This window comes from Porticoccus hydrocarbonoclasticus MCTG13d, from assembly GCF_000744735.1.
GTDB lineage: Bacteria > Pseudomonadota > Gammaproteobacteria > Pseudomonadales > Porticoccaceae > Porticoccus > Porticoccus hydrocarbonoclasticus.
Window position 1 is genome coordinate 1,844,592 of sequence record NZ_JQMM01000001.1, and the last position, 115,343, is coordinate 1,959,934.

The 115,343-nt window shown below is 49.3% G+C and carries 117 protein-coding genes, 1 tRNA gene and 2 pseudogenes (2 of these 120 cut by a window edge); 66 read left to right on the plus strand and 54 right to left on the minus strand.

Annotation, left to right across the window (positions count from 1 at the left end):
- Positions 1-164, minus strand: the 5' portion of a protein-coding gene (locus tag U740_RS12130; RefSeq protein ID WP_152556816.1) for a hypothetical protein. 82 nt of this gene lie to the left of the window's left edge; 164 of the gene's 246 nt are visible here — the first part of the coding sequence; the start codon lies at positions 162-164; the stop codon falls past the left edge of the window.
- 15 nt (positions 165-179) lie between these two features.
- On the opposite strand from U740_RS12130, the gene purL reads away from it, so the two are divergent.
- Positions 180-4,046 (plus strand): phosphoribosylformylglycinamidine synthase, encoded by a 3,867-nt coding sequence (gene purL / locus U740_RS08780; RefSeq protein WP_036860254.1) that lies wholly within the window; start codon positions 180-182, stop codon positions 4,044-4,046.
- A 62-nt stretch (positions 4,047-4,108) separates the two neighbouring features.
- Here purL and U740_RS08785 read toward each other — a convergent pair whose 3' ends face one another.
- Together U740_RS08785 and U740_RS08790 are read right to left on the minus strand one after the other, a co-directional pair.
- The gene (locus tag U740_RS08785; RefSeq protein WP_036860255.1) at positions 4,109-4,414 is read right to left on the minus strand and encodes a c-type cytochrome; all 306 of its coding nucleotides are present in this window, start codon (positions 4,412-4,414) and stop codon (positions 4,109-4,111) included.
- Between the two features lie 46 nt (positions 4,415-4,460).
- The gene (locus tag U740_RS08790; protein WP_235189850.1) at positions 4,461-5,420 is read right to left on the minus strand and encodes a COX15/CtaA family protein; all 960 of its coding nucleotides are present in this window, start codon (positions 5,418-5,420) and stop codon (positions 4,461-4,463) included.
- A 362-nt stretch (positions 5,421-5,782) separates the two neighbouring features.
- Between U740_RS08790 and U740_RS08795 the strand changes: the two genes are divergently transcribed.
- Positions 5,783-6,565: an alpha/beta fold hydrolase gene (locus U740_RS08795; protein ID WP_036860258.1), complete on the plus strand. Its 783-nt coding sequence runs from the start codon at positions 5,783-5,785 to the stop codon at positions 6,563-6,565.
- Here U740_RS08795 and U740_RS08800 read toward each other — a convergent pair.
- Positions 6,549-7,379 (minus strand): patatin-like phospholipase family protein, encoded by an 831-nt coding sequence (locus U740_RS08800; protein ID WP_036860260.1) that lies wholly within the window; start codon positions 7,377-7,379, stop codon positions 6,549-6,551. The two genes, U740_RS08795 and U740_RS08800, sit on opposite strands and share 17 nt — an antisense overlap.
- Before the next feature lie 99 nt (positions 7,380-7,478).
- Here U740_RS08800 and ung point away from each other — a divergent pair, with 99 nt between their 5' ends.
- Complete coding sequence (ung, locus tag U740_RS08805; protein ID WP_036860261.1) at positions 7,479-8,174, plus strand: uracil-DNA glycosylase; 696 nt, start codon at positions 7,479-7,481, stop codon at positions 8,172-8,174.
- A gap of 8 nt (positions 8,175-8,182) precedes the next feature.
- Here ung and U740_RS08810 read toward each other — a convergent pair whose 3' ends face one another.
- Positions 8,183-8,599 (minus strand): hypothetical protein, encoded by a 417-nt coding sequence (locus tag U740_RS08810; RefSeq protein ID WP_036860262.1) that lies wholly within the window; start codon positions 8,597-8,599, stop codon positions 8,183-8,185.
- Positions 8,600-8,656: 57 nt separating this feature from the next.
- Positions 8,657-9,646 carry a CAF17-like 4Fe-4S cluster assembly/insertion protein YgfZ gene (gene ygfZ, locus U740_RS08815; protein WP_160172062.1) on the minus strand — a complete coding sequence of 330 codons (990 nt, stop codon included), beginning with the start codon at positions 9,644-9,646 and terminating at the stop codon, positions 8,657-8,659.
- Between the two features lie 103 nt (positions 9,647-9,749).
- On the opposite strand from ygfZ, the gene U740_RS08820 reads away from it, so the two are divergent.
- Positions 9,750-9,995 (plus strand): FAD assembly factor SdhE, encoded by a 246-nt coding sequence (locus tag U740_RS08820; protein ID WP_036860265.1) that lies wholly within the window; start codon positions 9,750-9,752, stop codon positions 9,993-9,995.
- 151 nt (positions 9,996-10,146) lie between these two features.
- Positions 10,147-10,374: a hypothetical protein gene (locus U740_RS12135; protein ID WP_152556817.1), complete on the plus strand. Its 228-nt coding sequence runs from the start codon at positions 10,147-10,149 to the stop codon at positions 10,372-10,374.
- A 1-nt stretch (position 10,375) separates the two neighbouring features.
- On the opposite strand, the gene nadB is transcribed toward U740_RS12135, so the two are convergent.
- Positions 10,376-11,998, minus strand: a complete 1,623-nt coding sequence (nadB, locus tag U740_RS08825) for an L-aspartate oxidase (protein ID WP_036860267.1) — start codon at positions 11,996-11,998, stop codon at positions 10,376-10,378.
- 161 nt (positions 11,999-12,159) lie between these two features.
- On the opposite strand from nadB, the gene rpoE reads away from it, so the two are divergent.
- From rpoE to U740_RS08940, 23 genes are all read left to right on the plus strand, one after another.
- Positions 12,160-12,744, plus strand: a complete 585-nt coding sequence (gene rpoE, locus U740_RS08830; RefSeq protein WP_036860269.1) for an RNA polymerase sigma factor RpoE — start codon at positions 12,160-12,162, stop codon at positions 12,742-12,744.
- A 170-nt stretch (positions 12,745-12,914) separates the two neighbouring features.
- Positions 12,915-13,574: a sigma-E factor negative regulatory protein gene (locus U740_RS11885; RefSeq protein ID WP_051921349.1), complete on the plus strand. Its 660-nt coding sequence runs from the start codon at positions 12,915-12,917 to the stop codon at positions 13,572-13,574.
- Positions 13,575-13,608: 34 nt separating this feature from the next.
- Positions 13,609-14,553, plus strand: coding sequence for a MucB/RseB C-terminal domain-containing protein (locus tag U740_RS08840; protein ID WP_160172063.1), 945 nt, complete (start codon positions 13,609-13,611; stop codon positions 14,551-14,553).
- A 78-nt stretch (positions 14,554-14,631) separates the two neighbouring features.
- Positions 14,632-15,102: a SoxR reducing system RseC family protein gene (locus U740_RS08845; protein WP_036860272.1), complete on the plus strand. Its 471-nt coding sequence runs from the start codon at positions 14,632-14,634 to the stop codon at positions 15,100-15,102.
- 107 nt (positions 15,103-15,209) lie between these two features.
- Positions 15,210-16,265, plus strand: coding sequence for a S1C family serine protease (locus U740_RS08850; protein ID WP_235189851.1), 1,056 nt, complete (start codon positions 15,210-15,212; stop codon positions 16,263-16,265).
- 185 nt (positions 16,266-16,450) lie between these two features.
- On the plus strand, positions 16,451-18,250 hold the full coding sequence (lepA, locus tag U740_RS08855; protein WP_036860274.1) for a translation elongation factor 4: 1,800 nt from the start codon (positions 16,451-16,453) through the stop codon (positions 18,248-18,250).
- Between the two features lie 9 nt (positions 18,251-18,259).
- Positions 18,260-19,012: a signal peptidase I gene (lepB, locus tag U740_RS08860; RefSeq protein ID WP_036860276.1), complete on the plus strand. Its 753-nt coding sequence runs from the start codon at positions 18,260-18,262 to the stop codon at positions 19,010-19,012.
- A gap of 31 nt (positions 19,013-19,043) precedes the next feature.
- On the plus strand, positions 19,044-19,409 hold the full coding sequence (locus tag U740_RS08865; RefSeq protein WP_051921353.1) for a DUF4845 domain-containing protein: 366 nt from the start codon (positions 19,044-19,046) through the stop codon (positions 19,407-19,409).
- A 24-nt stretch (positions 19,410-19,433) separates the two neighbouring features.
- On the plus strand, positions 19,434-20,105 hold the full coding sequence (gene rnc / locus U740_RS08870) for a ribonuclease III (RefSeq protein WP_036860277.1): 672 nt from the start codon (positions 19,434-19,436) through the stop codon (positions 20,103-20,105).
- A gap of 14 nt (positions 20,106-20,119) precedes the next feature.
- Positions 20,120-21,004: a GTPase Era gene (era, locus tag U740_RS08875; RefSeq protein ID WP_235189958.1), complete on the plus strand. Its 885-nt coding sequence runs from the start codon at positions 20,120-20,122 to the stop codon at positions 21,002-21,004.
- Between the two features lie 111 nt (positions 21,005-21,115).
- Positions 21,116-21,856, plus strand: a complete 741-nt coding sequence (recO, locus tag U740_RS08880; protein ID WP_036860281.1) for a DNA repair protein RecO — start codon at positions 21,116-21,118, stop codon at positions 21,854-21,856.
- Positions 21,853-22,239 (plus strand): holo-ACP synthase, encoded by a 387-nt coding sequence (gene acpS / locus U740_RS08885; protein WP_036860283.1) that lies wholly within the window; start codon positions 21,853-21,855, stop codon positions 22,237-22,239. Before recO ends, acpS begins: the two co-directional genes overlap by 4 nt.
- A gap of 153 nt (positions 22,240-22,392) precedes the next feature.
- Positions 22,393-23,295: a cysteine synthase CysM gene (cysM, locus tag U740_RS08890; RefSeq protein ID WP_036860284.1), complete on the plus strand. Its 903-nt coding sequence runs from the start codon at positions 22,393-22,395 to the stop codon at positions 23,293-23,295.
- 138 nt (positions 23,296-23,433) lie between these two features.
- Positions 23,434-25,686 (plus strand): GTP diphosphokinase, encoded by a 2,253-nt coding sequence (gene relA, locus U740_RS08895; protein ID WP_036860286.1) that lies wholly within the window; start codon positions 23,434-23,436, stop codon positions 25,684-25,686.
- Positions 25,687-25,689: 3 nt separating this feature from the next.
- Positions 25,690-26,523 carry a nucleoside triphosphate pyrophosphohydrolase gene (gene mazG / locus U740_RS08900; RefSeq protein ID WP_036860288.1) on the plus strand — a complete coding sequence of 278 codons (834 nt, stop codon included), beginning with the start codon at positions 25,690-25,692 and terminating at the stop codon, positions 26,521-26,523.
- 119 nt (positions 26,524-26,642) lie between these two features.
- Complete coding sequence (adk, locus tag U740_RS08905; RefSeq protein ID WP_036860289.1) at positions 26,643-27,296, plus strand: adenylate kinase; 654 nt, start codon at positions 26,643-26,645, stop codon at positions 27,294-27,296.
- 71 nt (positions 27,297-27,367) lie between these two features.
- Positions 27,368-28,354 (plus strand): ferrochelatase, encoded by a 987-nt coding sequence (gene hemH / locus U740_RS08910; protein ID WP_036860290.1) that lies wholly within the window; start codon positions 27,368-27,370, stop codon positions 28,352-28,354.
- Positions 28,355-28,498: 144 nt separating this feature from the next.
- Complete coding sequence (locus U740_RS11890) at positions 28,499-29,503, plus strand: hypothetical protein (RefSeq protein ID WP_051921356.1); 1,005 nt, start codon at positions 28,499-28,501, stop codon at positions 29,501-29,503.
- A 99-nt stretch (positions 29,504-29,602) separates the two neighbouring features.
- Positions 29,603-30,322: a tRNA (adenosine(37)-N6)-threonylcarbamoyltransferase complex dimerization subunit type 1 TsaB gene (gene tsaB / locus U740_RS08920; RefSeq protein WP_036861751.1), complete on the plus strand. Its 720-nt coding sequence runs from the start codon at positions 29,603-29,605 to the stop codon at positions 30,320-30,322.
- Between the two features lie 4 nt (positions 30,323-30,326).
- Positions 30,327-31,127, plus strand: coding sequence for an undecaprenyl-diphosphate phosphatase (locus tag U740_RS08925; RefSeq protein ID WP_036860291.1), 801 nt, complete (start codon positions 30,327-30,329; stop codon positions 31,125-31,127).
- A 20-nt stretch (positions 31,128-31,147) separates the two neighbouring features.
- Positions 31,148-32,035, plus strand: coding sequence for an NAD(P)-dependent oxidoreductase (locus U740_RS08930; protein WP_036860292.1), 888 nt, complete (start codon positions 31,148-31,150; stop codon positions 32,033-32,035).
- A gap of 6 nt (positions 32,036-32,041) precedes the next feature.
- On the plus strand, positions 32,042-33,355 hold the full coding sequence (locus U740_RS08935) for a M18 family aminopeptidase (protein ID WP_036860293.1): 1,314 nt from the start codon (positions 32,042-32,044) through the stop codon (positions 33,353-33,355).
- Positions 33,356-33,428: 73 nt separating this feature from the next.
- Complete coding sequence (locus U740_RS08940) at positions 33,429-34,460, plus strand: tryptophan--tRNA ligase (protein ID WP_036860295.1); 1,032 nt, start codon at positions 33,429-33,431, stop codon at positions 34,458-34,460.
- A gap of 23 nt (positions 34,461-34,483) precedes the next feature.
- Here U740_RS08940 and bioA read toward each other — a convergent pair whose 3' ends face one another.
- The gene (gene bioA, locus U740_RS08945; RefSeq protein ID WP_036860296.1) at positions 34,484-35,779 is read right to left on the minus strand and encodes an adenosylmethionine--8-amino-7-oxononanoate transaminase; all 1,296 of its coding nucleotides are present in this window, start codon (positions 35,777-35,779) and stop codon (positions 34,484-34,486) included.
- 313 nt (positions 35,780-36,092) lie between these two features.
- Between bioA and U740_RS08950 the strand changes: the two genes are divergently transcribed.
- Positions 36,093-36,698: a DUF547 domain-containing protein gene (locus U740_RS08950; RefSeq protein ID WP_160172064.1), complete on the plus strand. Its 606-nt coding sequence runs from the start codon at positions 36,093-36,095 to the stop codon at positions 36,696-36,698.
- A 51-nt stretch (positions 36,699-36,749) separates the two neighbouring features.
- On the opposite strand, the gene U740_RS08955 is transcribed toward U740_RS08950, so the two are convergent.
- Positions 36,750-37,436 carry an orotate phosphoribosyltransferase gene (locus tag U740_RS08955; RefSeq protein ID WP_036860299.1) on the minus strand — a complete coding sequence of 229 codons (687 nt, stop codon included), beginning with the start codon at positions 37,434-37,436 and terminating at the stop codon, positions 36,750-36,752.
- A gap of 837 nt (positions 37,437-38,273) precedes the next feature.
- On the opposite strand from U740_RS08955, the gene U740_RS08965 reads away from it, so the two are divergent.
- From U740_RS08965 to U740_RS08990, 6 genes are read left to right on the plus strand one after another with little or no spacing between them, the layout of a single operon-like run.
- Positions 38,274-38,750, plus strand: coding sequence for a YHS domain-containing (seleno)protein (locus U740_RS08965; protein ID WP_036860301.1), 477 nt, complete (start codon positions 38,274-38,276; stop codon positions 38,748-38,750).
- A 51-nt stretch (positions 38,751-38,801) separates the two neighbouring features.
- Positions 38,802-39,119 (plus strand): thioredoxin family protein, encoded by a 318-nt coding sequence (locus tag U740_RS08970; protein WP_036860302.1) that lies wholly within the window; start codon positions 38,802-38,804, stop codon positions 39,117-39,119.
- A 12-nt stretch (positions 39,120-39,131) separates the two neighbouring features.
- Positions 39,132-39,422, plus strand: coding sequence for a BufA1 family periplasmic bufferin-type metallophore (locus U740_RS08975; RefSeq protein WP_036860303.1), 291 nt, complete (start codon positions 39,132-39,134; stop codon positions 39,420-39,422).
- A gap of 22 nt (positions 39,423-39,444) precedes the next feature.
- On the plus strand, positions 39,445-40,317 hold the full coding sequence (locus tag U740_RS08980; RefSeq protein ID WP_036860304.1) for an MbnB/TglH/ChrH family RiPP precursor modification enzyme: 873 nt from the start codon (positions 39,445-39,447) through the stop codon (positions 40,315-40,317).
- The gene (locus tag U740_RS08985) at positions 40,310-41,059 is read left to right on the plus strand and encodes an HvfC/BufC N-terminal domain-containing protein (RefSeq protein ID WP_036860305.1); all 750 of its coding nucleotides are present in this window, start codon (positions 40,310-40,312) and stop codon (positions 41,057-41,059) included. Before U740_RS08980 ends, U740_RS08985 begins: the two co-directional genes overlap by 8 nt.
- Positions 41,056-41,508, plus strand: a complete 453-nt coding sequence (locus U740_RS08990; protein ID WP_152556818.1) for a DoxX family protein — start codon at positions 41,056-41,058, stop codon at positions 41,506-41,508. Before U740_RS08985 ends, U740_RS08990 begins: the two co-directional genes overlap by 4 nt.
- A 371-nt stretch (positions 41,509-41,879) precedes the next feature.
- Here the strand turns inward: U740_RS08990 and U740_RS08995 are convergent, their stop codons facing one another.
- A complete protein-coding gene (locus U740_RS08995; RefSeq protein ID WP_036860306.1) occupies positions 41,880-42,779 on the minus strand; it encodes a LysR family transcriptional regulator in 900 nt (299 codons plus the stop codon).
- A 123-nt stretch (positions 42,780-42,902) separates the two neighbouring features.
- Here U740_RS08995 and U740_RS09000 point away from each other — a divergent pair, with 123 nt between their 5' ends.
- The 4 genes from U740_RS09000 to U740_RS09015 are packed head-to-tail and all read left to right on the plus strand — an operon-like array spanning position 42,903 to position 45,888.
- Complete coding sequence (locus tag U740_RS09000) at positions 42,903-43,448, plus strand: carboxymuconolactone decarboxylase family protein (protein ID WP_036860307.1); 546 nt, start codon at positions 42,903-42,905, stop codon at positions 43,446-43,448.
- 51 nt (positions 43,449-43,499) lie between these two features.
- Complete coding sequence (locus tag U740_RS09005) at positions 43,500-44,780, plus strand: pyridoxamine 5'-phosphate oxidase family protein (RefSeq protein ID WP_036860309.1); 1,281 nt, start codon at positions 43,500-43,502, stop codon at positions 44,778-44,780.
- Positions 44,781-44,795: 15 nt separating this feature from the next.
- Positions 44,796-45,395: a glutathione S-transferase family protein gene (locus tag U740_RS09010; RefSeq protein ID WP_036860311.1), complete on the plus strand. Its 600-nt coding sequence runs from the start codon at positions 44,796-44,798 to the stop codon at positions 45,393-45,395.
- A 19-nt stretch (positions 45,396-45,414) separates the two neighbouring features.
- Positions 45,415-45,888, plus strand: coding sequence for a nuclear transport factor 2 family protein (locus tag U740_RS09015; RefSeq protein ID WP_036860312.1), 474 nt, complete (start codon positions 45,415-45,417; stop codon positions 45,886-45,888).
- Positions 45,889-45,925: 37 nt separating this feature from the next.
- On the opposite strand, the gene U740_RS09020 is transcribed toward U740_RS09015, so the two are convergent.
- Together U740_RS09020 and U740_RS12140 are read right to left on the minus strand one after the other, a co-directional pair.
- Entirely contained in the window at positions 45,926-46,378 is a 453-nt protein-coding gene (locus U740_RS09020; protein ID WP_036860313.1) for a protein tyrosine phosphatase family protein, read from the minus strand.
- A 90-nt stretch (positions 46,379-46,468) separates the two neighbouring features.
- Positions 46,469-47,148, minus strand: a pseudogene (locus tag U740_RS12140) (IS3 family transposase); the annotation flags it as partial.
- Positions 47,149-47,189: 41 nt separating this feature from the next.
- On the opposite strand from U740_RS12140, the pseudogene U740_RS12255 reads away from it, so the two are divergent.
- Positions 47,190-47,347 (plus strand): annotated as a pseudogene (locus U740_RS12255) (IS3 family transposase); the annotation flags it as partial.
- 363 nt (positions 47,348-47,710) lie between these two features.
- Here U740_RS12255 and gorA read toward each other — a convergent pair.
- The 7 genes from gorA to U740_RS09055 are packed head-to-tail and all read right to left on the minus strand — an operon-like array spanning position 47,711 to position 56,521.
- The gene (gene gorA, locus U740_RS09025; protein WP_036860315.1) at positions 47,711-49,066 is read right to left on the minus strand and encodes a glutathione-disulfide reductase; all 1,356 of its coding nucleotides are present in this window, start codon (positions 49,064-49,066) and stop codon (positions 47,711-47,713) included.
- 21 nt (positions 49,067-49,087) lie between these two features.
- The gene (gene cysG, locus U740_RS09030) at positions 49,088-50,467 is read right to left on the minus strand and encodes a siroheme synthase CysG (protein ID WP_036860316.1); all 1,380 of its coding nucleotides are present in this window, start codon (positions 50,465-50,467) and stop codon (positions 49,088-49,090) included.
- 28 nt (positions 50,468-50,495) lie between these two features.
- Positions 50,496-51,782, minus strand: coding sequence for a serine--tRNA ligase (gene serS, locus U740_RS09035; RefSeq protein WP_036860317.1), 1,287 nt, complete (start codon positions 51,780-51,782; stop codon positions 50,496-50,498).
- A 14-nt stretch (positions 51,783-51,796) separates the two neighbouring features.
- Complete coding sequence (gene crcB, locus U740_RS09040; protein WP_036860318.1) at positions 51,797-52,168, minus strand: fluoride efflux transporter CrcB; 372 nt, start codon at positions 52,166-52,168, stop codon at positions 51,797-51,799.
- Positions 52,168-53,502: a replication-associated recombination protein A gene (locus U740_RS09045; RefSeq protein ID WP_036860319.1), complete on the minus strand. Its 1,335-nt coding sequence runs from the start codon at positions 53,500-53,502 to the stop codon at positions 52,168-52,170. Before U740_RS09045 ends, crcB begins: the two co-directional genes overlap by 1 nt.
- Positions 53,495-54,127 carry an outer membrane lipoprotein periplasmic chaperone LolA gene (gene lolA, locus U740_RS09050; protein ID WP_160172065.1) on the minus strand — a complete coding sequence of 211 codons (633 nt, stop codon included), beginning with the start codon at positions 54,125-54,127 and terminating at the stop codon, positions 53,495-53,497. The genes U740_RS09045 and lolA overlap by 8 nt, the downstream gene beginning before the upstream one ends.
- A 27-nt stretch (positions 54,128-54,154) precedes the next feature.
- On the minus strand, positions 54,155-56,521 hold the full coding sequence (locus U740_RS09055) for a DNA translocase FtsK (protein ID WP_036860320.1): 2,367 nt from the start codon (positions 56,519-56,521) through the stop codon (positions 54,155-54,157).
- 197 nt (positions 56,522-56,718) lie between these two features.
- Here U740_RS09055 and trxB point away from each other — a divergent pair, with 197 nt between their 5' ends.
- The 4 genes from trxB (at position 56,719) to infA (ending at position 59,431) form a co-directional block, all read left to right on the plus strand.
- Positions 56,719-57,669 (plus strand): thioredoxin-disulfide reductase, encoded by a 951-nt coding sequence (trxB, locus tag U740_RS09060; RefSeq protein WP_036860322.1) that lies wholly within the window; start codon positions 56,719-56,721, stop codon positions 57,667-57,669.
- A 2-nt stretch (positions 57,670-57,671) separates the two neighbouring features.
- Entirely contained in the window at positions 57,672-58,388 is a 717-nt protein-coding gene (aat, locus tag U740_RS09065) for a leucyl/phenylalanyl-tRNA--protein transferase (RefSeq protein WP_051921364.1), read from the plus strand.
- Positions 58,389-58,422: 34 nt separating this feature from the next.
- Positions 58,423-59,145, plus strand: a complete 723-nt coding sequence (locus tag U740_RS09070) for an arginyltransferase (RefSeq protein ID WP_051921367.1) — start codon at positions 58,423-58,425, stop codon at positions 59,143-59,145.
- 67 nt (positions 59,146-59,212) lie between these two features.
- Positions 59,213-59,431 carry a translation initiation factor IF-1 gene (gene infA / locus U740_RS09075; RefSeq protein ID WP_036861763.1) on the plus strand — a complete coding sequence of 73 codons (219 nt, stop codon included), beginning with the start codon at positions 59,213-59,215 and terminating at the stop codon, positions 59,429-59,431.
- A gap of 22 nt (positions 59,432-59,453) precedes the next feature.
- Here infA and clpA read toward each other — a convergent pair whose 3' ends face one another.
- The gene (gene clpA, locus U740_RS09080) at positions 59,454-61,718 is read right to left on the minus strand and encodes an ATP-dependent Clp protease ATP-binding subunit ClpA (protein WP_036860323.1); all 2,265 of its coding nucleotides are present in this window, start codon (positions 61,716-61,718) and stop codon (positions 59,454-59,456) included.
- A 24-nt stretch (positions 61,719-61,742) separates the two neighbouring features.
- Complete coding sequence (gene clpS / locus U740_RS09085; RefSeq protein WP_081890900.1) at positions 61,743-62,114, minus strand: ATP-dependent Clp protease adapter ClpS; 372 nt, start codon at positions 62,112-62,114, stop codon at positions 61,743-61,745.
- Between the two features lie 249 nt (positions 62,115-62,363).
- Here clpS and U740_RS09090 point away from each other — a divergent pair, with 249 nt between their 5' ends.
- On the plus strand, positions 62,364-62,633 hold the full coding sequence (locus tag U740_RS09090) for a cold-shock protein (RefSeq protein ID WP_036860324.1): 270 nt from the start codon (positions 62,364-62,366) through the stop codon (positions 62,631-62,633).
- 64 nt (positions 62,634-62,697) lie between these two features.
- Here the strand turns inward: U740_RS09090 and icd are convergent, their stop codons facing one another.
- A complete protein-coding gene (icd, locus tag U740_RS09095) occupies positions 62,698-63,951 on the minus strand; it encodes an NADP-dependent isocitrate dehydrogenase (protein ID WP_036860325.1) in 1,254 nt (417 codons plus the stop codon).
- A gap of 183 nt (positions 63,952-64,134) precedes the next feature.
- Here icd and U740_RS09100 point away from each other — a divergent pair, with 183 nt between their 5' ends.
- From U740_RS09100 to U740_RS09125, 6 genes are all read left to right on the plus strand, one after another.
- Complete coding sequence (locus U740_RS09100; RefSeq protein WP_036860327.1) at positions 64,135-64,725, plus strand: pseudouridine synthase; 591 nt, start codon at positions 64,135-64,137, stop codon at positions 64,723-64,725.
- A complete protein-coding gene (locus U740_RS09105; RefSeq protein ID WP_036860329.1) occupies positions 64,719-65,165 on the plus strand; it encodes an NUDIX hydrolase in 447 nt (148 codons plus the stop codon). Before U740_RS09100 ends, U740_RS09105 begins: the two co-directional genes overlap by 7 nt.
- 13 nt (positions 65,166-65,178) lie before the next feature.
- Positions 65,179-66,288: a tRNA 2-thiouridine(34) synthase MnmA gene (mnmA, locus tag U740_RS09110; RefSeq protein ID WP_036860331.1), complete on the plus strand. Its 1,110-nt coding sequence runs from the start codon at positions 65,179-65,181 to the stop codon at positions 66,286-66,288.
- Positions 66,279-66,905, plus strand: coding sequence for a high frequency lysogenization protein HflD (gene hflD / locus U740_RS09115; RefSeq protein ID WP_036860332.1), 627 nt, complete (start codon positions 66,279-66,281; stop codon positions 66,903-66,905). Before mnmA ends, hflD begins: the two co-directional genes overlap by 10 nt.
- An 88-nt stretch (positions 66,906-66,993) precedes the next feature.
- Positions 66,994-68,361, plus strand: coding sequence for an adenylosuccinate lyase (gene purB, locus U740_RS09120; RefSeq protein ID WP_036860333.1), 1,368 nt, complete (start codon positions 66,994-66,996; stop codon positions 68,359-68,361).
- Positions 68,362-68,428: 67 nt separating this feature from the next.
- A complete protein-coding gene (locus U740_RS09125; RefSeq protein ID WP_036860334.1) occupies positions 68,429-69,367 on the plus strand; it encodes a cupin domain-containing protein in 939 nt (312 codons plus the stop codon).
- Between the two features lie 34 nt (positions 69,368-69,401).
- Here the strand turns inward: U740_RS09125 and ggt are convergent, their stop codons facing one another.
- Entirely contained in the window at positions 69,402-71,099 is a 1,698-nt protein-coding gene (gene ggt / locus U740_RS09130; protein ID WP_051921370.1) for a gamma-glutamyltransferase, read from the minus strand.
- 131 nt (positions 71,100-71,230) lie between these two features.
- Between ggt and U740_RS11895 the strand changes: the two genes are divergently transcribed.
- Positions 71,231-72,202, plus strand: a complete 972-nt coding sequence (locus U740_RS11895; RefSeq protein WP_051921372.1) for a GNAT family N-acetyltransferase — start codon at positions 71,231-71,233, stop codon at positions 72,200-72,202.
- A gap of 77 nt (positions 72,203-72,279) precedes the next feature.
- Here the strand turns inward: U740_RS11895 and U740_RS09140 are convergent, their stop codons facing one another.
- Complete coding sequence (locus U740_RS09140) at positions 72,280-74,445, minus strand: malate synthase G (protein ID WP_036860335.1); 2,166 nt, start codon at positions 74,443-74,445, stop codon at positions 72,280-72,282.
- Between the two features lie 119 nt (positions 74,446-74,564).
- On the minus strand, positions 74,565-75,503 hold the full coding sequence (locus tag U740_RS09145; protein WP_036860336.1) for a LysR family transcriptional regulator: 939 nt from the start codon (positions 75,501-75,503) through the stop codon (positions 74,565-74,567).
- A 110-nt stretch (positions 75,504-75,613) separates the two neighbouring features.
- On the opposite strand from U740_RS09145, the gene U740_RS09150 reads away from it, so the two are divergent.
- Positions 75,614-77,206: an isocitrate lyase gene (locus U740_RS09150; protein ID WP_036860338.1), complete on the plus strand. Its 1,593-nt coding sequence runs from the start codon at positions 75,614-75,616 to the stop codon at positions 77,204-77,206.
- A gap of 439 nt (positions 77,207-77,645) precedes the next feature.
- Here the strand turns inward: U740_RS09150 and U740_RS09155 are convergent, their stop codons facing one another.
- Both U740_RS09155 and rraA read right to left on the minus strand, forming a co-directional pair.
- Entirely contained in the window at positions 77,646-78,197 is a 552-nt protein-coding gene (locus U740_RS09155) for a cytochrome b (RefSeq protein WP_036860340.1), read from the minus strand.
- A 90-nt stretch (positions 78,198-78,287) separates the two neighbouring features.
- Positions 78,288-78,779, minus strand: a complete 492-nt coding sequence (rraA, locus tag U740_RS09160; protein WP_036860341.1) for a ribonuclease E activity regulator RraA — start codon at positions 78,777-78,779, stop codon at positions 78,288-78,290.
- A 317-nt stretch (positions 78,780-79,096) separates the two neighbouring features.
- Here rraA and pabB point away from each other — a divergent pair, with 317 nt between their 5' ends.
- Positions 79,097-80,485: an aminodeoxychorismate synthase component I gene (pabB, locus tag U740_RS09165; protein WP_036860343.1), complete on the plus strand. Its 1,389-nt coding sequence runs from the start codon at positions 79,097-79,099 to the stop codon at positions 80,483-80,485.
- A gap of 11 nt (positions 80,486-80,496) precedes the next feature.
- On the opposite strand, the gene thrH is transcribed toward pabB, so the two are convergent.
- Positions 80,497-81,114: a bifunctional phosphoserine phosphatase/homoserine phosphotransferase ThrH gene (gene thrH, locus U740_RS09170; RefSeq protein ID WP_036860346.1), complete on the minus strand. Its 618-nt coding sequence runs from the start codon at positions 81,112-81,114 to the stop codon at positions 80,497-80,499.
- 251 nt (positions 81,115-81,365) lie between these two features.
- On the opposite strand from thrH, the gene U740_RS09175 reads away from it, so the two are divergent.
- Together U740_RS09175 and U740_RS09180 are read left to right on the plus strand one after the other, a co-directional pair.
- Positions 81,366-82,097, plus strand: coding sequence for a phosphoadenylyl-sulfate reductase (locus U740_RS09175; RefSeq protein ID WP_051921374.1), 732 nt, complete (start codon positions 81,366-81,368; stop codon positions 82,095-82,097).
- A 14-nt stretch (positions 82,098-82,111) separates the two neighbouring features.
- A complete protein-coding gene (locus tag U740_RS09180) occupies positions 82,112-82,447 on the plus strand; it encodes a hypothetical protein (protein WP_036860348.1) in 336 nt (111 codons plus the stop codon).
- Between the two features lie 70 nt (positions 82,448-82,517).
- Here U740_RS09180 and cysB read toward each other — a convergent pair whose 3' ends face one another.
- Positions 82,518-83,492, minus strand: a complete 975-nt coding sequence (cysB, locus tag U740_RS09185) for an HTH-type transcriptional regulator CysB (RefSeq protein WP_036860349.1) — start codon at positions 83,490-83,492, stop codon at positions 82,518-82,520.
- A 114-nt stretch (positions 83,493-83,606) separates the two neighbouring features.
- Here cysB and U740_RS09190 point away from each other — a divergent pair, with 114 nt between their 5' ends.
- On the plus strand, positions 83,607-84,395 hold the full coding sequence (locus U740_RS09190; RefSeq protein ID WP_235189853.1) for a sulfite exporter TauE/SafE family protein: 789 nt from the start codon (positions 83,607-83,609) through the stop codon (positions 84,393-84,395).
- Between the two features lie 5 nt (positions 84,396-84,400).
- Here the strand turns inward: U740_RS09190 and U740_RS09195 are convergent, their stop codons facing one another.
- The gene (locus U740_RS09195) at positions 84,401-85,306 is read right to left on the minus strand and encodes a 5'-nucleotidase (RefSeq protein WP_036860350.1); all 906 of its coding nucleotides are present in this window, start codon (positions 85,304-85,306) and stop codon (positions 84,401-84,403) included.
- 496 nt (positions 85,307-85,802) lie between these two features.
- On the opposite strand from U740_RS09195, the gene U740_RS12205 reads away from it, so the two are divergent.
- Positions 85,803-86,135: a DUF411 domain-containing protein gene (locus tag U740_RS12205; RefSeq protein WP_036861786.1), complete on the plus strand. Its 333-nt coding sequence runs from the start codon at positions 85,803-85,805 to the stop codon at positions 86,133-86,135.
- A 28-nt stretch (positions 86,136-86,163) separates the two neighbouring features.
- Here U740_RS12205 and U740_RS09205 read toward each other — a convergent pair whose 3' ends face one another.
- The 8 genes from U740_RS09205 to U740_RS09240 all read right to left on the minus strand — a co-directional run bounded on the left by U740_RS09205 (position 86,164) and on the right by U740_RS09240 (position 92,445).
- Positions 86,164-87,492: an alanine/glycine:cation symporter family protein gene (locus tag U740_RS09205; protein ID WP_036861788.1), complete on the minus strand. Its 1,329-nt coding sequence runs from the start codon at positions 87,490-87,492 to the stop codon at positions 86,164-86,166.
- Positions 87,493-87,506: 14 nt separating this feature from the next.
- Positions 87,507-88,523, minus strand: a complete 1,017-nt coding sequence (locus U740_RS09210; RefSeq protein WP_036860353.1) for a D-cysteine desulfhydrase family protein — start codon at positions 88,521-88,523, stop codon at positions 87,507-87,509.
- Positions 88,524-88,556: 33 nt separating this feature from the next.
- On the minus strand, positions 88,557-88,892 hold the full coding sequence (gene yajC / locus U740_RS09215; protein ID WP_036860356.1) for a preprotein translocase subunit YajC: 336 nt from the start codon (positions 88,890-88,892) through the stop codon (positions 88,557-88,559).
- Positions 88,893-88,967: 75 nt separating this feature from the next.
- The gene (gene bcp, locus U740_RS09220) at positions 88,968-89,444 is read right to left on the minus strand and encodes a thioredoxin-dependent thiol peroxidase (RefSeq protein ID WP_036860357.1); all 477 of its coding nucleotides are present in this window, start codon (positions 89,442-89,444) and stop codon (positions 88,968-88,970) included.
- 70 nt (positions 89,445-89,514) lie between these two features.
- Positions 89,515-90,027, minus strand: a complete 513-nt coding sequence (locus U740_RS11900; protein WP_051921376.1) for a DUF2244 domain-containing protein — start codon at positions 90,025-90,027, stop codon at positions 89,515-89,517.
- A gap of 130 nt (positions 90,028-90,157) precedes the next feature.
- Positions 90,158-91,138 carry a malate dehydrogenase gene (locus U740_RS09230; RefSeq protein WP_036860359.1) on the minus strand — a complete coding sequence of 327 codons (981 nt, stop codon included), beginning with the start codon at positions 91,136-91,138 and terminating at the stop codon, positions 90,158-90,160.
- A 115-nt stretch (positions 91,139-91,253) separates the two neighbouring features.
- Entirely contained in the window at positions 91,254-91,685 is a 432-nt protein-coding gene (gene folK, locus U740_RS09235; RefSeq protein WP_200877072.1) for a 2-amino-4-hydroxy-6-hydroxymethyldihydropteridine diphosphokinase, read from the minus strand.
- Positions 91,669-92,445, minus strand: a complete 777-nt coding sequence (locus U740_RS09240) for an SDR family oxidoreductase (RefSeq protein ID WP_036860361.1) — start codon at positions 92,443-92,445, stop codon at positions 91,669-91,671. Before U740_RS09240 ends, folK begins: the two co-directional genes overlap by 17 nt.
- 184 nt (positions 92,446-92,629) lie before the next feature.
- Between U740_RS09240 and U740_RS09245 the strand changes: the two genes are divergently transcribed.
- Together U740_RS09245 and xthA are read left to right on the plus strand one after the other, a co-directional pair.
- Positions 92,630-94,702: a carboxy terminal-processing peptidase gene (locus tag U740_RS09245; RefSeq protein WP_036860363.1), complete on the plus strand. Its 2,073-nt coding sequence runs from the start codon at positions 92,630-92,632 to the stop codon at positions 94,700-94,702.
- A gap of 157 nt (positions 94,703-94,859) precedes the next feature.
- Positions 94,860-95,672: an exodeoxyribonuclease III gene (gene xthA, locus U740_RS09250; RefSeq protein ID WP_036860365.1), complete on the plus strand. Its 813-nt coding sequence runs from the start codon at positions 94,860-94,862 to the stop codon at positions 95,670-95,672.
- Positions 95,673-95,781: 109 nt separating this feature from the next.
- Here xthA and U740_RS12145 read toward each other — a convergent pair whose 3' ends face one another.
- The gene (locus U740_RS12145) at positions 95,782-95,982 is read right to left on the minus strand and encodes a hypothetical protein (RefSeq protein ID WP_152556819.1); all 201 of its coding nucleotides are present in this window, start codon (positions 95,980-95,982) and stop codon (positions 95,782-95,784) included.
- A gap of 137 nt (positions 95,983-96,119) precedes the next feature.
- Between U740_RS12145 and U740_RS09260 the strand changes: the two genes are divergently transcribed.
- The 3 genes from U740_RS09260 to U740_RS09270 are packed head-to-tail and all read left to right on the plus strand — an operon-like array spanning position 96,120 to position 97,521.
- Positions 96,120-96,722 (plus strand): RNA polymerase sigma factor, encoded by a 603-nt coding sequence (locus tag U740_RS09260; RefSeq protein WP_081890904.1) that lies wholly within the window; start codon positions 96,120-96,122, stop codon positions 96,720-96,722.
- Positions 96,715-97,044: a hypothetical protein gene (locus U740_RS09265; protein WP_036860372.1), complete on the plus strand. Its 330-nt coding sequence runs from the start codon at positions 96,715-96,717 to the stop codon at positions 97,042-97,044. The genes U740_RS09260 and U740_RS09265 overlap by 8 nt, the downstream gene beginning before the upstream one ends.
- Positions 97,045-97,047: 3 nt before the next feature.
- Positions 97,048-97,521 carry a DUF3106 domain-containing protein gene (locus U740_RS09270; protein WP_036860374.1) on the plus strand — a complete coding sequence of 158 codons (474 nt, stop codon included), beginning with the start codon at positions 97,048-97,050 and terminating at the stop codon, positions 97,519-97,521.
- A gap of 45 nt (positions 97,522-97,566) precedes the next feature.
- On the opposite strand, the gene U740_RS09275 is transcribed toward U740_RS09270, so the two are convergent.
- Both U740_RS09275 and U740_RS09280 read right to left on the minus strand, forming a co-directional pair.
- A complete protein-coding gene (locus U740_RS09275) occupies positions 97,567-98,496 on the minus strand; it encodes an electron transfer flavoprotein subunit alpha/FixB family protein (RefSeq protein WP_036860375.1) in 930 nt (309 codons plus the stop codon).
- A complete protein-coding gene (locus U740_RS09280; protein ID WP_036860377.1) occupies positions 98,496-99,248 on the minus strand; it encodes an electron transfer flavoprotein subunit beta/FixA family protein in 753 nt (250 codons plus the stop codon). Before U740_RS09280 ends, U740_RS09275 begins: the two co-directional genes overlap by 1 nt.
- Before the next feature lie 237 nt (positions 99,249-99,485).
- On the opposite strand from U740_RS09280, the gene U740_RS09285 reads away from it, so the two are divergent.
- Entirely contained in the window at positions 99,486-101,111 is a 1,626-nt protein-coding gene (locus U740_RS09285; RefSeq protein WP_235189980.1) for an electron transfer flavoprotein-ubiquinone oxidoreductase, read from the plus strand.
- Positions 101,112-101,213: 102 nt separating this feature from the next.
- On the opposite strand, the gene U740_RS09290 is transcribed toward U740_RS09285, so the two are convergent.
- The gene (locus tag U740_RS09290; protein WP_051921378.1) at positions 101,214-101,927 is read right to left on the minus strand and encodes a TetR/AcrR family transcriptional regulator; all 714 of its coding nucleotides are present in this window, start codon (positions 101,925-101,927) and stop codon (positions 101,214-101,216) included.
- A 142-nt stretch (positions 101,928-102,069) separates the two neighbouring features.
- Here U740_RS09290 and U740_RS09295 point away from each other — a divergent pair.
- Positions 102,070-102,146: transfer RNA gene (locus tag U740_RS09295), tRNA-Pro, on the plus strand.
- Between the two features lie 52 nt (positions 102,147-102,198).
- On the opposite strand, the gene U740_RS09300 is transcribed toward U740_RS09295, so the two are convergent.
- The 4 genes from U740_RS09300 to prmB all read right to left on the minus strand — a co-directional run bounded on the left by U740_RS09300 (position 102,199) and on the right by prmB (position 105,823).
- Positions 102,199-102,480: a hypothetical protein gene (locus tag U740_RS09300; RefSeq protein ID WP_036860378.1), complete on the minus strand. Its 282-nt coding sequence runs from the start codon at positions 102,478-102,480 to the stop codon at positions 102,199-102,201.
- Between the two features lie 51 nt (positions 102,481-102,531).
- Complete coding sequence (locus U740_RS09305) at positions 102,532-103,680, minus strand: MFS transporter (protein ID WP_036860379.1); 1,149 nt, start codon at positions 103,678-103,680, stop codon at positions 102,532-102,534.
- A 14-nt stretch (positions 103,681-103,694) separates the two neighbouring features.
- Positions 103,695-104,798, minus strand: coding sequence for a chorismate synthase (aroC, locus tag U740_RS09310; protein WP_036861802.1), 1,104 nt, complete (start codon positions 104,796-104,798; stop codon positions 103,695-103,697).
- 113 nt (positions 104,799-104,911) lie between these two features.
- Positions 104,912-105,823, minus strand: a complete 912-nt coding sequence (gene prmB / locus U740_RS09315) for a 50S ribosomal protein L3 N(5)-glutamine methyltransferase (RefSeq protein ID WP_036860380.1) — start codon at positions 105,821-105,823, stop codon at positions 104,912-104,914.
- 106 nt (positions 105,824-105,929) lie between these two features.
- Between prmB and folE the strand changes: the two genes are divergently transcribed.
- Positions 105,930-106,472 (plus strand): GTP cyclohydrolase I FolE, encoded by a 543-nt coding sequence (gene folE / locus U740_RS09320; protein ID WP_036861805.1) that lies wholly within the window; start codon positions 105,930-105,932, stop codon positions 106,470-106,472.
- Positions 106,473-106,520: 48 nt separating this feature from the next.
- Here the strand turns inward: folE and U740_RS09325 are convergent, their stop codons facing one another.
- From U740_RS09325 to odhB, 8 genes are all read right to left on the minus strand, one after another.
- Positions 106,521-106,985 (minus strand): SixA phosphatase family protein, encoded by a 465-nt coding sequence (locus tag U740_RS09325; RefSeq protein ID WP_036860381.1) that lies wholly within the window; start codon positions 106,983-106,985, stop codon positions 106,521-106,523.
- 9 nt (positions 106,986-106,994) lie between these two features.
- The gene (locus tag U740_RS12055) at positions 106,995-107,429 is read right to left on the minus strand and encodes a DUF4389 domain-containing protein (RefSeq protein WP_081890905.1); all 435 of its coding nucleotides are present in this window, start codon (positions 107,427-107,429) and stop codon (positions 106,995-106,997) included.
- The gene (locus U740_RS09335; protein WP_036860382.1) at positions 107,413-108,450 is read right to left on the minus strand and encodes an NAD(P)H-dependent glycerol-3-phosphate dehydrogenase; all 1,038 of its coding nucleotides are present in this window, start codon (positions 108,448-108,450) and stop codon (positions 107,413-107,415) included. The genes U740_RS12055 and U740_RS09335 overlap by 17 nt, the downstream gene beginning before the upstream one ends.
- Before the next feature lie 59 nt (positions 108,451-108,509).
- Complete coding sequence (gene htpG / locus U740_RS09340; RefSeq protein ID WP_036861809.1) at positions 108,510-110,408, minus strand: molecular chaperone HtpG; 1,899 nt, start codon at positions 110,406-110,408, stop codon at positions 108,510-108,512.
- Positions 110,409-110,625: 217 nt separating this feature from the next.
- A complete protein-coding gene (gene sucD / locus U740_RS09345; protein ID WP_036860383.1) occupies positions 110,626-111,498 on the minus strand; it encodes a succinate--CoA ligase subunit alpha in 873 nt (290 codons plus the stop codon).
- Positions 111,498-112,667 (minus strand): ADP-forming succinate--CoA ligase subunit beta, encoded by a 1,170-nt coding sequence (gene sucC, locus U740_RS09350; protein WP_036860385.1) that lies wholly within the window; start codon positions 112,665-112,667, stop codon positions 111,498-111,500. Before sucC ends, sucD begins: the two co-directional genes overlap by 1 nt.
- A gap of 83 nt (positions 112,668-112,750) precedes the next feature.
- Entirely contained in the window at positions 112,751-114,193 is a 1,443-nt protein-coding gene (gene lpdA, locus U740_RS09355) for a dihydrolipoyl dehydrogenase (RefSeq protein ID WP_036860386.1), read from the minus strand.
- A gap of 32 nt (positions 114,194-114,225) precedes the next feature.
- Positions 114,226-115,343 carry the 3' portion of a 2-oxoglutarate dehydrogenase complex dihydrolipoyllysine-residue succinyltransferase gene (gene odhB, locus U740_RS09360; protein ID WP_036860388.1) on the minus strand. The gene runs 121 nt beyond the window's last position, so the window shows 1,118 of its 1,239 coding nt (coding positions 122-1,239); its start codon lies off the right edge, out of view; it ends in the stop codon at positions 114,226-114,228.

Genomic DNA, 115,343 nt, shown 5'->3' on the forward strand with positions numbered 1-115,343 from the left:
GATAACACGTCCATACGTTTGTGATAATAGCTTAATGCGGGGCCTAGGTTAGTGAGAGAGGTCTCAGGGTTCAACCGTTTTCTGTGCACATGCCGGGTCGGAATCTCCCGATGACGCTCAGAGGGCAATTCCAGTACAATGTCGCCCCTTCGGAATGGCCCCATACGAGTTACCTTAAGATGCAGATTTTTCCCGGAAACCCCGTACTTTCGAGTTTCAGGCAGCGACAGTTACTGGCGTCTCTTCAGTCAGTCGATCCCGCTGTGGAATCCGTTTACGCTGAATACAGACATTTTGTGGATCTGGTCTCGCCCCTGAGCGAAACCGAGCATCTGACACTGACGTCATTACTGGAATACGGCCCGAAAATCCCCCCTGAGAATAACGATGGCATGCTGATACTGGCGACGCCCCGTGCCGGAACCATCTCTCCCTGGTCGAGCAAGGCCACAGATATCCTTCACAATGCTGGAGTGAAATCGATCGAACGGATAGAGCGCGGTATTGCCTACTATTTGAAGGGTGATATTGATCCAGATGCCAGAGTAGTGCTGGCCAATACCCTTCATGATCGGATGGTGGAAATGGTCTATTTCGACCTGCAAGAGGCAGAGAGCCTGTTTCACCACCAGCAACCGGCACCCATGATCAGTGTCCCGCTGCTCGCAGAGGGACGGCAGGCGCTATCCCGCGCTAATATTTCATTGGGGCTGGCCCTTGCGGATGATGAAATCGACTATCTGGTGAACTGTTTCAATGACCTGCAGAGGGACCCCACCGATGTGGAATTAATGATGTTTGCCCAGGCTAATTCAGAGCATTGTCGCCATAAAATATTCAATGCCTCCTGGACAATTGACGGTCAGAAGCAGGAAAAATCCCTGTTTGCCATGGTCAAAAATACGTTTGAAAAAAGTGGTGAAGGTGTCTTGTCCGCTTATTCAGATAATGCGTCTGTGATCGTCGGCAGCCATGCTGGCCGATTTTTCCCGAACCCGGACAGCAAAATCTATCAATTCACGCAAGAACCTGTTCATCTCCTGATGAAGGTTGAAACCCATAACCACCCGACGGCAATTGCCCCCTTTGCCGGCGCCGGTACAGGTGCCGGCGGTGAGATACGCGATGAAGGGGCAGTAGGTAGAGGGTCTAAACCAAAAGTGGGTCTTACCGGCTTTTCAGTTTCCAATCTCAATATTCCCGGTTTTGAATGCCCATGGGAAACGGATTACGGCAAGCCCGACAGGATCAGCAGTGCCCTGGACATCATGCTTGAAGGGCCTATCGGTGGTGCAGCATTCAATAATGAGTACGGTCGACCCAATCTCTGTGGCTATTTCCGCACATTCGAGCAGGACTTTAATGGCGAACGCCGCGGCTATCACAAACCCATTATGATCGCTGGCGGTTACGGCAACATTCGTGAAGAACACATTGAAAAGAAGCCCTTTGATAGTAGCTGTAAACTGATTGTGCTGGGTGGACCGGCAATGTTGATCGGTCTCGGTGGCGGCGCCGCGTCATCAATGAGCTCCGGTAGCAGTGCCGAGGATCTTGATTTTGCCTCGGTACAGCGGCAAAACCCCGAAATTGAACGCCGCTGTCAGGAGGTGATCGACCAGTGCTGGCAGCGGGGTAATGGTAATCCCATCGCCTTTATCCACGATGTGGGTGCAGGCGGACTGTCCAACGCCTTCCCCGAGTTGGTAAAAGATGGTGGTTGCGGCGGCAGGTTTGAACTGCGCGATGTGCCCAATGATGAACCCGGCATGTCACCGTTGGCAATCTGGTGCAACGAAGCTCAGGAACGTTATGTGCTCGCCGTGAGACCTGAGCAACTGGCCGATTTTGAAGAAATTTGCCAGCGTGAACGCTGCCCCTACGCGGTTGTTGGCGAAGCCACTTCCGAAAGGCATTTGCTGCTGAACGATAGGCATTTTTCCGCCAGGCCGGTGGATCTCCCCATGTCAGTGTTGTTCGGTAAACCGCCGAAAATGCACCGCACAGCAGAAAAACTGACGGTCACAACGGCGCCTTTTGAGCGCACGGACATTGTGCTGGATGATGCCATCGATCGCGTGCTTACCCATCCGGCCGTGGCCAGTAAAAGCTTTCTTATCACTATCGGCGATCGCAGTGTTACCGGCATGGTTGTCAGGGATCAGATGGTGGGGCCTTGCCAGGTTCCTGTCGCCGATTGTGCCGTGACCACGGTCAGTTATGACAGCTACTGTGGTGAGGCAATGGCGATAGGCGAACGATCACCCGTTGCGTTGCTGGATGCCCCGGCATCGGGCCGCATGGCGGTTGGGGAGGCGATTACCAATATTGCGGCAGCGGCCATTGACCGGCTTGCGGACGTCAGATTATCCGCTAACTGGATGTGTGCCGCAGGCCATCCTGGCGAGGATGAGAAACTGTTCCGCACGGTACAAGCAATCGGTGAAGAGCTCTGTCCAAAATTGGGCATTTCGATTCCGGTCGGCAAGGACTCCATGTCCATGCGCACTACCTGGGAGGAACAGGGACAGGAGAAGTCGGTGACATCACCATTGTCACTGGTTATTTCTGCTTTTGCCCCTGTTTCTGATGTTCGTAAAACACTAACGCCGGAGTTGCGCTCCGACCTTCGCGATACAGTACTGTTGTACATCGATCTCGGCGAAAATCGCAATCACCTGGGGGGCTCAATCCTGGCTCAGACCTACAGCCAGCTGGGCGATAAACCGGCCGATTTGCTGAGCCCAGAGAAACTCAAAGCTTTTTTCAACGCTATCCAGGCCGCCAATCAAAGCGGAGAAATGATCGCCTATCACGATCGGTCTGATGGTGGTTTGATGACCACATTGGCAGAGATGGCTTTTGCCGGTAATACAGGTATCAGAATTTGCCTCGATGAGCTGCCAGGCGATGCACTATCGGTTCTATTTAACGAAGAACTCGGGGCCGTTGTTCAAGTACTTGGAGACCGGGCCGCTTCCTTTAAGCAGCGCTTCGCCGATATCGCCATCCCTGTCAGTGTCATAGCAACGCTTGATGACACTGACAGTATTGAGATTTATGAGGATGGCGATTGTCTGTTCAGTTCCGGCCGCACCGAATTATTGCGCCGCTGGAGTGAAACCAGCTACGAGATTCAAGCGCTTCGAGACAATGAAGATTGTGCCAGGCAGGAATTTGACGGGCTGTTTTTTGATAATCCCGGATTGAGCACAGCCCTCAGCTATGACATCAATGAAGATATTACCGCCCCCTATGTCAACTGTGGGGCCCGACCTCGCGCAGCTATACTCAGGGAGCAGGGAGTCAACGGACAGATGGAAATGGCCGCTGCATTTGATCGGGCCGGTTTCGAAACTGTCGATGTCCACATGAGTGATATCCTCGCTGGCCGTGTCGTTCTTGATAGTTTTAAGGGGTTGGCTGCCTGTGGTGGTTTTTCTTATGGCGATGTACTCGGTGCAGGGGAGGGGTGGGCGAAAACCGTACTGTTCAACCCTTTAGCCCGTGCACAGTTTGAGCAGTTTTTTCATCGGCCTGATACGTTTACTTTCGGTGTTTGTAATGGCTGTCAGATGTTATCCAATCTAAAATCCCTCATTCCGGGGGCCAATCATTGGCCTCGCTTTGTCAGGAATCTCTCAGAACAGTTTGAAGCACGGTTTTCCCTGGTAAGGGTAGAGAAATCACCCTCGGTTCTGCTTGCAGATATGGCGGGCTCCCATATGCCGATCGCGATTGCTCACGGTGAGGGGAGAGTGGAGTTCGCATCATCGGTGGATCCGGAAATATTTGATGGCTCCGGTGCGGTAGCACTGCGTTTCCTCGATAATTTCCTGGAAATTGCAGAGACCTATCCGGCCAACCCCAATGGATCACCTCTGGGCATCACGGGTGTGACCAGCGAGGATGGTCGCGCAACGATCATGATGCCACATCCAGAGAGAGTATTTCGGACAGTGAACAATTCCTGGCACCCGGATGACTGGAAGGAAGATGGTGCCTGGTTGCGGTTGTTCCGCAATGCCCGTCGATTTGTGGATTGAGGCTTCTGACCATAAAAAACCCGGCTTGTTGCCGGGTTTTTTATGGGTTATTCGGCGTATTCCTACAGGCTGGCAAAATAGGCAGCCAAATCCAGAATATCCTGATCCGACAGGGGTTTTGCCATACCGGACATTACCGGGTCAGTACGATTTCCTTCACGGAAATCTCTTAGTTGTTTAGCGGTGTAGCCAGCTTTCTGGCCCGCCAGGTTGGGCCACATGTCGTTGTTGCTGATGCCATTGGCACCGTGACAACCGGCGCAGGCCATAGCCTTGTTTTTGCCAGCCTCTATGTCACCGGCAGCCAATGCATGGCCCGTAGCAGTTGTCAGCACCAATGCTAGGATAGTTCCAGTCAGTTTTTTCATTTGATCACTCCAGACTTGAGATATAAAAAGATAACAAAAAAGGCCATTAGTTCCCTAAACGGTGACACACAAACAACACACTGGTGAAGAGCAGAATAGCACCCCCCTGATGAGCCGCCGCCAGGGGAACCGGCATATGTAATAACAGGGTTGAAATACCCAGCGTAACCTGTAACGCCAGCATTATAAGTACCAGTTTGACACCTACCCGGGCTTCCGAACGAATATTGCCATGTTTCAGTGTGCTGATCGAAAAACTGAGAATCACGACTATCAATAGGTAGGCAAATATCCGGTGGTTGAACTGAATTGTCGTGATATCTTCAAAAGCCGCCAGCCAGAAAGGCTCTGTGTCATAAATACCAGGGGGGATAAAACTGTCACCCATTAACGGAAAAGTGGGGTAAGCGTATCCCGCATCAGTACCCGCGACAAAACCTCCGGAAAGAATCATCAAAAAAACCAATCCCGAAAGGGCAACGGCGAAACGCCAACAGGTCGGCTGGCCCTGCTCCAGATCAGATTCTGGTGGATAAAGTAAGCTGAAAGCCACCCAGATAATGTAGCCATAGATGATGACGGCAGTACCAAGGTGAGCTGTCAGGCGATATTGGCTAACGCTCGGGTTATCTACCAAGCCACTTTTGACCATATACCAACCAAGTAAACCCTGCAGGCCTCCCAGAACAAACATGACCATAAGTTTTGGCGTCAACCCGGGTTTGATTCGGTGACTAAAATAGAAAAACAGAAAAGGCACCAAAAATAGGACGCCAATCAGTCTACCGAGTAAACGGTGAGCATATTCGTAGAGAAAAATTCGCTTGAACTCAGGCAGGCTCATGCCGCTGTTGACTTTCTGATACTCGGGGAACTGCTTATATTTGTCGAAGGTCTGCTGCCATTCCTGCTCGTTCAATGGCGGCAGAACGCCGGAAACGGGCGCCCATTCAACAATGGAAAGCCCCGAACCCGTCAACCGGGTAACACCGCCCAAAAGTATCATACTCAGAATAACGGCAGCGCATACAATCAGCCAGGAAGCCAACTGTCTATCATATCGAGTCTGCAAATCCATAAGAGATTTATACCTTCCTGTCCAGTGGGGAAGACCATTGACATGGATCTTTGCGAGAAAACCCCGATTAAGTGGTTTTTAAAATACCTCGAGGCGGTAAAAGCCGTGGGCTTACTATCGTCAACTACAGCGATCCAATATTACCAAATACAGCCGTGTATTTCCGGCAAAAATGTCCCTCACAGGAATATTTTTGACAATTCCGGTCCGTCAGTTTGCTAGCCTAGCCTTGCTGAACAAGAGGCAATCCTGCAAAGTCATTGAACTTAAAAAAATTCGGAGAGTGAAAGATGCAACAGACGACCGTCAATGGCGTCAGAATTACCTACCTGGACGAAGGGCAGGGTGATGTAATTATTTTTTTACACGGCCTGGGAGTCAGTAGCAGGGACTGGGATGGGCAGATCGATTATTTTCGCGATCACTGGCGGGTAATTGCCCCGGATTTTCGGGGGCACGGTGCGTCGGACAAACCCGATAGCCATTACGATATATCGATCCATGCCAATGATGTTCTCGGGTTGATGGATCAGCTGGATATTGACCGGGCACACCTTGTTGGCCTGTCCATGGGTGGGATGGTCGCTTTTCAGATTGCAGCCATGGCGCCACAACGCTTAAAAAGCATGACAATCATCAATTCTGGTCCCGCACTCCCCGACAATACCTTCGCCGCAAAAAAAATGCTCTGGACACGAGTGCTGTCAATTCACTTGCTGGGTATGCACCGTTATGCACACAAAGTAGCCCAGAGTATGTTTCCGGGGGAGGGGAAAGAGGCATTAATCGATATCTTTACGCGACAGATTGCTTCAAACCCCAAAAAAGTTTATCTGAAAAACCTCAAGTCCCTGTTTGGCTGGGGAGTTCTGGAACATTTGGCCGACATTGAGGTGCCGACCCTGATGTTAACGGGCGACCGGGATTATTCCCCTGTAGCGGTGAAACAGGCGGTGGTCGATGCCATGAAAAATGCCAAACTGGTGGTCATTTCCGATACCGGCCACGGTACACCGATTGAGAAGCCCGGTGAGACCAATGAAGCCATAGCACACTTCATTGAAGCTGTTTGAGCTGGCGATTGAGCTTGCGCTTCAGTTCACTCTTGGTTTTTGAGCCATTATTGAGAATCAAATTCGCCTTGTAAAACTCCAGCATCCTCACGGCCGCCACACTTGGCTCAATATAAATATCCGGGGCTTCCTTGGCCAGTTTTTCCCTGATGATACTTTTTTGCATGATCTGGTAGGTGTTGAATACGGCTTCTGACAGGGATGGGAGTTTATTGGATACAGTCCGCGTGCCAATCACATCAACAGCAATCGTAATGTCACAGTCATCGGGCAACAGGTCAAAGGGCACAGGGTTTACCGCGCCACCATCTATCAGCACCTGTCCATCTATGGTGACTGGCTGAAAGAGTCCGGGGAGAGACATGCTGGCACGAATGGCAGGTATCAGCGCCCCATGTTGAAGAACAACCTGTTCCCGGCTCCAGAAGTCCGATGCCACAACCTTTAGAGGGGTGTCAAGTTCAGAGAACTGGGTAGCATGAACAGATTCAAAGAGATAATTCAGGAGGTTCTCAACCCGAATCAGTCCCCGGCCACGAAATTGCGGGCTAATAAAATCCAGCCATTTGAACAAGTGTTTCCTGGTGACAAGATGTTTGAGCGATTCATTATCGCGAAGGCTAAACTGGAGAAAAATCTGCTTGATGTCTGCTGTTGTCATGCCAGCACAATACATGGCGCCAATTAATGCACCGATGCTGGTCCCAGTGATGAAATAAGGTTTAAGCCCCATTTCCTCCAGTGTCTCCAGAATCAGTAAGTGGCTGATGCCCTTGGCTCCACCCCCCCCCAATGCAAGTCCAATTTTTGTCATACAAGGTACACCCGGCGGTTTTCACGATGATCGTTGGTTGATTTGAAGTAGAAATTCCGGTTTATTACACAGCTTTACCATCATAACCGGAAGAAACCTGTGGCAGAAATCCAGCATATCAAGCTCGATCCTTCCTGGCTGGTCAAACTTGAAGACCAGTTTCAGTTGCCCTACATGGTCAAGCTAAAACAGTTTCTGCAGGCCCAAAAAAAAGCGGGTAAAACCATCTATCCCAGTGGATCAAACTGGTTTGCAGCGTTCGATAGTACGCCTTTTGATAAGGTCAAGGTGGTAATTATCGGACAGGATCCCTACCACGGCGACCATCAGGCACATGGTCTTTGTTTCTCGGTGCTGCCCGGCGTGGATATTCCGCCATCCCTGCGAAATATTTTTCGGGAGTTACAGCAGGATTGCGGGATTCAGCCACCCCAACACGGTTGTCTGAGGGGCTGGGCTGCCCAAGGTGTATTTTTACTCAATGCGACATTGACCGTTGAAAGGGGCCTTGCCGGATCTCACCAGGGGCAGGGGTGGGAGCAATTTACCGACCGGGTAATACAATTGTTAAACGATGAACGTCGCGGGTTGGTCTTTATGTTATGGGGCAGTTATGCTCAGAAAAAGGGGGCTATTATCGATACCGATAAACATCTGGTGCTCAAAGCGCCGCACCCGTCGCCACTATCGGCCCATCGAGGTTTTCTGGGTTGCGGGCATTTTTCAAAGGCAAATCAGTACCTCAAGGAACAGGGCCTGGAGCCAGTGGACTGGCAGGTACATGAGGTAGCCTAGGGCAAAGTTTAGGGTTTATCCACCTTGAGTGCGGGCAAATGCCGTTTTGCCCTCAACCAGTTCAACCCTTTTAAAACAGAGGGCGTACTGACAATACGCTTTTCCAGTGTGTATTTCCCAGGGTAGTCCAGCAGTAATAAGCCTACCGCCATGGTTAGGATGCCTTGTCCGGGCATGAACAGCATCAAAAAACCACCACACAACAGGATCAAACCCAGCAGGTTTTTCCCAACAAGCAATAAACCCCGGATGACAGGATGCCTTTGTTTCAATGTTGTTGTCTCGCGGTTTCTGTAAAGAAAATAATTCTCTGGGATCATTGCCACCATCCATGGCAGAGCGAGCAGGCTCCCAATGAAGGTTGCAAAAGATGCAATGCTAAGCCATGTCAACAGCACCTGATGTTCAGATAACCAAGCCAGCATCGGCTACCCCTGATATATTGATAAATGGAGTTAACTTTTTATTTCAACTTAATGATTTTATTTAATTTCGTATGGAATAGACAGTTTTTCAATAGCAGAATACGGCTGTATACCTATCACAAGTCCATCGCTCCCTGCCGCTTCTTCATTCAACACTACCAACATCTCCAGTCGTTCAGTGTCGCAGCGCGCTGTAGATACGACGTGTCCGACAGATTGATTCTGGCCCTGCAGATAACAGGGCATGCCCGGCAACAAACGATCCTTGGGGGCGGGTACTCCGATACGATACATGCGGCGCTTCAGCCTTCCCAAATACTTCATGCGTGCGACCACTTCCTGCCCTGTGTAACAACCTTTCTTGAAGCTGATTGCACCGATCGCCTGAAAATTCAGCATTTGTGGTATAAACAGATCAACAGTGTCCACTTCTACATGGCCAAGGCCGGATCGGATATCCATAAGTTGCCAGAGCTCGGTTCCCACCGGTTTTACTGTATCGCGTAGTGCCTCCCATACAGACGGTACTTTTTCAGCGGAAACTATAAATATTTTTCTGCCGTCGGCCAACGGATACTGATAGGCCGTATCAGTCAGACTAATTTTTTCATCAGATTTTCCGGCGCTCCCCAACAAGCAGTAGCGATCACTGATATCAGATAGCTCAACTTTGAAAAACACCGCATATTTGGCCAACTCGTCGATCAGTGGGGTAATCAGACTGCGGTGTAATTGAAGAAAAAAGTGCTGATTTTCTGCATGGAACAGAACAAAACTGGCCAGCATCCGACCTTTGGCATTACAGCGGGCACCAGAAGTTGATTCACCGACTGCCAACTGAAGTACATCACTGGTTATCTGGCCTTGCAGAAAACGAGCCGCATCCGGGCCTTTTACTGATATCAAACCCTGGTGAAGAAGAGGGCTCATGATACCATCGTCCTCTGCCAACAATGCCTGGAAGTCTGTTGGTGATTCATGGAAATGTATTTGGTCATCATTGATGACCGCGCCCTGAGTGGATAGGTATCTTTGCCAATCGTTCATGATTTGCCCGGTTGAGGTGAATGTAACCATCCTGATGAGTTTAAACTCACTTGTTCCATTATAATGCCTGACATTCTATTTATTGAGACAGAGGCGACCGCCGATGGAAAGAAATCGACTATTTTGGGCAAGCCGACGCGGAATGCTGGAACTGGATTTGGTGTTGCAGCCTTTTCTGGACGACATTTATCCTACACTTGAAACGGCAGACCAGGAACGCTACCACAAACTTCTCGAGTGCGAAGATCAGGATATGTTCGGTTGGTTCCTCCGCCGGGAAACCCCGGAAGACCCTGACTTGCAAAAAATTGTGCAGATCATTCGTGACTCAAGATCCCGTCCCGGTTGAGATAGAACTTTATCGTTCGTTGCTGCTGCTGATCTGGATTCTATCCATTCACAGTCTTGCTGCATGCCTCCTTATTGGCTCGGCAATACCTCTATGGCTGAAGGTTTTAACGATCATCTCGATATTAGTGGGTGGCGCACACGCTTGTCTTATGTGGTACAGACAGCCGGTCAAGCGACTGAGCTGGACAAGCGGCCATTGGCAATTGATCTATGCCGGTCAGCGAGAGGATGTTGCCTTGCAGCATTTTTTTATACTGGGCAGACTATTACTACTTCGGTTTCACGGCTCCAGAAGGCGTCATTCTGTTCTGGTATTGCCTGACAGCACCTCGCCAGCGAACCTGCGCAGGATTCGTGTAACGCTACAGTTGGGTTAGGTCAACGTTTGCTGACGATGAAGTTTTGCCCGGCGAAATTGATTGGCACCATGATGGTGTCTTTGGCGACTGTGGACAGGTCCGGGTAATCCAGTGTGTAATGCAGGCCGCGACTCTCTTTGCGTTGCTCTGCAGAACGAATGATAAGCTCTGCCACTAACACCAGATTGCGCAGCTCCAGCAAATCCCGGCTGATTTTATAGTTGCTGTAATATTCGTGAATTTCTTTTTGCAGCAGTTTAACCCTGTGATGAGCCCTGGCCAGTCGTTTCCGGGTTCTGACAATGCCTACGTAATCCCACATAAAGCGGCGCAACTCATCCCAGTTATGCGCGATAACAACATCTTCATCTGAATGGGTAACACGACTTTCATCCCAGGGTCTCGCCTTATCCGGTTCCGGAATCGACTCAATACTTTCGCGAATGGCGCTGGCAGCTGAATGCCCATAAACCACACACTCAACCAACGAATTGCTGGCCATGCGGTTCGCGCCATGCAAGCCCGTAAAAGCTGTCTCACCAATCGCGTATAAATTCCAAAGATCGGTCTGACCCTTTTGGTTTACCACGATACCACCACAGGTATAGTGAGCGGCGGGAACCACGGGAATGGCTTCTTTTGTGATGTCGATTCCATACTTCAGGCACTGAGCCATAACCGTGGGAAAGTGGTTTTTCAGAAACTCTTTCGGCCGATGTGATATGTCCAGATAGACACAATCGATGCCCAGCCGCTTCATTTCAAAGTCAATGGCTCTGGCAACAATATCCCTGGGAGCCAATTCCGCCTTCGGATGGAACTTGTCCATAAACCGCGCACCATTGGCCAGCGTCAGGTAAGCGCCTTCACCACGCAGGGCTTCAGTGACCAGAAAAGCCTTGGCGTTGGGGTGATAGAGACAGGTGGGATGAAACTGGTTGAATTCCATGTTGGCTACCCGACAACCGCGACGCCAAGCTACAGCAATGCCGTCGCCGGTGGCACCGTCGGGGTTGGTGGAGTAAAGGTAAGCCTTACTGGCACCACCGGTTGCCAATACAACAGCTTTTGCCTGAAAAACACGGACACAGTCCTGTTCGTTATCCAGCACATAAGCTCCCGTACATCTCATGCGGCTGGAACCTCTGTCGGCCTGAGTGATCAGGTCAACAACCACATGGCTGGGAAAAACCTGAATATTGGGATGCTGAAGCACTCTGTCTGCCAAAGAAGATGAAACCTCCTTTCCCGTGGCATCGGCAGTATGCAAAATTCGACGGTGACTGTGGCCACCTTCCCGTGTCAGATGATAATCAACGTTGTCCTCATTGCGGGTGAACTGAACGCCTTGCTTGACTAGCCAGCGGATGGCATCAGGCCCGTTCTCAACGGTGAATCTCACCGCATCTTCATGACACAGCCCGGCGCCAGCTTCCAGGGTATCTTCAACGTGGGATTCAATAGAGTCTTCAGTATCAAAAACAGCGGCGATGCCTCCCTGTGCATACCAGGTAGATCCCGACTGAATGGCACTTTTGCTGATCAGCGCAATTTGATATTTATCAGCCAGTTCAAGCGCCACAGTCATCCCTGCAGCGCCACTGCCAATCACCAACACATCATGACAATGGGGGGTTTTCATTAACTGCCTAAAGTCCTCGAAACCAATGTGGAGCATGATAGTATAGCGGGCCAAAAATAAATACAGACCCGGAAATCATCCCTTTACCCGGCGGGTTTGTTGTAATTGAATGCCCTGAGACGCAATCACTACGAAGCGATTCGGGGACAATCGGAGCGACTATGGATAACGAGCAGGCAAAAGATACTGACAAGCTACTCGTCGCTCGTGTTCAAAAAGGCGATAAACGCGCTTTTGACTTGCTGGTGATGAAATACCAGTACAAAGTCCATGCGATTGTCAGTCGCTATGTCAAAGATTTTGATGAGGTTAACGATGTTGTGCAGGAGGCCTTTATCAAGGCTTATCGGGCATTGGCCAAATTTCGTGGTGAAAGTGCTTTTTATACCTGGCTGTATCGTATCGCCGTCAATACGGCAAAGAATTATCTCGTCGCTCGGAATCGGCGCCCACCTGCCAGTGATGTCGATGCTGAGGAGGCCGCTTTTTATGAGGGCAGCGAAAAACTCCGCGACATTGACTCGCCTGAAAACCTTCTCTACAGGGATGAGCTGGAGGCCGTGGTAGATTTGGCCATAAAAAATCTTCCGGAAGATTTGCGTACTGCGGTAACTTTAAGAGAGTTTGAGGGTCTCAGTTATGAGGAGATCGCAGAGATAATGGGGTGTCCGGTAGGGACTGTAAGGTCGCGCATTTTTCGTGCCAGGGAAGCCATAGATGAAAAAATTCGGTTACTTGAAGGCTGACGTCCCATATCAATGAACTTTTTCAGCCAACGAGCTGTCGTATATGGAATTATTTGATCAATAGCTGCATTGAGTACCATTGTCTGTATTGATGATGAATTAAAAACGGGTTTTACGACCACGGCATACCGTGGCATGGTCACTAATAGTTAGTTTCGAGGTAGTTTCTTATGACCGCTAGCACTGATCGCGAGAAAGAGTCCCTGTCAGCATTAATGGATGGTCAGGCAGGCGAGCTTGAGGTCCGTCGGGTTCTGAAAAGTATTTCCGATAATGATCAATCTCGTGACACTTGGCGTCGCTATCAGATGGCGGCGGCTGCCATGAGAAGGGATCTTCCGGAGCAGGTCGTTGACTACTCTGCCAGCATAAGTGCGGCTCTGGAAAATGAAAAAGCCCTACAGGTAAACACACTTTCTGCCCGCATGCTTAAGCCTCTCGGTCGTTTTGCAATTGCCGCCTCAGTGGCCACTGTTGCCATCATTGGTTTTCAACAGTACAACATGCCGGCTACCAATCAACCTGCTGTTGCATCGGCCAAAACTGTTGACAGCAAGTTCTCTCCAGCCCAACTTAGAACCTCTGCCGATTTCGGAATACCTTCTGTCACAGCCCGGACAGTCAGCGTCAACAACAATGCTGAGAGTTACCGGGCCAGTCAGGCGCAGCCGGTCATTGTGGTCGATCAAGCCACCGAACCTGAAGTCACTCGCGAGCAGGTGCAGGCTTACCTCAATAGCTTAATGATTGAGCATACCGGCCACGCGGCAATGAATACCAATCAGGGCATGCTGCCATTTGCTCGCATGCCCACTACGCATGATCAGTAATTCACTGGGAATTATGTCAATTCCCAGATCTTTTGTGGCTATATGCCTATTTCTCATTGTTGCGCCATATGGGGTGATCGCGGAGACTTTCTCTCCAACTACCATTCTTGCCAAAATGGCGGATGCCAACCGAACGCTCGACTACAGTGGGATATTTACCTACGAACACGGCGGCATACTCAGGACGATCAAGGTTTTTCACTCTGTGAGGGATGGTCAGGAGTTTGAGCGCCTATTTTTATTGAGTGGACCGAAAAAGGAAGTCACTCGTCAAAGTGGCGAACGTCGATGCGAGCGACTCGGAGATCTTATGCTCAAGAGTTCTGTTGCAGCCGCCGCCTCTGTACCGAAAGACCACCTCGAAAAACTCTACCATGTACAGCCCAAGGCCAAAGATAGAATAGCCGGTCGTGAGACGCTAATCGTTCATGTAATCCCAAAAGATAGCTACCGCTATGGATACATATTGGGGATTGATCAGGAGACGGGGTTATTACTCCAGTCCATGCTGATTGGTGACAACAATCGCGTCCTGGAAAGATTTCAATTTGCAGATGTTGAAATTGGAAAATCAATTGACGAGGCATCACTGGATTCCTCTGAGCCGGAAGTGCACCGAGTTTCGTCGAAAGTTTCTACCTGCCTGAACAATGTGGAGTCATCGGCAGCCCAGTCAAATTGGCAGCAATCCTGGCTTCCGCCGGGTTTCGGTTTGGCGGGTTACCTGAAATCTGGTGACTCTGGCCGAGAGACACTGATCTACACTGATGGGTTGGCAATTTTTTCAGTGTTTATCGATAGCAGTGAAACCGTCGACATACCTAAAATGCAAGCCCAACGGGGTGCGACTGTGGCCTACCTCACCAAGGCCAAAATCAGCCAGCAAGACTTTCTGATTTCAGTGGTTGGCGAAATACCGGTCGAAACCGCCAGAGCCGTTGCACATGCGGTAATACCTGTTCAACATAACTACCAATAACGATGATAGGTGTATCTGTTTCATCATAGCGCAGACACTCTTTGGCAAAATTCATGGCATTGCAGGCATTGAACTGAAGTGATTGAAGAGCGGGGCAGGATCACCACCGTGGAGTCAGACGGTTTCTGGGTCGAGACGATTCAACGTTCGGCGTGCCAGGTATGCGTGGCTGAAAAGGGTTGTGGTCAGAAGCTTCTCCATCGGCTTTCCGGTAAAACCGCACTGATCAGAGTATTGCCCGGTAACTGCGACATGCAATTACTTAAAGCTCATGATCAGGTAGTGATCGGGATTCCCGAAGATGTTGTTGTTAAAGGTACACTTCTGGTCTACCTTTTTCCATTGCTGACAATGATAGGGGCTATCTCTATTGGCACCCTGATCTCTTCCAATGACGCCATCGTTCTGACAAGTGCCTTGATCGGCTTCATTCTGGGTGGAGTTCTTGTCAGGCTGCATTCCTGGCTTAATAAAAATAATCATCGAGTCCACCCCGTATTGCTGGAGAGGCTGGTTCCATCCAGTGAGCATCGGGTTCTGTCTGAGTAGTCTCTGCCTCCAGACCTACCTTCTGTGGTCATATGGCAAGGATGGAATATATAAAAGGGTGACTCGTCTATAAAAAGGATGCACATATGTTTAAGTGGTTTTCTTTGGTGGCATTGCTCTTTGTAGTTATAGCACTGAATGTCAGTCAATCTAATCGGCAGGGTTTGCCAAATTTTAATCAATTAATTCAAACCTCATCCCCCGCGGTCGTGAAAATTGATTCCGTTCAAAAAATCATTGGGACAGGAATGACCCAGATGAACGAACGAAATATTCCTGATATGTTCCGTGAGCCCCATGAAGGCAGTAGAGCGGGAGAGGCGCATGCAACCGGTTCCGGCTTTATCATTTCCGGTGACGGTTACGTTCTCACTAATGAACATGTGGTCGAAAATGCCCATGAGGTGATCATTAGATTAATAGACCGCCGCGAGTTTGAAGCAAAGGTTATCGGCATTGACCATCGCTCGGACTTGGCATTACTCAAGATTGATGCTCAGGACCTCCCAAAAATCAATTTTGCTGATCCCGACAAGGTCAAAGTGGGTGATTGGGCCCTGGCAATAGGCTCGCCATTCGGTCTTGATTATTCGGTGAGCGCCGGGATTATCAGCGCAATTGGGCGTAGCATACCTACCGAAAATGGCGATAACTATGTGCCGTTTATTCAAAGTGACGTTGCTATCAACCCAGGCAATTCCGGTGGCCCCTTGCTGAACCTGGATGGTGAGGTCGTGGGTATAAACTCTCAGATATTTACCCACTCCGGTGGATCGATAGGCCTGTCTTTTGCTGTACCTGCAGGTGTCGCTGTAGATGTTGTGTCACAGCTCAAATCAAAGGGGCGTGTTGATCGTGGCTGGCTTGGTGTCTACGTTCAGGAGGTCGACAAGTCTCTGGCCCGATCATCGGGGCTGACAAAAACGCAGGGGGCACATGTTGCCCAGGTCGAAACTGGAAGTCCGGCAGATGTTGCCGGCATTCGGGCCGGCGATATTATTCTGTACTTTGATAATGAAGAAATTATCGAATCAGGGGATCTGCCCCATGTGGTTGGTTTATTGTCGCCTGGCAGCCAAATCAAGGCTCAACTGATCCGGGGAAAGAAAAAGAAAACGCTTGATGTGATCGTCGGCACTTTGCCGGACGGACTGAACCCCTGACCTACTGCTATCTACCCATTCCATATTCGAGAAAATCAAAAATAAGTTTCTGGAATCCCATACTTTTTGCAGAGCGTTTAGCTGTTTGGCGTGGTACTCATAGCGTCCGCACAGCAAATACGCTAGACTGCAGGGCCTAAAATTAACCCCCCCAGCCCGACCGGCTGCAAACTGATTGAATCGCTGTGTCCGACCTTAGTTATATCCGAAACTTCTCTATTATCGCGCACATCGATCATGGGAAATCCACCATTGCTGACCGCTTTATTCAAATTTGCGGTGGGCTTTCTTCCCGTGAAATGGCTGAGCAGGTTCTCGACTCGATGGATATCGAGCGAGAGCGCGGTATAACAATCAAGGCACAGAGCGTGACACTTGATTATCGCGCCAGAGATGGCAAAACCTATCAGCTCAACTTCATTGATACCCCCGGCCATGTGGATTTCTCCTATGAAGTGTCGCGATCACTGGCGGCCTGTGAAGGTGCTTTATTGGTAGTGGATGCAGGGCAGGGTGTTGAGGCCCAGTCTGTTGCCAACTGCTACACCGCCATTGCTCAGGGCCTCGAAGTCATTCCTGTTCTGAATAAAATGGATTTACCCCAGGCAGAACCCGAGAAGGTCATTGCCGAGATAGAGGATATCATCGGTATTGATGCCCATGATGCCGTGCGTTGCAGCGCAAAAACCGGGCTCGGTATAGAGGACATACTGGAACAGCTTGTGGCTAAAGTGCCAGCTCCGGTAGGTGATCTGGATGCACCCTTACAGGCGCTTATCATCGACTCCTGGTTTGACAATTACCTCGGCGTCGTTTCCCTGGTGCGGGTGACCCAAGGTACCCTAAAAGCGAAAGACAAAGTGATTACCAAATCCATCGGTAAAGCACATGTGGTAGATAATATCGGCGTTTTTACTCCCAAGCGAAAAGATACCGGCATTCTAAGAGCTGGTGAAGTCGGTTTCGTCGTTGCAGGAATTAAGGATATTCATGGTGCGCCAGTAGGCGACACATTTACTCACAGCCATACCCCCGATACTCCTGCACTACCTGGCTTTCAACGTGTCAAGCCGCAGGTGTATGCCGGCATGTTCCCGATTAGTTCAGATGATTTTGAAGACTTTCGTGAGGCACTGGCCAAACTCACGCTGAATGACGCTTCATTGTTTTATGAACCGGAAAGCTCTGATGCGTTGGGTTTTGGATTCCGCTGTGGTTTCCTCGGCATGCTGCATATGGAGATCATTCAGGAGCGTCTGGAACGGGAATACAATCTCGACCTTATCACGACTGCACCAACGGTTGTTTATGAAATAGTAAAAACAGATGGTGCGATCCTACACATATCTAATCCCTCCGACCTACCCGATCCGGCCAGTATAGAAGAAATGCGGGAACCCCTTTGTGAAGCGAATATTCTGGTTCCAAAGGATTATCTGGGCAACGTTATTACACTTTGCGAGCAAAAACGTGGTACTCAAAAAAGCATGGTGTTTGCCACCAGTCAGGTATCACTTACCTATGAACTGCCCATGAGCGAAGTTGTCATGGATTTCTTCGACCGCCTAAAATCGGTCAGTCGGGGGTTTGCATCACTGGACTACGCATTTACACGTTTTCAGACAGCCCCTTTGGTGAGACTGGATGTCCTGATTAATGGCGAAAAAGTAGATGCGCTGGCCTCGATTATTCATCGCCAACACTCACAGTACAAAGGTCGTCAACTGACAGAAAAAATGAAAGAGTTGATTCCACGCCAGATGTTTGATGTGGCTATCCAGGCGGCTGTTGGTGGTCATGTGATTGCCCGGACTACAGTAAAAGCCCTGAGAAAAAATGTCACTGCAAAATGTTATGGTGGCGACATGACTAGGAAGAAGAAGCTACTTGAGAAACAGAAAGAGGGTAAAAAACGGATGAAGCAGGTGGGCAGTGTGGAAATCCCTCAGGAAGCGTTCCTGGCTGTACTTAAAACGGACAGTTGAGAGTTCTAAATGGATATTAATTTTCCGCTAATCTTATTGTTTCTGGTGATGATTTCCGGCGTAATATGGTTTTCTGATCGTTTTATACTTTCTAAAAAACGTGGCGAGGATGAACCAGTTCCGGGATGGATTGAGTACAGCGGTTCTTTTTTTCCCGTTTTGCTACTGGTTTTTGTGCTTCGTTCATTTCTCTTTGAACCGTTCCAGATCCCTTCCGGATCAATGATACCAACCTTGAAAGTTGGTGATTTTATTCTGGTAAACAAGTTTACCTATGGCCTCAGGCTGCCTGTGATTGGGACCAAAATCGTTCCGATTAATGAGCCGAAGCGAGGGGATGTGATGGTCTTTTTCCCACCCAATGATGACCGCTATTTCATCAAAAGAGTCATTGGCCTCCCGGGGGATGAAATTCGATTACGGAACAATATGTTATATATAAATGGCTTATTGGCTGAACAGACACCATTGCCCGACGCTGCGGAAGACTCCAGATTAGAACTGATTACTGAGAATCTGAACGGCGTCGTTCATACCGTACAAAAAAATAAAGTGGCGGGGCCACTGGGCAAAAACTACGCCTTGGTTGTTCCTGAGAATCATTACTTCATGATGGGCGATAATCGTGACAATAGTAGTGATAGCCGGGTATGGGGTCCGGTACCGGAAGAGAATATTGTTGGCAAGGCCGTATTAATCTGGATGCATTGGGAATCATTTGGCGAGTTGCCAAGCTTCGACCGGGCCGGGACAATCAACTAATATCAACAGGTAGACACCTGGAGCCAATGCTATGAAACATACTAATCAACAGGGTATTACTGTGCTTGGTGGCCTCCTGTCGCTGGCGATAGCAGGTTTTTTTATCACCGCAGCATTAAAAATCGGACCACTGTATCTCGATAACTCTTTTGTCAAAGCGGCCATAGATTCCTTGGCGGAAGAGAATATCCATAATATGAGTGATGCCGAAGTCCGCAGAAAGCTTTTAACCCATTTTGATATCAACAATGTACGCGATATCGACACAAAGCTGGTCAAGATTAAGCGTGAACAGACGCATACGAAGGTCAGCCTCAATTATGAAAAAAGAATTAATTTCATGGGAAATCTGGATGTGGTGGTACGCTTTGAAAACACCTATGACAGTGCCAGATAATCAGATCACTGGCAGAATCCGGGCGTGAAAGAATCAAAAAAACGGCTACTTGATCGTATTGATTATCCATTCAGGGATACCAGTCTGTTCGATTTGGCCCTTACCCATCGCAGCCATGGTTCGGTCAACAACGAACGTCTGGAGTTTCTCGGTGATGCAGCGCTGAATTTTATTATTGGTCATGCTGTTTACGAACGTCTTCCCCAGGTCAAAGAAGGGGACTTGAGTCGCTATCGTGCCAATCTTGTCAAGGGTGCCACACTCACCGAAATAGCCAAGGAGCTGGAAATAGGTCAATGTCTGAATCTGGGCGCCGGCGAGCTGAAAAGTGGCGGCCACCGACGGGCATCTATATTGGCAGATACAGTTGAGGCCATCATCGGAGCAGTGTATCTGGACGGCGGTATGGCTGCCTGCGAGAAGGTGGTCATGGGATTATTCAGCGGACGTCTTGCCAACCTGTCAGAAAACACGCTCAGAGACCCGAAAACCCAGTTACAGGAATTCATGCAGGCCCGAGGGAGACCTTTGCCCAATTATGAGGTGGTCTCCGTGACCGGCGAAGCGCACAGTCAGTACTTTACTGTAGAGTGCAAAGTTGATGGCCTTAATACCCCCGCCCTCGGCGAAGGCAGCAGCCGCCGTACGGCCGAAAAAAAAGCAGCTGAAAACGCATTAGCCGGACTAATCAAGTGACTGAAATAGAATCTATCAAGCGGTGCGGATACGTGGCCATCGTCGGGCGACCAAATGTTGGAAAGTCCACATTGCTGAATCACTTATTGGGTCAAAAAATAAGTATTACCTCACGCAAACCGCAGACGACTCGACAAAATATGCTTGGCATAAAGACAGAAGGTGACTCGCAACTGGTTTTTGTCGATACCCCAGGGCTACACGACAACCAGAGCAAAGCGATTAACCGGTCCATGAATCGCGCTGCTGAAAGTGCAATTCGTGATGTTGATGTTATTGTTTTCGTTGTCGATCGCGCCATATGGACAGAAGCTGACGAAAAGGTTGCGCAGGAAGTAATGAAAAGTAATACGCCAGTCATTATTGCCCTGAACAAGCTGGACAGGCTGGAGAACAAAGCGGTTTTATTGCCTCATCTGCGAATGTTAACCGAGCGCTTCCCCGAAGCACGGTTGATCCCGGTTTCAGCCCTGCAGGGACAGCAATTAGCCCAACTTGAACGGGCCATTCTTCAGCATATTCCGGAAGGTGTTCATTTCTTTCCCGACGACCAGATTACAGATCGCAGTCAACGCTACATGGTCGCTGAAATTATCCGGGAAAAGATCACTCGCCAACTGGGAGCCGAGCTTCCCTATGAGGTGGCCGTGGAGGTTGAGGAATTCAAACCCTCTGAAAAAATCTGTCATATTAGTGCGCTGATTCTTGTCGAGCGGGATGGTCAGAAGAAAATCATTATCGGTGAAAAAGGCAGCAGATTGAAAAAAATCGGCCAGCAGGCTCGTCTCGATATGGAGCGTATGCTGGAATCAAAGGTCATGCTCAACCTTTGGGTAAAAGTGCGTAGGGGATGGTCGGATGATGACCGGGCACTGCGCAGCCTCGGCTATGACGATTAACCGGTATACTCCTGAGCCGGGGTTCTTCACCATCAACGTTAGAATTGACAATATGTCGAAGAGTGGCAGTGATACTATCCGACAAACTGCTACAGCCTGTATCATCGAGATATGACCAATTTGCGTGTCGACTCAGAGCCAGCTTTTGTTCTCCATACACGACCTTATCGGGAGACCAGCCAGCTGGTAGACTTGTTTTCCCGTCATTACGGTCGCCTGCGCGTGGTCGCCAGAGGATTCCGGCGGCCAAAAAATGGTAGTCGGATACTTGCCCCGTTTACACCGCTACTGGTGGGATGGAGCGGAAAATCAGAACTGAAAACCCTGGTCAGTGCGGAGCACTCCGGGCGTTCATTGATGCTCTCGGGCGAACGTCTGTACAGCGGCTTTTATCTCAATGAACTGCTGATACGGCTACTTGTTGAACATGATCCTCAGCAGTATCTGTTTGACCACTACCTCAATATCATGACAAGTCTTGCCGATGGCGAACCGATTGAACCAGCTCTGCGGCTTTTCGAGCGCAACTTGCTGGACGAGGCTGGCTACGGATTAATGATCGATACCGATATCGTATCCGGCCATCCGGTATTGCCGGATCAGTGGTACTGGTTGGATCCATCTACTGGGTTTTCCCTCTGCCAGCCATCGGAGCAGGATAAAACGTCACCTTACCTGTTTTGGGGTGAAGTGTTATTGGCTATCAGCAATGGTGACTATCAACACCTTGACAACGCCAAAGCAGCCAAGCGACTGATGCGACTGGCTATTCAGGAGCATCTTGGGAACAAACCCCTGCGAAGTCGTGAACTGTTTAACCTTCAAATGACCAACAGGGCTAAAACCTCGTGATTGTTGCCATAGGCACAGACATTGTTCAGGTGAGCAGAATCAGCGAGGCGCTGACCCGTCACGGTCGTGACTTTGCCAGGCGGATACTTTGTCCCCGCGAGCTTGCCCTGTTCGATAGCAAATCTAATCCGGCTGCCTATCTTGCCAAACGCTTTGCCGCCAAAGAGGCGTTGAGCAAAGCCCTGGGTACGGGTATTGGCAAAGTGTCCTGGCAAGAAATGGAAACTATCAACGACCCCGCTGGCGCACCCGCAATCCTGCTCACTGGCAATGCCAAAAAATATTTGCTCAAACTGGGTGCCAATAATGTGCTGCTCAGTTTATCCGATGAACGTGATTTTGCGGTCGCCTTTGTGGTCCTCACTCAAACGCAACCGCCATAAGCTCTCGTGCGAATCGCTCGACATAACAATTTGGGTCGCGTTTATATACAAACAATCTTGATCTATAGTCTGTTCCGCCAAGACAAGCAGACCATGGGTGGCTAAAATAACAGCCTGTTTAGTGAATATTGAATTCTTCTTGCCGGAAAACTGATGATCTATCCAACCATTGAATCCTGTATTGGTGAAACTCCGCTGGTTAGGCTACAACGACTTCCGGGAGACACCAGTAACGTTATTCTGGTAAAGCTGGAAGGCAATAATCCCGCTGGATCCGTAAAAGACCGGCCCGCAATCAGCATGATCCAGCATGCCGAAGCGAGAGGGGAGATCAAACCAGGCGATACGCTTATCGAAGCAACGTCGGGCAATACCGGTATCGCACTGGCCATGGCCGCAGCCATCAAGGGTTACCGGATGATCCTGATTATGCCGGAGAACAGCACTGAAGAGCGCAAAGCGGCCATGCAGGCTTATGGGGCGGAGCTTATCCTGGTCAGCCGGGAACAGAGCATGGAGGGTGCCAGAGATCTTGCAAAAGCCATGGAGCAGCAGGGCAAGGGAATCGTCCTGGACCAATTTGCCAACAGTGATAATCCACTGGCTCATTATGAGCATACCGGCCCTGAAATCTGGCGACAGAGTGGCGGAAAGGTTACTCATTTCATCAGCTCCATGGGCACTACCGGCACCATTATGGGTGTTTCCCGCTACCTTAAAGAGAAAAACCCCGATATTCAGATTATTGGTTTACAACCAGAGGAAGGGGCGAGTATTCCCGGTATTCGACGTTGGCCACAGGCCTATCTACCAACTATATTCGAGAGTGCGCGTGTCGATCGTGTGATGGATATAGGGCAACAGGAGGCGGAGGACTGCATGCGGGCACTTGCGCGGCAAGAGGGCATATTTTGTGGTGTTTCCTCGGGCGGTGCTGTGGCCTCTGCACTGCGGTTATCCCGTGAAGTAGAGCATGCAGTAATCGTGGCGATTATCTGCGATCGCGGTGATCGCTATCTTTCATCGGGACTTTATCAGGAAGATCAAAAACTGTAGTTTGCAGGCTGACACCGCTGCATGGCCTTATACAACATGCGCAATTGCTGGAAAGGTCAACGTTAGTCAAGACAGCTATTCCTCCAGTTGAAGACGCCTTCTGGCCTGACATACAAATCATTCAGACGAGAGCTGTTTATGGTACAGGTCAGAAACCATCACCCCGTTCAGGAGCAGGGGGCGGTTAAAATAGACTGCTGGGTCGACGATCTTCTCCGCGACAAAGCCTTCGCCGAAGCAGGTGCCAGGGATATCCTGATCACTGCCTGTGAATTGGCGCGCGATGCGGAAGAAAAATCAGGCAGCGAACGCTGGACACCTACTGTCAGCAGTTTCAGAACCGGCCTCGAAATGGCCGAAATTCTCACTGAACTCCACCTTCATGATATTGCCAGTTTGGTTGCTGCCATTTTATACCGGGTTGTAAGAGAAGGGCGCCTTCCCATCGCAACGGTTAGAAATCGCTTCGGTGACCCAATCGCTTCTCTCATTGAAAGCGTCCTGAAAATGGCGGTTATCAGCACCATGCGTGCTGACAGCGAAGGTGCCGTGTTTGGTCACACGGCGACCCAGCAGGCATCGAAAATTCGGGAAATGCTGGTTTCTATTATCGATGATGTACGTGTGGCCTTGATTAAACTTGCAGAGCGCACCTGTGCTATCCGGGCACTGAAAACAGCCACCGATGAAAAACGTCAGCGCGTTGCTCGTGAAATTTTTGATGTTTATGCACCCTTAGCGCACAGACTCGGCATTGGCCAACTCAAATGGGAGTTGGAAGATCTGGCATTTCGCTATCTGGAACCAAAAGAGTATAAGCAGATCGCACGATTGCTCGATGAACGTCGTATGGATCGTCAACACTACATCAACCAGATGATCGATACACTCCATTCAGAGCTGGAAAAGGCAGGCATCAAGGCACAAATCGCTGGCCGTGCAAAGCATATATACAGCATCTGGAAAAAAATGCAGCGCAAGGATGTTGGCTTTTCGCAAATTTATGACATTCGTGCAGTGCGAGTCCTCGTGCCTGCGGTAGCGGACTGTTACACCGTACTGGGTATCGTGCACGGTCATTGGCGCAATATTCCCAATGAGTTCGATGATTATATTGCTTTCCCCAAGGAAAATGGCTATCGATCCCTGCACACAGCCGTAATTGGTCCCGGGGGCAAAGTGCTGGAAATTCAGATTCGGACCCATGAAATGGATGATGAAGCTGAATTGGGCGTCTGTTCTCACTGGCGTTATAAAGGCACCGATACCAGGACGACCAACCGCAGCTACGAAGAAAAAATCGCCTGGCTGAGGCAGGTTCTGGAATGGCACGAGGAAATCGAGGAAGACCATGTTAAGGAGCTGATCAATCGGGACAGCACAACCGATCGGATATACGTGTTTACACCGGAAGGACATGTGGTCGATTTACCGGCCGAATCCTCTCCACTGGATTTTGCCTATCGCATTCACACCTCGATTGGCCACCGCTGCCGGGGCGCCAAGGTAAACGGCAAGATCGTCCCTTTGAACGCGTCATTGCGCACCGCTGACCAGGTAACCATTCTTACGGGCAGACAGGAATCCCCCAGTCGTGACTGGTTGTCGCCAGCACTGGGCTATATCCACTCTGCCCAGGCTCGGTCCAAGATACAGCAATGGTTCAGAAAACAGGATCATGAAAAAAATGCGCAGGCCGGCAAATCCATGCTTGATAGAGAGCTTCGTCAATTAAATATCAAACAAGTAAATCTGCAATCGATTGCCGAAAAATTCAATAAGCATGGAGAGGATGGGCTCTACGCCGCTATCGGAGCGGGAGACACCAGTGTCACTCAGGTTGTGAATGCCATTCTGGCCATGCTTGACCTGAATAAAAAGCCAGAAAAACCTATTTTCATCACACCACCGAAAGCCAGTCGCTATCAGGAATCCGATATTTATATCTATGGTGTGGGTAACTTGCTGACTCACATTGCCGGTTGCTGTAAGCCTGTACCTGGCGACGAAATTGTCGGTTATATCACCAACAGCCGGGGTGTTTCAGTCCATCGCAAGGATTGCGGAAAAATTCTTCGCCTGCAAAATGTTGAACCGGAAAGAGTCATTGAGGTCACCTGGGGCGGAGAACCGAAAAAGGTTTATCCCGTGAAAATTGCAGTTGAGTCCTACGACAGGAGTGGCTTGTTACGTGATATCAGTGCCGTTCTGGATAAAGCAGGGCTTAATATTCTGGCCATGTCTTCGCGAAGCGATCAGGGCAGAAAAGGCGTTTCCGTCAGGATGGAAGTGACCCTGGAAGTCATGAATATTAATGAGTTGAGTAATGTCATGACCAAATTGAGACAAATCCCGAATGTTACTGGCCTGCAACGTATTGATGAGGGCTAATCTATGGCAGATACCACCTATACCATCGACAATTTATGCTATCTGATGGAGCGACTTCGCAGGGCGGAAACCGGCTGTCCCTGGGACCTGAAACAGACTTTTAAAACCTTGGCTCCCTATACACTGGAGGAAGCCTACGAAGTCATTGATGCCATAGAAAATGAGAATTACGGCCAGCTCAAAGAGGAATCAGGTGATTTGCTGTTCCAGGTCATTTTCTACGCCCAGTTGGGAAAAGAACAAAATCTGTTCGATTTTGAGGAGATCGTTTCACTATTGGTAAAAAAGCTCATCTCCCGTCATCCCCATGTTTTCCCTGAGGGTACTCTGACCAGTGAACGTCGACCGGGCCGAGCACAGCTCAATGAGCAATCCATCAAAGATAACTGGGAATCCATCAAACAAAGCGAGCGAAAAGAAAAAGGCCAGGCTTCAATCCTTGACGATATTCCTCTGGGTTTGCCAGCCTTGACTCGCGCAACAAAATTGCAAAAGAGGGCTGCCCGCCACGGTTTTGACTGGCCGGATATGCAGGGCGTTCTGGATAAGGTCCATGAAGAGACCCATGAGCTCAATGAGGCAATCACAGAGGGAGAAGTGGATGCCATTGAAGAAGAACTTGGCGATGTGTTATTTACAGTGGTCAACCTCTGCCGTCATCTGAAAGTTGACGCTGAAACCGCTCTGCGGAGCTCATCGGCGAAATTTGAGAGGCGTATCAATCACATTGAGGAAAGATTGCATCATCAGGGTAAAAAGATGGTCGATATACCCATGGAACAACTCGACGAGTTTTGGACAGAAGCCAAGTTTTCAACCATGTCCAAACACCCGTAAAAGCGCCGTCTAACTTGTGGTTGTGGTCGTTTCTGTGTAATGTTTGCGCCCTCAATTGCGAGTTTGGGTAATTGACTAATCACTCTAATAACTCAACCCCAGATAATCGGAGATCACGAATGCGAATTATTTTATTGGGCCCACCGGGTGCCGGTAAGGGTACACAAGCCAAATACATAACTGAAAAATTTGGGATCCCCCAAATATCCACGGGCGACATGTTGCGGGCGGCGGTAAAAGCGGGCTCGGAGCTCGGTCTCAAAGCTAAAGATATTATGGCTTCTGGCGGGCTGGTTTCCGATGACCTGATCATCGCATTGGTAAAAGAACGTATTCAAGAGCCCGATTGTGTAAACGGATTCCTTTTTGACGGATTTCCTAGAACAATCCCACAGGCTGAGGCTTTGTTAAATGAAGGTGTGGCTATCGATAAAGTTATTGAAATCCACGTTGAGGACGAAGAAATTGTTTCGCGCCTGAGTGGACGGCGTGTTCATGAAGGGTCTGGCCGCGTTTATCATGTGGCACATAATCCGCCGCAAAAAGAGGGGCTGGACGATATTACCGGTGAACCGCTTGTACAGCGTGAAGATGATAAGGAAGGCACTGTTCGCAACCGTCTTTCTGTCTATCACGAGCAGACTCAGCCTCTGGTTGGTTTTTATAAGGATCTGGCCAGAACTAAACCTGAGAAAGCGCCTTCCTACGCTTGTGTCAACGGCGTTGGGAAGCTCCCGGAAGTTGAAGCACGCCTTGAAGAAGCGCTAGCCTGAGCGCCGGCATCTGATGCAGAATGGGCTCTTCTTGAGCCCATTTTTTTTACCAGTTGAAAGTCTGGAGTCCAATGAATAAAACGTCTGTCATTCTGGTTAATCTGGGCACACCGGATGAACCGACACCGGCCTCAATAGCCCGCTTCCTCAGGGCATTTTTATCCGATCCTAGAGTGGTTGAGGTGCCCAGACTGATTTGGTGGTTTCTACTCAGGCTTGTGATAATCCCCTTGCGGGCCAAAAGAGTTGCCCATGCATATCGCGAAATATGGTGGGAAGACGGCTCCCCCTTGCGTGTCATCAGCGGTCGCCAGGCTACCGACTTACAGGAGGTATTAACAGACCGTTACGGTGAAGAAGCGCCTGTCGTTGCGGAAGCCATGACCTATGGAAAACCAGCTCTCGATGAAACCATTCAGCGTCTTGAAGAAAAAGGTATCGAGAAATTTTTAATCCTCCCTATGTATCCCCAATACTCGGGATCAACTTCAGGGGCGATCTACGACCAAGTGGCGCACATCATCCGGCGAAGCCGCAATATTCCAGACATGGCGGTAATAAAGTCCTTTCACGATGATATTGGCTATATTCAGTCAATCGCCGAAACGATTAAAGCCTATTGGGCAGAGCATGGACGCAATGAAAAACTTTTGATGTCTTTCCATGGCATCCCTCAGGATTACGTCGATAAAGGTGACCCCTACGACGAACATTGTCGGGTAACCGCTCATGCTATTGCCAGTGCTCTTGGGCTGGCATCTTCTGAATGGTCGATGAGCTATCAGTCAAGATTTGGCCCAAAGAAATGGCTTCAACCCTATACCGATGAGAAACTTAAGCAATGGATCGAAGAGGGTATCAAGTCTGTGGACATTGTCAGCCCTGCATTTACTGCAGATTGTCTCGAAACCCTTGAAGAACTCAATATAAGTTACCGTGAACTGTTTTTTGAACAGGGGGGAGAAAAATATCATTACATCCCCTGCGTCAATAATACGCCGTTATTTATCAAAGCACTCGCCGAAATAACCGCAAAAAAACTGCTATTGGACCACTAAATTTCACAATTAATACCCCACTTTATAATGAAAATAATAATTTCTCTGTTTTAAAGTGGAAATATTCTATTTTTTGAATAAACTTTAACCATCTTCTGTGTTCCCAGTAAAAACGTATCTCTTCCAATATCAAGGAGAAACACAATGGCCAAAGCTCCCCAAAAGCGCACAGCCAAACCATCCCATAAAAAAACTGTACCGGTCTCTGCAAGAAAGGCTACATCTTCAGTAGTCAATAAAACAGCTGTCGCCCTGGAACGGAGCGAAAAGGAAATCAATGTACAAAAGAAAAAGGTTGCTGACGCAAAACAAAAGCTAACCGCTGCGAAAAACAGGGCCACTGGAAATATAACTAAAGCCTCTGAGTCGTTACTCAAAAAGCGTGCTCAAGAGGTCAGAACAAATATCAGTAAACTTAACAGCCTTATATCAAAAAACACACTGGCAAAAGCCGAACTCAGGGCAGCAAAAATTCTGTCTCAAGTGTCAGAGGCAGAAGAGAAAGCCAGAGCCCGCATTATCGCAACAGAAAAAAAACTCGAACAGAAAACTGCTAACGATCTAGACAGGGCAGTGGCTCGCTATAAAAAGTCTTGGCTCAAAAAGCGCACCAGCACTATTGCCAGACAGGTCAAGAGAGTCGAAAAGAATGCTTTGACCCGAGTCAAAGCCATTGAAAAACGGCTGCACAAGCAGGCTACTGCTGTCATCAAGAATGCTGAACAAAAAATCAATTCTCGCAAGCAGGCTGTCACAAAAACAGTTTCCACACGCGGCCCCGGTCGTCCACCAAAGAGCACGACAGCCGCGAAAATACCGGTTGTAAAATCAAGCACTCGCACCGCCAAAACCAGCCCAACAAAATCCAGGCAAGGCCCTGGTCGTCCCCCGGCAACAGGGACAGCAGCAAAGAAACCATCCAAGGCTAAAGCTGCAACTAAACAGTCCGTAACCAATGCCGCAAACAAGGCGAAGACGCCCGCTAGAAAGCCCGCTGCGAAAGGCTCCACTGTTGCCCAATCCCGGCGCTCCAAAACCTCGGTATCGGCAAAAAAACCAACTACACGGGCGGCATCTACGGCAAAGAAAAGTACCGCTGTGCCCACCAGCTCACCAGCCGGTAATAGACCGGAGACATCGTCGGAGTAACTGCTTATTTCTGACGGTCTAAACCGCTCCCAATCAAACTCCGTTCTTCAAACCAAACAGGTTACAATTCCCCCCCGATTCAAGGGGGGATTGTTTGCTGTGAAAAAAGTCTTAGCCATTGATACGACGACCCAGGCATGCTCTGTAGCACTGTCGCTAGGGAACAGTGTAAGCAGTCGTTTTCAGCTTGCCAGCCGTGAGCACACCCGCCTGTTATTACCAATGGTAAATGAGCTGCTGACAGAGGCTGGAGTGAAGTTAAGCGAACTCGATGCGCTCGCATTTACCCAGGGGCCGGGCTCATTCACGGGTATCCGGATTGGCTTCAGTGTCGTACAGGGTCTGGCCCTTGGTGGCGACCTTCCTGTATTGCCCGTGTCCAGTCTGGAAACCCTGGCTCATACAGCCTGTAGAAAATTAATTATCGAGGATAATTATCGGCTTTTGCCGATGTTTGATGCCCGAATGGATGAAGTTTACTGGTCGGCATTTGAATGGAATGGCGTCGGGTTAACCCGTCTGACCCAGGATAACCTTTCTGCTCCTGAAACAATAATACTCCCTCACAGCGATCTGCCTCTTGCGGTGATAGGTGACGGCTGGCACTACTCCGAACGGATTGATTTATTTTCCACCATAGAGGTTTCGACACTACTGCCCGATGCTCGAGATGTGTTGACTATTGCCGTACCAGAAATTGAGAACGGTGCTTTAATGGCCATAGACGAGGTGCAACCGCTCTACCTCAGGGATAAAGTTTCCTGGCAAAAACGAAAACGATTACGAGAAAATAACCTCATAAGCAATACAGGGATCTAGATACGTGGATTATCTACAGATTTTTTTTCTGGCTATTGTCCAAGGATTGACCGAATTTTTGCCCATTTCAAGCTCTGCGCATCTTATTTTGCCCTCAGCCATACTGGGCTGGACAGACCAGGGGTTGGCATTTGATGTCGCCGTCCATGTCGGCTCCCTGACCGCTGTACTCTGGTACTTTCGCCATGACGTTCAGCAGGTGGTGGTGCATTGGTGCCAGAGCGTGACTGGCGGCAAAGCTACGCCTGAGAGCCGATTGGGCTGGCTGCTTATTCTCGCAACTATTCCCGCTGGTCTGGCGGGATTGCTGCTGGGTGATTTTATTGAAAGCCAGCTGCGCTCAATTGCAGTGATTGCCACGACAACCATCCTGTTTGGTTTGCTCCTGGGAGTGTCTGATTTCTGGGGACGTCGCGTAAAAACGCTTCATCAAATCACCTGGCACTCAGCACTTCTCATCGGGTTGGCACAGGCATTGGCTTTGGTTCCCGGAACATCAAGATCAGGGATTACCATGACGGCTGCTCTGGCTCTGGGTTTTACGAGGGAGTCGGCCGCCCGCTTTTCTTTCCTGATGGCAATTCCCGTCATTATTCTCAGTGGTGGTTATAAGTGTGCTCAACTGATGCAACTTCCACAGGTTCCATGGAGTGATATTGTGCTCGGTGCAGTACTATCTTGCATGGCAGCCTACCTCTGTATCCGTGTATTTCTTATCTGGATCACCCGAATTGGGATGATGCCTTTTGTCATCTACCGATTATTATTGGGTGCTTTGCTGATTGCCATTCTTGTTAATAGCTAAAGCTCGTGGAGGCATCGCTTATGAAAAATATTGCTTTCATTGGTCTCGGCGTTATGGGTTTCCCGATGGCAGGCCATTTAAGCAGGGCTGGCTTTTCAGTTTGTGTTTATAACCGCACACAACAAAAAGCAGCTCAATGGCTGGAGGAGTACACCGGTTTTTCAGCACCAACTCCAGCAGCAGCTGTAAAAAAAGCCGATATTGTCTTTACCTGCGTCGGTAATGACGATTCTTTGCAGGAAGTTCTGCTGGGTGACTCGGGTGGTTTTAACGGGGCTTCTCGCGGGACAATCTTTGTTGATCACACCACTGTATCGGCTAAAGTCAGTCGAGAGCTCGCCAGGGAGGCCAGCAGACACAAAATGGCTTATCTGGATGCCCCGGTGTCCGGTGGACAGCAGGGGGCTGAGCGCGGTTCCCTGACAGTCATGGTCGGTGGGGAGAAAGCAGCTTTTCAGCAGGCAACACCAATTATCAATCATTATGCCAGCAAGGTGTCTCTGATGGGTCCCGTCGGGTCCGGACAGCTCTGTAAAATGGCGAATCAAATCTGTGTAGCGGGTGTTATTGAATCACTTGCCGAAGGGCTGTTTTTTGCCCGTCAGGCAGGGCTTGACCCCAGCCAGGTCATTCAGGTTATTTCCAGGGGGGCGGCACAATCCTGGCAAATGGAAAACCGCTATCAAACCATGTTGGCGGGTGAGTACAATCACGGTTTTGCAGTGGACTGGATGTGTAAAGATCTGGCTATTGTGTTGGAAGAAGCTCAGCGCAATGGTAGTAACCTTCCCGCCACGAAACTGATCAGTAAATTTTACCGGGAAGTCCAGTTAATGGGTGGCGGGCAATGGGACACATCGAGCCTGTTAGCCAGGCTCGAAAACGCAGAAAATGAGGTTAGTAGTTAGTCCATTATGAACAAGCAACCTTATAACCAGCAGTTGCTGGATTTTATTTATCAATCTCCAACGCCGTTTCACGCTGTCAAAAATATGCGCGAGATACTGGAAGCCGGCGGATTTACCCGGCTCCCTGAAGAAACTGATTGGGATATACAACCGGGTGGCCGCTACTACACCGTTCGCAACGGCTCGTCTCTTATCGCCTTTATCGCAGGACACCAGTCCGCTCTGGAGTCAGGGATACGCCTGGTGGGCGCCCACACGGACAGTCCCTGCCTTAAAGTGAAACCAAAACCGGAGCTGAACCGTCAGGGCTATTTTCAATTGGGTGTCGAAGTTTATGGTGGAGCGCTTCTCAATCCCTGGTTTGACCGTGATCTCAGTATAGCCGGGCGCCTGGTGTTCGATAGCGGAGAGGGCTCGTTAGACCAGACACTGATCGACCTGAAAAGACCTGTGGCAGTCATCCCTAGCCTCGCTATACACCTGGACCGGGATGCGAACAATGAGCGCAAGGTGAATCCACAAACGGATATTCCACCCCTGTTATTCAGGGATCCGGACAAATCGGTGACAGATTTCTTCAAATTCCTGGCAAAAGAACTCTCCTCATCGGGTGATTTACCGGAAAAAGCCAGAATTCTCGATCACGAACTTTACCTCTATGATTGTCAGAAGCCGGCCCTGACCGGTATGCAGAGTGAGTTTATCTCCGGCGCCAGGCTGGATAACCTGTTGAGTTGTTTTACTGGTGTCCAGGCGCTGCTGGAAGCTGGTGATCAGGTTTCCTGCATGCTGGTTTGTAATGACCACGAAGAGGTCGGCAGCACCTCCGCCTGCGGTGCAAACGGCCCGATGCTGCAGTCAGTGTTACAACGTCTTTACCCGGATCCGGGGTTGCTTACCCGAGTAATGCGCCAGTCATTACTGGTATCGGCAGACAACGCCCACGGCATTCACCCAAACTTCGCGGATCGTCACGACAGTAATCATGGGCCACGCTTAAACGAAGGGCCGGTCATCAAGATAAATGCCAACCAGCGTTATGCCACCAATAGCATCAGCGCCGCGATGTTTCGTCACCTCTGTGAAAAGGAGGGCGTGGCAGTGCAGACGTTTGTTAACCGGACTGATTTAAGCTGCGGAAGCACCATCGGGCCGATTACTGCTGCGATGATTGGCGTTCAAACACTGGATGTCGGTGTGCCTACGTTTGCGATGCACTCTATCCGCGAAATGGCTGGTGCGGATGACGCCTTCAATTTATACCGGGCACTAAGGGCATTCTATAACCATCAACCAACACTAATGATACAAGAAGCCTGAATACAGACTTTATTCAAGCTCTGAAATCCGTATGATGTGGACCACAATCGAGACTGGACCAAAGAACCTAATCATGAGTCAACATCGAGCTTCAGCCGTTGAAAAAAATACTATTTTAACGGGTATTACGACCACAGGAACGCCGCATCTGGGCAACTATGTGGGCGCAATTCGTCCAGCCATTGAGGCCAGCCAAAAACCTGACATCAATGCCTACTATTTTCTCGCGGATTATCACGCACTGATTAAATGCCAGGATCCCGCCATGGTCCACCAGTCGAGCAGAGAAATTGCTGCCACATGGTTGGCTCTAGGCCTCAATACTGACAATGTTGTATTTTATCGACAGTCAGACGTTCCCGAAATTACTCAGCTTATGTGGTTTCTGAGCTGTGTTGCCGCGAAGGGACTAATGAACCGTGCCCATGCCTACAAGGATTCTGTTCAAAAAAACCAGGAAGCTGGGGAGGACCAGGATTATGGTATTACCATGGGCCTTTTTTCCTATCCGGTACTCATGGCTGCCGATATCCTCATGTTCAACGCCACTAGGGTACCGGTGGGCCGGGATCAGATTCAGCATATTGAGATGGCCCGGGATATTGCACAGCGTTTTAACCATGTATACGGCGAGCACTTCACCTTGCCGGAAGCCGTAATCGATGACCATGTTGCTGTATTACAAGGGTTGGATGGGCGAAAAATGAGTAAAAGCTACGGCAATACTATTCCGCTGTTTCTGCCTGAAAAACAGCTCAGGAAACACATCAACAAAATCAAGACCAACCTGTTGGAACCCGGCGAGCCCAAAGACCCAGACACCTCCACTGTATTTCAAATCTGGCGGGCATTTGCCAGCAACGAGCAAACCGCCGCAATGCGTCGTGAATTTGAGAACGGTATCGCCTGGGGGGAAGCCAAAAAGCAACTGTTTGAGTTGATTGAAGCCGAGCTGCGAGAGCCACGGCAACGCTATTATGAACTACTCGAAAGCCCATCTCACATAGAGAACATGCTCAATGAAGGAGCAGAGAAAGCAAGAGCGGTAAGTGTCCCATTTATGGCTAAACTTAACCGGGCCGTCGGCCTACATTCTCTGTCCTGAAAGGTTTTAGTGCTCACCCTCGCTCAGTGTGCAACACCTTTCAAAACCTCAACCAACGCACTGGTCAGGAATGACAAATCGGTTTTGCTGATAATGTAAGGGGGCATGACATACACGAGCTTCCCGAAAGGTCGAACCCAAACACCCTTATCGACAAATTGTTTCTGAATGATCGGCAGGTTAACCGGATTCTTCATCTCAATGACACCGATACCCCCAAGTACGCGCACGTCTTTTACATGGTTATAATCTTTGGCTGGAGCCAGCTCTGCAGTCAACTGCTGCTCGATATTCATAACACGGGTCGACCAATCTGAAGTAAGTAGCAGTTCAATACTTGCATTGGCCACGGCACAAGCCAGAGGATTAGCCATAAATGTTGGGCCGTGCATAAATACGCCCGCTTCACCAAGACAAATACCATTGCTGACTTTCTCCGTACACAACGTAGCAGCGAGCGTCATGTAGCCGCCCGTCAGCGCTTTGCCCAGACACATGATATCCGGCGAGATCCCGGCCCATTCAGTGGCAAAAAGCTTTCCTGTGCGACCGAAACCCGTGGCTATTTCATCAATAATTAACAACACGCCATACTGATCACACAATTCACGAACACGCTTCAGAAACATCGGCGAATAAAAACGCATGCCCCCCGCACCCTGAACCACAGGTTCCAGTATTACGGCAGCGATTTCATCGGCATGAGCGCTGATAGTTTGTTTGAAGTCGAGGATGAAATCCTCATTCCAGGCAGCATCAAAGCCGCAACGGGGAGATTCTGAAAAAAACTGGGGTGTCAGAACGTCGCGAAACAGGTGGTGCATACCTGTAACTGGATCACATACGGACATGGCGCCGAAGGTATCACCGTGATAACCACGTTTAAGACTCAAGAAACGCGATTTATCTTTTTCTCCCCGTGACTGCCAATATTGGAGAGCCATTTTCATGCCTACCTCTATACTGACAGACCCTGAGTCCGATAAAAAAACCTTGTCCAGTCCGGCCGGGGTGATCTCGGTTAATGTCTGTGCGAGCTTCGCTGCTGGCTCGTGGGTAATACCACCAAACATTACGTGGGACATTTTACTGATCTGGGCGGTTATAGCTGCATTAAGAGCAGGGTGGTTGTAGCCATGGATTGTGCTCCACCACGATGACATGCCGTCAATTAGCACTTGCCCATCGGACAGGTATAGTCTGACACCATCGGCGCTGGCCACAGGATAAACCGGTGCAGGATCCATAAAAGACGAATAGGGATGCCAAATGTGATTTTTATCTATGGCCAATATTTGAGACGCATTCAAGTGTTTCATGTAGATGCAATTCACAGGTAAGAAAACGTATATTGTATGATAAGGATCTTCGTGGTATCAAAGCACCATAGCAACGCCATCACTCAAACGAGCAACAATGATGAACTTAAAGTATCCACTTATCATCGTACTAATAACGGGATTGTTCAGCGCATCACCGGCAGTCACTGCAGAATCAGCACAATCCCGAATGTTCTGGGCGAAAAGCAATGAGTCTAACCGAGACACTCTGAATCATCGGCAATGGGATGAGCTGCTCCGTACACATGTCGTCAACACAGGGCAGGGGGTGAATCGTTTTCGGTATGGATCGGTGGATAAAAATGAACAAAAAAGCCTGTCGGACTATATTGGCTATCTGGCAAAAATTGACCCCCGAGACTACAGTCGCGATGAACAGAAGGCCTATTGGCTGAATCTCTATAATGCATTAACCGTCAAACTTATTTCAGAAAACTACCCGATAAAAAGCATCAGGGATATCGGTAAAAAAATGGACGGACACAGTTTATTGAATAAACCGCTTATTCACGTAGCCGACAACCCGATAAGTCTCAATGACATAGAAAATCGCATTCTTCGGCCGATATGGAAAGATCATACAATACACTTTGGCTTGAACTGCGCCAATATGACCTGCCCAGGCTTATTACCTCAAGCTTTCACCGGAAAAAATGTTACAGCTCTTTTAAAGCAGTCAGGACGTGATTTTATCAACGACCAAAATGGTGTAACCCTTAAAAATGGCAAACTGATCGCTGCAGGCATTTTCAGCCAATATCGCTCTGACTTTGCCAAAGACGACAAAATGATGCTTAAGGTATTTGCCCACTATGCAGATGATCGACTGGCTCTCTACTTATTGGGATTTCAGGGTAAAATCGACTATTTTCACGATTACAGCTTGAATGGCCTCTAAAAATCTATAAAAGTAATTATTTTAAATCATATAGTTAGATAACTATTATAATCAACTTTCTATACCGCCGTGAGCAGTTGACCATTCAACAGGAGCATGAAGAAAAGACTCAATATCCGCAATGGCCTTGGCTTCCATAAGGTTTTGAATTTTACAGACCTCCAACACATCCCACCAGGTGGTTAAATGGTGCAGATTGATACCAATTTCACCCAGGTTTTTACGTGTATCCGGAAATATGTCATAGAAGAAGATAACGAATGTATCGCTAACAGTGGCGCCAGCATCGCGCAAAGCCTGACAGAACTTGATCTTGCTGCCACCGTCCGTTGTGAGATCCTCAACCAATAGAACCCTCGAACCTTCCTTTAAATCACCTTCGATCTGCGCATCGCGGCCAAAACCCTTGGGTTTTTTTCGAACGTACTGCATGGGTAGGGATAAACGCTCTGCAAGCCAGGCCGCAAAGGGTATCCCAGCTGTTTCGCCGCCAGCAATTCCGTCAATAGACTCAAAGCCTATATTGCGAAGAATCGTCGAGGCACCAAAATCCATCAATGTCGATCTCACTCGGGGAAATGAAATAATTTTTCTGCAATCAATATATACAGGGCTAATTTTTCCTGACGTTAACTGAAAGGGATCATCTGGGCGAAAATTGATTGCACCAATTTCAATCAGCATCTTTGCAGATAATTGAGCAATCAATTTGGGGTCAGGAAAGCTATTGAACGACATCATTTCACCTGTATAACGAATCGCGAGAAGAGAAGGGAAAAATACGGTTAGTGGTTAGACTTACCAAAAAACAAGCTGCGGAAATTTTGCCAGAACATCAGCTGAGATTCCATTCAATCAGGCGTATTCCGGGCAGGTTATTCCCCAACAACCAAAAGAAAAGGGACCAAGCGTATGCCGAGTTATTATATTTAACATAATATACATTATGCGCATATATGGATCGGACAGAAAACCCGCTAAAACCAGACTTATAGCGCCAATGCAGCCTTGTGCAGCGAAATCAGCCATGCCACATTGGCAGTCTGTACCCGTAAGTGTTGTATAGAGTATAAAAATCACTCAGGAAAAGAAGTCATCTTTAACGGCGTAAAACCGGCAAAGGAGCACTTAACCAGGGCTGGACCGCTTCGCGGTGTTGATCACAGTGTTGTCGCTATTAGCAAAACCATGCTCTTGGTTTCGAGCGCTACCATCAAAATGGGAAAGTCCACACATTTCACCAGAGCAAAACACGCCAGGGGGAAATAGATAATCGATTGAGTATTACTGACCACTTGTCCATATAGCGTTTCTGGATGCTTGTTGGATAAGCAACCTAGACGATCATAGCTCACCCAAGCCCTCTCCATCATTAAACTATGCATCATGCCTTTGGACTAATCGCCTGAATAGTTATGCGGTTTTAAAGCTGTACTCAATGATTATTTCATTTTGAACAATAGTTTATTAATCAGACGACTTATTATTTTTTTAAACACAATAAGAAATAATAATCTCGCCTGTTAAACACAGCAACCATTCAGTAATGACAAACACAAACCTGGAGATAAACAAATGTTAAAGAAAATTATCACGACCTCTGCAGCCACTCTAGCATTAAGTCTTTCAGCAGCGAGCTTCGCAGCTGATATTGACATAAATGCAAACGGTAATGACCTTGCCATTCAGGGCTATGATCCGGTTGCTTATTTCACTCAGGAAAAGCCGACCATAGGCTCTAATGACTTCACTGCAACGTACAAAAACGCGATTTACCTCTTCAGCAGCGAACAGAACCGAGATTTATTCCGTGCCAGTCCTGCCAAGTATGCCCCTCAGTTTGGTGGTTTTTGTGCCTACGGTGTGACCAAAGGTAGAAAGTTTGACACCGACCCAACTGCCTGGCGTGTTGTCGATGGCAAGCTTTATCTGAACCTGAATAAAGATGTTCAGAAAGTCTGGCTGGAAAACGTGCCGGGCTATATCACCAATGCAAATCAAACCTGGCCAACCATTAAATCGTTCACCGATTCGGCCTTGGAAACATTCTAAATCAGACTGTCCCGGCAACTTTGTTGCCGGTGCTCATTCTGGAGAAACTCAATGAAACAGATAACAACCCTAGATGATTTTGAGACTGAGAAACAGCAGCACGAATATTTGTTGTTGAAAATATCAGCCTCGTGGTGTGATCCATGCCGGCGTTTTGCCCCGGTGAATGAGTCCGTCTCAGCTGAGCGTAATGACATATCTGTTGCAGAGATCGATGTTGATGCACTTCCTAATGTCCGTGAAGGGTTCAACGTGCGATCAGTGCCCACGCTGATCATGCTCAAAGATGGCTCACCAATTGACACGCTGGTTGGTTCACAACCCACTGCCAACGTTAACGCGTGGATTGACCACGCTATTCAAGCCTAAGAGGAATAAATGATGAAAAATAATGCCATTATCGCTGCTGCTATCGCAGCCACATTGTCACTGAGTGTGACAGTTCCCATGACTACCCACGCCGCTGGTAAGGAAAAATGCTATGGCGTGGCTGAAGCCGGTCAAAACGATTGTGCCAACCTGGCAGGTACGCATTCCTGTGCGGCGCAATCCAAAGTCGACAACGATCCGGGTGAATGGAAACTGGTGCCAGCCGGTACCTGCATTGACCTGGGTGGTTACTCAAAAGAGCAAGCCAAAGCGCTGTTGAGCAATTCGCCATCTGCATTTTGATCTTCTGAATGGAAATGCACTGATGTTCATTAACGAAGCTATGGGGGCGGAGATGATTCAAGTTGGCGTAGGTTTACGATCAGCACACTACGAGGCAGCGATGACTCCTGCCCCCATAGACTTCGTTGAAGTGCATGCAGAAAACTTTTTCGCTGAGGGTGGCGTGACGCATGACTTGTTAATGTCACTATCTGAACATTACAAGATCAGTTTGCACGGTACTTCACTGGGGCTCGGTTCTTTGCAACCCCCTCCCCCTTCACATTTAAAAAAAATGAAGCGTCTGATAGACAGGTGCTCCCCTTTTCTCACTTCAGATCATGCTTGTTTCAGTTGGTCTGTCGATGGCAAATCGACAGTTCATGCTGGTGATTTGCTGCCAATCCGTTTTGATAAAGAAACATTGCAGGCAATGACCAATAACATTCAGCGAGTGCAGGATTTATTTGGCCGTCAAATTTTGATCGAAAACATTTCATCATATCTTGCCTTTGATGGTTCAGTCATACCGGAAACTGAATTTTTCAACAGGCTCTGTGACGCCACCGGCTGTGGTCTGTTGCTAGATATTCATAACCTTTATGTCAATGCCCACAACATTGGCACGGAGCAACCATTAAATGTTGTTCTGGAAACGCTAACCGCGCTGGACACACATATTGTCAAGGAAATTCACCTTGCTGGCATCCATGATATGACTCAAGAAACCTGGATCGATGACCACAGCGGTCCGGTCAGCTCGGCTACCTGGATTGCTTATGCGGAAGCCATCAGGCGGTTTGGCGCTGTACCAACATTAGTCGAATGGGACACGCGCTTGCCTGCCTGGCCAACACTCATCGGCGAGGCCAGCACCGCAGCTTCCTTTGCCACAAAGGTGCTCGACAATGCGTAATTATCAGGTAAGTCTTTTCGAAGCGATATGGGACGGGAAAGACGACTCATTCAGTCAAGCTGGTCTTGCTATATACAGACAAAACCTTTTGATGAATGCAGAGCGTGCTCTATCAATAAGCTACCCAACGGTGGTGGAACTTGTTGGTGAGGAATTCTTTTCCATGCTGGCAAAAACTTTTGTGTGCAAGGAAAAACTGTTTGCGGGTGATTGGGGCATGTGGGGGGAGACGTTTCCATACTGGTTGGGACAACTTGAGAATCTCTCCAGTTTTCCATTCATTGCAGACAGCGCCAAGCTGGACTGGTTATGTCACGTGGCAGAGAGAGAACAAACCCCCATTTCCTCAGTTGAACAACCTCAACTGGGTATTGATTTAAGCCTGTTACGTATTCGCTATTGTGCCGGTACCTATCTTTTGAATTCAAGATACCCAATCGTTGACATCTGGACGGCACATCAAACGAAAAATCCCAATAAGCGACAACAGTTCCTGGCGCAGGCTAAAGACAAGATTTCACAGGGTTCAGGACAAAGCGCATTGATATGGCGGCCTTCATGGAAGGCGCTTGTTCGGGAGACAAGCCACAGTGAATCGGAATGGTTAGCACTGACCATTGGTGGGCTATCAATATCTGCTGCGCTGGAGCAGATGAAACAGCCATTTATATTTGATGACTGGCTTTATCAATCAACCAGTGAAGGTCTTGTCACTGGTTATTACTTGGAGACAACACAATGACTTATTTCAATTATCGTATCCCCTATTCTGACTATGTCATGCTGGCTCGTTCAATATTGGAGTCGCTCACGCTACTGGGTGTCAGGGTTTACCTTTTTACCACGTTCTTTTTCGCGGGGTTTAACAAGCTGAAAAACTGGGAATCTACCCTGTTCCTGTTTGAGTATGAGTATGCCGTTCCTGTGTTAAGACATGATTTTGCCGCTTACCTTGGAACGGCCAGCGAAATTATTCTGCCATCGCTGTTATTGTTAGGTTTTTCGACGCCACTTGCCGCTCTGGGCTTGTTTGTTTTCAATATCGTGGCGGTGCTGAGCCTGGCTGAAATGGCCCCGGCTGCCTTCTTGTTGCATGTCATTTGGGGAGGAATGATTTTCAGTCTGATTGTCTGGGGAGCTGGCAGGGTATCACTTGATAGCGTGCTTCTCAGCGCCAAAGGCTCAACCTAAATCAACTTCAGATTTTAATTCAGCTCAGGGGTAGCCATAGTGCTTATTGCTACCCCTTTTTTGTTTATCACTCGACATTTATTCTCCGTTAGCTACTCATTCGTAATGAGGTCACACAGGTATGGATGAATGGACACATCCTCTTTACTTTTGGAGATCTGGCAAGAAGTGAATCCTAATAACATGGCAACACTGCATTGGGCAGTGCAGTACAACCTTTTAAGGATTTATTATGCACATCTATCAGTATAGAGCTTGATGTGGAGAAACCGACTAAACAGCCGGTGATGGCGTACTCTTCATTACATTTATTTAAATATTACAATTAGTAAGCCAGATGCCCGTTGGCTTAGCGCAACGGGCATCACCCATCAATTCAGGGAGGGCTGAGCCCTGAGATGTTCTACCATCCAGTCGATTAATGTTCTTGTTCTTGCCGAAGAATATCGTCCTTCTCTGTGAACAACATGAACAGGCACAGGACGAGACTCATAGTCACTCAAAATAACTTTCAAAGCACCACCGGCCAGGCTCTCTGCTACCTGATAAGAGAGTAGTCGTGTTATTCCCATATCCGATAAAACCGCTTTTTCCGCTGAAAAGTTATCACTGACTGTCAGAAATGGATTCACTCTAACACTGGTATTTTTTCCCTGTTTAGAAAATCTAAGTTCATTCGTCGGGCTCAAACCTCTCGCCAGTATCATTCTGTGTTCACTGAGATCTTCAGGTTTTTTAGGATATCCATGCTCTTTAAGGTATTGCGTTGAGGCACAGAACACTCGCCTTACGGCCCCTACTCTGATGGCCTTATAAGTCGAGTCCTGCAACTCACCAATTCTGACAGCAACATCAATCCCCTCTTCCAGCATATTGACCACCCGATCGACAAAAAGCGCATCAAGTTGCATTTCAGGGTATTGCTTCAGGTAGCTAACAATGCCGTCCATCACATATAAACGACCGAACAGAACGGACGCGGTTATTCTCACAAGCCCTCTGGGAACCGCATTTTTCCCTCTCACAGCGTCATCGGCCTCTTCTGAGAGGGTTACGATATGCTTGGCATCTTTGTAATAACGCTGGCCCGCCTCGGTGATCTGCAGATGTCTGGTGGTGCGATGCAAAAGCTTCACCCCCAATCGTGTTTCCAGTTCTGAAATAGCACGACTCACTGCAGGGGGGCTCAGCCTTAACTTTCGAGCGGCACTGGCAAAGCCCTCATTTTCGACCACTGAAACAAAAACCGTCATTAAATGTAATCGGTCCATTAATTATTCCATTTTGTGAAATAGTGAATTAGCCATTTGCTCTATTATTTTATTATCGATAATACCCAATAATATTCTCACTGGATACTTCAATGCCAGTTTCATTTAACAGGAGAACAAGACATGAGCAGAATCACAACAGTAACAGACGATCTGGCTAACCACGAACAGGCCGAACTGTTCACCGCCATCAAATCCAACTTGGGCATTGTGCCTAATTTCCTTCGCGTCTTTGCGAATTCACCTGATGCGCTGAAAGCCTTTCTCGGTTTTCACCATATTGCGGGTAATGGCTCACTGGATGCAGAAACTCGTGAGCGTATTGCACTGACATTAGCTCAGAAAAATGAATGCGAATACTGCCTCTCAGCACACACCGCGATTGGTCGCAAGACCGGTTTGAATACCGCTGAAATCAACAGTAACCGTCAAGGAGACAGCCAGGATGCCAAAGCAGCGGTCGCTGTTAAGTTTTCACGCTCACTGGTTGAGCATCTCGGTGATGTCACCACAGCAGAAGTTCAGGAATTACGTGATGCTGGTTTCACTGATGCCGATATTGTAGAAATCATTACTCACACTGGCATCAACTTACTGACCAATATTTTGAGTAAAGCCAGTCGCGTTGATATTGACTTCCCTAAAGTTAATCTGAACCAGGCAGCATAAAGCAAAGCAGTGCCCGGCCTCAGGTCGGGCATTCATTCAGAGAGATCTCCTATGGCCAGAGCATTTGCACAAATAGGCTTCACACCGAATGTTAGAAAAGTGCAATCGGAAATGGGTAGCCGACAGATCTATCAAGCCTTTGAGCAGGGTGCCGACGATTTCACTGCCATTGACTTGACGACGAAAAATTTTATTGCCGAACGTGACAGCTTTTATATGGCGACGACTAATCAGGATGGTTGGCCGTACATACAACATCGAGGTGGCCCCAGGGGATTTCTGAAAGTGATTGGAGAGAAAACCATTGGTTTTGCTGACTTCAGCGGCAACCGTCAATATCTTTCAGTAGGAAACCTTCATGGAAACAACAGAGTATGTCTTTTTCTGATGAGCTATGGTGAACGGCGCAGGCTCAAGATTTGGGGACGTGCTCAAGTGGTTGAAGAAATGGACAAACCTTCAGTGGTAGCCAAACTTGAAATGTCAGATTTCCGTGCGTCTGTAGAGCGTGGCATTGTTATTAATGTTGAGGCTTTTGATTGGAACTGCCCTAAATACATCACTCCACGTTACACAAGAGATGAAATTGAGAAGATTTTTAGTCAAGAGCACACAAAAAACAGCAGGCAATTAAAAATGCTGCCCTACTCAGGCAAAGGCAGTTTGCCAATGATTATTTCAGCAGTCCGACAGCTCACAAAAGAAGTGAGAATTTATGAACTGCAACATGCAAAAGGGGCAGACCTCCCTGGGTATGAAGCAGGTGCTCATATCAGTGTGCCTGTCCAGCTTAGTGATGGCTCAAACTCAACGCATGCCTATTCACTGACAACGATAAAAAATCGACATCACTTTTATCAGATCGCGGTGAAAAATGAAAACACTGGAGACGGCGGCTCTCATTTAATACACAAGCAGTGGCAAGTTGGTACTGAAATCAACATTGAGGCGCCTGAAAATTTCTTCCGTCTTCACAACGATGAACGGCATACCGTGCTTGTCGCTGGTGGAATAGGCATTACCCCCATCAAGTCAATGGCTGAAGAGCTAGAACAACGTGGCTCTTCATTTGAAATACATTACTCAGCCAAGTCTCGTCAGGCCATGCCGTTCTATGATGAGCTATCAGAATTGTTTCCAGACAAAGTGCATTTCTATTTCAGTCAGAAGCCTCACATCAATAAGCTCGTGTTTTCTACCTTGTTTTGTCAGGCAGGTCCTGACGCAGAGTATTACATCTGTGGGCCTCAACTTTTTATGAGAGCCGCACTACAAGCTGGAGCCGAAATGGGGATAGACAGAACCACAATCCATACGGAAAATTTCAATTGAATGAGGCAATTAGACATGGTTCTTTATAACATCGCATTGTCTGGCAACTGCCATAAAGTACGACTGATGTTAAGTTTTTTAGGCATCGATTATAAATTGCACGATCTGGATTTAGGCGCTTCTGAACAAACCAGTGATGACTATCTGGCATTGAATCCGTTTGGGCAGGCACCGGTACTGAATGACAACGGCACGCTTGTTCGAGACAGTCAGGCGATTTTGATTTACCTGGCAAAAAAGTATGGTGCAGAAAATTGGTGGCCAGAGAATCATGATGAGTTGGCTCAAATCGTGGCCTGGTTATCCACGGCAGCCAATGAGGTTCAGAATGGACCGGCCCGGCTTCGTGTCCATTATAAGTTTGGTCGTCAGATTGATTTCAAGCACGCGACTGATACCAGTAACAAAGTGCTGAAAATTATTGATAGTCACCTCTCAGGGAGACATTGGCTGGTCGGAGATACTCCCACCATCGCTGACATAGCACTATACCCCTATCTTGCTTTAATGCACGAAGGTCATATTGATATGACCCCTTATCGACATATTCAGACCTGGAGAACAAGGTTTGAAGGTCTATCTGATTATCTGGCAATGCCAGGCATTTTTGAATAACTATATTCTGGAGCAAACAATGACAACCGACACTAAACCCCCACTTCCTCCCTTTACTGAAGAATCCGCAATCAAAAAGGTAAGACTCGCAGAAGATGCCTGGAATAGTCGAGACCCTGAGCGTGTATCTCAAGTGTATACAGAAGACACCATCTGGCGTAACAGAGCAGATTTTCCTCGTGGTCGTAAAGAAGTGAAAGGCTTTTTGCAAAGTAAATGGGTAAAAGAGCTGGACTATCGACTGATTAAAGAGCTTTGGGCTTTTGAGAATAACCGTATTGCAGTTCGATTTGCCTACGAATGGCATGATGACAGCGGTAACTGGTTCCGTTCGTATGGCAACGAAAACTGGGAATTTAATTCGGATGGTCTGATGCAGCGACGTTTCGCCTGTATTAATGACTTACCTATTAAAGAGTCTGAGCGTTTATTTCATTGGCCTCTTGGAAGAAGGCCCGATAATCACCCTAGCCTGAGTGATTTAAATCTTTAATTTATTGAATGCGCTTTGGAAAAGGATGTCCAGAGCATTATTGAGAACCTGTGGAAATTCCGACTTCACATCTTTTTATAAAAGCCGACCAGGTGTCGTTTGGCTCCCAGTCAGGGAATATGTATCTCCTGGCATCCTCTTTGGTTTTCTTTTTAACGAGGCGGTTGTAGAGGTAAAGAAAAGCAGACGCCCTGTAATTCAATGCACAATGAACCCAGACTTTCTTTGCTGAAAAAGCTTCCATTGCATCGTAGAAGGCGTGCAAGTGTGATAACTCCGGCGCATCAAATGGTACAGGGATATGAATGTAAGTCATACCCGTTGAGGTGACCAGATAGCCCTCATCTGACAGGGCACTCTTTGAATCAGGCATCGACAGGTTTATGACTACCTGGAACCCTTGTTTTGCTATGAGACTGAAGTCCTCTCGAGCTGGCTGGCCGGAGCTTGATAACATGGGTGATATTTTTAAATAGTTTTTGACTTTCATGCCGTGAACACCAGAGCTTTAGAGCAAAAATTAAAGCTTCGTATATCCCCATGATTAAGTGTAAGTAACAGTGGTTTGAATCGCCACTGGTTAACTAGATAGACACTTCTCTGCCTCATTAAAATACCGACGTTCGTACTCTACAGACGACAATCCATCATTGGAACCATGGCGCCTTTTAGGGTTATAAAACATCTCAATATAGTTGAACACATCCATTTTTGCTGCTTCTCGAGAGGGATAGATTTTCCATTTGATTCGTTCACGCTTCAATAGTTGGAAGAAGCTTTCATCTACAGCATTGTCATGACAATTACCACGCCGACTCATACTGCCATCAGCAGTGCATCCCAAACCAGTTCCTTTATTATCCGTTTGGTCATGGACCAGCCAATGATACGTCGGAAGAACAAGTCCATGACCGTACCTAGTACAGCCACCCTTCAAGGGTTTTGATGTAGGCGATGTCCGTTACCAACGCCTGATCGGGTTGTGTCGGGTTAAATCGCCTTTCCAGCACATTGGACGTGACCACATGTTGTTCGCCGCCTCGTGATCAGGGTTTGCGATACCCCACTTGAGCCTCAAGGCAAGAAAGCGTTATCAGTCGATGCACACGATTAATGCCGCAATACTCACCCGTGTCCCTTGCGGTAACCATAGACACAACCGGACTCAAGCCAATATTGCTCAATCAACCCTGTAAGACGATCATCCACTTTTTGTCAGTTGAACTGAGGGCTGCTTATCCAGGCATAGTACCCACTCGGGATGGCTTGCGAAAAACGCCACGCCTTTTTTAGCAGTTAAGATTGAAGCGGTCAAACAGGTCACGGTGGCTGGGCAGTGGCGGATGTCGTAAAGCAAGTTGGCACTACCACCCACAGTCTCTATACCTGGATTAAGCTCCATGGGCCTGACTTACAGCATCGTAAAGTGCTGGAGGAAACGGCCGAGATTAGACGCCTGTAAAAAGAACTCAAGCGTGTCACCGAGGGACGTGACATTCTTCGGGATAGCGTTTACCACTCATATTCCCCTCTCTTTGGGTTAGTTTATCTAACCGAAAGGTGTCTAGAAAATTAGTGGCGATTCAAGCTAAAGCTAATACGGATATCTTCGGTGCTGCCGATGCCATGAAAAAATAGATTTTCTGAAATAGGCAAAGAGCATAAATGAATATAATGCTGGGTATACTAGGTTAGTAGATTTTCTTCCCCTGAGGGGCAGAAGACCCGCACGCTCACCAACCCTCTTTACAAAAAGGGAGAATCTAGGCTGATTTTTTGAACAAGCGAACAGGTCGTCGATCCAATGGGGATGTATTATTTCCTACCTTGCATCACGCATGGTCACAAATTCTTCAGCTGCAGTGGGATGAATACCTATAGTGGCATCAAAATCCGCTTTGGTAGCACCCATTTTTACAGCAATCGCGATTCCCTGGATGATTTCACCGGCACCCTCACCCACCATGTGGCAACCAACCACCCTGTCGTTGTCATTGACAACTATCAGTTTCATAAAGACTTTCCCGTCTCCGCCGCCCAGTGTCTCTTTCATCGCTCTGAATCTACTGCGATAAATACGTATGTTATCGCCGTATTGCCCTCTGGCCTGCTCTTCCGTCAATCCGACAGATGCCGTATTGGGTTGACTGAATACGGCTGTGGGAATATTTGTATAATCAATCGTCGTGGGGACACCGGTGACAAGAGTTTTAGTCAGTGCCATACCCTCGTTAATGGCGACGGGCGTTAATTCAACTCGACCAATGACATCACCAATGGCATAAATTGATGGTTCTGCCGTTTGGAAATAGTCATCTACAATGATCGCACCATTGGAGCGGGTTTCAATGCTTGTATTCTCAAGGCCAAGTCCGTCAATGTTTGGGTGGCGACCTGTCGCATACATCACAAGGCCTGCTTCAATACTGTCACCACTATTGAGGACTGCCCTGAAAAGACCGTTATCCATTTTTTCTATATTCTCGATTTCAGTTGAGAAATGAAGTGTAACACCTTGTTTTTCAACTTCCTCCTTTAGCACTTCACGCACATCCTGATCAAAACCACGAAGAAACAGGTCACCGCGATACAATAAGTGAGTGTCAACGCCGAGCCCATTGAATATCCCGGCAAATTCAATGGCGATATAGCCGCCACCCACGATCACTATGCGCTCAGGGAGGCTATCCAGATAAAAAGCTTCATTAGATGTAATGGCGTATTCTTTACCGGGTAAGTCCGGCACAAAGGGTGTACCCCCCGTGGCAATCAATATTTTTTTGCACCGGTATACCTGGTCATTTACTTCAACACTGTCTGGTCCGAGGATTTTGGCCCAACCTTCAACCAGCTCCACACCGGCCTTATCAAGTAAATTGCCGTAGATATCATTGAGCCGCTGGATTTCACGATTTTTATTATCCCGAAGGGTGGGCCAATCGAAACTTGACTCACCCACATGCCAACCGAAGCCCTTGGCAGTACGAAACTCCTCGCGGAACGACGATGCATATACAAAAAGTTTTTTGGGAACACAGCCGACATTGACGCAGGTCCCACCAAGATACTGGGATTCGGCTACCACGACTCGCAGCCCCTGCTGGGCGCACATGCGTGCTGTTCTTACTCCGCCAGAACCAGCACCAATCACAAACAGGTCAACATCATGGTCAGCCATGATTTCTCCTCAATTTCAGGTTTATTGTTTAAACCAGGACAGTTTCTCGTGAAGTTTGACCACATCACCCACAATGATCAAGGTGGGGGCTTTGGCATTGGCTTCACGAACTTTATCTGGCAAAGTTTTTAAGTCGCCAATAAAGACCCGTTGATTGGCAGTTGTGCCCTTCTCTATCAGAGCTGCCGGTGTCCCGGCTGCCTTTCCGCGTCGAATCAGCTCTCGGCAAATACTTTCCAGTCCACTGAGCCCCATATAAAACACCAGGGTCTGGTTGGGTGAAACAAGATCCTGCCAGTTCAAATCCAGTGAATTGTCTTTCAGGTGGCCTGTTATGAAGCGCACCGACTGTGCATAATCCCGGTGGGTCAGGGGTATGCCCGCATAGCTGGCACAACCTGAGGCGGCTGTTATACCCGGTACAACCTGAAAAGGAATTCCATATTCCGCCAGGTGTGAAATTTCTTCGCCACCACGGCCAAAAATAAAAGGGTCGCCTCCCTTCAGGCGCAAAACACGTTTGCCCTGCAGGGCATATTCAGCAAGCTTTTCATTGATATTATCCTGCGTAACCGGATGGTCTCCAGCAGTTTTTCCCACATAGACCAACTCTGCATCACGGCGCACCAGCGCCAACACTTCCTTTGAAACCAACCGGTCATAAAGGACGATATCTGCCTTCTGCATCAAGCGCAGTGCACGAAATGTCAGAAGATCCGGATCGCCCGGCCCGCCTCCAACCAGATACACCTCTCCGAGTTTTTTCGAAGCGGGATTAGCTAATTTCTGCTGAATGCGACTCTCGGCTTCATCCAGTTTTTCTGCGTAAACCAATTCAGCAATGTCACCTTCAAAAACATCTTCCCAGAAAGCTTTACGAGAAAGACCATCAGCTATTTTACGCTTAACCAGATCACGATATTTTCCCGCCAATGCAGCAAGCTTGCCATAACCAGACGGGATTGATGATTCCAGCCGGGTACGAAGCATTCTCGCTAACACCGGCGCGGTACCCGCACTGCTGATGGCAATTTGTACTGGTGACCGGTCAACAATAGAGGGAAAAATGACGCTACACAGTTCAGGGCTGTCTACCACGTTGACAGGAATGTTCTTGGTCTGGGCGAGCGCTGAGATACGCCTGTTAACCGCTGTGTCATTCGTGGCCGCAACCACCAAGACCGCTCCATTGAGGTCAGCATCCTCAAACTCACGGTTTACAAGTGTCAGGCAAAATTCACGGGCCAGTTTTTGAATGGATGAATTAATCTCTGGTGCAATTACCTCAATAGCAGCGCCAACAGCAATTAGCTGACGAAGCTTTCGCAGGGCTATTTCGCCGCCACCAACCATGACACAGCGCCTATCGCGGAGATTATGAAATAACGGTAACAGGTCCATGGTTAAACTCTGGCTCTAAGACGCCCAATCAGCCAATACTGGTCTGACCACCCATATAGGGCCGCAATATCTGGGGAATGATGATGGTGCCATCTGACTGCTGGTAATTTTCCATCACAGCCAACAGCGTACGGCCCACAGCCAGTGCAGAGCCGTTCAGGGTATGCAGCAATTCTGGTTTGCCGGTCTCCGGATTGCGCCAGCGGGCCTGCATCCGGCGGGCTTGAAAATCACGAAAGTTACTACAGGATGAAATTTCCCGGTAACGCTGCTGAGATGGCAGCCACACCTCAATGTCATAGGTTCGAGCGGCTGAAAAGCCCAGGTCGCCACCACAGAGGATAATAGTTCGGTATGGAAGCTCCAGCTTCTGCAAGACCAGTTCTGCGTGGCCGGTCAACTGCTCCAGTGTTTCGGTAGATTTTTCCGGGTGGACAAACTGAACCAACTCCACTTTTTCAAATTGATGCTGTCGTATCATGCCACGCGTATCCTTGCCGTAGCTGCCAGCTTCGCTGCGAAAACAGGGACTGTGACAGGCAAACTTTATTGGCAATTGAGCCGCATCGAGAATCGTGTCGCGAAAGACATTGGTCACCGGAACTTCGGCCGTCGGGATCAGATAGAGGTCGCGATCATCGGTTAACTTAAAGAGATCTTCCTCAAATTTCGGCAACTGGCCAGTACCAAACAAGGACTCGCTGTTGACGATATACGGCACATTGATTTCCTGGTAACCGTGCTCGAGCGTATGTGTGTCCAGCATGAACTGGATCAGTGCGCGATGTAACCGGGCAATATCCCCGCGCATAACGGAGAAACGGGAACCGGTGATCTTGGTGGCTGTTTCAAAATCGAGCAGACCACAACGTTCACCAAGATCCACATGATCCCGCACGTCAAAATCAAAAGTTCTGGGTTCGCCCCAGCGACGAATCTCTACATTGTCCTCCTCTGACCTGCCTGACGGCACTTCCTGATCGGGGATATTGGGTACATTGCGCAAATAATCATCCAGTTGTTCCTGAACAGCGTCGAGCGCATCGTCAGCTTTCAAAGCAGCAATTTTTAACGACTCACCCTTCGCTTTAAGAGGTGCAATATCCTCGCCTCGCGCCTTAGCCTCGGCAATCGCCTTACCCATAATTTTTGCGTAGGCATTTCTTTCGGCCTGCAGTGATTGAGCTTTTTCCAGAAGGTCACGACGCAGTGCCCCCAGTTGATTGAGTTTTTCGACATCCAGAGTGAAACCCTTTACTGCCAGTGCAGCGGCCACAGTTTCTGGTTGAGAACGAACGTATTTGGGATCCAGCATGAGGAGGGAAAGTCCTAAAGCAAACGAGTCAGCACAATGGCAACCAGGGTTCCAGCCAAGCATAAGACGATGCTCAGAAAAACATAGGCGCCAGCGAGCGCAAGGTGGCCATTTTGCCACAAAGCAAGCGTATCAAGCGAGAAGGCTGAAAATGTCGTAAATGCGCCAATAAAACCCACCATCAACAGATCCCTTAATGCGGCGGGCAGTATGCCACGCTCTATGATGAGCACATAAAAAACACCCATTAATACAGAACCTGCCACATTAACAAGCAAAGTACCAAGAGGAAAACGATTGCCCAGTAGGGGAAAGACCAGCAGATTCACACCAAAGCGGGCCATTGCCCCCAGCGCACCGCCAGCCGCAACCACTAGCCATTGCATCAATCATTCCCCTGATAACGTTTGACAGTGCTCGCTCCATCAAGAGTACGAAGATGGCGTAGTTTTTCGGCAATCTGTTTCTCTAACCCCCGGTCTGAAGGGAAGTAGTACTGCTTGTTTTTGAGCGCCTCGGGAAAATAATTTTCTCCGGGTGAGTAGGCCCCTGGCTCATTGTGCGAATAACGATATTCTGCGCCATAATCAAGGGATTTCATCAGCGCTGTGGGTGCATTTCGCAAATGCAGGGGAACATCATGGCTTGGCATTCTGCGCACATCATCTTTGGCCTGATTAAAGGCCTGATAAACAGCATTGCTCTTGGGGGCTGCCGCAAGATAGAGAACAGCTTGGGCAATAGTCAACTCGCCCTCGGGACTACCCAAACGCTCCTGGGTTTGCCAGGCATCAAGGGCAATACTCAAAGCTCGCGGATCAGCATTGCCAATATCCTCACTGGCCATTCTTACCACACGGCGGGCGATGTAAAGAGGGTCACAGCCACCATCCAGCATGCGTGTATACCAATAGAGTGCAGCATCCGGTGATGAGCCTCTTACCGCCTTGTGTAGTGCGGAAATCTGATCATAAAAGTATTCCCCACCCTTGTCGTAGCGACGGGTATCACCCAGCAATACTTCTTCTACCGTTTCCCGAGTGATCTGTCCGTCGTTCCCGAGATCACTGGCAATTTCCAGCAGATTCAGGGCTTTTCTGGCATCGCCATCCGCAGCAGCCACCAGTAACTGTACGGCATCCTCTGCAATATCGAACTTTCCTGCGCCCAAGCCTCTTTCAGTATCACTCAGGGCATGTTGAATGATGCGTGTCAGTTGCACAGTATCAAGACTGCGCAAAACGTATACGCGGCAACGCGAAAGCAATGCATTGTTCAGCTCAAAAGATGGGTTTTCCGTGGTTGCGCCGATCAGTGCGATAGTGCCATCTTCCACATAGGGTAAAAAAGCATCCTGTTGTGATTTATTGAAACGGTGTACTTCGTCAACAAAAAGTATCGTCCGGCGGGATTGTTGATCACGAATCGCTTGGGCCTGAGCAATCGCAGCCCTGATCTCTTTTACCCCGACCAAAACGGCAGAAACCGCTTCCAGGTGGGCATCCACAGAATTGGCCACTAGGCGTGCGAGAGTGGTTTTGCCCACCCCTGGAGGACCCCAAAAGACCATTGAATGTAGTTGGCCACATTGGATTGCCTCACGAAGAGACCGCCCTTCACCTATCAAATGTGCTTGCCCGGCAAACTCCTCAAGCGAACGCGGGCGCATTCGGGCTGCCAGTGGCTGGACGATATTCCGGGCGAACAGATCACTAGTCATCGCGGAGAATATCAACCCCCTCCGGTGGTATAAATGTAAACAACTCGGGAGATAGCTGGCAATTCAATTCAGTATTAGAGAACTCGATTTCAGTGCGTTGGCCCAGACCATCCCAGAGTTTCATGCCAGTGGGTTTCTTGCCAGCAAAACTGAGCGTCAGCTTTTCATAGAGATTGTCATCCGTCAGTGGAATCAAGGTGAAAACCGACAGCTGGCCGTGCTCCACAGACACCTGATAAGTCTGTTCAAGCGCAGCCAGATCACCAATAAAAAGGACTGCCGGCGTTCGGCTAAGATCATTACTAAAAGACCGAACAGTTACCTGCTCAAGATCGGGATCAAACAGCCAGAGCGTTGTGCCATCAGAAACAATCAATTGCTCCATGGGTGGGGCTGTTTCCCATCGCACCTGGCCTGGCCTGGCAGCCTGAAGTTGGCCTGAGGTTTGCTGCAGGAGATCACCTTCAGTGGCATAAACGGTCTGAATAAACGCTGTATCCAGCGTATTCAGATCAATCAGTTGTGCACGCAGCTTTTGGGCGGCATCTGCCGCACCTTCAGCAAAGAGCGCAGTGCTGATCAACAACATGAAAAGCAGGAAAAGCGACTGCCAAACTCTATTCAACTGTGCCAGCCTCATCAATGATGTCCACTAGTCTCTCCCTGCCCCGGGTGCCAGGACCTCCCGATTACCGTTGGTCCCCATTTCACTCACCACACCAGAAACTTCCATTTGTTCTATCAATCGTGCAGCACGATTATAGCCAATACGCAATTTTCTCTGCACGGATGAGATGGACGCCTTGCGTGTTTTCAGAACGATAGCTACCGCCTCGTCATACAGCGGATCAGACTCGCCATCACTGTCTGCATCACCACTCTCTGAAGAAAATCCAGGAACCATAATTGAGCTGGTCGCTCCCTCATCCGTAATGTCGTCAAGATACTGGGGTTCCCCCCTGCGCTTCCAGTCTGCAACCACTTTATGAACTTCATGGTCATCCACGAATGCACCATGTACCCGGATTGGCACGCTGGTGCCCGGGGGTAGATATAGCATATCCCCGTGCCCCAGTAGCTGTTCTGCGCCACCCTGATCGAGGATAGTTCTTGAATCAATTTTGGAAGAGACCTGGAATGCGATGCGGGTCGGGATATTGGCCTTGATCAGTCCTGTTATAACATCGACTGATGGACGTTGCGTGGCAAGAATCAAGTGAATCCCAGCTGCCCTCGCCTTCTGCGCAATACGGGCGATTAACTGTTCCACTTTCTTGCCGACAATCATCATCATGTCTGCAAATTCGTCAATGACCACTACGATATAGGGCAGTTTTTCGAGATCCGGCGGTGTCTGCCCCCCCTCTTCCGAAAACAAACTGGCATTTTCATCGGGGCGCCACAATGGGTCAGGAATGGATTTTCCTGCGGCAGCGGCGTCAGCGACTTTCCGGTTAAACCCGGCCAGATTCCGCACACCCATGGCAGACATCAATTTATAGCGGCGTTCCATCTCTCCGACGCACCAGCGCAGACCACTGGCAGCATCCTTCATATCGGTGATCACCGGCGTCAGCAAATGGGGGATCCCCTCGTAAACCGATAGCTCCAACATTTTTGGGTCTACCAGGATCAGCCGTACATCTTCCGGACCAGCCTTGTAGAGAAGACTCAGCAACATCACATTAATGCCAACCGACTTCCCTGAGCCCGTGGTACCCGCCACCAGCAGGTGAGGCATTTTCCCCAGGTCGGCGACGATGGGAAAGCCTGAAATATCATTTCCCAAAGCCAGTGTTAGCGGAGATTTGGCGTGTTCGTAGGTCTCCGAAGACAACACCTCTGCAAGGCGGACAATTTCACGGTGCTCGTTGGGTATCTCAATGCCAACTACTGATTTGCCGGGAATCACCTCTACAACCCTGACGCTGACAACCGCCAGAGAACGGGCCAAGTCCCTTGCCAAATTACTGATTCTGCTTGCTTTTACGCCAGCTGCAGGCTGCAGTTCAAAACGGGTGACTACCGGTCCCGGCAATACTTCAACCACTTCGGCACTGATACCAAAATCCTGAAGTTTCACCTCCAGTTGTCGGGACATCGCTTCAAGGGATTCTCTCGAATAGCCCTTATCACCACTTTTATCCACTTTATCCAACAAATTGATAGGGGGTAAGCTGCCACTGACTGGTTCGTCAAAAAGTGGGCTTTGTCGCTCTTTTTGCACGCGGACACTAACGGATTCCTGCTTCACCGGTGTCTGAATAGTGGGAGGAATGCGCATTGCCTCTTTTGCCGCCCTTTTGGCTTTCACCTCGCGCCGGTGAGATTGGGCGACTTCCGCATGCCGGGCTTCTTCCCGACGAGCCTTGTAATCGGCAATGCTATGACGCACCAACTCAAGTCCTCGCAGGGTAAGCCGTCCCGCGCCATCAATTAATGCCATCCATGACAAGTCTGTAAATACCGTAAGACCAAATAGAAATATAGCCAAAAGGATTAATGTGCTGCCGACAAAACTGAAGGCTGTAGACGCTGCAGCAGAAACAGATGCTCCCAGTATACCGCCGACCCCAAAGGGTAGCGAAGTTGGCACACTGCCATAGTGCAAGGCAACGAGCGAGGTGGCACAGGACATCACGAGGATCAGCCCCAGAATACGCAATGCAAAGACGACGCCGTCAAAACCGCCCCGCTGCTGACGATAGGCGCGGAATACACCCCATGCCCGCACGGCCAGCAAAATCGGAAAAAGATAGGAAATATAGCCAAACAGGGAAAAAAATACATCCGACAGCCAGGCTCCCATTGGCCCTGCAGCATTTTCGACCCGGTTCTCAACACCGGTATGCGACCAACCAGGATCGCTCGGGGTATAACTGATAAACGCCAGCAACAGATATGCACAAACAGACAGCCAGCCAATGAGCGCACCCTCTCTCAGAATGAGCTGCCCCCTGGAGGGTGACTGCTCACCACTAGAATCTCGGGTTTTTGGTTGCTGCTTCTCTCTACTCAACTGGGCCTTCCAGGTTTTTCATTGCTGTTCGCTATTGTAATGGCAGCAAGTTGAAATACCAGCGATGCGAGACCGCATAATCCCGGTATATTTCGCCCATAGAGAAATGCTATTTTGTATGCTGTGTTCCATTCTTTATGATAACCAATGGCTCTTTGGGCCTAACTGAAACCCAATTCTGCAGGAAACCTTTATATATGTCGGCTGTACAACACCATAAACTGATCATCCTCGGCTCCGGACCCGCCGGTTATACTGCTGCTGTCTATGCTGCCCGCGCGAATCTCAACCCGGTCATTATTACCGGCATGCAGCAAGGGGGCCAGCTGACCACGACCACGGATGTGGATAACTGGCCTGGCGATGCCGAGGGTGTGCAGGGGCCTGACTTGATGATGCGTATGCAGGCTCACGCTGAGCGCTTTGATACACGCATCATTTTTGATCATATTGAGCATGTTGACTTGAAACAGCGCCCGTTTTTGCTAAGGGGCAGTCAAGCCTTCAGTTGCGATGCACTGATTATTGCCACAGGGGCTTCCGCACAGTACCTCGGATTGCCATCGGAGGAAGCGTTCATGGGCAAAGGCGTAAGCGCCTGTGCCACTTGTGACGGCTTTTTCTACCGCGGACAAAAAGTCGCTGTTATCGGCGGTGGGAATACAGCTGTCGAGGAAGCGCTTTACCTGTCAAATATCTGCAGTGAGGTCACACTGATTCATCGGCGAGAGACCCTGCGCTCCGAAAAAATATTACAGGATAAGCTCTTTGAGCGCGCCAAGAACGGTAATATCAAACTCCTTTGGAATCACACTCTGGACGAAGTACTGGGTGATGAGACAGGGGTTACAGGGTTGCGCGCGGTGAGCACGCTTGATGGCAAGGCTACAAACATTGCCTTATCGGGTGTATTTATTGCCATTGGCCACAAACCGAATACGGATATATTTAAAGACCAACTCGAGATGAAAAATGGCTATATCATTGTTCACGGAGGTAGTGATGGAAATGCCACAGCCACCAGCATAGACGGCGTCTTTGCCGCTGGCGATGTTGCCGATCATGTGTATCGTCAGGCCGTCACTTCTGCCGGTTCCGGTTGCATGGCGGCGCTGGATGCCGAAAAATATCTTGACACGTCAGCTTGATAATGCAAAAAAAGTTAACCCCGCTTGATAACAGGAACCCGGTTTTTCCAAGCCCTGAAAAGGCTTTGAAAGAACCAGCAGGGCTACTGGCTATTGGCGGGAACCTTACAACAACGACCCTTTTGTCCGCCTATCGTCAGGGTATTTTCCCCTGGTACGAGCATGGACAACCTATATTATGGTGGTCTCCCGACCCCCGGGCAGTTATTTACCCGGAACAGATACACATTTCACGATCATTAAAGAAGTCAATAAAACGCAGTAACTACCAAGTACGTACTAACACGGCTTTTTCGTCAGTTATTGAGCTCTGTGCCGCCCTCAGGTCTAACAGCCTCAGGGGAACCTGGATTACCCACGAAATTAAGAACGCCTACAATGCACTTCATCGAGAAGGTCATGCACATTCGGTCGAAATCTGGCAAAACAATATACTTATAGGAGGATTATATGGCGTCCTGATAGGACGTGTGTTTTGCGGCGAGTCGATGTTCAGCCTGATTAAGGACACGTCCAAAATCGCCCTTGTGACACTAGCTGAAATGATGTGCCGCCAAGGGGGAACTTCTTTGATCGATTGCCAGATCAGTAATGACCACCTGCGTTCGATGGGTGCAACAAGCATTCCGCGAGCAGCCTTCCTAGATCAGCTACAGATATTGAAGGACAAACCTTTCGACGGAAATTTTGGGCATAACTCCCCTGTGGGTTTAAACTGACAAGACAACACTCACCAAGTTAAGCAGTATTATTATGTCCAGGGATATTTCGCCAGATGTCAAGGCCATCAGACTTTTCCTGACTGAGCCACATGCCTGTAGTTATCTTCAAAATCAACAAGCGACAACAGCGTTTGTAGATCCCGGTCTAAGGGTTGACAAAAATCTCTACAGTTACCTGTCTGGCATGGGTTTTCGTCGCAGTGGACGGTATATCTATGCTCCTCGCTGTAAGCATTGTAACGCCTGTATTCCTGCAAGGATCCCGGTGGCGCAATTTAAGCCCAACCGCCAACAGCGTCGGTGCCGTAAGCAGAATGGTGACCTCAGTATTTGGCTGACCCGTATGGTCAACGAAAGCGAACACTACCCTCTTTACCGACAGTACCTCGACAGCCGCCATGCTGACGGTGATATGTATCCGCCGACTGTTGGTCAATATCGTGACTTCATCAGCAATATTCATGACTATAGCGCCATGATGGAGATTCGCTTAAAGGGTGAGCTGGTCGCGGCAGGTCTAGTGGACATTCTAAATGACGGCCTATCCGCCATCTACACTTACTACTCATCAGGGTTATCGAAGCGCAGCCTTGGCACTTTCTCGATTTTGGCAGAACTCATGTTGGCAAGAGAGCTGGGGCTTCCCTACCTTTACTTGGGATACTGGATAAAAGACAGTCCAAAAATGGCTTACAAGGACAGATATCAACCGTTAGAGTTGCTCAGGGATGGTGAATGGGCACCAATGAATTGACATTACTCGATTTTCAGGCAGAATGCGCCACTTCCAGAAGAAACCGTTCGCGGAGAATACAGGCAGCATGTCGAAAGAAGATCATATTGAAATGGAAGGAGAAGTGGTAGACACACTTCCCAATACAACCTTTCGCGTAAAACTGGAGAATGGGCACATTGTTACAGCACATATTTCCGGAAAAATGCGCAAAAATTACATACGCATCCTGACCGGAGACAAAGTCAAGGTCGAACTCACACCCTATGACCTGAGCAAGGGTCGTATCACCTATCGTGCTCGCTAATCCGACCCTTTTGACCCCATAATCAAGCCTCTTCAACCTCTGTCTCAATCAGCAACTCACCGTCTTCCGATACAGAAACGTGTACAACGCCTCCAGAAGATAAATTGCCGAACAACACTTCTTCTGCCAGTGGCTTCTTGATTTTTTCCTGTATCAAACGAGCCATGGGGCGAGCACCCATTTTCTCATCATAGCCACGTTTCGCTAACCAGTCTCTCGCCTCGTCATCAACTTCGAGCAACACGCGTTTGTCATCCAGTTGTTGTTGCAACTGACTGAGGAACTTGTCAACCACGGTATGAATCACGCTACTGTCCAGAGACTTGAACTGAATAATCGCATCAAGGCGATTCCTGAACTCCGGTGTAAACAGTTTGGTAATCGCAGCCATGCCATCTGTTGTATGGTCCTGTGTGGTAAAACCAATCGAGCTGCGACTCATCTCTTCGGCACCGGCGTTGGTCGTCATAATCAGAATGATATTTCTGAAATCGGCCTTTCGCCCATTGTTATCAGTAAGTGTTCCGTGGTCCATCACTTGTAATAAAAGATTGAAAACCTCCGGGTGGGCCTTTTCAATTTCATCAAGCAAAACAACAGCATGAGGATTTTTAGTCACAGCATCTGTTAACAGCCCGCCCTGGTCAAAACCCACATACCCCGGGGGCGCACCTATCAGCCTGGAGACAGTATGCCGCTCCATATACTCTGACATGTCAAAACGCAGTAATTCGATACCCAGCACTTCAGCCAATTGCTTCGACACCTCGGTTTTACCCACCCCTGTCGGCCCGGAAAACAGAAAAGACCCAATAGGCTTTTCACCTTCCCGAAGACCTGCACGGGCCAGTTTGATCGACGTAGAAAGTGCAGAAATCGCTTCATCCTGGCCAAAAACTACCATTTTCAGCTTGTCTGTGAGGCCTTTCAGTTGCTCCTTGTCTGAGGCAGAGACACTTTTTGGCGGAATTCTTGCCATCTTCGCGACAATCGCCTCAACATCACCAACACCGACAACTTTTTTTCGTTTCGAAGGCGGTTGTAACTGCTGATAGGCACCTGCTTCATCAATAATGTCTATTGCCTTGTCTGGCAAAAAACGATCATTAATGTGGCGTGCAGACAGTTCTGCTGCGGCTTTCAGGGCAGCCTGGGTAAACTTCAGCTTGTGATGCTCTTCAAAACGGGACTTGAGCCCCTTAAGAATACCCACAGTCTCTTCAACAGTGGGTTCAGACACATCAATTTTCTGGAAGCGACGAGACAGAGCCCTGTCTTTCTCAAAAATGCCGCGGTATTCCTGGAATGTAGTAGAACCGATACAACGGATTTTTCCGGAGGTCAAAAGTGGCTTTAACAAATTTGAGGCATCCATAACACCACCGGAAGCGGCACCAGCACCGATAATGGTATGAATCTCATCAATGAAGAGGATAGCACCTTCTTTTTCGCGAAGTTCAGCAAGCACGCCTTTGAAACGCTTCTCAAAGTCACCACGGTATTTTGTGCCGGCTAACAAATCCCCAAGATCAAGGGCATAGACAACGCTATTACGAAGTGTATCTGCCACCTTCTCTTCGACGATCATTTTAGCGAGGCCTTCAGCAATAGCCGTTTTACCGACACCGGCTTCACCGACCAGTAGCGGATTATTCTTGCGGCGACGAGCCAGCACCTGGCAGACACGCTCCACTTCCTCAACACGCCCCACGAGGGGATCGATATAGCCTTTACTGGCCTGGGCATTTAAATTAGTGGTGAATTGCTCCAACAGACTACTGCTGTTGTTTTCTGCATCCGCGGTACTTTCTTCCTGAGGAGACTCACCATCGTGCTGCTCCGACTGGTCTGCGTATTTGGAAATTCCGTGGGAGAGATAGTTAACCACATCGATTCTGGCTACATTTTGCAGACGGAGGAAGTACACGGCCTGACTTTCCTGTTCGCTGAATAACGCAACCAGTACATTATCGCCCTGCACCTCGTTTTTACCGGAGGATTGCACATGAAATACGGCGCGCTGAAGAACACGTTGAAAACCGAGTGTTGGCTGAGTGTCCCTTTCATCAAGCTCATCGGGGATTATCGGTGTTGTAGACTCAATAAACTCATCTAGGTCGTGGCGAAGCACATTGATGTCAACACCACAGGCTCTCAATACCTTGAGTGCTGACTCGTTGTCCAGCAACGCGAGCAGTAGATGTTCTACCGTCATGAATTCATGGCGTTTGTGACGGGCCCCTTTAAAAGCCTTATTCAGACTGAGCTCAAGCTCTCTGCTTAACATATATCGATACCTTTAAACTCTACTTTAGAGATCATCATCTTCCGAGGGTTCTACTTCGCAAAGTAATGGATGTTCATTCTTCCTGGCATAATCATTCACTTGTGCAACTTTGGTTTCTGCAACATCCTTTGTGTATACACCACATACGGCCTTGCCGTCCAAATGGACCTTCAGCATTACCCGCGTCGCCACCTCACGATTCATGCCAAAGAAGATTTCCAGTAACCCTACAACAAACTCCATCGGAGTATAATCATCATTAAACAGAACCACCTTGTATCTCTTTGGGCGTTTGAGTTCAGGTGATGCTGCTTCGACAACAGCAGCGGTATTGTGTTGCCACTCCTGTTGCTCATCGTCTTTTTCACCAAAATAAATCTTTAAGCTCATTTTCATAAATCTTGTCGGAATCAACAGCTTCTATCTTACATATTAATACGCTATCTGCGGCCCTATTCTAGTGTTAAGAATAAGTTTATGTCGATTTTTTGCGATTATGGGAGACTTGACTTGATCAGTTTTTCATTATAGAAAACGCCCTTGAGCAAAAAATAAACACTATAAATGCTATTGAATTAGCAGGGTTATAACCTGCGGCTGTATAACAGCCATGCTTACAATAGAAAACCCGATGAGAGGTTGAGTATGCCGTCAGGAACAGTCAAGTGGTTTAATAATGCTAAGGGCTACGGGTTTATTCTGTCATCAGATGGCGTGAGTGATGTCTTTGCCCACTACTCAGCAATCAACATGGAAGGCTATAAAACCTTAAAAGCTGGCCAAGAAGTGTCATTTGATCTCGCAGAGGGCCAAAAAGGCCTGCATGCCTCCAATATTATGCCTTTGATCAACGACAAAGAGGTTACCCCGACAGAACCTGAATCCGGTGAACACTCAGAAAATGGAAATGATTAATGCCTTCCTGGTCATAAAAAAACCCCCGGCTCATTCCTGAGCCGGGGGTTTTTAATAACAAAGCTTACATTCTGGCGATCAGCGCATCGCCAAATTGCGATGACGACAACAAGGTTGCGCCATCCATGAGACGCTCAAAGTCGTATGTGACCTTTTTCTCGGAAATCGCGCCCTCGATCCCTTTGATTATCAAATCAGCGGCTTCATTCCAGCCCATGTGCCGAAGCATCATTTCAGCAGAGAGAATCAGTGAGCCGGGGTTAACTTTATCCTGGCCAGCGTATTTGGGTGCAGTACCATGGGTAGCCTCAAAAATCGCAATATTATCAGAGAGGTTGGCACCCGGGGCTATACCGATACCACCCACCTGAGCAGCAAGCGCGTCCGATAGATAGTCACCATTCAAATTAAGTGTGGCAATGACATCATATTCAGCCGGACGCAAAAGAACCTGTTGCAACATCGCATCTGCAATCACTTCCTTGATAACAATTTCTTTACCCGTATTCGGGTTCTTCATGACCTGCCAGGGCCCTCCATCCAGTGGTTTCGCGCCAAATTCATCTCTGGCCACTTCAAAGCCCCAATCACAAAAAGCACCTTCGGTGAATTTCATGATATTACCCTTGTGAACCAGGGTGACAGAAGATTTATCCTGATCAATCGCATATTGAATGGCTTTACTGACCAGGCGCTTGGTGCCCTGTTCTGAAACAGGTTTGACACCGATACCACAATTTTCCGGGAAGCGGATTTTGGTCACGCCCATTTCATTGCGGAGGAAGTTAATGACTTTTTTGGCTTCATCAGTGCCTGCACGCCACTCAATGCCTGCATAAATATCTTCCGAATTTTCACGGAAGATACACATGTCTACTTCACCTGGTTTTTTGACCGGTGAAGGAACACCCTGGAACCAGCGAACCGGGCGCTGACATACATACAAGTCGAGCTCTTGGCGCAGAGCCACATTCAATGAGCGAAAACCTCCACCCACCGGTGTTGTCAATGGACCTTTGATTGAAACACTAAACTCTCTGATGGCATCCAGCGTCTCGGCGGGAAACCAGTCACCATCATAAATTTCTGCAGCTTTCTCGCCGCAATAAACTTCCATCCAGGAAATTTTCTTGCTCCCCGCGTAAGCCTTTTCAACGGCAGCATCTACAACTTTTACCATCACTGGCGTGATGTCTACACCGATACCGTCACCTTCGATGAACGGAATAATGGGGTTGCTGGGAACATTGAGAGAATAATCGGAATTGACTGTAATTTTTTCACCATCAGTTGGTATCTGGATGTGCTGATATCCCATTGTTGGCTCCATATGTTGGGTAGGTTACTAGTGCGTTATTGTAGGGTTTGAAACAAATAATTCTTGGTTTTATTGTTGTATAACTTTAGAAACGCATAAGATGTTATCACAAACACATATGCTCTTGTAGTTGATTTACATAGCTTCAGGGCATTTTAGTCTCAAAAAATATGCATCCAATCCATGGCTAATCTCCTGCTCTTCAATAAACCCTTCGGTGTCTTGAGCCAGTTCTCTGATTGTGACGGGCACCCGGGACTGGGGCATTACCTGCAGCAGCCAAACATTTATGCTGCTGGACGGTTGGACCATGACTCGGAAGGTCTGCTCCTGTTAACAGATGACGGCAAACTACAAGCAATCATCAGCAATCCGAGACACAAACTGAAAAAGACCTACTGGGCACAGGTCGAGGGTGAAATAACGCAACCGGCATTAGCTCAACTGATACGGGGCGTGAAGCTGAGAGACGGCATCACTCAGCCCGCCTCAGCCAAGCTGATCGAGCCACCGCAGCTCTGGACACGAAATCCGCCCATAAGGCAACGACCAAATCAGCCTACCAGTTGGATAGAATTGCAAATTTCAGAAGGTAAAAACAGACAGGTGCGCAGGATGACTGCGGCAACCGGCTTTCCCACACTGAGACTGATCAGGGTTGCAATTGGGAGCTGGACACTTGGAAACCTACTGCCTGAACAATATCGCTGGGAAACCATCCACATACCTGACACAAAGCACCACAGGTTTCGCCCAAAGAGGGCAAAATGGTGAATCAAATTCATCTGACGGTGGCTGTCGTTGTTGAACGTAAGGGCCGTTTTCTCATGGTCAGGGAAATTCGCAATGGACTCGAGCTATACAACCAGCCCGCAGGGCATGTTGAACCCGGAGAGACACCCATTGAAGCAGCCATCAGAGAAACGTTGGAAGAAACTACTTGGCATGTTGTACCCACCGCCATCATCAGCTTTACTACCTTTCGGGCACCCGCAAACGACATAACCTACTACCGTCTGGCTTTTGCGGCAGATGCTGATCAACTAGACCCTCTACAGGTTATCGATCCGGATATAGAGGAAGCGATGTGGCTGACTTATGAAGAAATACTACAAAAAAGACAACAACTGCGAAGCCCCATGGTTCTCGAAGCAATCGAAGATTACCGGAGAGGCATCTTCTATTCATTGGATTTACTGAAAACTCATCGGTAAAATCCGCTCCCCTATGAACTCACCCAAAAAAGTCATTGTCGGCATGTCCGGCGGCGTAGACTCTTCTGTTACTGCTTTGTTGTTACAAAAGCAGGGGTTTGATGTGGAAGGTCTGTTCATGAAGAACTGGGATGAGGATGATGGCACCGATTACTGCACTGCCCGCCAAGATCTCAATGACGCCCAGGCCGTTGCAGATTCACTGAACATCCACCTTCATACCGCCAATTTCGCTGCGGAATACTGGGACAACGTTTTTGAGTACTTTTTGGCCGAGTACAAAGCCGGTCGTACGCCAAACCCCGATGTCCTCTGTAACCGCGAGATCAAGTTTAAGACATTTCTCGACTACGCCCGCATTCTCGGCGCCGATTCTATCGCCACAGGCCACTACGCAAGGCGTCTTGACAGCAATGGACAAACCTTTCTACTGAAAGGGCTGGACAACAACAAGGATCAAAGCTATTTCCTGCACGCTGTTGATGAGGCCGCTTTTTGTCAATCGCTGTTTCCCCTCGGTGAACTTGAAAAGCCCGCTGTGCGAACTCTTGCGGAACAATATGGCCTGGCTACAGCAAAGAAACGTGATTCCACCGGCATCTGCTTTATCGGCGAACGTCGTTTCAAGGACTTTCTCGAGCAATACATACCAGCACAACCCGGCGATATCGAAAATCCGGAGGGCATTGTTGTCGGTATTCATCAGGGCTTGATGTACCATACACTGGGACAACGTCAGGGGTTGGGCATTGGTGGTCTTCGAGGTGCCAGCGATGACCCCTGGTATGTGGTGGGCAAAGACCTCCCCAGGAATGTACTGATTGTCGCCCAGGGGGCGGAACACCCACTCCTGTACAGTGACAGCTTGAGTACTACTGAAGTCCACTGGATCAACGGATTACCCGCCCACAACCAATTCCGATGCAAAGCCAAAGTTCGTTACCGGCAATCAGATCAGGAGTGTACCGTCACGAAGAATGACGAAAGCTATCAGGTCCTGTTTGATGTGCGACAACGGGCTGTAACCCCCGGACAATCCATTGTGTTTTATGATGGAGAGATTTGTATGGGCGGTGGAGTCATCAATCACACATGGAACTCAACTGAGCCGTTATGCTGCTAAAAAAACCCACAAAAGATCAGATTATTGCACTCAGTGGCGTGTTTCAGGCTTGCCAGCTCGTCGAAACGCTGGCAAAAAGCGGTTCAATCCCCGCAGATCGTTTTCAAGTCTGTATCGAGAGCCTTTTTCAGCAAAACCCGGACAGCACCGAACAGGTATTCGGCTCAGTGGATAATCTCCAGCTGGGCATGGAAACCCTGCAGGAACTACTGACATTACAAACAACCGCCAAGCAGTCCGACACGCTACGTTACGCCGTGGGCGTCATCCACCTATCCAGAAAACTACTGAACAATAAAACCATGATCAACATGATCGGAGAACGGCTGGAACAGGCCAATCGCCAGGCGGCCCACTTCTCTTCAGTCAGCCATACCAACGTCATTGCGAATCTGGCGCAGATCTATCAGGACAGCATCAGTACATTTCGCTACCGCATTCAGGTAAATGGTTATGCGGGATACCTGCAACAGGACTCTATTGCTCAACGTATACGCTGCCTGCTTTTTGCCGGCATCAGGGCAGCCATTCTGTGGCATCAACTGGGCGGCAAACGCTATCACTTGATATTCAGTCGCAAACAGCTTCTCAGTCAACTTCATACCCTGCACACCTAACTTTAAGAGGCTCAGCAACTTTCCCTGAAAACCCCAACCATATCGGGTAAAATTTACGGATTTTCTGACCCGGACACAAGATAATCTCATGAACCTTTCCGAACTTACTGCCATCTCCCCTATTGATGGTCGCTACAGCAGCAAAACTGAGCCACTACGGGTGGCGTTCAGTGAATTTGGTTTAATCAAACACCGTGTGACTGTGGAAGTTCGCTGGTTACAACAGCTGGCATCCCATCCGGACCTGAAGGAAATCCCGCCATTTTCAGATAGCGCCAACGAAGTACTGAATCAGTTGGTGGAAAATTTTGATGAGCAGAAGGCTCAAAGAATCAAAGAGATAGAGCGCACCACCAACCATGATGTAAAAGCGGTCGAGTACTTTATCAAGGAATCCATCGCAACAAATCCGGAGTTGCTGGCGGTATCAGAATTTGTCCACTTTGCCTGTACGTCCGAGGATATCAACAACATCGCCCATGCGCTGATGCTGAAAGAAGGTCGCGACCAAATCCTGCTACCACAGGTTGGTCAGATTGTGCACCAACTGAGCGAATTGGCCCATCGTTATGCCGATGTCCCCATGCTGGCTCGCACCCATGGACAGACCGCCTCCCCGACGACTATTGGTAAGGAGATCGCTAATGTTGTCTACCGGATAACGCGACAACTCTCGCAGATTCGGCAGGTAACGTTGATGGCAAAAATTAACGGTGCCGTTGGCAATTACAATGCGCATCTGTCCGCTTACCCAACCGTGGACTGGGCAAGCAATGCAGAGACATTCATTACAGGCCTGGGTCTGGAGTGGAATCCCTATACCACTCAAATTGAACCACACGACTACATTGCAGAGCTGTTTGATGCGATAGCCCGGCTCAATACTATTCTGATCGACTTCAACCGCGATATCTGGGGCTATATTTCTCTCGGCTACTTCAAACAGAAAACCATTGCAGGAGAAGTGGGTTCTTCCACCATGCCACATAAGGTAAACCCGATAGATTTCGAGAATGCCGAGGGCAATCTGGGCATTGCCAACGCCATCTTTACCCATCTGGCACAAAAGCTGCCGATTTCCCGCTGGCAAAGGGATCTCACCGATTCCACCGTACTGCGCAATATGGGTGTGGGGTTCGGATACAGTCTGATTGCCTATCAGGCGACATTAAAGGGTATTGGCAAACTGGAACTGAATCAGCTTCGATTAGAGGCTGATCTCGATGGGGCATGGGAAGTTCTTGCCGAACCGGTACAAACCGTAATGCGGCGTTACAATATTCCGGAGCCCTACGAAAAACTGAAAGCCCTGACACGCGGGCAGGCAATCACGCGGGAAGCCATTCAGGCCTTTGTCGACACACTGGATATCCCTGAAACAGCCAAAACCGAACTGCTCGCTTTGACACCTTCCAATTACATTGGCAACGCCCCCACTCAGGCGAAAGCGATCTAATTTTTGTCCAGTTTTTTCAGGTAGCCCAACTTTTGATGAATACCGCCGGGTTTCAGTGAGGACAGCCATGACCATTCAATCCATTCTGGGAAACCTGTCGATTGAGGAGTTTCTCGCTGAATACTGGCAGAAAAAACCGCTGTTGATCCGGAATGCCTTCCCCAATTTTGAGTCGCCTCTAACACCCGATGAACTGGCAGGCCTGTCTCTGGAAGAAGAGGTGGAATCACGAATAGTCTTTGAAAAAGGTGAGTCCGGCCCCTGGGAACTTCAGCACGGCCCTTTTGATGAGAGTATTTTCGCTCAACTGCCTGAAAGCTGCTGGAGTCTTTTGGTCCAGGGCGCCGATCTGTGGGTGCCCGAAGTCAAGGCTTTGCTGCCCCACTTCAATTTTCTGCCACCCTGGCGAGTCGATGACGTCATGGTCAGTTATGCCCCGGTCGGCGGTAGCGTCGGCCCCCACTTCGACTATTACGATGTGTTTCTTCTGCAGGGTCTGGGACAGCGTCGCTGGCAGGTTGGCCAGTTCTGCGATCAGCAATCACCGCTTGTAGCCGGCACACCACTCCGGATCCTGCAGACCTTTGATGTAGTGGATGAATGGGTTCTTCAGCCAGGCGACATGCTTTATCTGCCGCCGGGGATTTCCCATTGGGGGATCGCAGAAAATGATTGCCTCACCTACTCAATTGGTTTCAGATCACCATCGCTCACCGATATGCTTGACGACCTCACCACAGAACTGATGACCCAGGGGAACAGCTGCTACTACCGGGACCCACCCCTAACGCCTGGCATGGCAACTGAAGTGATTAATCCTGCCTTCATCAAGCAGGTGCAAGCCATGCTCAGGGAGATAGCGGAAGATAAAACGTTACTAGGGGACTGGTTTGCCCGCTACATGACCGCACCGAAGTACCCGGAATTGGTCGATGAAGCGGACGTTGATCGACGCGCCACGATTGATGGCAGACATTATTTAAACGGAGAGCAGGTCGATAAATAGTGCATCACCTTCGGCTTACTGACAGTCACCTGCATTACTTATCGATAGCAACGCCGCCTCCGGGCCAACGGGTATCGGTCACACCTGAACGACGACCACTCTTTTCAGCAATAGCCTGAACTTTGCCCAGCACACGGGCGTGAGGAGATGTTTCATGCCCCATTTCCTCAAGTATTTGGATGGTATCGGGGCTAATACCTCGCTCAAACACAACCTGGTCAGGCAGCCATTGATGATGAATACGGGGTACCGCAGCAGCTTCGGCAATATTCATATCAAAATCGAGGTGATTAAGAATATGCTGCAACACCACCGTAATAATGGTACTGCCCCCCGGGCTGCCCGTTGCCATAATCGGTTTTCCGTCCCGGAATACTATCGTAGGTGTCATTGAAGACAGCGGCCGTTTTCCCGGACCGATAGCATTGGCTTCTTCACCGGTCAGCCCGTAGGCATTGGGCACCCCGGCCTTTGCCGAGAAATCATCCATTTCATTATTGAGCAGAAAACCGCCGCCCGTCACAGCAATACCACTACCGTATGAAAAATTCAGTGTATAGGTATTGCTCACTACATTGCCCTGCTCGTCCCAGACGACAAAATGGGTTGTTTGGGGGCTTTCTTCAGGCACAGCCAGGTGCGGCTGGACGTCCTCCGACCGACTGGCCCTGCTCAGATCAATGTCCTTGCGCAACTGTGCTGCATACTGCTTATCAATGAGACGGTCTACCGGAACCGGGTAATAGTCCGGGTCACCAAGGTGTCTGCTGCGGTCAGCATAAGCACGCCGCATGGACTCTATCAGGCGATGCAGGTAAGCGGCACTGTTGTGACCATGGGGCACCAAATCCCAGCCCTCCAGTATATTGAGCATCTGGATGAGATGAACACCGCCAGAGGATGGCGGTGGCATGGAATCAATTCGATAACCACGATAGATCCCAGATATGGGCCGGCGCTCAACAACCCGATATTTAACCAGATCACGGGCTGTAATAAGCCCCTTCCCCCTCGCCATTTCATCGGTAATCAGTTTGGCAACCGGACCACGATAGAATCCATCGGTACCTCTGGTGGCAATAAGCTCCAACGTGGTCGCCAGGTCAGCCTGGCGCCATAGGCTGCCAACCTTTAGCGGCTTACCATCTGAGCGAAAAAAATAGCTGGAAGATGCCGGATGGGACTGTAACCGGGGGGCAGCCTTATTGAGTGAAGCAGCCAGTTCATGGTTCACAACAAAGCCCTTTCTGGCCAGTGCGATAGCCGGCGCCATGACTTTTGACAGGCTCATCGTGCCGTAACGTTCAAGCGCGTGAACCAGGCCGGCCACTGTCCCGGGGACACCGACAGCCTGATGGCTGAATCGGGAGAGTGATTTATCAACTTTCCCATTGTGGTCAAGAAATTGATCCTTTCGGGCAGCAGCCGGAGCCATTTCACGGTAGTCGATAGCCAGTGTTTTATCTTTCTCGGCCAGATACACCATCATGAACCCGCCGCCACCGAGATTACCGGCCTGAGGCAGGGTAACAGCCAGCGCAAAACCAGTGGCGACAGCTGCATCCACCGCATTGCCCCCCCGTTTCAAAATATCGGCGCCCACCTGACTGGCCAGATACTCCTGGGATACAACCATACCGCCATCAGAATAAACCGGATGAAAGCGGTCGTCGTATTCAAAAATTATCGGTGCCTCATCGGCATAAAGCATCGCCGGCAATAACATTGCCATTAGTATCGATCTTATGATTAAAGCACCCACATTTATTCCCTGTTGTCTTCCAGTACTGATCTTAGCGTAACATCCACCACTGTTTATATGGCCATCCCACAGCTAAGATAAGCAAAAAGAGGGGGTGCTCTGTGGAAACGGTTGACTTTTTTCCTATTGAGGTTGAACAAACCAGTTGGCAAAACTCAAATGTGCAGCTCAAGGCGATACGTCATCAAGTGTTCGTCGATGAACAACATGTACCCATTGAAGAAGAGATTGATGAACACGATCCAGTTGCCATGCATTGGCTCGCGTATGGACCTGACGATATTCCTATGGCGACAGCCAGAATGCTGCCAGATGGCCAGATTGGCAGGATGGCTGTATTAAAGGACTATCGGCAGTTGGGTGTCGGATCGGCACTGATGCGCAAAATGATCAAATACGCCGTCCGTGAGGGGCACCAGGAGCTGACGCTGAATGCACAAATCACGGCATTACCTTTTTACGAGGGCTTCGGTTTTACTGTACAGGGCGAAAATTTTCTCGATGCGGGTATCCCACACAGAAAAATGGTACTGGACCTGCACCAATTTACAGATCACACACCAAAACCGGTTCTGAAAGAAATTACCGAAGAAGATCGCCAACGAATTTCCGTTGAAGGACTGGATCAATTCCGTGATCAGGCTGTTTCACTGGTACAGCTGGCCCATCGGGAGGTTCGTATTTTTTCAGAGCGACTGGAAGCGGCTATCTACAGCAATACTGAGTTTTGCGATGCAATTTACACATTTGCGACCAGCCACCCGCTGGCCAGGGTGAACATTCTGGTCAGGGATCTTTATCAGATCAGACACCAAACCAACCAGCTCAAGGAACTCTGTCACCGCCTGCCCAGCCGCATCCAGATGCGAAAATTCAATTCACTGGAACCCTGTCTGCACCGTGAATTTTTATTGATCGACAAGAGCGGCATACTCTACAAACAAGAGCCCGAACGGTTTATCGGTTATGCCGTGTCATATGCCCCACTGGAAGCAGTTGAACTTGTGGAGGAATTTGATAACCATTGGGAGCAGGGAGAAGTGGACCCGGAGTTACGACGCCTGCACATCTAGGTGGACACTACTCTTAAACCGACGAGAAAAAAAACGCCGTTCCCAGGAACAGCGTTTTTCTCGGGCAATATCGACGATTACTGTAACTTCGCCTTCTGCCGATAGGCATGCAACAGAGGTTCAGTATAACCACTGGGCTGAGCACAGCCCTTGAACACCAGATCACATGCCGCAGCAAACGCCACACTGGTATCAAAGTTTGACGCCATGGGACGGTAATCCGGATCGTCAGCATTTTGGGCATCGACAATTTTAGCCATGCGCTTCATGGTTTCCATCACCTGCTCTTCGCCACAAATCCCATGGCGCAACCAGTTGGCTATGTGCTGGCTAGAAATACGCAAAGTCGCGCGGTCTTCCATAAGACCAACATTATTGATATCAGGTACCTTGGAGCAACCAATGCCCTGCTCCACCCACCGAACCACATAACCAAGAATGCCTTGAGCATTGTTGTCCAGTTCTTTCTGAATGTCCTCTGCGGTCAGTTCACCATCCAGCAGTGGGATGGTCAAAATATCATCCACACTGGCGGGAACCCGATTCGCCAGTTCATTTTGCAGGGCAAAAACGTCTACCTGGTGATAGTGAATCGCGTGCAATGTTGCCGCAGTGGGTGAGGGTACCCAGGCAGTATTGGCACCTGCTTTTGGGTGGCCTATCTTGGCCACCATCATATCGGCCATATGGTCTGGAATCGGCCACATGCCCTTGCCAATCTGGGCACGTCCTTTCAGTCCACAAGCCAGCCCCACATCCACGTTCTGGTCTTCGTAGGCGGTGATCCACTTCAGGGTCTTCAACTGGCCCTTTGGCGCAAACGGACCTGCTTCCATACTGGTATGAATCTCGTCACCTGTGCGGTCGAGAAAACCTGTATTAATAAAGACCACACGCTCACTGGCGGCGCGAATACACTCTTTCAGGTTTACAGAGGTACGGCGCTCCTCATCCATAATGCCCACTTTTAGGGTATTTCTGGGCAAAGCAAGGGCATCTTCCACCGCATTGAACAGGCTGTTGGTAAATGCCACCTCTTCCGGACCGTGCATTTTCGGCTTTACGATATAAACACTGCCGGTTTTACTGTTGCGGACGGTGCTGTTGCCTTTCAGGTCATGAATGGCGATCAGACTGGTGATCATGGCATCCATAATCCCTTCCGGAATTTCATTACACCCAGCGTCAAGGATCGCAGGGTTGGTCATCAGGTGACCCACATTGCGGACAAACAGCAAGCTGCGGCCGGGTAAGACCAGATCACCGCCATTCGGGCTGGTGTATTCGCGGTCCGGGTTCATGCGGCGCACAATGGTCTTGCCAGCCTTGTTGAGGGTTTCCTCAAGATCGCCTTTCATCAGGCCAAGCCAGTTGCGGTAAACCAGCGCCTTGTCTTCGGCATCGACAGCGGCCACGGAGTCTTCACAGTCCATGATGGTGGTCAAGGCTGCTTCCATCAGGATGTCTTTGACGCCCGCCGCGTCTGAAGAGCCAATTTGACTATTTCGATCAATTTGAATTTCCATATGTATCTTGTTGTTTTCAAAAAGAATAGCTCTAGGATTTTCAGCATCTCCCTGGTATCCGACAAATTTTCCCGGATCAGCGAGACCAACCTGACTACCGTCATCCAGCATCACCTGCAACCGGCCATCAATAACACGGTATTGAGTGGCATTTTTGTGGGAATGACCAGCAAGAGGTACTGTGTCATCAAGGAGTTTTCGGGCATACGCGATTACTAGGGCACCGCGAGCCGGGTTGTACTTCGCCGTCTTCTCGGCACCATCGGTTTCCGGAAGGACATCGGTACCATAAAGTGCATCGTATAGACTACCCCAGCGAGCATTGGCCGCATTCAGGGCAAAGCGGGCATTCATGACGGGCACCACCAATTGCGGTCCTGCCTGTTGGGCAATTTCGGGGTCAACTTTCTCCGTCGTGATCGAGAAACCTTCACCCTCTGGAACCAGATAATCAATTTCTGTCAGGAAGGCCTTGTAATCGGCAAGGTTGTGAGCCCGACCGCTATGCTGCTGATGCCAGGCATCAATTTGTGCCTGCAGCTGATCACGCTTTTTAAGCAGTTGACGATTTTTGGGCGCAAATTCATCGATAATTGCGCTGAATGACTGCCAGAAAGCCGCCAGATCAATTCCAGTGCCGGGGATAATGTCGTGTTTGACGAGGTCGTGAATGGCTTGGGACACCTGAAGTCCACTCACTTGAATACGTTCAGTCATGATTGAGCCCTGTGGTTACGATAGGGAAGACGAGCGAGAATTGTAGGGAACCCGGTGGGGATTTAGCAATTTTATAGGTATTATTTTCGCTATTTACTCAACGAATGACGTTAGCCGTATCAATCCAGTGTTTTCGCCACGTCTGCAATGGTTCGCCGTATCCACTGATGTGCAGGATTGTGCTGCAACAGTGGACTCCAGGCCATTTTCAGCTCGATTTCCGGAATATCAAAGGGTGGCTCGAGAATCGCCACATGCGGATTATCCACCAGTAATGAGGCAGCCTTGGTAGGCAAAGTAATCACCAGATCATGCAACTCAGCCAACCTCATGGCAGCCTGATAATGGCGGGTGAACACCCGGATACGACGTTTCTTGCCAATCCTGGTCAAGGCCTCATCGACCCAACCAAGGCGCTGCTCAGCCCCGGGTTCCATACCGACCCCGACGCCCATCCCTGTTTTACTGACCCAGACATGGCCGCTATCCAGATAATTGTCCAGAGTAAAGTCGTGAATAATCGGATTGTGGATACTCGCCACACAGGAAAACGTATCCCGCCAAATGGTCATCTGATGAAACGACTGCGGCAACACGTCGAAACGGTTGATCACCAGATCAATACTGCCCTGCTCGACATCCTGATAACTGATATCGCTGGGCGTCAATACATCAAGTGTTATGTTTGGAGCTTCAGAGCGTAAACGACGCATCAGATGCGGCAACAATGTCGACTCGGTATAGTCGCTGACAGAGATCCGGAAGACCCGGTCAGCCTCAGCTGCATTGAACTCGCGCCGGGGAACAACCGCTTTTTCAACAGACGCCAAAACTTCCCGGACTATGGGCTGTAGCTGTTCGGCCCGCTCAGTGGGTGTCATGCCATCACTGGTTCTCACCAGTAATGGATCATTGAATAAGTCCCGAAGTCGCCTCAGACCATTACTCATGGCTGGCTGACTGATACCCATATTCTCCGCAGCTCTGGTAACATTGCGCTCTTTCAGCAGCACATCCAGATACACCAGCAGATTCAGATCGACGTTTCTTATATTCATTTTAAAAATACCGAAAATAATAACTATAGATTAGCTAAATTTTAGGTCGATGGCTAGAATCCGTATCCACAAATTTTCCTTTTCTCTTATCCAAACTGGAAGGACACACCATGTCAAACTACACCAAAGAGATTGATGCTGTAGCCAAAGTGCGCAATGCCAACAGCACCTGGAGCGCCATCAACCCCGAGTCGGCAGCCCGCATGCGTATTCAGAACCGTTTCCGCACTGGTCTGGATATTGCCCGCTATACTGCCAAAATCATGCGTGATGATATGGCAGCTTATGATGCCGACAGCTCTCAATACACCCAATCCCTGGGTTGCTGGCATGGCTTTATCGGTCAACAAAAACTGATCGCCATCAAAAAACACCTCAAAACCACCAAGAAACGCTACCTGTACCTGTCAGGCTGGATGGTTGCCGCACTGCGTTCTGAGTTCGGCCCCCTGCCCGATCAGTCAATGCACGAAAAAACCTCTGTTTCTTCGCTGATCGAAGAGCTTTATACATTTCTTCGCCAGGCCGATGCCCGCGAGCTGGATCAGCTGTTCATGGACCTGGATGCTGCCCGCGAAGCCGGAGATAAAGCAAAAGAAGCCGACCTGTTAAACCAGATCGAGAATTTTGAGACCCACGTGGTACCGATCGTCGCCGATATCGATGCCGGTTTTGGCAACCCCGAAGCGACCTACCTGTTGGCGAAGAAAATGATCGAAGCGGGCGCATGCTGTATCCAGATTGAGAACCAGGTATCGGACGAAAAGCAATGCGGTCACCAGGACGGTAAAGTCACTGTCCCCCACTCCGACTTCCTGGCCAAAATCAATGCTGTTCGCTACGCGTTCCTGGAGCTGGGTGTCGACGACGGCGTTATCGTTGCACGTACCGACTCCCTCGGCGCTGGCCTGACCAAGCAGATTGCTGTGACCAACGAACCCGGCGATTTGGGTGACCAGTACAACAGCTTCCTCGATGGTGATTACGTACAGAGTGCAGAAGACATCCAGAACGGTGATGTAGTAATCAAGGCCAATGGCAAGCTACTCAAACCAAAACGTCTGGCCTCAGGTCTGTTCCAGTTCCGCAAGGACACCGGTATTGACCGCGTCGTTCTGGACTGTATCACCAGCCTGCAAAATGGCGCCGACCTGCTGTGGATCGAAACCGAAAAACCCCACGTTGGTCAGATCGCTGAAATGGTTAACCGAATTCGCGAAGCAGTGCCCAATGCCAAACTGGTCTACAACAACAGTCCTTCCTTCAACTGGACGTTGAACTTCCGCCAGCAGGTCTTTGATGCCATGCAGGCTGAAGGCAAAGATGTTTCTGCATATGATCGCGAAAAACTGATGAGCGTAGACTACGATGAAACCGAGCTGGCGAAGCTGGCTGACGAGAAAATCCGCACCTTCCAGGCGGACGCGGCTCGCGAGGCGGGTATCTTCCACCACCTGATCACCCTGCCGACCTACCACACGGCTGCCCTGTCCACTGACAATCTGGCAAAAGGCTACTTTGCAGATCAGGGTATGCTGGCTTATGTGAAAGGCGTTCAACGCCAGGAAATCCGTCAGGGCATCGCCTGCGTAAAACACCAGAACATGGCTGGTTCCGATATCGGTGATAACCACAAAGAATATTTTGCTGGTGAAGCCGCTCTCAAGGCCGGCGGTAAAGACAATACAATGAACCAGTTCTAGAGTTCATTGATCACCTATTCCCCTAAGAGTAAAAGTTTGGGAGCTGCTTCGCAGCTCCTTTTTTTTGCCTTGCTCGTTACACTGCTGTTTCAGCATCACGCCATGTAACCAGCTCGACACGATTCTCGAAGGCCGTATGCCTCAATGTTAGGATTTTCCCTGAATGGATCACATCAACACTACCGGCATTCATTTGAGTCAATCACCACAGTCCGTTCGGGGATGACAGACCGGCCACCGGCTTTTCCAAAACAAGGTAAACTACTTGCTGGATTCTCAAGCGCTTCCTGTCTGTCGCTACAGCCAGTGGGCTATGAAACCAGCGTTGATAAAATAGAATTTTACTGTGGTTTATTAGCAGCTCTCACGGTGGAAGTTAGCTGCGATTTACAGGAAAAAAACCTCCGCAAATATAATAAAAAACAAAGAACTATAAGTGCTATTTAAACTTTTTTGGAGATATTCGAAGCAACGTGTTATCGCGCAATATGTAATGGTGAAAAAGTCCCGCCAGTGCGTGAATACCTATCAAAAAATACCCTGCGCTGCCAACCATTTCATGAACCTCTTTAATGGCTTTGGCCAGCGTTTCGTTTTCCGCCATCAATGCCGGAAAAGTCGCCCCGAAAAAAGGCACAGGCTTACCGCTGCCACTGAGTACCAGCCAACCCATCAGCGGCATGGCAATCATAAATAGGTATAAAATGGCATGCATCGACCTTCCCACCAGCACCTGCCAGCGAGGTGGCGCCGGCAAAATCTCCGGCCTCACTTGTAAAAGCTGGGCAACCAACCGGATCCAGACAAGAATAAAAACAGTCAACCCCAGCATAAAATGCCAAGCTTTAAAGGCTTCGCGAGGGTCACTGCCCTTTGGATAGAGTTCGCGCAATTCAATACAGCCATAAACCGCGATCAACAACAGTAACATCAGCCAGTGTAAAGACACCGACACCCAACCATAATGCTCTCTCGTATTACGCCAATCCACGATAACTCCTGATAAAAAACTGTTATGCGTTTGAGCTTAACCTACTGCACCAATTGATTTGTGATATGCATCAAGCCAAACCGCTCCAACTCACCCCTCTCCAACCAATGGGCTGGGCGATACGATGACGCCATTGTTATCAGCATACACATACCCACCGGGGTGGAAGGTAATACCGCCAAATGTCACTGGCACATTCAGATCACCAATTCCACGCTTGTCGGTTTTCAAAGGGATCGATGCCAGTGCCTGCACACCCAGATCCAGCTCTGCCAACGCATCAACATCGCGGACACAACCGTAAATAATCAACCCTTCCCACCCATTCCTGACCGCATTTTCGGCAATCATATCGCCCAGCAGCGCACGCCGCAGCGAGCCACCACCGTCCACCACGAGCACTTTTCCATGACCGGGCTTACCGGCACTCTCTTTCACCAGCGAATTGTCCTCATGACATTTAACAGTAACAATTTCACCGCCAAACGTATCCCTCCCACCATAATTAGTCATCATTGGTTCCATTACCTGCACCAGCTCGGGATAATCATCGCAAAGATCAGGGGTTGCAAAAAACATCATGACTCCAGCCTGTTGTTCATCCAATATTCATTCCCAGCGGCCCGAATTGATCAGAGCGACGCCAGCAATCGATACTCTCTCTGCGTGCATGCAAACAACCCCGCACACCAACCTGATATTTGGGATAGGCAAGTTGTCGTCTGGTCTATGAACGCTTATGGGCGCTGAGATTGCCATGATCAGAGACATGGAGCAATAACAGAAATACTGCGCTTCCTGCACAATTCAAAAATAAGGCATGAATAAAGTGCTGTAAAATACAACAACAACGCCGAATTAGTCTGAAACAGACTCGCTTCTACCGTAGACTACCGACCATGCCTAACGTGGATATCACCGATTTTCCCTACCGCCCCGATGCCGAAGCGCTCTTTGCAGCAATACGGGATTTTGATGACCCCATCTGGATGGACAGCGGCAAGCCTCGCAGCCTCTCTGGTCGGTTTGACATCATTTCAGCCCAACCGACCACGATTCTCGAGACAGTGGGCAAGATCACACAAATCACAACATCTCAGGCTATCTCTGAGTCCTCTGAAGACCCGTTCGCGCTGGCACAGCAACTCCTCGACACCCTTGGAACAGTCGATCACGGCTTGAGCCAGTATCCTTTTCTGGGGGGGCTGGCCGGCTATTTTGGCTACGACCTTGGCCACCGCATCGAAGTGCTCCCGAACCTGTTGGGCAAAGTGGACTCACTGCCAGATCTGCGATTGGGGCTTTACAACTGGGCCCTTGTTCTCAACCACTCATCGAGAAAAGCCTGGCTGATTTTTCGCAACGATTGCCCGGGGGACCTTCGCGAAACCGTCACGAAACGACTGAAGCAGGCCGACAATAGAGAAAGCCTCCCGGGCAGCGATGGCGAAGGAACAAATCCGTTTGAGCCCTCAATGAGCAGAGATGCTTATCTGAATGCTGTCAGCCACATCAAGGAGTATATTAGTGAGGGCGATTGCTATCAGGTCAATCTCGCCCGACATTTTTCAGCGAAATACCAAGGTGATAGCTGGCATCTATACAGAGCATTACGACGGATATTGCCTTCACCCTACAGTTGCTATTATCAGTTCGGAAAGCGCAATCAGGCCGTATTAAGCTTCTCCCCCGAGCGGTTTCTGAAACTCTCTGCCGGGCAGGTGGAAACCAAGCCTATCAAGGGTACTGCCAGGCGGGGCAGAACGGTGGAAGAGGATCAACAAAATGCTATTGAGTTGATGAACAGCACCAAAAATCGGGCTGAAAATCTGATGATTGTCGATTTGCTGCGCAATGATCTCGGGAAAACCTGTCAGCCAGGCTCGATTCGGGTACCGAAGCTCTTTGCGCTTGAAAGCTTTCCCAACGTACATCACCTGGTCAGCACGGTGACCGGAAAGCTTCGTGAAGACGAATCACCGTTGTCACTGTTGCGGGGTTGTTTCCCCGGAGGCTCTATCACCGGGGCACCAAAAAAACGCGCCATGGAAATCATTGAAACACTGGAAACCTGTCGCCGTTCGGTGTACTGCGGCAGCATTGGCTATATAAGCAGCACAGGGCGAATGGATACCAACATCGCCATCCGCACGATCCTGGCTGATGGTGACAAACTGCACTGTTGGGGAGGTGGCGGCATCGTGGCCGACTCAAATGCCGAAAGTGAATTCCAGGAAATTCTGGACAAGATCCGAGTACTTATCGAGCCGGATAGCCCCACTGGATAAACCCCGACCCCCTACAAGCTAAGATCCCTAACACTCGCCTTGATGAATTCCTGTTTGAGCGCCTCAAATGTATGGACAGCCGGAAATTGTGGAAATTGCTCAATAACATTCTGAGGTGCATGAAACAGGATACCGACATCGGCCTCTGCCAGCATGGTCGTATCGTTATAGGAGTCGCCGGCAGCAATAGTCCGGTAGTACATGCTTTTAAAGCCGACAATCGCCTGGCGCTTTGGGTTGGCCTGCCGCAAGTGGTAATTAACCACACGACCGTCCTGGTCTGTTTCCAGTTTGTGACATAGCAACGCGGGAAATCCCAACTGACGCATCAAGGGCTGGGCGAACTCATAAAAAGTATCGGAGAGAATCACCACCTGGAAGCGTTCCCGCAGCCAGTCAACAAACTCTCGCGCTCCTTCAAGAGGCGATAGCGTAGCTATCACCTCTTGAATCTCCTTAAGCCCCAGACCGTGTCGGTCCAGAATATCCAGGCGGTAACGCATCAGCACATCGTAATCCGGTTCATCCCGGGTAGTACGCTTGAGCGCATCAATACCGGTTTTCTCGGCAAAGGCAATCCATATTTCAGGAATCAGTACGCCTTCAAGATCCAAACAAGCGATTTCCACAATGTCACCCTTAATCGTGCGAGACCAAAATAAGACCGCGCCACTCTAACGATTTCAGGGATATTGCGCAATAAAGTTGCAATGCTTTTGATGGCTGCACAGGCAGAGGAAATACCCTTTTTACAGATTTTTAATAGCCATATTGATGAAGGTTATAGTTTCTGATTATTTTTGCTTTAGTGGTGGCTTTGGTATGATGCGCGACTTTGAGGACAACCCCTCTAACTTATTGAGAATATTGAGTAACTCCCATGACTGCAAACCTTCTGAACACTCTTGATCTCGATCGGGAATTATCCAATCAGTCTCCACAGGAGATTATTGCCTACGCCCTTGAGCAATTTGACAATATTGCCATCTCATTCAGTGGTGCAGAGGATGTTGTACTGATTGATATGGCGCACAGGATCAACCCGGAAAAATTACAGGTCTTTTCCCTAGACACGGGTCGCCTGCATGCCGAAACCTATCGCTTTATCGAAAAGGTCCGGGAACATTACGGTATCCAAATCGATGTGGTTTTTCCCGATGCCTACGCCGTCAATAATATGGTGCGAGAGAAAGGACTTTTCAGTTTTTACCGCGACGGTCACAAAGAGTGCTGCAGTATCCGTAAGATTGGTCCCCTGCGCCGTAAATTGCTGACAGTGGACGCCTGGGTAACCGGTCAGCGTCGTGACCAGAGCCCCGGCACTCGCACAGCTATCCCTGTGATTCAGGACGACAAGGCATTTGCCCGGCCCGATGACACCCTGACCAAATTCAACCCACTGGCCAACTGGTCATCAAATCAGGTCTGGGCATACATTCGCTCCAATAACGTGCCCTATAACGAATTACACGACCGTGGCTATATCAGTATCGGCTGCGAACCCTGCACACGTGCCACCGGCCCCGGCCAGCATGAGCGCGAGGGTCGTTGGTGGTGGGAAGAAGCTACAATGAAAGAATGCGGTCTGCACGCCGTCAATACGCAAAAATAAACCGGGACAGACACATGAAAATCACACTCGTCAAAAAGATCAAGCTGGACGGCAGTCTCTGCAGAAAGTGCGAAGACGTGCAGCAAAAAATGGAAGCTGCTGACCAGATGTCTCTAATAGACGAGGTTTTACTGGCTGATGAACGGGACACCAGCTCACCGGGAATGGTGCTGGCGAGACGTTACAATGTGGAGCAGGCACCTTTTTTTGTGGTTGAGCGGGAAGGCCAGCAACCGGAGACTTACACCGTCTATTTCAAGTTTGTCAAAGAGGTGCTTAACCAGAAAACCCGTGAAGAGGACGAGCTTAAGGAAATTCTTAACGACAACCCCGATCTCGACTTTCTATAAGGCTTGAAGCCATTCTTTGGTTCACTCTTGTTCAGCCCCGGGTGTCCGGTTGACGGGTAAACCAAATGGACTAAAGCTCTGGCAGCTCTACCGCATTGAAAAATTTCTCCAGATCATCTTTCGCATGAATAGCACTGGCTTCAGTGATTCTATCCCGCGTCAGATGAGGGGCAAACAACTCGATAAAATCATACATATATCCCCGTAAATACGTGCCTCGCCGAAATCCGATACTGGTGATACTGGGCTTAAACAGATGAGATGCATCCAATGCCACCAGATCACTGTCCTTGAGCGGGTCGTAGGCCATGTGCGCAACAATGCCAATACCCAAACCCAATCGCACATAAGTCTTGATCACATCAGAGTCTGTGGCGGTGAATACCACTTTTGGAATGAGCCCCCGGTCATTGAAGGCCTCATCAAGACGTGAACGTCCTGTAAAGCCAAACACGTAGGTGACCAATGGGTAAGTCGACACCTCCTCCAGTGTCAATTTTGATACCTGAGCCAGCGGATGGTCCCTGGGAACCAGAATACAGCGATTCCAGCGATAACAAGGCATCATCAGCAGATCGTGAAACAACTCCAACGCCTCAGTGGCAATTGCGAAATCCACCGAGCCATCTACAGCCTGCTCAGAGATCTGCATCGGTGTACCCTGATGCATATGTAATGAAACCTCGGGATATTTATCAATAAAGGCTTCAATAACCGGCGGTAGCGCATAACGCGCCTGGGTATGGGTTGTCGCGATAGTAAGGCTGCCGCGCCTGGGGTCATTATGCTCCTGGGCCAATTGCTTGATGCTATCAACTTTCCGCAAAATATCCCCGGCTACACGCAGAATCTCATCGCCCGCCGGAGTAACACGCGTGAGATGTTTACCACTGCGCGAAAAGATTTCCACACCGAGTTCATCTTCTAGCAGGCGTATCTGCTTACTGATACCTGGTTGTGAGGTGTAAAGGCTTTGGGCCGTGGCAGAAACATTCAACTCATGGTGTGCCACTGCCCAGATATATCGAAGCTGTTGTAATTTCATGCATTCACCCGGATAGACGACAATGATATAAAAATATAAGAAATTATTCCTTTGAAGAATAGGTACAAATTGCTAGAGTTTCCAGGTTATTTTGGGGATAGAAGTGGATTAATTGTGCTGGATTTTTTGTTGTACGTTGGGTCCGGTGCTTTCGTGGGGCTAGTCGTCGGGCTCACCGGTGTGGGTGGCGGATCATTGATGACACCTATGCTGATTATGTTCGGCATCCCCTACAATGTTGCTATCGGCACTGACCTCCTCTATGCCGCCATCACAAAGGCCAGTGGTGTTGTGGCCCACACCAGACAGAAAAGTATTCAGTGGCGACTGGTTGCCTATCTCGCTGCTGGTAGCATACCGGCATCCCTTATCACATCCCAGCTCCTCTATCACGTGTTTACAGATGCAGAAGAGTATCGGGAAATCCTGACGACCAGTCTCGGTATCATGCTGATCATTACCGCTGCCGTAATTTTACTGAAACGCTTTCTTCGTAATGCTTCCGATCGTCCGCACGGTGCCACAGGGGCCTTTTTTCAGCTACACGCCACGAAGGTGACCTTTGTGTCGGGCATTTTTCTGGGTATCTTTGTCACACTCTCATCGGTGGGCGCAGGGGCCTTTTGTGCAGCACTACTGATGGTTCTCTATCCCCGACTGCCGGCACTGCACGTGGTAGGAACTGACATTGCCCACGCAGTGCCACTGACCCTGATTGCCGGACTTGGTCATTTATTCTTGCTGGGCAATGTCGATTTGGTGCTGCTTGGATCACTGTTGATAGGATCACTGCCAGCCATCCACCTAGGCACCAGACTGGCAGCCCGGCTCCCAAGCAGGGTATTGCAACCGATTTTAGCCTGTCTGTTGCTCGGTATGGGCATCAAATTCGCCCTGTTCTAAACTGGTCAGTCCTGTTTGTTAGCTATGCCATGGGGCACATGTCCGGTAGCCACATGGGACTTTGCCGACTCACAATGAGCCTGCTGATCGTCAAAAAACACATCCGCTCCGTAGGATTTAAGGAAGGCGCCCTTCTCCAGACCACCAAGAAACAGGGACTCGTCTATCCGGATATCCCATGTTCGGAGTGTTCGCACGACCCGTTCATGGGCCGGTGCAGAGCGTGCCGTGACGAGAGCTGTCCGAATAGGGCAGCTCTCAGGTGGAAATTCTGACTGCAGGGTATGCAAAACCTGAAGGAAATGTTTGAAGGGGCCACCGCTCATCGGCTGCCTTGCTGCGGCTTTCTCACTTTGGGTGAATGCCGCCAGCCCGCTTTCCTTATACACACGTTCCGATTCATCGGAAAACAATACAGCATCACCATCAAAGGCAAAGCGAAGCTCATCGTCATTGCGATCTCTGGACCCCGATGATATTAACGTTGCCGCTGCAATCCCGTTATTCAGGGCATTACAGACATCTTCTGCATTGGTCGAAAGAAACAAATGGCAACCAAAAGCGGAGACATACCGGTAGGGGCTTGCTCCGCCACAAAAGGCGGCACGGCTGATATTCAATCCATAGTGCTCAATGGAATTAAACACTCGCAACCCGGTGTCAGCCGAATTCCGGGAGAGTAAAATCACCTCTACCCTTGGATCCCCATCCAACTTTTCATTGATTCTCAGCAGTTTTTTTACCATGGGAAAGGCCTCACCCGGCGCAAGAACCTCATCTTCGTGCGCCACTTGGTAACGGGAATAGGCATCCAACCCCTCCTGCTCATAGACCCGATGGCTTTCATCCAAGTCAAACAGGGCCCTGGAAGAAATGGCAATCACCAGTTTGTCACCAAAGTTTTTTGACACAGACTATTCCTCAGGGGACTTACCCGTTACACCCTAGTAAAAGTAAAAACAACCCATTAAATAAAAACACCACACGTTAGCTCGTATCGAGACAGAGTCCTTTTTGTCAATTGATCTACCCAATCTTGTACACTCGTATAGAAGATTGCCACAATCATGGTGACAACTAACCGGGACAATGAGTGGCTGATTGCTGGATAAACTTTACCATGAGAATAATTTCACTCATGCTCTTCAGCAATAGCAAATTGAAACAACGATACTCCCATTTTAACGGATACTTGGCACTCACACCTTGGAGATATCCATGACTAGTATAAAAAAATACGTTTTAACAGGGTTTTTACTGACTTTTCTCATGGTGACCGGATGTACAAGCGAAGAAAATACCGAATCTGATCGAGTCTCAAGCAGTATGTCGAAACCATTGACTTCATCCTCTTACAACCTCTACAAAAGTGAATCCTGTGGATGCTGTGAAGAGTGGATGGAATATATGTCCGACAGGGGTTATCACGCACTTATTCACCATCCTGAAAATCTGACGGCGGTAAAAAGTAGCCTGGGTATCGATTCAGAGCATCAGTCCTGCCACACCGCAGTCTTTGAAAACGGCTATGTCATGGAGGGTCATGTGCCGGCTAAATTTGTGACACAATTCATGAACAATCCCCCCGATGGTGCGCTTGGTCTGGCGGTGCCGGGTATGCCTGTCGGCAGCCCCGGTATGGAAATGGAAGGTCGGTTTAGACCCTATAACATCTATTTACTGAAAAAGGATGGCAGCACTGAGGTTTATGCCTCTGTGGAGAGTGCCGACCAGCAATGATCACACGTTAAGAGGGGCAGCAAACTGTCTATTGATCAAAATACTCACGGGTCAGCCTGAAAATGACCGGACTTAGCAATAGCAGGCCGATGAGATTAGGCACGGCCATCATACCGTTAAGCGTATCGGCAAGACTCCACACCAGGCTCAACTGCGATGTCGCACCCACAAATACAGCGACAACCCATACTATGCGAAACGGCACAATAACATTGATGCCAAAGAGGTACTCGGCACAGCGTTCGCCATAATAGCTCCAGCCCAGGATCGTGGTAAAAGCAAACAAGGCCAAACTGACGGCAACCACTTTGTCGCCATGGGGCAGCACGCTATTAAAAGCGAATGCAGTGAGTGCAGCACCCTGCTCACCACTGTTCCAGGCACCCGTCAGGATCAACACCAAACCTGTCATCGTGCAAATCACGATAGTGTCAATAAAGGTACCCAACATAGCAATGGTACCCTGGCGAACCGGACTGTTGGTTTCGGCAGCTGCATGGGCAATGGGGGCGCTCCCCAAACCCGCCTCGTTAGAAAATATGCCACGAGCCACCCCCATACGAAGTGCCAGCATAATGGTCGCCCCGGCAAAACCACCCCCTGCAGCCACCGGCGAAAAAGCGCTTTTTACCACCAGCACCAAGGTTTCGGGGACCTCACCAATGTTAATCATCAATATGATCCCTGTAACCAGAAGATAAAGGATCGTCATGAAAGGCACCAGTTTTCCGGCTACTTGCGCAATTCGTTGAATACCACCGAGTAATACCAGGCCCACCAGGGCAGTCATTACTGCACCGGTAAGCTGTTCGGGCACCGCAAAGCTGCTGTGCAATGCATCCGCCACCGAGTTCGCTTGAACAGTATTGCCAATCCCAAACCCGGCGAGGGTGCCAAAAACCGCAAACAACAACCCCAACCATGCCCATTTTGGACCCAATCCATTGCGGATATAGTACATTGGCCCACCGACTTTCCTGCCTCGCTTGTCCGTTTCACGATAGTGCACCGCCAATACAGCTTCACCGTACTTGGTGGCCATTCCCAGCAAGGCAGTACACCACATCCAGAAGAGTGCCCCGGGGCCACCGATACTGACAGCCGTGGCAACACCGACAATATTGCCAGTTCCAATCGTAGCCGATAGCGATGTCATCAGCGCATTGAAGGGACTGATATCCCCATCGCCACTACCATTTCTCCCAATGAATAATTGCCTGAAACCGTAGCCTATTTTTCGTATGGGCAGCCCGCCCAGACCAACCGTCAAATAGAGGCCTGTGCCGAGGATAAGGCACAGCATCACTGGTCCCCACACAAACCCGTTGATGCTATTGACCACAGATTGCAGAGTCATGGATTCACCTAATGTCACTCAATCAAACCTGACGCTGAAGATTTAAGCTGAATGCCCAGTTCATCGCGCTGGGCATACAGACCAAACAGACCACCAGTATGAATAAATACAATATCGGAGGCGTCCTGAAACACCCCTGCCTTGATTTCCTCAACCAGGCCGTAAAACGCCTTACCGGTATAGACCGGGTCGAGTATCAGTCCCTCGAGAGAGGCCATGTGACGGATAGTGGAGAAGACCTCTGCCCTTGCCCGGCCATAGCCGGGACCGATATAACGATCGTTGACCTGAATAGCCACTTGCGTCATGTCCACAGATGTACCGTAACGTCTCGTCCAGTCACTGATATCTTCTCTGATCTTGTTATGAAAATACGCGGCATCATCACAAACGGCAAATCCCACCACAGGTATATCCAACTGGGATAGGTGGCAACCAAGTGTCAGGCCTGCCTGTGTACCTCCAGACCCTGTTGCACAGACAATAGCGTCCGGCTTGATCTCGAGCTCCCTGAATTGGCATGCCAGCTCACTGACAGAGTGCAGATAACCCCAAATGCCAATGCCGTCACTGGCACCCGTGGGGATGACATATGGCTTGCGACCCCGACTACGATAAAAATCAAGCCAGTGGTCAATCAATTCAGGCAAGTGTTGATATTGTTTCTGTGGATAACAGCTGATTTCTGCCCCGACCAGACTGTCCAGTAGTAAATTGCCATCGGGTGGCCGCTCGGGCAGCTCACCCCTGAGAATCAGGTGCACCTTTAAACCCAGCTGTGCACCCAAAACAGCCGTCGCTCTGCAATGATTGGACTGTAGACCGCCACTGGTAAGCAGCGTATCAGCGCCCTCTGCTATTGCCCGGGCCAGAACAAATTCGAGTTTTCTGACTTTGTTGCCACTGACGGCACAACCAGTGAGGTCATCGCGTTTAACCCAGATTCTCGGACCGGCCAATTCAGTGGATAACCGCGGCAAAAACTGGAGCGGCGTAGGCAGCTGCGCAAGATTGAGCTTGTCCGGAATCATGGGCAAAAAAAAGGCCGCATATGCGGCCTTCTCTCAGATATCCTTGATGGTGCCTTTGGGCAAAACAGCGTGAACAGCCGCCCTCTGGAACTTTAATTCCACATTATTGGCCACCTGTATGGTCATATAGTCATCATCAAGTTTGGTGATCTTGCCGAGCAACCCGCTATTCATTACCACCTCATCTCCCTTGCCCAGTGAACCAGTCAGTTCACGGTGTTCCTTCTGACGTTTGCGCTGTGGACGGATAATCAGAAAATACATAAAAAGAAACAGCCCACCGAACATCAGTAGTGTGAAGATCGGGTTTGGTTCGGAGCCGGACGGAGCAGGCGCCGCCATTACAACCTGTGATAAATCAAATGACATTCGGTTACCTCATTATTTATTTGAACAGTGTGTTATAAAACAGAAGCGGGACTTTAGCGCGATACTGGCTCCACCTCAAACCAGATTTTCCTTCACCCACCCCAGAATATCATCGTGGTGGGTCTTTGTTTTGACCTTGTCCATTACCAACCTGATCTTGCCCTGCTTGTCGATAACAATCGAGGTGCGCAACACGCCCATAAATTCACGGCCCATGAACTTCTTCATGCCCCAGCAGCCATAAGTCTCCGTAACTGCATGATCCTCATCTGAAAGGAGATCAAAATTCAGTTGCTGTTTTTCTTCAAACCGGGCCAACCGTGGATAAGGGTCAGGGCTAATGCCCAAAACAACCGTATCAAGTTTGGCAAATTCAGACTTGGTATCACGGATGCCACAGGCTTGGACGGTACAACCCGGCGTCATGGCTTTGGGATAGAAGTACAACACGACATTTTTATTGCCCTTAAAGTCTGTCAGTTTAATCGTCTCACCACGCTGATTTTTTAGGCTGAACGCTGGCGCTGCGCTTCCCACTTTAGGAAATGGCATGAATAATGTCTCCTTACTGCGGTTTTTTAGTCATTGGAAGGTATTTAGGGAGCTTACTTTAACAAAAATTTTAGAAACAGGTGCGCTGAAATGTATTGTACTTGCTGACTTGCAGGTTAAGTTGTTCCTTGAGCACTCTGGCCAGCTTGAATCGGTCGGCACGGTTTAGGAATTCGCCTAACCGGTAGCAGTGCCCCAAAGCCACCAGATCGATCAACGGCAATCCCATGGGCCGATCTGGGCCATCTACGAGAAATCTCACAGACTGCTGAGGAAACGTCAGGTTAAAGTCAGGAGTGTCTCTACCACGTTCAAGCCTCAGCACACCATTCTGCACAGTGATGACCTCACGAAAATCCAGCTTGCGGAGAGTCAGACGCATCGCTGTGCCCAATGCAACAATCTCAATGCCGGCAAAAGGCAGGACTAGCCATGCACCGTTGAGCGCCATCCCGGTCGCCAGAATCAGCAATACGACAGAAGCAGCAAGCAGAACATAAAGATTACCCTTCCCATCCATCGAACGATTGGGGCTGAGTACCAGCTGCCTGGCATGATCTGTCAACGCATGGAGGGTAACCATAATTGCTCCTGCACTCAGTATAGACCGTTTTAATACAGATTCACCGATCACGAAAACGTTCTCTGAGACATGAAAAAAGGCGCTCTTAAGAGCGCCTTTTCCAGAATAACAAGCTTGAGACATGCTGGCCTCAGGGCAGCAAATGGCTCACAGCATCGCGTTCCTCGGCGAGTTCTTTTTCAGTGGCGGACATTCTGCTGCGGGAGAAATCATTGATTTCCAAGCCCTGCACAATCTCCCAATCACCATTTTTACAGACACAGGGGAAAGAGTAGATCAGGCCTTCAGCAATATCGTAACTACCATCGCTGTAGACACCCATACTAACCCAATCGCCCGAGTTTGAGCCAAGCGCCCAACTGCGCATGTGGTCGATAGCAGCATTTGCAGCTGAAGCTGCGGAAGAGGCACCACGGGCCTTGATAATCGCTGCACCGCGCTGTTGAACTTCAGGAATATAAGTCGATTCGTACCAAGCCTGATCGATCAGGTCAATCGCTGCCTTGCCCTGAACAGTAGCGTGGTGAAGATCAGGATATTGGGTCGAAGAGTGATTGCCCCAAATCGTCATTTTTGTAATATCGTTAATGCTGGTGCCGGTCTTCTGGGCCAGCTGGGTCATGGCACGGTTATGATCAAGCCGCGTCATGGCGGTAAACTGGCGGGGGTTAATGTTCGGTGCATTGCGTTGGGCGATCAGGGCATTGGTGTTGGCTGGATTGCCCACCACCAACACTTTAATGCCGGGCGATGCGTTGTCATTGATCGCTTTACCCTGCACAGAGAAAATAGCCGCATTGGCTTCCAGCAAATCCTTGCGCTCCATACCCGGTCCACGGGGTCGAGCACCGACCAAAAGTGCGTAGTCTGCATCCTTGAAAGCAATATTCGGATCGTCTGTCTGAACAATCCCCGTCAGCAGCGGGAAAGCACAATCATCCAGCTCCATGGCCACGCCCTTGAGCGCCTCCAGTGCTGGCGTAATTTCCAGTAATTGCAGAATGACCGGTTGGTCTTCACCGAGCATTTGACCCGCAGCGATACGGAACAGTAGGGAATAGCTAATTTGGCCGGCGGCGCCGGTGACGGCAACACGTACAGGTGCTTTCACAATAGATCTCCAAAACAAATTGATAATCAGATGGGGACGACATTATAAGGAAATGGCTAAGAATTTCACTTGTTCAGACAGATGATGAGCATCGATTGAGTGAATAAGTGAGTTCTCAGGGGCGGCGAGCAACCATGGCGCAAGTATCCAGTAGCTCCTGAACCGGCACTCTCACGTAGTCGTAACGATAAAAATCATCGGTCAGAATCACACCGTCCCAAATGACAATATCCAGATCAATGGTTCTGGGGCCAGATTTTATCGGCCCCTTCAGCCGGCCCATCCTGTCCTCCACGGCCTTCAGATAATGATTAAAGGGTACTCTATCCAGGGGTGTTTCAATCAGATATGCCGTGTTGAGGAAATCGGGCTGAAACTGATAACCCACGGGTGATGTCTGGATAACGTCGGCTGCCGCCAACAGAATCGTTTCAGCAGCCAGAATCTCATAACAACGTGCAATATTCCTGGCTGCCTCGATATTGGAACCGACGGAAATAATAACGCGATGCAGATGATCACCCCCTGACTCATTCAACTTTATCACCAGATTCATACTCTTCAGCGTTGAGACCCAGGTGGTTCATACCTTCACCTCCGTCAACAAATAGTATTTGACCTGTGACGAAGTCACTATCCAGTAAATAGTTCATAGCCCGGATCAGGTCTTCCACTCTGCCCTGACGCTGTAGCGGAATACCCTGAATTCGCCAATCAATATAATCGCCGGTACGGGTTTCCCCCGGTAACACTACACCAGGGGCTATACCATTGACCCGGATTCGGGGCGAGAACTCCATTGCTGCCAGCTTTGTAAACTCGGCGAGTGCTTTTTTTGACATCAGGTAAGCACCATACTGATATTGTTGAAAGGCGATCTTGTTATCCAGAATATTAATGATGGAGCCACTCGCCACTTGCTTTGCGAAGCTCCCGGATAACAGGTAGGGAGCAAAAAAATTTACTGAGAACTGCTTCTGCAGTAATGCGCGATCTGTATTCGCTATCGTCCCGGCATGGTAAGCCGAGGCGCTGTTAATTAATACCTGAAGGCGTGGAAAGCAATGATAAACCTGTTCCACCAAGCATCCGGGGTCATCATCAGCGAGATCAAACGGGAACGTTTCACAGCGAACTCCTCTACACCGGATCAATTCAGCCTGTTGCTGCGCCTGCTCGGAGGAATGGTGATAATGAAGCGCAATATCGCAACCACGATCTGCCAATGCGGTCGCGAATGCCAGGCCAAGTCGGGTAGCGGCACCGGTCACCAGCGCTGCAGGACGCTGCTGTTCTTTATCGGTCATGGTGATCTCCAGTCCAAGCTCCAATCATTTCATTGAAGGTAGCCGGGATCAACCAGTGACCTCAATCGGGCAAGCTTTACCGAGTAATTGCAGATTGCATCAAACATTTTCAGCTGACTGGGGTCTATGAAGGGTCAACTTTGATAAACTAAACCCTTTACTGATCAAGAGACAATTTCATCTGATGCCTCATTTTATTCGCAACACCTTCTGTCTACTGCTGTTAACACTGACATCAATAGCCCTTGCCAAGGTCAGCTACAGTCCCGAGCAACCCAAAACCGCCATTGAAATTGTCAATGAACTGGCCAGCAAGCACTATAGCAAGCAGGTTCTGGATGATGGCTTATCCAACCGCTTTCTTTCTCAATATGTCAACAATCTAGATCCAGCCAAAAGTTATCTTCTCCAGAGTGATATCGATGAGTTCAGTCGCTGGGAAAACGAGCTGGACAATATGCTCAAGAAAGGAGACCTGAGCGCCGGTTTTTATATTTTCAATCGTTATCAGGAACGTGCCGAAGCACGCTTGCAAGCCAATATCGACTTGCTGGAAAGTGGCTTTGAATTTGATCTCACCGAAGATGACAGCCTGAATATGGATCTTGAGCAGGCCCAATGGCCAGCGTCAGCCCAGGCTGCTGATGCCTTCTGGAAAAAACGGATCAAGGAGTCGTATCTACGGCTGATTCTCAGCGACAAAGAGCCCGATGCTGCCCGCTCCCTACTGGTAAAACGTTATACCAACCTGCAAAATCAGCTATCACAGCGTGACAGTGAGGATATTTTCCAGATTTTCATGAACTCTCTGGCTGAATTGTACGATCCGCATACCAGTTATATGTCGCCTCGTTCCATGGAAAACTTCCGCATTGCCATGTCACTGTCTCTGACCGGTATAGGCGCAGTGCTCCAACGGGAAGATGAACACACCAAAGTGGTAAGAATCATTCCAGGTGGACCGGCAGACAAACAGGGAATACTCAAAGCAGGGGATAAAATTATCAGTGTTGGACAGGGCGAGGAGGAAGCAGTCGATGTCATCGGCTGGCGACTGGATGATGTCGTAGACATGATTCGCGGTGCCAAGGATACAATCGTCAAGCTTGAAATTATGCCTGCAGTAGGTGAAGCCGCTGGTAGCACTCGAGAAGTTGCCATTGTCAGAGACAAGATCCAACTTGAGGAACAAGCTGCAAAATCTGAAATTATTGAGGTTCAAAACGATTCAGGTAATTACCGTTTCGGCGTCATCACCATTCCAACTTTTTATCTTGATGTCGAGGCATTTTACAATAGGGATCCTGAATTCAAGAGTACCACCAAAGATGTTCAACGCCTGCTGGGCGAAATGGCCGATCAGAATATCGACGGTGTCATTCTGGACCTGCGCAATAACGGCGGCGGCTTTCTACAGGAAGCCACCACGTTGACAGACTTGTTCATTGATCCGGGTCCGATTGTGCAGGTTCGTGATGCTAATGAGGTGGTGTCACGCAATCATCGTTCGCGCTACAACGCCTACTATAGGGGCCCCCTGATGGTGATGACCAACCGGCTCAGCGCTTCTGCCTCAGAAATTTTTGCCGGAGCGATTCAGGACTATGAAAGAGGCTTTGTTGTTGGCGAGCAGACTTTCGGCAAGGGAACTGTCCAGATACAATTGCCGGTTCGCGAGGGGCAGCTAAAGTTGACTGAATCGAAATTTTACCGTGTTTCAGGCGAAAGCACCCAGCATCTGGGCGTAGTTCCCGATATCGAGCTGCCTGCATTTTATGATGCTGAAATCGTTGGTGAAAGCAGTGAAAAAAATGCACTCCCCTGGGACAAAATAAATGCCGTCCCCCATCGCCGTTATAACCTGACAGACCTGCCCGTTGACAGGTTGATTGAACGTCACAAGTCCCGACTCAGTCAGGATCCCGACCTGCGCTACCTCAGTGATGAGCTGATACTGATGAGAGAGCGCAGAGCACAGCAATCGATATCGCTGAATGAAAAACAACGTCGCCAGGAAGCAAAAGACTACGATTTAACAAGGTTGGCCATTGAAAACAAACGCCGGTCCGCAAAGGGGTTATCGCCCTATGAAACCGTCGAGGAATGGCAGGCAGAAAATTCTGTCGACGCCGACCCGGACGGGGAGAACACAATACCGCTACCGGAACGCGATCCACTACTCTATGAGACCGGCAATATCTTTGCCGATGTACTGATAATGAGTGATGCCAGATCCATGTTGGTACAACAGCCTTGAACCAATAACAGCCCTGAGCCGGTAGACAGCTTGAGCCGATGCACAGCCTGACCAGCTGTGATCCGATATTATCCATCAGCTTGAAGTCAATCAAAGTAGCCGGATGACCAACTAAAAAGTATGCTCGGAACACCTGCTGTGACCGCTGGAACAAGACATGTATATCGTTTCTTTTAACGTAAACGGGTTGCGTGCCCGTCTTCACCAGCTGAAAGCCGTTATCGACAAATATTCCCCGGACGTGATTGGCCTGCAGGAAACCAAGGTTGAAGATGCAGCCTTTCCCATTAAGGAAATACAGGGAATGGGTTACGATGCGATTTATCACGGCCAGAAAGGTCACTATGGTGTTGCCCTGCTCTACCGAACACCCATCGCTAACCACATGAAGGGGCTACCTGACAACCCGGAAGATCACCAGAGAAGGCTGATTTATGGAAAGTTCGCTCTTAACAACCGTACGGTCCATATCTATAACGGGTATTTCCCCCAGGGCGAAAACCGAAGCCATCCACAGAAATTCCCCTGTAAAAAACAGTTCTACGAAGATCTAATACACCACATATCGAGCGTTCACGCCAATGGCGACCACATCATTGTGATGGGTGACATGAACATAGCTCCCTTCGACCGGGATATTGGTATTGGGGACGAAAACCGCAAACGCTGGCTACGCACTGGTAAATGCTGTTTTCTGCCCGAAGAGAGGACATGGCTATCCAGCCTCCAGAAGCTGACACTGAAAGACAGTTTTGATTATTTTCACCCGGATGAACCCAATCGATTCAGTTGGTTCGACTACCGAAGCCGGGGATTTGAGGCAGACCCCAAGCGCGGTCTTCGAATCGACCTTATTCTCGCCTCCGAAAACCTCCTGCCTGTCGCCACTGATGCCGGCGTTGATTACCAGATCAGAGCCATGGAAAAACCCTCCGACCACTGCCCAATCTGGTTGTCTCTCGAGCCTTGATCAACAGATTTTGTCAACCGATATCTCACCAGTACGTTCTAATGAGCACTACTGAAGAAATGGAGTACCCGGCATGCAAAAACTTCCTGTTCTCTGTCTGCTGACCACATCAATCATATTCGGCATGGCGCCGGCTCTGGCCGGGGATCGCGACCATAAACCGAATTTTCGTGCTGAATACCGCCACGACTACCACCACGACTATCGCCGGAACTATCGGGATGATTATAGATATGACGAAAGGCGAGGCCAATACCGTGATCAAAGGTTTCATTCGCACTACCACAGGCACAACAAGTACAGAAAACATTACGGTCATCCCGGCAGACAAAAAAAACATGATTACTATAGGAGAAGTGCCTCGGATGATTACATCTACATCATTGGTGGGGCGATACTGATAAATGAAATTTTGCATCACCATCGTTGACAGAGCGCCAGCTTTCCATGTTGCTGACCTTATTGGATAACCCGGCAAATGACAAAAGGAATAGGACCCTGACGCAGCAATCTATGGAAAATTTTTTGTCGTCTGTAGAGCGCAGGGCCTACGCCATCGCAGTAACCTCCCTTAGCGACAGGGAGGATGCGCTGGATATTGTGCAGGAGGCCATGACCCAGCTGGTGGTCAGCTATGCACATAAGCCATGCGACGAATGGCGCCCGTTGTTTTATCGAATATTGCAAAGCAAGATCAATGACTTGCACCGTAAAAGAAAATTTCACAGGCAGTTTAAAGGATGGCTTCCCCACTTCAGGGACAAACAGGGTAACAAGACTGAAGAAGACCCTATCGAAACCATTGCGGGGCCTGACAGCACAACACCACATACACGGCATGAGCGCGAACGACAGATCAGTGTTTTGAAAGAGGCACTGATCCATCTCCCTCCCCGCCAACAACAGGTTTTTATGTTGCGCTGCTGGGAAGGCCTCAATACAAAAGAAACAGCAATAGCCATGAAGTGCACTGAGGGCAGCGTTAAAACCCATTATTCCCGCGCATTAATCAAGCTTCGGGACACACTGGGAGATTATTGGTATGACTGATCTAGAGAAACAACTACAGGACACCTTGCGTCACTCTGAAAACGAGATTGATTCTGCAACAGCACATCGCCTTGTGGCAGCAAGAAACATGGCTCTCAATGCAGTCAATCAGCACAGATGGCCAGGTTTTTTTATCCCGGTTGTCAGCATGGCGGCAATCTCTCTGCTAGCAGTTATACTGGTGTTTTTACCACCCACACAAAATCTGCAGCAAAATAGCTCCCCTCAAGAAGAGTTCATGCTCAGTGAAGAAATCGATCTTTACGAAGATATGGAATTCTATTCCTGGCTGGCCAGTGACACCTCCAATCTGAAGGGCTGATACATGTATAAAAGCATATTCTATCGCGGTTATTTTTTACGAGCTGTGCTCACTTTTGTCCTGGCTGGGGCCTTCTCACTGCCGGGACAGGCTTACCAGGGAGAATTTTTTGTTCCGGGCAATAGCCATCTCAGCCAGGTCATAAACCCCTTCGAGGCTGCCGGAAACCATCGTCATTATGCTGAAAAAGACAAAGTGCACCCCTCCAAACACCACAAGAAGGACTGGAAACAACGTTATGAATCAATGACACCAGCAGAGAGGGACAAACTGGAGAAACGACGCGAGTATTTTAAATCACTCTCGCCTGAAGAACGCCAACGTATCCATCAGGCACGTGAAAAATTTCACAACCTGCCCGCCGAGAAACGGGAAGCGTTAAAAGAACGATGGCGCAGTATGTCGCCTGAACAGCGGAAGGAGTTCCACAAGAAAATTGGTCGGGATGGCAGCTTCTCAGAAAAAAACAGGGACTAAAAAAAACCGGTCAAAAGACCGGTTTTTTTACGGTTTGCCTATCACTCAGAGCTGCGCTTCAATGGCTGGAATCAGCTCAAACAGATCACCGACCAGACCATAATCTGCTACCTGAAAAATAGGCGCTTCCGGATCCTTGTTAATCGCTACAATGACTTTGCTATCTTTCATTCCTGCCAGATGCTGAATCGCACCTGAAATACCTACGGCAATATACAGTTCCGGAGCAACAATTTTACCTGTCTGGCCCACCTGCATATCATTGGGTACAAAGCCCGCGTCCACAGCTGCACGGGATGCTCCCATTGCCGCACCAAGCTTATCGACCAGTTTTTCCAGCATAGCGAAACCCTCGCTGCTACCCATGCCACGACCACCCGCAACCACGACCCGGGCAGAGGTCAATTCCGGGCGCTCGGAAACGGCCAACTCCTGGCCTATGAAGGTGCAGTTGTCCTGCTTGTGTACACTGGAAATCTGTTCAATGGTAGCACTACCACCCTCTGTCGCAGCCGCCTCAAATGCCGTAGAGCGCACAGTGAGCACCTTAACTTCGTCGCTGCTTTGCACTGTCGCAATGACATTGCCCGCGTACACTGGCCGCTTGAAGGTGTCCGGGCTTATTACCTCGCTGATATCTGAAATAGCCTGCATATCGAGCAGAGCAGCCACTCGCGGCATGAGATTTTTTCCAGTCGTGCTGGCCGGCGCCAGGACATGACTGAAACCTTCAGCAATCTCGGCAACCAGAGGCGCCACGTTCTCGGCCAGATGATGGTTATAGACAGGATTATCAGCCAGAAGTACTTTTTTGATACCAGGCACCCTTGACAGCTTGTCAGCCACGCCACCACAATCGGAGCCCGCCACCAATACGGCAATATCACCACCAATCGCCTGCGCTGCGCTGATACTGTTCAGCGTCGAAGGCCTAAGATCGCGGTTATCGTGTTCAGCAATAATCAAAATGCTCATCAGATCACCTTCGCTTCATTTTTCAGTTTGTCCATCAACTCCTCAACATCGGCTACTTTAATACCGGCCGCCCGCTGAGCAGGCAACTCAACCTTCAACAGTTTGACGCGTGGTGTAATGGAAACACCCAGATCATCCGGGGTTGATGTATCCAGTGGTTTCTTTTTGGCCTTCATAATATTGGGCAGTGAGGCATAGCGCGGTTCATTCAAGCGCAGATCGGCAGTCACAATTGCCGGCAAGTTAAGCGCCAGTGTTTGCAACCCGCCATCAATCTCACGAGTAACCGTAGCCTTCTTATCGCCAGTCAGCTCAAGTTTTGATGCAAAGGTGCCCTGAGGGTACCCAGTCAGGGCCGCAAGCATTTGCCCCGTCTGATTATTATCGCCGTCAATGGACTGTTTACCCATCAGGACAAGGTCCGGTTGTTCGCGATCACACAACACTTTCAGACACTTGGCAATTGCCAACGGTTCGAGCACATCTTCTGTAACCACCAACAAAGCCCTGTCTGCACCCAGCGCCAGTGCCGTACGCAACTGTTCCTGAGCCTGTTGAGGCCCTATTGAAACGACAACAATTTCATTGGCAAGGCCCTGCTCCTTAAGACGTACTGCCTCTTCCACAGCAATTTCGCAGAAAGGATTAATCGACATTTTGACATTATTGAGATCAACGTCGGCAGCATCGGCTCGGGGTCTCACCTTGACGTTGTAGTCCACCACGCGCTTGATAGCGACAAGTACTTTCATGGAATACCCTTTGAAATTCATTGGTTAGCATTGAGGGGTGCTAATCATGCCGCCACCATCAAGCCAAATCAAGGCAAAGGGCGGTTTTCAGACAATCAATTACTGACTTCATGGTACTGACTGGCGGGTCCCAAATCCGCATGGCACCGTGGGTCTATACAGGCTAAAATTCACACCCTCCGCACACCGGACATGACAGACTGAAACCCTATGGAGAATGCTGTGGAACGTGAATATATGGATTACGACATCGTTATTGTCGGGGCCGGGCCAGCGGGCTTATCAGCGGCCTGCCGCTTGAAACAGATCAACCCCGATCTGTCTGTTGTGGTTCTTGAAAAAGGCTCGGAAGTCGGCGCCCATATTCTCTCGGGTGCCGTCATGGAGCCAACCGCCCTGGATGAACTATTCCCCGACTGGAAAACGCTCGGCGCACCGCTCATCACAGAGGTTCGCCAGGACAATATCTATGTATTCAACAAAACCCGGGGAATAAAGGTTCCATCCCTGTTTGTTCCTAAAACCATGCACAATGCCGGTAATTACATTATCAGTCTTGGCAATTTCTGTCGCTGGCTGGCTGAACAGGCCGAACAGCTTGGTGTAGAAATTTTCCCCGGTTTCGCTGCTACAGAAGTGCTCTACGACGACAAAAATAACGTTCGGGGCGTTGCAACCGGCGATATGGGCCTCGCAGCCGATGGCAGCCATAAAACAGACTATACCCCCGGCATGGAACTCCGGGGCAAATACACATTTTTTGCCGAAGGATGCCGGGGACACCTAGGGAAACAGCTGATTGAGTGCTTTTCACTCGATGACAACGCCTTGCAGCCACAGCACTACGGCATAGGCATCAAGGAGCTCTGGCAAATACACCCAGAAAAACACCATCAAGGCCTTGTGGTTCACAGTGCTGGCTGGCCACTGACTGAAACAGGTTCTTCCGGTGGCGGCTTTCTCTACCATATGGAAGACAATCTGGTATCAGTGGGGCTAACGATAGACCTCTCCTATTCCAACCCACATCTCAGCCCATTTGATGAATTCCAACGCTACAAACAACACCCCGTCATCAAACAATATCTAGAAGGAGGAGAAAGAGTATCCTACGGTGCGCGAGCTCTGGTTAAAGGTGGCATGCAATCTCTGCCAAAAATGACCTTCCGTGGTGGAGTTTTGTTGGGAGATAACGCCGGCACACTCAATTTTGCAAAAATCAAGGGTATCCATTGTGCGATGAAAACCGGCATGATAGCTGCCGAAAGTGCAGCAGAGGCCATTGCGAGCAACAGGCAACAGGATGAACTGACAGCCTTCAACAGCAACTATCAGTCCAGCTGGGCTTATCAGGAACTGCACAGGCACCGCAATTTTGGTCCCGCACAACACAAATGGGGCAATATTATCGGCTCGGCCTATGCTTTTATCGATATCAATATTTTCAATGGTCACCTGCCCTGGACACTCACCGATCCCAGACCGGATCATGCCAGACTCAAGCCTGCCTCAGAGTCAAAAACCATCGACTACCCAAAACCGGATAACAGACTCACCTTCGACAAACTGTCCTCGGTTTTCATATCCAACACCAATCACGAGGAGGCACAACCCTGCCACTTGAAATTGGTAAATCCTGAGGTACCGATCAGCCACAATCTGCCTCTCTATGATGAACCTGCTCAGCGCTATTGTCCCGCTGGGGTTTATGAAGTTGTTCAGGAGACAGGGGGAGAAAAGCGTTTTCAGATCAATGCACAGAACTGTGTGCACTGTAAAACCTGTGATATCAAGGATCCCAGCCAGAATATTATATGGGTTGCGCCCGAGGGCGGTGGCGGACCAAACTACCCAAACATGTAGTTATAAATCAAATAGTTATCTATTTAAAATAATTGCTTATCTAGGTTTTAATGACCACATGGGGCAGTCGTGACCCCAGAGCTGAGTAGAATTATGCCGCACCTATGTAGAATGATGGATCTCGGCCCGACTGGCATTGGCGCTTGAACTGGCAATTTTGTCGTCGCGCAATTGCCCGCGATTACCCATGGTGATACCGATATTACCTATGAACTTCAAAAAGTCTTCCTTGTCTTCTACCGCCACGCCATAACTGATATTGAAATACGCCTCAACCGCACCCTGAGCGAGAGCCCAGCAGGCCATGTAATGATAATGGGGCGGGACATCTTCGAGCACACCCTTCTCTATAAGCTTGGCAAGCATCGAATGCAGCGCATCCACATTGGAGCGTCGCAATGCATGCAGTTCATCCATTTTATCAACCACTTCATGATTGTCATGGAGCCGGACTTCCAGCAATTGCACCAGACGATCCAGTGATGGGTCAGCGAGACGGGCCTGAAAATAGGAGCGAGCAGCAGCTCCGGGATCACCCGCCTCTGCGGCCTCAATCCCTTGGCGAAGGTTTTCAGTGATATGGCGCTCGTAATCGAGCACGATACGCATCAGAATTTCTGTTTTGGTGAGAAAGTGTTTGTAAATAGTCCCTTTACCGACACCAGCCTCACGGGAAATGGCGGACACAGTCACCTTGTCAACGCCGTCCCTGATCAGCAGGCACAGTGCCTTCTCAATAATCGTTTCCTCGCGTTCCAGGAAACGCTTTTTCTTTGCGCGAATTTTTTCAGTGCTATCCGAGATTGATCGTGGCATCAGATACTCTAGGGGGATTTGCCAGCGGACGATGATTGTCCGATGAAAACTCAAATACTGTCAATGGTCACATAAGTGAACCCGGAGCAGTAGCCCGGCGAGTCGTGGACTCTTCAATGGAGGATGATATAATGCGCGCCGCCGGTGTGTAGCGCAGCCTGGTAGCGCACTTCCTTCGGGAGGAAGGGGTCGGAGGTTCGAATCCTCTCACACCGACCAATTATTAAACCCACGTTCTCGTGGGTTTTTTATTGCTCTCGGCGTTCAGTCATCAACTCCTGTCTTCTTTAAATAATTCAGGGTCGCTGTAACGTTTTTCAGGTTGATAGCTGCCATAGGTGCTTAACAAATCGCCCCAGATACTGCTACCTGCACAATGGAAGTAGCGCAGTTTCTTCGCCATTGCCGCTTTGCGACACCGGTCAGCTGTCAGGAACTGGCTACCCTGTAATGTAAAGGTTTCATCAAACAGGCTGTCCTTGACCAGCAGATCATAGGTAGGATAAAACAGATAAACACCAACCAGGATCATAATCACTATAACGGATTTCATTGGCGTCTCTCCCGAGCCCCTGCATACAAAGACATGATAGCCCTGAAAATATCAAAGACGGGTATCCTTAAGACGGAACCAAATCACAAAGCTGGCCAGAAAACAGGACAAAGAACCCAACTGGAAAGCCATCAGCGGGCTGAAATCCCATATTAGCCCCCCTGCCCCGGAGCCAACAGCACCACCAAACCCCAGACAAAATGCACTGTACAGGGCCTGGGCCTTACCCTGATTACCTGCTTCAAACAGGCGACGTATGCAATCGATACCAGCTGCATGATAGGCCCCAAAGGTCAACGCGTGACACACCTGGGCAAGTACCAATATTACCGGTTGCTCAGGGAAGTAGCCTATCAGTAACCAGCGCAATGTAGCCACCAACAGACAACTGATCATAATTATTCGCACACCAAAATGTGGCAAGAGGCGGTGCATGATGACAAACAGAAACACCTCGGCAACGACTCCCACCGACCACAAGACACCTATCTCACTCCTACTGTAATCGTGAGACTCCATGTAAATACTGAAAAAACTGTAATAGATACCATGGGACAGCTGCATCAGCATGCCTGCTACAAAAAAAGCTACCACAACGGGTTGTTTCAGAACTGAAGCAAATGTCTGCGAGACGACTTCGAACTGTCGATAGTCAGGCGTGGGCACGGCGAGGCTGGACAGAAAAATTCCCACCAGCAACAGCAGGCCTATGACGGGCAATGTATTGATGCTGTATCTATCGAACCAGGCACCACTGCCCAACACAAACACGATAAAGCCAATAGAGCCCCACACCCGGATACGGCTGTAGTTTTCTGGTCGTTGATGTAAAAAACTGGTGGTTACCACCTCTTGCTGGGGCAACACTGCATTCCAGAAAAAACTGTATCCAGTCATCACCAATGTAATGGCCAAAAAGCCCTGGTCAATAAAAATACCGGCAAAACACAGACAGGCCAGCAATGCGCCCAAACGAATAATGGCCAACCGCTCACCGGTATAATCGGCAATCCATGCCCAGATATTTGGCGCAATCACCTTGGTGGCCATGGGAATAGCCAGTAAAAAGCCTATCTCGGTAGCCGTGTAGCCAAGTGACTGCAAATATAGAGACCAATAGGGAAACAGCGCTCCCAACAGGCCAAAGAAACAAAAATAGAACGCAGACAACCGCCAGTATGGAACTGTCTCGTGAGTCACAAAAAAACAGCTGTCTAACTGCCAGTGCTGGCAGGTATTGGCGGCAGACCGCTACTCACATGAATATTCTGGGCACGATGACGCAAGAGGTGATCCATCAGAGTAATTGCGAGCATAGCTTCAGCAATCGGCGTGGCACGAATACCTACGCAGGGATCATGTCTTCCAGTGGTTACAACCTCAATCGCATGGCCATGGATATCGACTGAACGACCGGGAACCCGCAAGCTACTGGTCGGCTTTAACGCCAGATGAGCAACGATATTCTGACCCGAGGAAATACCACCCAGCACACCTCCCGCATGGTTGGACAAAAAGCCCTCGGGGATGATTTCATCGCGATGTTCGGTACCTCGCTGGGCAACCGCATCAAATCCGGCACCGATTTCAACACCCTTAACGGCATTGATACTCATCAGACCATGAGCGATCTCCGCATCAAGCCGGTCAAACACTGGCTCACCCAGGCCCGGGGGGACACCCGTGGCAATGACGGTGATTTTTGCGCCGACAGAGTCACCGTCCTTGAGCAACTGCTGCATGTAAGCCTCCATTTCCGGAACCTTGTCGGGATCGGGGCAAAAGAAGGGGTTATTTTCTATCTCGTCAAAGAGAACCTTCTCGGCTTGGATCGGCCCCAGTTGTGAGAGGTATCCACGAATCGTTATGCCGGCAACTTCTAGTAGGTATTTTTTGGCAATAGCGCCAGCCGCAACACGCATGGCGGTTTCGCGTGCAGACGACCGACCACCGCCACGGTAATCTCGAATACCATATTTTTGAAAATAGGTGTAATCAGCGTGCGCTGGCCGAAACTGATCCTTGATATTCGAATAATCCTTAGAGCGTTGGTCAGTATTCTCAATGATTAATCCGATCGGGGTTCCTGTCGTCCTGCCCTCAAATGTGCCCGACAGGATTTTCACTTGGTCACCTTCACGTCGTTGCGTGGTATAGCGTGACTGACCCGGTTTGCGCCGGTCCAGGTCACGCTGCATGTCCTGTTCGGTTAAACACAGTCCGGGGGGACAGCCATCGACGATGCAACCCAGGGCAGCACCATGGCTTTCACCGAAGGTGGTCACGGTAAACAGCTTGCCAATGGTATTGCCAGACATAGGATTTTCCAGGTTATCGGTTCGCAAGAATGCCCGCATCAACTCTCCAGAGGACAAGAGATACAAAGGCAGTAAGAAAGGAATTTTATACGATCAGCTCTACTCTGTCGTGGTTAGTCGATATCCAACGACAAACGATGTGCGCGCAGTTGTTGTGCGGTCAGCAAAAAAACCCCATGACCACCGCGCTCAAAGTCTATCCAGAGGAATGATATGGCCGGAAATGCATCCTCGAGAGCCAGCCATGAATTGCCCACCTCAACGATAAGAGAACCTTCCTCCGAGAGATAATCCAGTGCCTCATTAATCAGACGGCGAGTAAAATCCAGGCCATCAATCCCTGAAGCTAGCCCGATAGCCGGTTCGTGTAGAAACTCACTGGGCATGTCTGCGAGATCCTCTGCATCCACATAGGGAGGGTTCGCAACGATCAGGTCAAAACGTTGACCGCAGAGACCGGCAAACAGATCTGATTCTGCAGTGATAACGCGTTCACTGAGCTGATAGCGTTGAATATTTTTCTCGGCCACCTCCAGTGCCTCAGCCGAGATATCACTCAGTACCACGCGAGACTCCGGGAAGTAATGGGCGCAGGCAATGCCAATACAGCCACTGCCGGTACAGAGATCCAGAACAGTCGCCGGCGAGGTTTTTAACCAGGGGGAAAACTCAGATTCAACCAGTTCGGCTATAGGTGACCGCGGCACCAATACTCGCTGGTCTACAGCGAACGACAACCCGGCAAACCAAGCTTCACCAATGATATAAGCTGCCGGAATACGCTCGTTAATCCGCCGATCAAACAGGCTGGTGATACGCGATTGCTCGTCAGTGGAAAGTGACCGCTGCAGGGTACTGACATCGCTATCCCAGGGCAGACTCAAAACAAACAACACCAGGCTGAGGGCCTCGTCCCAAGCATTGTCAGTGCCGTGACCAAAACACAGCCCTTCAGCTTCAAAGCGCTCTGCACCCCAGTTGATCAAATCGCCAACCCTGGCCGGTATGATTCTTTGATTTTTCATGCAGGCATTGTACTTTTGCTGTCAACAAATGGCTTTAGGTTTACCTATCGCCGACGTAAGGTTATGCTCCGGACTCTACAGCTAATGGCCGAGAATATTTGTGAAAATTACCGATTGCTACACCCATATCATTGAGTCTACCGGGGAAAAGGTTACCCGGGCAGGACTGAAGGATACACCCAAGCGGGCAGCCAAAGCATTTGAGTTTATGACCCGCGGCTATCACCAGAATCTCGACGACGTAATCAATGGGGCCCTGTTTCCTTCCGATGCCAATGAAATGGTTATCGTCAAGGACATCGAGCTCTATTCACTTTGCGAACATCACTTACTGCCATTTATCGGCAAATGTCATGTTGCTTATATTCCCGACGGAAAGGTACTGGGCCTTTCAAAGGTTGCCAGAATTGTCGACATGTATGCTCGCCGCCTTCAGATTCAGGAGACACTGGTTGCCCAGATAGCGAATACCATTGAGTCGGTCACCGGAGCAAATGGTGTTGCCGTCATTATTGAAGCCAAACACATGTGTATGATGATGCGGGGTGTAGAGAAGCAAAACTCGGTAATGAAAACGTCTGCCATGCTCGGCTCATTCAGAGACAATCAAGCCACCCGGAATGAGTTCCTCTCACTGATCAACTGTTAATTTACCCGTTGTATCGGATCAAATTCCCAGAGGATAGTATTCGAGGATTCAGCCCGGCTCCGGGGTGGTCAACCACTTCAGTTCAGCACAACCTCGGCTGAAAGCCGTAACATCAAGACAAGCCAGTGAACTGGTGGTCATTGACCACCCCAAACCAGTCTGATCTGTCAAATACTCAAGAATTTTGCCAATTAGAGGCTGGTGACCAAGCAACAGTACCGCTTCTTCCAACATGGAACCCACACGGCTTTCAACGGCAGCCACACTGCTTTCGGGACGTAGCACATCATCAAACAACAGTGGTCCCTGATAATTCAGTGTTTCCGCCAAAACTGTCATCGTTTGCTGGGCACGAAGAACCGGGCTACAGAGCACTAAAGCAAGCCCGGACAGTTCCGTCCAGTGCTGCGACAACACAGATTCGAGGTCTTTTTTGCCCCCAGCCGACAATGACCTTTCACCGGCCATGCCACTATAGGGTGCATCACCGTGTCGCAATAGGTAAATCAGCACCGGCTTTTACTACTCGCTTTTTTCCTTTTGAGCATCATCAACTGATGCAGCTTCCGCTCCAGATTTCTGACTGACAAAAGAGGGCACATCCTCATCTGAAGCAGAGGAATACTCCTCAGCAGGTATTTCGTCCACTTCTGCGTCCGCCCAGTAATCCACCACAGAGGCCTGAGTTTCAGGCCAATCTGTAAAGGGATAGGGTTTTTCCTCAGAATTGTAGGTGAGAAAAAGAACCGTCTGACAGACCCATTGAGCAGTGCCCTGCCCCAATGTTCTGAGATTACGGTTGTCCTCCCCACTAACCAATACCACCAAAAACTGGATGATAGTAACGATCAGTACAACAAAACGTGCGACTACTAACAACATGACAAACAGAATCATATAAAGCAGCCGAATCCAAGTATCGACATTTAATACATTGACCTTAAACGTCTCTTTCATGACATTCCCCTGCAGTAAACTCAACATCGGTACTTTGCTCAGCGAGCATCAGACTACTGAGCACCTCACTGACCGGCTTTTTATTGAACATGGTTTCATAGAGAGCGCTGACCAGAGGCATATAAATACCCAATTCTTCAGCCTCCTGTTTGATGATTTTGGTGGTGTTGACGCCCTCCGCAACTTGCCCTACTTTTGCAACTGCTTGATCGAGTGTCAAGCCCTCACCCAGTGCAAAGCCTATCTGATAATTCCGGCTCAGCGGGGAAGTACAGGTAACGAATAAATCACCAACCCCGCTCAGCCCCAGAAAAGTCATCGGGTTCGCTCCCAGCTTGGCGGCAAACCGGCTCATTTCTGCAAGACTGCGGGTAATTAATACACTGGTGGTATTTTGTCCCATTTTCATGGCTGCACCCATACCGGCAGCGATCCCATAGATATTTTTTAAAGCACCGGCCAACTCCACACCAAATCGATCGCGGTTGGCATAAACGCGAAAATAGGGAGAGCCCAGCAAGACTTGCACTTCCTTACATAAGCGCTCATCGTCGCTGGCAATAACTGTAGCTGTGATGGCTCTGTTAACGATTTCCTTGGCAAGATTGGGTCCACTGATGACCCCAACCCTAGTCTCTGGAAGTTCCTCTTCAAGGATTTCACTCATCAGCTTGAATGTGTTGGCTTCAATCCCTTTGGCAGTGCTGATAACCATGGCCTCGGGAGCAATATACTGTCTGGCGTCTTTCGCTAAAGTGCGAAAGGCGGAACTGGGGACAGAAAAAAATATAACCTCAGCCCCCTTTAGGCTTCCATGAAGGTCACTGGATACTTGTAGATTCTCGTGTAACTGATAGCCAGGAAGATAGAGGTGGTTTTCACGTGTTTGGCGGCAGCGTTCAACATTCTCTTCATCCCGCATCCACAAAACCACATTGCGACCATTGGTCGCAATCATATTGGCAATGGCGGTACCAAATGTACCGCCACCCAGAACTGCAATTTTTTGTGGTGCCACCATGCTTTCAACTTCTGATTATCGTTGTTTTCGGGATTATAGGTTGAAGCTGGGGAGCACGGCTATGATGCTCCCTCAAACAACAGCTGGTTGAGTCGGCGAACGAAGAGGCTGGGATTGTCCAGTTGATCACCGGCAGACAGCACAGCCTGATCGTAAAGCAGTGACACCAGATCAGCACATCGTTCTGTATCTTCTTCCTTGCTCAGCTGATTGATAAGCGGATGATGGACATTGATCTCGAGTGTCGGTTTATCTGTAGGAACTGGCTGCCCGGCTGCCTCCATCAATTTTCTCATTTGCGGACTCAATGCATCCTCAGCATACACCAGACAGGCAGGAGAGTCCGTCAATCGTCTGGTTTCCCTGACAGTTTCGACCTTGTCACTCAGGCAACTGGCAATTTTGTCGATAAGCTCTGATGAGGCCTGTTTTTTCTCACCGTTACTATCTTTATTCTCCGAGTCGTCAGTAAGAATGGTATCTTCCAGCTCTCCTTTCGCAATATCCTGCAGTACCTTACCCTCAAACTCATGAATATGGGAAATCGTCCATTCATCGAGGCGCTCGGTCAACAAAAGCACTTCTACATTCCGCTTGCGGAAAACCTCAAGGTAGGCACTGTTACGGGCTGCAATCATATTATCTGCCACAAGATAGTATATTTTTTCCTGCCCTTCCTTCATGCGGGACAGATAATCTGCCAATGAAGTGGTTTCCTTTTCATCTTCTGTCTTGGTCGTAGCAAAACGAAGGAGTCCCGCAATCCGCTCACGGTTCGCATAATCCTCTGCCGGCCCCTCCTTCAAAACGGTACCGAACTCCTTCCACATTTTGTCATAGTCATCCGGTGACTCTTTGGCCATCTTGTCCAGCATATCCAGCACGCGCTTTACCAGTGCGGAACGAATGGAGTCCACAGCGGGACTGTGTTGTAGAATTTCCCGCGAGACATTCAGTGGCAGATCGTTGGAATCCAGGACCCCTCGAATAAAACGCAAGTATGAGGGTAGGAACTGCGAAGCATCATCCATTATAAAGGTGCGCTGAATGTACAGTTTCAGCCCCCGGGCAACGTCACGATTATAGAGATCAAAAGGTGCATGTCCCGGCACATAGAGCAGACTTGTGTAATCCAGCTTGCCCTCGACCCGGTTGTGAGACCAGACCAGCGGCTCTACAAAATCATGAGTGATGTGCTTATAGAACTCTTTATATTCCTCGTCGGTTATCTCATTGCGCGGGCACGTCCACAGGGCAGACGCTTTATTAATCACTTCATATTTATAAACCGGCGCTTCCGCATTTTCATCTGCATCAGGGTCCGGTTTTCTGACAGCTACGGGAATACCGATGTGGTCTGAATATTTTTTGACGATATTGTGCACCCGAAGCTGACTGGCAAATTCCAGTGCATCATCTTTTAAATGCAAGGTAATGGAGGTGCCTCTGGACGGCTTTTCTATATCTTCGATGGTGTATTCAGCTTCCCCTTCACAGGTCCAGCGCACAGCCTGATTCAGGTTAGCACCTGCGCGACGCGTTTCTACAACAACTTTGTCAGCGACAATAAACGCAGAATAAAAACCGACACCAAACTGGCCGATCAACTGGGCATCTTTGCGCTGATCTCCCGAGAGCGTGTTTAAAAATTGAGCTGTACCGGATTTGGCAATCGTACCAAGGTTCTCAATCACCTCCTCCTTCGACATACCGACACCATTATCATGCAGGGTGATGATACCCGCGTCGGGATCCAGATCTATTTTGATCTGCAGGTCACTATCGCCATCGTAAAGTTCATTATCGGACAGAGCCTCGAATCGCAATTTGTCTGCGGCGTCTGAAGCATTTGAAATCAACTCCCTGAGAAAGATTTCCCGATTACTGTAGAGGGAGTGAATCATCAGGTGCAGAAGCTGTTTGGCCTCTGTTTGAAAACCGTGGGTTTCAACAGTCATGGCTGCCATTGTCTCCTTGTTACAAAGTTAAAAGCGAAATGTTTTTTGGCTGGTGCAGAAATGGGGGCACTAAATCAAAAATCAAGCACACAACGCTCAAATTTCGGGCATACATCAACGTTTATTCCCGGGAAAACCAATATGACTGGGTTTGATGGGGCCAACAAAAAAGGCGGCCCATCCAGACCGCCTTTTTGAATAACCAAGCAAACCAATACTACCAGCCTGTGACGTCCTTCAGGCCATTACCGATCTCCGCCAAACTGCGCACTGTTTTGACGCCCGCATCTTCCAGAGCAGCAAACTTTTCATCCGCCGTACCCTTGCCACCCGCAATAATAGCGCCCGCGTGGCCCATTCGTTTCCCAGCCGGGGCGGTCACACCAGCAATGTAGGATACAACCGGTTTGGTAACGTTATGTTTGATGTACAGGGCAGCTTCTTCTTCAGCAGTACCACCAATCTCGCCAATCATGACAATCGCTTCAGTGGCCGGGTCTTTTTCAAACAGAGCCAGAATGTCTATAAAGTTGGAACCCGGTATCGGATCTCCACCGATACCCACACAGGTGGACTGACCAAATCCGGAGTCTGTCGTCTGCTTGACCGCTTCATAGGTCAGGGTGCCAGAGCGGGATACAATCCCCACCCTACCCGGCAGATGAATGTGACCGGGCATGATGCCAATTTTGGATTCACCTGGCGTGATCACACCGGGGCAGTTTGGCCCGATCAATCGCACACCCAATTCATCACACTTAACTTTGCAATCGAGCATATCCAGCGTGGGAATACCTTCTGTAATACAGACAATCAATTTGATTCCCGCATTGGCAGCCTCAAGAATGGAATCCTTGCAAAAAGGTGCCGGTACATAGATAACTGATGCCTCGGCAGCCGTCTGGGCAACGGCGTCAGCCACTGTGTTAAACACTGGCAAACCGAGGTGGGTTGAGCCACCTTTACCCGGTGTAACGCCACCCACCATATTGGTGCCGTAGGCAATCGCCTGCTCGGAGTGAAAGGTTCCCTGACCACCGGTAATACCCTGACAGATCACCCTGGTCGATTTATTGATCAAAATTGCCATTACTGGTTACCCTCCGCTGCTTTTACCACTTGCTCCGCCGCATCAGTAAGGCTGGTGGCCGCAATAATATTCAATCCGCTGTCAGCAAGAAGCTTGGAGCCAAGCTCGGCATTATTGCCTTCCAAGCGCACCACTACAGGAACCTTCACGCCCACTTCTTCAACGGCACCGATAACGCCCTCCGCAATCAGATCACAGCGAACAATGCCACCGAAAATATTGATCAAAACCGCTTCGACCTTGTCGTCAGAGAGGATAATTTTAAAGGCCTCAACCACGCGTTCTTTGGTCGCACCACCACCTACATCAAGAAAGTTAGCTGGTTGACCTCCGTGCAATTTGACAATATCCATCGTCCCCATGGCGAGACCGGCACCATTCACCATACAGCCGATATTTCCGTCCAGGGCCACATAGTTGAGATCCCATCTGGCGGCGTGGGCCTCGCGGGCATCTTCCTGAGAGGGATCGTGCATACCCTGCAGTTTTTTCTGACGATACATGGCATTGCTGTCGATATTAATCTTGCCGTCGAGACAATGCAGACTGCCTTCGTCAGTGATGACCAGGGGATTAATCTCCAGCAATGCAAGATCATAATCATGGAACAATTTTGACAGGCCAAGAAATAGCTTGGTGAACTGTTTAATCTGCTCAGCGTTGAGGCCCAGCTTAAAACCCAGTTCACGAGCCTGGTAGGGCTGTGCTCCTGTGAGCGGATCAATTATCGCCTTGAGAATTTTCTCTGGGGTTTCTTCCGCAACCTTCTCGATTTCAACGCCGCCTTCTGTCGAGGCCATAAAAACCACGCGACGGGTTGATCGGTCGATGACGGCACCAAGGTATAACTCCTGGGCAATGTTTGTGACAGACTCAACGAGAACCCGGCTTACAGGTTGTCCACTACTGTCTGTCTGGTACGTCACCAGACGATTACCCAGCCACTCCCGGGCAAAGGCTTCAATTTCTGCTCTGGATGTCACCAGTTTGACACCCCCCGCTTTACCCCTGCCACCAGCATGTACCTGGGCTTTTACCACCCAGCGGTCACCGCCAATCACATCAGCAGCGGCAACGGCTTCCTTGACCGTTTCTGCTGCGATGCCCTCGGATACTGGCAGACCATACTCAGCAAATAGCTGCTTTGCCTGATATTCGTGAAGGTTCATTGTCATTCCCGTTCAGTCGGTTAAGGATAATAAATAAGAAAACTCCGCAGATCGTAGAGAACTGCGGAGTTATAAGACAAAAACTATTTCCGTTTCTTGCGGTTCGGTATATGAATGGCGTGACCATTAACTGCCAGTGCCGCCTCGTGCACCGACTCTGATAGCGTCGGGTGTGCAAAGACCGTCATACCGATATCTTCTGCACTCGATCCAAATTCCATCGCAATCGCCACTTGCTGCACAAGATCCGCTGCACTTGGACCGACGATATGGCAACCGAGGATACGATCTGTTTCAGCGTGAGCAATCAGTTTTACCATCCCTTCGCTGTCATTTGCTGCCAGCGCGCGACCGCTGGCAACGAAGGGAAATACACCAATATTGTATGGCTCGCCCGCTTGCTTCAGCTGTTCTTCAGTTTTGCCAACAGAGGCAATCTCCGGGTGCGTATAGATGACATTGGGTACGATATCGTAATTCATCTGGGTTTTTTGACCCGCAATACGCTCGGCGACCATGATACCTTCCTCTGAACCCTTGTGGGCCAGCATCGGTCCTCGTACCACATCACCTACAGCCCATACCCCAGGCGCATTGGTGGCACATTTTTCGTTGACAAAGATAAAGCCACGCTCATCGAGGTTGACTCCGCAATCGGGCGCCAAAAGCCCTTCAGTGAAGGGTCGACGACCGACACAGACTATCAATTTGTCAAAGGTCTCTTTGACTTCTTCACCGTCACTGTTCTGATAGGTGACAACAACCTCTTTTGTTTTCACATCGCTGCCAGTAACCCGGCAACCCAAACGGATATCCAGCCCCTGCTTGGTAAATATCTTCAGTGATTCTTTAGCAATTTGCTGATCCATGATAGAGAGGAAATCCGTCATTGCTTCGAGGAGCACAACCTTGCTACCCAGGCGATTCCACACACTCCCCAACTCCAGCCCAATTACTCCAGCGCCAATCACGCCCAATCGCTTTGGTACTGCCGTCAATTCGAGGGCACCAGTGGAATCGAGAATAATTTTGCCGTCAATGGGAGCCACTGGTATGTTGATGGGCTGAGAACCTGTTGCAATAATCACGTTATCAGCAGCGAGTATTTGTTTACCGCCTTTGTGATCCGTCAACTCAACTTCTTTCCCAGACAACAACTTACCTGTGCCGAACAGCGAAGTAACGCCATTACTTTTCAATAAACCTGCAATACCACCCGTGAGCTGCTCCACAATTTTGGTTTTGCGCTCAATCATCGCTTTTACATCGATTTTTACGCTCGTGGTGCTGATACCATGAACAGACAATTCACTTTTTGCCTCATGGTATTTATAAGAGCTATCCAGCAATGCTTTAGATGGAATGCACCCAACATTCAGGCAGGTACCTCCATTAACGCCTTCGCCCTTGGCATTTTGCCACTTTTCAATACACGCAGTCTTAAGACCCAGCTGGGCGCAGCGAATAGCCGCAACATAGCCGGCGGGACCAGCCCCAATCACGATGACATCATATTTTTCTGTCATTACAAATCCTATTAAATTCAATTAACTAAGAACTATATCTCAAGTAATATCTTAGCTGGATTTTCGATCATTTCCTTTATCGCCACAAGAAACTGTACCGCTTCCTTGCCATCGACCAAACGGTGGTCATAAGACAAAGCAAGATACATCATTGGGCGAATAACCACCTGACCGTTTTCAGCCACTGGGCGCTCCTGAATTTTGTGCATACCCAATATTGCCGTTTGCGGAGGGTTCAGGATTGGAGTAGACAACAGTGAACCAAAAACGCCTCCATTCGTAATCGTGAACGTGCCACCTGTCATTTCTTCAATCGATAGCTTGCCATCACGAGCCTTTCCACCAAACTCAGCAATTGTGCTCTCAACATCTGCAATGCTCATTGTGTCGGCATTACGGAGTACTGGCACTACCAGGCCCTTATCGGTGGAAACCGCCACACCTACATCCTGATAACCGTGATAAACAACATCGGTGCCATCAATAGAGGCATTTACGGCAGGGAAACGTTTCAGGGCTTCAGTCGCCGCGCGGACAAAGAAACCCATAAATCCGAGCCGGGTACCATTGTGAATTTTGGAGAATGAATCCTTGAACTCTGTACGCAAATTCATGATTCGGTGCATGTCGACTTCATTGAAGGTCGTCAACATTGCGGTCGTTTGAGTCACCTGAACCAGACGCTCAGCAATGCGTGAACGCATACGTGTCATAGGTACGCGCTTCTCGACCCGATCCCCATCCGCCAGAGGGGGCAGGCTCGCAGCAGGTGCTGGTGCACTGGCAGGTGCTGGCTGCTCAGGAGAAGCTGTTGGTTGAATGGCGACAATATCCTCTTTGGTTATTCTGCCATCTTTCCCGCTTCCGCTGACTTTTTGCAGATCCACACCCTTTTCTTCAGCTAGCTTCCTAGCTGCAGGGCTGGCAATTTTTTCGTCACTTGACTCTTTACTGCTATCATCAGGCTTTGCTCCTGACTCTGCCTTCGCTTCTGGCTCAGACTCCTTTTCCGCTGCTGGTTTCGCAGAGCTGCCCCCGGCAGTGACGCGTGCAATGACCTCGTTGCTCTGAACAACATCTCCCTCAGCTTTCAAGACCTCATCCAGTGTTCCATCTGCGGGAGCAACCACTTCGAGAACCACTTTGTCCG

What these genes read in the sequence shown, in the direction of transcription:
- purL (WP_036860254.1), top strand. Translation starts at nt 180, where the DNA reads ATGCAGATTTTTCCCGGAAACCCCGTACTTTCGAGTTTCAGGCAGCGA.
- U740_RS08785 (WP_036860255.1), bottom strand. Translation starts at nt 4,414, where the DNA reads ATGAAAAAACTGACTGGAACTATCCTAGCATTGGTGCTGACAACTGCT.
- U740_RS08790 (WP_235189850.1), bottom strand. Translation starts at nt 5,420, where the DNA reads ATGATACTTTTGGGCGGTGTTACCCGGTTGACGGGTTCGGGGCTTTCC.
- U740_RS08795 (WP_036860258.1), top strand. Translation starts at nt 5,783, where the DNA reads ATGCAACAGACGACCGTCAATGGCGTCAGAATTACCTACCTGGACGAA.
- U740_RS08800 (WP_036860260.1), bottom strand. Translation starts at nt 7,379, where the DNA reads ATGACAAAAATTGGACTTGCATTGGGGGGGGGTGGAGCCAAGGGCATC.
- U740_RS08810 (WP_036860262.1), bottom strand. Translation starts at nt 8,599, where the DNA reads ATGCTGGCTTGGTTATCTGAACATCAGGTGCTGTTGACATGGCTTAGC.
- ygfZ (WP_160172062.1), bottom strand. Translation starts at nt 9,646, where the DNA reads ATGAACGATTGGCAAAGATACCTATCCACTCAGGGCGCGGTCATCAAT.
- U740_RS08820 (WP_036860265.1), top strand. Translation starts at nt 9,750, where the DNA reads ATGGAAAGAAATCGACTATTTTGGGCAAGCCGACGCGGAATGCTGGAA.
- U740_RS12135 (WP_152556817.1), top strand. Translation starts at nt 10,147, where the DNA reads ATGTGGTACAGACAGCCGGTCAAGCGACTGAGCTGGACAAGCGGCCAT.
- nadB (WP_036860267.1), bottom strand. Translation starts at nt 11,998, where the DNA reads ATGAAAACCCCCCATTGTCATGATGTGTTGGTGATTGGCAGTGGCGCT.
- rpoE (WP_036860269.1), top strand. Translation starts at nt 12,160, where the DNA reads ATGGATAACGAGCAGGCAAAAGATACTGACAAGCTACTCGTCGCTCGT.
- U740_RS11885 (WP_051921349.1), top strand. Translation starts at nt 12,915, where the DNA reads ATGACCGCTAGCACTGATCGCGAGAAAGAGTCCCTGTCAGCATTAATG.
- lepB (WP_036860276.1), top strand. Translation starts at nt 18,260, where the DNA reads ATGGATATTAATTTTCCGCTAATCTTATTGTTTCTGGTGATGATTTCC.
- U740_RS08865 (WP_051921353.1), top strand. Translation starts at nt 19,044, where the DNA reads ATGAAACATACTAATCAACAGGGTATTACTGTGCTTGGTGGCCTCCTG.
- recO (WP_036860281.1), top strand. Translation starts at nt 21,116, where the DNA reads ATGACCAATTTGCGTGTCGACTCAGAGCCAGCTTTTGTTCTCCATACA.
- cysM (WP_036860284.1), top strand. Translation starts at nt 22,393, where the DNA reads ATGATCTATCCAACCATTGAATCCTGTATTGGTGAAACTCCGCTGGTT.
- relA (WP_036860286.1), top strand. Translation starts at nt 23,434, where the DNA reads ATGGTACAGGTCAGAAACCATCACCCCGTTCAGGAGCAGGGGGCGGTT.
- mazG (WP_036860288.1), top strand. Translation starts at nt 25,690, where the DNA reads ATGGCAGATACCACCTATACCATCGACAATTTATGCTATCTGATGGAG.
- adk (WP_036860289.1), top strand. Translation starts at nt 26,643, where the DNA reads ATGCGAATTATTTTATTGGGCCCACCGGGTGCCGGTAAGGGTACACAA.
- hemH (WP_036860290.1), top strand. Translation starts at nt 27,368, where the DNA reads ATGAATAAAACGTCTGTCATTCTGGTTAATCTGGGCACACCGGATGAA.
- U740_RS11890 (WP_051921356.1), top strand. Translation starts at nt 28,499, where the DNA reads ATGGCCAAAGCTCCCCAAAAGCGCACAGCCAAACCATCCCATAAAAAA.
- U740_RS08930 (WP_036860292.1), top strand. Translation starts at nt 31,148, where the DNA reads ATGAAAAATATTGCTTTCATTGGTCTCGGCGTTATGGGTTTCCCGATG.
- U740_RS08935 (WP_036860293.1), top strand. Translation starts at nt 32,042, where the DNA reads ATGAACAAGCAACCTTATAACCAGCAGTTGCTGGATTTTATTTATCAA.
- U740_RS08940 (WP_036860295.1), top strand. Translation starts at nt 33,429, where the DNA reads ATGAGTCAACATCGAGCTTCAGCCGTTGAAAAAAATACTATTTTAACG.
- bioA (WP_036860296.1), bottom strand. Translation starts at nt 35,779, where the DNA reads ATGAAACACTTGAATGCGTCTCAAATATTGGCCATAGATAAAAATCAC.
- U740_RS08955 (WP_036860299.1), bottom strand. Translation starts at nt 37,436, where the DNA reads ATGTCGTTCAATAGCTTTCCTGACCCCAAATTGATTGCTCAATTATCT.
- U740_RS08965 (WP_036860301.1), top strand. Translation starts at nt 38,274, where the DNA reads ATGTTAAAGAAAATTATCACGACCTCTGCAGCCACTCTAGCATTAAGT.
- U740_RS08970 (WP_036860302.1), top strand. Translation starts at nt 38,802, where the DNA reads ATGAAACAGATAACAACCCTAGATGATTTTGAGACTGAGAAACAGCAG.
- U740_RS08975 (WP_036860303.1), top strand. Translation starts at nt 39,132, where the DNA reads ATGAAAAATAATGCCATTATCGCTGCTGCTATCGCAGCCACATTGTCA.
- U740_RS08980 (WP_036860304.1), top strand. Translation starts at nt 39,445, where the DNA reads ATGTTCATTAACGAAGCTATGGGGGCGGAGATGATTCAAGTTGGCGTA.
- U740_RS08985 (WP_036860305.1), top strand. Translation starts at nt 40,310, where the DNA reads ATGCGTAATTATCAGGTAAGTCTTTTCGAAGCGATATGGGACGGGAAA.
- U740_RS08990 (WP_152556818.1), top strand. Translation starts at nt 41,056, where the DNA reads ATGACTTATTTCAATTATCGTATCCCCTATTCTGACTATGTCATGCTG.
- U740_RS08995 (WP_036860306.1), bottom strand. Translation starts at nt 42,779, where the DNA reads ATGGACCGATTACATTTAATGACGGTTTTTGTTTCAGTGGTCGAAAAT.
- U740_RS09000 (WP_036860307.1), top strand. Translation starts at nt 42,903, where the DNA reads ATGAGCAGAATCACAACAGTAACAGACGATCTGGCTAACCACGAACAG.
- U740_RS09005 (WP_036860309.1), top strand. Translation starts at nt 43,500, where the DNA reads ATGGCCAGAGCATTTGCACAAATAGGCTTCACACCGAATGTTAGAAAA.
- U740_RS09010 (WP_036860311.1), top strand. Translation starts at nt 44,796, where the DNA reads ATGGTTCTTTATAACATCGCATTGTCTGGCAACTGCCATAAAGTACGA.
- U740_RS09015 (WP_036860312.1), top strand. Translation starts at nt 45,415, where the DNA reads ATGACAACCGACACTAAACCCCCACTTCCTCCCTTTACTGAAGAATCC.
- U740_RS09020 (WP_036860313.1), bottom strand. Translation starts at nt 46,378, where the DNA reads ATGAAAGTCAAAAACTATTTAAAAATATCACCCATGTTATCAAGCTCC.
- gorA (WP_036860315.1), bottom strand. Translation starts at nt 49,066, where the DNA reads ATGGCTGACCATGATGTTGACCTGTTTGTGATTGGTGCTGGTTCTGGC.
- cysG (WP_036860316.1), bottom strand. Translation starts at nt 50,467, where the DNA reads ATGGACCTGTTACCGTTATTTCATAATCTCCGCGATAGGCGCTGTGTC.
- serS (WP_036860317.1), bottom strand. Translation starts at nt 51,782, where the DNA reads ATGCTGGATCCCAAATACGTTCGTTCTCAACCAGAAACTGTGGCCGCT.
- crcB (WP_036860318.1), bottom strand. Translation starts at nt 52,168, where the DNA reads ATGCAATGGCTAGTGGTTGCGGCTGGCGGTGCGCTGGGGGCAATGGCC.
- U740_RS09045 (WP_036860319.1), bottom strand. Translation starts at nt 53,502, where the DNA reads ATGACTAGTGATCTGTTCGCCCGGAATATCGTCCAGCCACTGGCAGCC.
- trxB (WP_036860322.1), top strand. Translation starts at nt 56,719, where the DNA reads ATGTCGGCTGTACAACACCATAAACTGATCATCCTCGGCTCCGGACCC.
- aat (WP_051921364.1), top strand. Translation starts at nt 57,672, where the DNA reads ATGCAAAAAAAGTTAACCCCGCTTGATAACAGGAACCCGGTTTTTCCA.
- U740_RS09070 (WP_051921367.1), top strand. Translation starts at nt 58,423, where the DNA reads ATGTCCAGGGATATTTCGCCAGATGTCAAGGCCATCAGACTTTTCCTG.
- infA (WP_036861763.1), top strand. Translation starts at nt 59,213, where the DNA reads ATGTCGAAAGAAGATCATATTGAAATGGAAGGAGAAGTGGTAGACACA.
- clpA (WP_036860323.1), bottom strand. Translation starts at nt 61,718, where the DNA reads ATGTTAAGCAGAGAGCTTGAGCTCAGTCTGAATAAGGCTTTTAAAGGG.
- clpS (WP_081890900.1), bottom strand. Translation starts at nt 62,114, where the DNA reads ATGAAAATGAGCTTAAAGATTTATTTTGGTGAAAAAGACGATGAGCAA.
- U740_RS09090 (WP_036860324.1), top strand. Translation starts at nt 62,364, where the DNA reads ATGCCGTCAGGAACAGTCAAGTGGTTTAATAATGCTAAGGGCTACGGG.
- icd (WP_036860325.1), bottom strand. Translation starts at nt 63,951, where the DNA reads ATGGGATATCAGCACATCCAGATACCAACTGATGGTGAAAAAATTACA.
- U740_RS09100 (WP_036860327.1), top strand. Translation starts at nt 64,135, where the DNA reads ATGGCTAATCTCCTGCTCTTCAATAAACCCTTCGGTGTCTTGAGCCAG.
- U740_RS09105 (WP_036860329.1), top strand. Translation starts at nt 64,719, where the DNA reads ATGGTGAATCAAATTCATCTGACGGTGGCTGTCGTTGTTGAACGTAAG.
- mnmA (WP_036860331.1), top strand. Translation starts at nt 65,179, where the DNA reads ATGAACTCACCCAAAAAAGTCATTGTCGGCATGTCCGGCGGCGTAGAC.
- hflD (WP_036860332.1), top strand. Translation starts at nt 66,279, where the DNA reads ATGCTGCTAAAAAAACCCACAAAAGATCAGATTATTGCACTCAGTGGC.
- purB (WP_036860333.1), top strand. Translation starts at nt 66,994, where the DNA reads ATGAACCTTTCCGAACTTACTGCCATCTCCCCTATTGATGGTCGCTAC.
- U740_RS09125 (WP_036860334.1), top strand. Translation starts at nt 68,429, where the DNA reads ATGACCATTCAATCCATTCTGGGAAACCTGTCGATTGAGGAGTTTCTC.
- ggt (WP_051921370.1), bottom strand. Translation starts at nt 71,099, where the DNA reads ATGGCAATGTTATTGCCGGCGATGCTTTATGCCGATGAGGCACCGATA.
- U740_RS09140 (WP_036860335.1), bottom strand. Translation starts at nt 74,445, where the DNA reads ATGACTGAACGTATTCAAGTGAGTGGACTTCAGGTGTCCCAAGCCATT.
- U740_RS09145 (WP_036860336.1), bottom strand. Translation starts at nt 75,503, where the DNA reads ATGAATATAAGAAACGTCGATCTGAATCTGCTGGTGTATCTGGATGTG.
- U740_RS09150 (WP_036860338.1), top strand. Translation starts at nt 75,614, where the DNA reads ATGTCAAACTACACCAAAGAGATTGATGCTGTAGCCAAAGTGCGCAAT.
- rraA (WP_036860341.1), bottom strand. Translation starts at nt 78,779, where the DNA reads ATGATGTTTTTTGCAACCCCTGATCTTTGCGATGATTATCCCGAGCTG.
- pabB (WP_036860343.1), top strand. Translation starts at nt 79,097, where the DNA reads ATGCCTAACGTGGATATCACCGATTTTCCCTACCGCCCCGATGCCGAA.
- U740_RS09175 (WP_051921374.1), top strand. Translation starts at nt 81,366, where the DNA reads ATGACTGCAAACCTTCTGAACACTCTTGATCTCGATCGGGAATTATCC.
- U740_RS09180 (WP_036860348.1), top strand. Translation starts at nt 82,112, where the DNA reads ATGAAAATCACACTCGTCAAAAAGATCAAGCTGGACGGCAGTCTCTGC.
- cysB (WP_036860349.1), bottom strand. Translation starts at nt 83,492, where the DNA reads ATGAAATTACAACAGCTTCGATATATCTGGGCAGTGGCACACCATGAG.
- U740_RS12205 (WP_036861786.1), top strand. Translation starts at nt 85,803, where the DNA reads ATGTCCGACAGGGGTTATCACGCACTTATTCACCATCCTGAAAATCTG.
- U740_RS09205 (WP_036861788.1), bottom strand. Translation starts at nt 87,492, where the DNA reads ATGACTCTGCAATCTGTGGTCAATAGCATCAACGGGTTTGTGTGGGGA.
- U740_RS09210 (WP_036860353.1), bottom strand. Translation starts at nt 88,523, where the DNA reads ATGATTCCGGACAAGCTCAATCTTGCGCAGCTGCCTACGCCGCTCCAG.
- yajC (WP_036860356.1), bottom strand. Translation starts at nt 88,892, where the DNA reads ATGTCATTTGATTTATCACAGGTTGTAATGGCGGCGCCTGCTCCGTCC.
- bcp (WP_036860357.1), bottom strand. Translation starts at nt 89,444, where the DNA reads ATGCCATTTCCTAAAGTGGGAAGCGCAGCGCCAGCGTTCAGCCTAAAA.
- U740_RS11900 (WP_051921376.1), bottom strand. Translation starts at nt 90,027, where the DNA reads ATGGTTACCCTCCATGCGTTGACAGATCATGCCAGGCAGCTGGTACTC.
- U740_RS09240 (WP_036860361.1), bottom strand. Translation starts at nt 92,445, where the DNA reads ATGACCGATAAAGAACAGCAGCGTCCTGCAGCGCTGGTGACCGGTGCC.
- U740_RS09245 (WP_036860363.1), top strand. Translation starts at nt 92,630, where the DNA reads ATGCCTCATTTTATTCGCAACACCTTCTGTCTACTGCTGTTAACACTG.
- xthA (WP_036860365.1), top strand. Translation starts at nt 94,860, where the DNA reads ATGTATATCGTTTCTTTTAACGTAAACGGGTTGCGTGCCCGTCTTCAC.
- U740_RS12145 (WP_152556819.1), bottom strand. Translation starts at nt 95,982, where the DNA reads ATGTTTTCTGTACTTGTTGTGCCTGTGGTAGTGCGAATGAAACCTTTG.
- U740_RS09260 (WP_081890904.1), top strand. Translation starts at nt 96,120, where the DNA reads ATGTTGCTGACCTTATTGGATAACCCGGCAAATGACAAAAGGAATAGG.
- U740_RS09265 (WP_036860372.1), top strand. Translation starts at nt 96,715, where the DNA reads ATGACTGATCTAGAGAAACAACTACAGGACACCTTGCGTCACTCTGAA.
- U740_RS09270 (WP_036860374.1), top strand. Translation starts at nt 97,048, where the DNA reads ATGTATAAAAGCATATTCTATCGCGGTTATTTTTTACGAGCTGTGCTC.
- U740_RS09275 (WP_036860375.1), bottom strand. Translation starts at nt 98,496, where the DNA reads ATGAGCATTTTGATTATTGCTGAACACGATAACCGCGATCTTAGGCCT.
- U740_RS09280 (WP_036860377.1), bottom strand. Translation starts at nt 99,248, where the DNA reads ATGAAAGTACTTGTCGCTATCAAGCGCGTGGTGGACTACAACGTCAAG.
- U740_RS09285 (WP_235189980.1), top strand. Translation starts at nt 99,486, where the DNA reads ATGGATTACGACATCGTTATTGTCGGGGCCGGGCCAGCGGGCTTATCA.
- U740_RS09290 (WP_051921378.1), bottom strand. Translation starts at nt 101,927, where the DNA reads ATGCCACGATCAATCTCGGATAGCACTGAAAAAATTCGCGCAAAGAAA.
- U740_RS09300 (WP_036860378.1), bottom strand. Translation starts at nt 102,480, where the DNA reads ATGAAATCCGTTATAGTGATTATGATCCTGGTTGGTGTTTATCTGTTT.
- aroC (WP_036861802.1), bottom strand. Translation starts at nt 104,798, where the DNA reads ATGTCTGGCAATACCATTGGCAAGCTGTTTACCGTGACCACCTTCGGT.
- prmB (WP_036860380.1), bottom strand. Translation starts at nt 105,823, where the DNA reads ATGAAAAATCAAAGAATCATACCGGCCAGGGTTGGCGATTTGATCAAC.
- U740_RS12055 (WP_081890905.1), bottom strand. Translation starts at nt 107,429, where the DNA reads ATGAAAGAGACGTTTAAGGTCAATGTATTAAATGTCGATACTTGGATT.
- U740_RS09335 (WP_036860382.1), bottom strand. Translation starts at nt 108,450, where the DNA reads ATGGTGGCACCACAAAAAATTGCAGTTCTGGGTGGCGGTACATTTGGT.
- htpG (WP_036861809.1), bottom strand. Translation starts at nt 110,408, where the DNA reads ATGACTGTTGAAACCCACGGTTTTCAAACAGAGGCCAAACAGCTTCTG.
- sucD (WP_036860383.1), bottom strand. Translation starts at nt 111,498, where the DNA reads ATGGCAATTTTGATCAATAAATCGACCAGGGTGATCTGTCAGGGTATT.
- sucC (WP_036860385.1), bottom strand. Translation starts at nt 112,667, where the DNA reads ATGAACCTTCACGAATATCAGGCAAAGCAGCTATTTGCTGAGTATGGT.
- lpdA (WP_036860386.1), bottom strand. Translation starts at nt 114,193, where the DNA reads ATGACAGAAAAATATGATGTCATCGTGATTGGGGCTGGTCCCGCCGGC.